This is a genomic window from Lysobacter sp. yr284 (genome assembly GCF_900107375.1).
GTDB lineage: Bacteria > Pseudomonadota > Gammaproteobacteria > Xanthomonadales > Xanthomonadaceae > Lysobacter.
The window spans coordinates 114,029-229,371 of the sequence record NZ_FNPT01000001.1; the positions used below are offsets into that span (position 1 = coordinate 114,029).

Consider the following 115,343-nt stretch of genomic DNA (forward strand, 5'->3'; position numbering starts at 1 on the left):
CGCGCTTCGCCGGCTGGTGGGGCCACCAAGCCTCGACCCGCTTCCGCATGGGCCCCGAATTCGCGCCCACGCCGGGCGCCGAGGGCTGGCAGCTCAGCAACCCGCCGATCCTCGGCCTGGCGCCGCTGCGCGCCTCGCTGGACCTGTTCGACCGGGTCGGCATGCGCGCCCTGCGCGAGAAATCGCTGCGCCTGACCGGCTACCTGGAATCGCTGATCCGCGCGCGCCTGCACGAGACCCTGGACATCCTCACCCCGGCCGACCCGGCCCAGCGCGGCTGCCAGTTGTCGCTGCGGGTGATCGGCGGCCGCGGCCTGCACGGCCGCGCCGCCGGCCGCGACCTGTTCGAGGACCTGGCCCGCCGCGGCGTGCTCGGCGACTGGCGCGAACCCGACGTGATCCGGATTTCGCCGGCGCCGCTGTACAACACCCACGGCGATATCGTGCGCTTCGTCGCGGCGGTGGAGGCGTGGCGGGACGGTTGAGGCTTGCGGCTGTCGCTGGAAGCTCGCGATCCTTCCAGCCGTCATTCCCGCGCACGCGGGAATCCAGAGCGAGGCCGCCGCATGAAGTCTCCTGCCGTCTACCTGCTGGCCAGCGCGAAGAACGGCACCCTGTACATAGGCGTCACCTCGAACCTGGTCCAACGCATATGGCAACATCGGGAACACATCGTCGAAGGCTTCAGCGACCGCTACGACGTCACTCGGCTGGTCTGGTACGAGCAGCACGAGACCATGGAAAGCGCGATCGTGCGGGAAAAGCGGCTCAAGAAGTGGAAGCGCGAGTGGAAGATCGAATTGATCGAAAAAACCAACCCGGACTGGCGGGATTGATGGCAGGACATCGCAGCCGCCGGCTGAAGCCTCTGGATTCCCGCGTTCGCGGGAATGACGGCCTGGGGAGCTTGCGCTCCCTGCCCCTTTCGCGTCGGATCGCAGGACATACGCTTTGAACGCACCCACCACGCCCCACATCACCCTCATCGGCGCCGGCCTCGCCGGCGCCCTGCTCGCTACCCTGCTCGCCCGCGCCGGCTGGCGGGTGGACGTGTACGAGAAGCGCGGCGATCCGCGCCTGAAGGGCTACCAGGGCGGGCGCTCGATCAACCTCGCCCTGGCCGAGCGCGGTCGCCACGCGCTGCGCCTGGCCGGCGCGGACGAGGCGGTGATGGCGCAGGCGGTGATGATGCGCGGGCGCATGGTCCACTTCCAGGACGGCCGCACCGACCTGCAGCGCTACGGCCGCGACGACAGCGAAGTGATCTGGTCGGTGCACCGCGGCGAGCTCAACCTGATCCTGCTGCAGATCGCGCAGGACGCCGGCGCGAACCTGCATTTCCACCGCGGCCTGGCCAGCGTCGACTTCGAGGCGCGCATCGCCCGTTTCCACGACGACCGCGACGACAGCGGCCACGAAGTCGCCTTCGACAGCCTGGTCGGCGCCGACGGCGCCGGCTCGGCGCTGCGCGCGGCGATGGGCCAGGTGACCGACCTGGGCGAGCGCACCGAGTTCCTCGGCCATTCCTACAAAGAGCTGGAAATCCCGCCGGCGCGCGACGGCGGCTTCAGCATCGAGCCCAACGCCCTGCACATCTGGCCGCGCGGGCGCTACATGTGCATCGCCCTGCCCAACGACGAGCGCACCTTCACCGTCACCTTGTTCCTGCCCAACCAGGGCGATCCCAGCTTCCAGACCGTGCGCGACGGCAGCGAGGCGCGCGCGCTGTTCCAGCGCGATTTCGCCGATGCGCTGCCGCTGATCCCGGAACTGGAGCGCGACTTCGAACGCAACCCGGCCGGGCTGCTGGCGACGCTGTACCTGCAGCGCTGGCACCTGGACGACCGCGCCGTGCTGCTCGGCGACGCCGCCCACGCGATGGTGCCGTTCCACGGCCAGGGCATGAACTGCGCGTTCGAGGACTGCGTGGCCCTGGCCGAGCGCCTGCTCGCCGGCGGCGACCGTGGCGAGGCTTTCGCCGCGTTCGCGCGCCAGCGCATGCCCAGCGCGCGCGCGATCCAGGCGATGGCGCTGGAGAACTACCTGGAAATGCGCGACCGCGTCGACGACGACGATTACCTGCTGCAGCGCGCGCTCGAACGCGAGCTGGCGCAGCGCCATCCCGAACGCTTCATGCCGCGCTACGCGATGGTGACCTTCCACCGCATGCCCTACGAGGCCGCCTTCGAGCGCGGCCAGCGCCAGCGCGAGCTGCTGGTCGAACTGACCCGCGGCCACGACTCGCTCGACAGCCTGGACTGGAACGCGGTCGACGCGGTCGTGCGCGCGCGCCTGGACCCGCTGCCGGCGGACGCCTGACATGCCGGCGAGCTTCCTGTTCTACGACCTGGAAACCTTCGGCGCCGACCCGCGCACGACCCGCATCGCCCAGTTCGCGGCGATGCGCACCGACACCGAGCTCAACGAGATCGAGGCGCCGATCAGCGTCTTCGTCAAGCCCGCCGACGACCTGCTGCCCTCGCCGATGGCCACGCTGATCACCGGCATCGCGCCGCAGGACGCGCTGCGCGACGGCGTGACCGAGGCGCAGATCTTCGCCCAGATCTTCGAGGAAATGGCCCGGCCGCAGACCTGCACCGCCGGCTACAACTCGCTGCGCTTCGACGACGAGTTCGTCCGCTACGGCCTGTTCCGCAATTTCTACGACGCCTACGAGCGCGAATGGCGCAACGGCAACTCGCGCTGGGACCTGCTCGACGTGCTGCGCCTGGCGCGCGCGCTGCGCCCGGACGGGCTGCAATGGCCGCAGCGCGAGGACGGCCACACCTCGTTCAAGCTCGAACACCTGGCCACCGCCAACGACGTGCGCGTCGGCGACGCCCACGAGGCGCTGTCGGACGTGCGCGCGCTGATCGGCATCGCGCGCAAGCTCAAGCAGGCCCAGCCGCGGCTGTGGGACTACGCGCTGCGCCTGCGCGACAAGCGCTTCGCCGCCAGCCTGATCGACCCCATCGCGATGCAGCCGGCGTTGCACGTGTCCTCGCGCTATCCGGCCGCGCGCCTGTGCGCGGCGCCGGTGATCCCGCTGGCGCGGCACCCGCGCATCGACAGCCGCATCGTCGTGTTCGACCTGGAGCAAGACCCGCAGGCGCTGCTGGACCTGGCCGCGGACGAGATCGCCGACCGCCTCTACACCCCGTCCGCCGACCTGCCCGAGGGCGAGGAGCGCGTCGCGCTCAAGGAAGTGCACCTCAACCGCTGCCCGGCGCTGACCGCCTGGAACCATCTGCGCCCGGACGACTTCGAACGCCTGGGCATCGACCCGGTGCGCGCCGAGTACCGCGCCGCGCAATTGCGCGAAGCCGGCCCCGAGCTGGTCGAGAAGGTACGCCGCGTCTACGCCCGCGACGCCGCGCGCGCGCCCGCCGACGCCGACGCCTCGCTCTACGACGCCTTCATCGGCGACGGCGACAAGCGCCTGTTCCGCAGCGTGCGCGCCACCGCGCCGGAAGAACTGGCGCGGGCCGCGTTCGACTTCCGCGATGCGCGCCTGCCCGAATTGCTGTTCCGCTACCGCGCGCGCAACTGGCCGCAGACCCTGGACGCGGCCGAGCGCCAACGCTGGGACGACTACCGTCGCCAGCGCCTGGACGGCGAATCGGGCCTGTCGGAATACAGCTTCGGCCGCTTCGCCGAAGAGCTGCGGCAGGTCCGCGCCAGCGCCGGCGAAGACGGCGCCAAACAGGCCTTGCTGGATCGGCTGGAAGACTGGGGCCGCGGGCTGTGGCGGGAACTGCACGGTTGAGCGGCGCGCGCGCGGACGCGCGCCGCGGGCGGCCGATGCCGCGCGCGCCGGCCGCAAACCGCCGATTAACCTGCCGGCCGCTACCGTAGTCCTGTCTTTCGCCCACTCATTCCACTACGCCCCTCCTCGCCCATGCCTGCCTACTTCTCCGACGCCAGCTTCAAGTTCCTGCGCTCGCTGGCGCGCAACAACAACCGCGAGTGGTTCCACGCCCACAAGGCCGCCTACGACGAACACGTGCGCGGCCCGTTCCTGCGCCTGCTCGGCGATCTGCAGCCGGGGCTGGCGCAGGTCAGCGAGCACTACCGCAGCGAGCCCAAGAACGTCGGCGGCTCGCTGTTCCGGATCCAGCGCGACACCCGCTTCGCCAACGACAAGGCGCCGTACAAGAGCTGGCAGGGCGCGCGCCTGTTCCACGAGCGCGGGCGCCAGGTCGAGGCGCCTTCGTTCTATATCCATCTCGCCCAGGGCGAGTGCTTCGTCGCCGCCGGCGTCTGGCATCCGGCGCCGGAGACCTTGCGCAAGATCCGCCATTTCGTCTTCGACAACCCCGGCAGCTGGAAGGCCGCCGCGCACGACGGCAAGTTCCGCAAGCGCTTCGACCTCGACGACAGCGAGATGCTGACCCGCGCCCCGCGCGGCTTCCCGCCCGAGTTCGAGTTCGCCGACGACCTCAAGCGCAAGAACTTCGTCGCCTACCGCAGCCTCGACGATTCGGTCATGACCGGCCCGCGCCTGCTGTCGACGCTGGAGAAAGACCTGGCCGGGTTGGCGCCGTTCGCCGATTACCTGTGCGCGGCGCTGGATCTGGAGTTCTGAACGCCCCGCGCGCGCGGCGCGCGGCGCGGGCGCGGCAAGCGCGGCGACGCCCTCGGCCGCGATCCCGCCCTGGCTCGGCCCGCCGTAGCGATCCATCGCCCGCCGCTGGCCACAGCGGCGGGCGATGCGCAATCCGGCTTAGCTCACCCGGCCGGCGCCCGCGGCCCGCGAGCGAACGCCGTCAGGGCCGGAAGTACTTGGAGATCTGCGGCCACGCCGTCGAGAACTGCGAGTAGTAGTCCTTCTTGTCGGCCTCGGGCACGCCGCAGTAGGACGGCCCGCCGTACAGGCCGCCGCGCAGCAGGTAGTTGCCGGCCGCATCGACGGTGAACAGGCCCGAGCCGGACGAACCGCCTTCGGTCACGCCGCTGCCGGTCCAGTGCACTTCGGTCAGCGGCGCCAGGCCGTAGCGCGACGTCGCCAGCGCGGCCACCTGCGCCAGCGAGTACTTCTTGAGATCGCCGCTGGGGTGGTGGATCGCTTCGGCCGGGCTGCCCAGCACATCGATGGGATAGCTGCTCCAGCCGGCGTAGTAGGCGCCGGTCGGCGGCGCGGTCTTGAGTTCCAGCAGCGCGGTGTCGCGCTTGGCGTTGCGGAACAACAACTTGGAGCCGCCGCTGAGCACCACCGTGCGCGGGCTGGCGGTGTCGTTGTCGCAGGCGCTGGCCTCGAAGAACCAGTAGGTCACGAACGACTTGGCCGCGGCCTGGTCGGCGACGCAATGCGCCGCGGTCCAGAACAGCGAGCGCTTGGGCGAATGCTCGTTGTTGAGCAAGGTGCCGGTGCACCACGCGGTGTCGCCTTCCTCGCCGGTGATGGCGATGTGCGCGACCGCGCTGCTGGCGGCGAGGAATCCGGGCGTCGGGTTGGCGCGGCAGACCACGTCCTGCTCGCAATCGCCGCTGCTGCCGATGTCGTCGAAGGCTTTGCTGAGGCCGCGGCGGTCGCTGGCCGGATCGAACACCAGGTGCGAGAGCATCGGCACGCTCAGGCGGTAGGACTCCGGATTCGCGCCCTTGGGCAGCTGGATCTCGATCGTCATCGCGTCGCCGGCGACGATCGGCGTCCAGCCCGCCTTGGCGCCGGCGAAGGCCTCGCCGCTCTCGGCGAAGATGCGGCCGTCGGCGCCGGCGAAGCGCAGGTTCGCCGCGGCGGGATCGGCGCCGGACCCGGCCGCCGTCAGCGCCAGCCGCGCGCGCAAGGCTTTGGCGCCGGCCGAGCTGACCACGAAGCGTGCGGCGCGGCTGCCGTCGGCCTGGATCTCCCACGGCAACGCGCCCAGTTCGACGCGGCTGCGTTCGACCTTGCGGCCCAGGCCGATCTCCAGCGCCTTGCGTTCGCCGGCGTCCGCCGTCGAGCGCTGCGCCTTGAGTCTGTCCAGCGCGGCCTTGCCCGGCGCCGCCAGTTCGACCATGCGCGGCGCCGCGCGCTTGGCCTGGGTCAGCCATTGCGCGTCGCCGAGCGCGCGCGCCTGCGGCGCCGCGGTCACCGGTGCGGGGCCCATCGAGCGGTTGGCCGGCGGCGCGGCGAAGGCCGGCACGGCCAGCGCCGCGGAAACGGCGACGGCAAGACGGAGAAAAACCAGGTTCCTCGATTTCATGGCGATCGACTCCTGAGATGCGGATGCGCTAAGCGCCCCTGTCAGCGCCGGGGGATGTGGTGCGAGTCGCGATCAAAGCCTGGGGCACACTGCTGGAACGCGCCCGGTGCTGGCACCCCCACCCCGTGCGGCGTTCAGGCATCCGATGTTGGTAGCGCCGCCTCTGTTCATGGCGAAGGCAGGTCACAAACCGGCGCGCGGCGCGGTCCGGCTCGGTTCGAAACCAGGCGACGGCGTGCGACGCGCGGCGGGCGCTGCGTCGGCGTCGGGGTCGAAGCGGCAAGAAGCGACGGCGCATGCGACGCGCGGGGCCGGCGCGCGCGAATCCGCGCAGGGGCGAGGTCGGCAAACGCATCCGCGCGGCGTTGCCCGCGCCAGCGCCGCCTCATGCGCAAAGCCGCACGGCCGCAGGCCGCACAGCGGCCCAGCCGGCATTGGTCATGGCCGCCGCAGCCGCAGGCACGCCCGCCATCGCGGGCAGGCAGCCGGCACCCGTGCCGGCTTATGCGCCGCCGGCCCGGCGCTCGCGATCGCGGACGCCGGCCGAATGGCGGCGTCGCGCCGGCGTTCCGTCGCCGGCGCGCAACCGCAGGGGGAACCGCTTCAGCGCGTCATGATCTCGTTCTGCACGATCTCCGGGGCGACTTCCTTAACCCCGGCCTGGCCCTGGATGCGCTTCATCGCCGCCAGCGCCGCGTCCACCGACGCGTACTCGATCACCGCATTGCCGCCCAGCGCCGAGGAGTACGTCACCGTGCCGCCGGTGCGCCCGGCCAGCGCGGCCGCCACCGTTTGATCGTCGACATACACGTTGAGCCGCGGCATCACCAGCACCGGATCGCCGCCGTCGTCGGCGACCGCCACCGCGACCGCGCCGCCGGCGGCCACCGGGGCCGGCGCCTGCGCGGACAGGTCGCGCTTGCTGCGCGCGTTCGCCGCGGCCGGCGCCTGCAGCTTCACTTCATAGCCGGCGACGACCACGGTCTTGGCCGGGTCGGTGGCTGCGCTGACCGGCGCCGGCACCGCCGCGGGTGCGACGCGGAAGCGCTGGCTGCCGACCTGGAAGGCGTCGCCGGTCGCCGCCAGTTCCAGTTCGGCCTGCGGCGCATAGGTCTGCGCCTGGGCCGATCCGGCGATCAGCATCGCCAGCGCCAGGCACGCGAGAGTCTTTTGATTGGTCATGTCAGCGCCCCAGAACGCGGATTTTGAACGAGGTCAGATTGCCGGCCGATGCGACGCCGGCGGCGCGCGGAACGTCGGCGACCTCCAGCGTCCAGTTGCCGTTGGCGTTCTCGTCGAGGAAGGCGTTGGCCGCGGCCAGGTCGACCTTGAACACCCGGTTGCCCAAGGCCGCCATATACGCCGGCACCACCACCGCGCGGGTGCCCTGCGGCGAAACCAGCGTCACCGACAGCGGCAACGGCAGGGTCGCCTGCCCGACCGCCGGCCGGGCCACGGCGTAGTCGGTCTCCAGGCCGATCTGCACGCTCTCCACGTTGCGGATGCCGGCGATCGCGACGCTCAGCCGCGCCGGCGCGGCGGCGTTGCCGATCGCCACCGTCTGCGCTGCGATGCGCTGCCAGCCGGTGTCCACCAGCGGCGCCAGCGGCTTGAAGTTGCCGGCGCGGGTCACCGCCGCGGTGGCGTCGACGAGGCCGAAGCCGTACCAGTTGCTGAACGCGCGACCGGCCGCGTTGACGCTCCAGCCGGGCACCAGCACGGTGCCGTCTGGCGCGGTCGCCGCCGGCTGTTCGGGATGCACGCGGCGCGCGGTGGTGGCCAGGATGTACTTGACCTCGCGGAAGGTCAGCTTGGGATTGGCCTGCAACACCAGCGCGGCCACGCCGCTGACCGTGGGCGACGCGGCCGAGGTGCCGTTCATGCGCCCGGTGTAGTTGCAGGTGCGGTCGATCGCCGAAGCGCTCGAATCCAGCGCGTTCCGGCGGGTGTTGGCGGGCGAGTTGCGGTCGCCGTTGGTGTCGTTGTTGTAGCCCAGCGCGCAACCGGCCAGGTCGGTGGTGACGATGGCCGGATCGAAGTTGAGCGGATTGACCGCGTTGGAGTACAGCGCCTGGTGTCCGTACTCGCCGCCCAGGCCCGACACCCACAGCGCCGCGCCCGGGGTGGAATAGTTGGCGCGCTCGCCGTCGGCGCCGACCGAGGCGATGGTCATCACGTTGAAGAAGCTGTTGCGCGAGTCCAGGAACGCCTGCATGCAACCGACGTTGCGCTGCTTGGTCTCGGCGTTGCAGTTCGCCGAATTCTTGTTGACGGTGTTGAAGTCGTTGCCGGCGGCCTTGACGTAGACCGTGCCCAGGCCGTTGCGGGTCGCCGACATCGGCCGCTCCCAGGCGGCGATGTCGTTCTCCGAGATCGCCGCCGGCCACGCCGACATGCCGCCCCAGCTGTTGTTGGAGACCTGCACGTCCTTGGACTCGGCGCCTTCCCACCACGCGTAGCGGATATTGCCGGTGGTCGCCTGCGCGTTGACCGGCTGGCCGGCCGCGTTGAAGCCGGTGGTAACCAGGAAGTTGAACCCGCGCAGCTTGACCGCCGGCGCCACGCCGCGCACGCCGATGCCGTTCCAGCCGACCGCGCCGATGATGCCGCTGACCGCGTTGCCGTGGGCGTCGACGCCGTTCTCGTTGGGGCCGGTGTCGTGCTCGCCGCGGGTGGCGGTGACGAAGAAATTCTTGGAGCCGTTCGGGATCACGTTGGCGGCCAGATCCGGATGATCGATCTGCAGGCCGTCGTCGAGCACGCCGACCACCACGCCCTTGCCGCGGATGTTGTAGTCGTGCAGGTCGTCGATGCCCAGGTCGATGCCGACCTTGGGCCGGGTATCGCCGAGCACGGCCTGGCCGTAGTTCATCAGGTGCCACTGGTAACGGTACAGCGGGTCGCCCTGCTGCGCCTGCGCCGCGCCGGCCGACAGCGCGGCCAGGGTCGCCACGCTGAGGATCGTTGTTTTACCGAAAAGCTGTCGCATGCCGCCGACTCCTAAGGATTGCTTCGGACATGCCGCGCCCGTCGCGGCCGGAGCGCTCGCTCCGGCCGCGTGGGCCGCATGCGCGGGATGGGGGGATTACTGGTAGATCATGGTGAAGGTGACGCTGCTGTTCGCCGCGCCGGCGGTAGCGGCGCCGGTGGCGAAGTACTGCGCGTAGTAGCGCAGCGCGGCGCCGCCGGTATCGACCGCGACCTGCTGGCTGTTCTGCAGGCCCAGCGGATTGCCGAGCAGCACCTGCGAGAAGTCGGCGTTGAGCACCTGCAGCTCGACGTTGCCGGCGTTGCCGGCGCCGCCTTGCAGGGTCAGGTTGTTGTTGCTGGTGTTGATGGTCGGGCCCGGCTCGAAGAACGTCTGGACCTGGGTGGTGGTGGCATCGCAATCGGCGACGCGGATGATGAAGGGCGTGCGGCCGGCGACTTCGCCGGCGGCCGACAGCGCCGACACCGCGACCGCGGGCAGCTTGACCCGGATGTCGGCCGGCGACGGCCCGTTGGTGAGCACGCAGGTCGGCGCGATCACCGAGCCTTCGAAATGGATGGTGCCGTCGGCGGCCTTGGACACGGCCGGTACGGCCAGTACGGCGAGCAACGCTGCAGCTGCAATTCCTTTCATCGTTCGATTCTCCCGGGGTTGGTAGCGGTGGGCGACGGCGTCGGCGGACCGGTGCGTCGCGGCGCGCCCGATGCCTGTGCGACCGTGCGGCCGAAGCGGTGTCCAGCGAAGCGCGCCCCAGATTAGGAACGCAACGAACGCGCGCTTACCCCACCGTCGCGCGCGGCGAACGCGTTAGGGTGCGTGAATGCCGCAAGGTGGGGGACGCCGATGCGATTGCGTTGTACGCAGGGCTTGCGCGCGCGCAATGCCGTGCCGCACCCGCATCGCGCATAGACACGTCCCAGCCCCGGCCATGGATGCGGCGAGGCCGGCGCAACGCTGGCGCACGGGACGAGCGCACCGGCGCGTCGCGGGTGCCCGAGCGCGGCTCGCAAGCCCGGCACGGCCGCCGGCCGGCCTCGACGCCGGCCCGGGCGGCAGGCTCAGCCGGCCTTAATGCCATCGCGCCGCGGGGCGACTACTCTGGCGCTCTCTACCCAGGATCGCCGCTCATGAAGAAATGGATCGCCGCCCTGGTCCTGGCCGCCGTGCTGCTGCTCGGCTGGATCGCCGCGGGACCGTTCATGACCGTCAACGCCATCCGCACCGCGGTCAAGCAGGGCGACACCGCCGCGCTGTCCAAGCACGTGGACTTCACCTCGGTGCGGCTGGGGCTGAAGGCCCAGGTCGACGACTATCTGGTGCGCCGCGCCGGCCCGTCGGTGCAGTCCAGCCTGCTCGGCGCGATCGGCCTGGGCATGGCCAGCAGCGTGGCCGGCGGCGCGGTGGATGCCATCGCCACGCCGATGGGCATCGGCGCGGTGCTGGAAGGCCGCAACCTGCTCAAACGCTTCGACCCTTCCGCGCCGCGCCGCGACGCCTATGAACCGGTCGAGCCGGCCGAACCGCTCAAGCAGCTGAGCTATCGCTTCGAAACCCCGTCGCGGTTCACCGCGACGGTGAACAACGCCGACGGCGACCCGGTGGTGTTCGTGCTGACCCGCCAGGGCCTGAGCTGGCGGGTGACCGAAGTGCGGCTGCCGCTGGACAAGATGCTGCCTTGAAACCCGTGTAGGAGCGACGCGAGTCGCGACCGCGACAACGCAACCGCGCCGCGGCTGCGCAGCAGGCGCGTTGTCGCGGTCGCGACTCCGTCGCTTCTACACGGCGGGCGACGGCGGACGCCGCAACCGCCACGGCGCTTGCTTTCCCACGGTCGCAGCAATACTTTTCACGCCAACGCCGCCCGCCGCGCGCGCGGCGCCGGCCGGACAGGCATGCCCGGCCCCGATCGTCACCGCCACACGACTTGGACCGGACCGCCATGAAAACGATCTTCCCCGCCCTCGCCTTCGCCCTGCTCGGCCTGACCGCCAGCGCCGCCCACGCCCAGGGCGAGTGCGACAAATACCGCACCAGCTACGACAAGACCTATTGCTTCGCCAAGCTGTTCCTGGAGTCGGACAAGGAACTCAACACCGCCTACACCGACCTGCGCGGCGTCGCCAAGGAGCCGGCCAAGAGCCAGCTCAAGCAGACCCAGCTGCAGTGGATCAAGTACCGCGACGCCAGCTGCGAGAGCTCGGGCAGCATCAACGTCGACTGCAACTACCGGGTCAACCGCGAGCGCACCGAGTACCTGCGCGACCGCGTGCGCGAGTGCAAGGCCGGCACCTGCCGCGCCGACATGATCGTCAAGCAGTCCTGGAACTGAGCGAGCCCGCCATCGCGGATCGCCCGCGCAAGCCACGCCCGACGGCGTGGCTTGCGTCGTTTTGGGGTCTGCGAAACTGCGGTGGACCGCTGTAGCAGCGGCGCGAGCCGCGGCTGCGGCAACGCACCTGTTGCGGGGGGCCAGCGTAGTTGCGTTGTCGCGGTCGCGGCTCGCGCCGCTCCTGCACAGCGCCGAACGCTGCGAGCGGGCCTCAGCGGTTGGCGACCCCGTGCGGCACATGCCCCGCGGCCACATGCCCGCGCGCCGAGGCGATGTTGTTCTCCGAATCGTCGAAGAAGATGTCGGCGCCGAACGCCTCCAGGAACGGCCCCTTGGCGCGGCCGCCGAGGAACAGCGCCTCGTCCAGGCGGATGTCCCATTCGCGCAAGGTGCGGATCACCCGCTCGTGCGCGGGCACCGAGCGCGCGGTCACCAGCGCGGTGCGGATCGGCGCGTCCTGGCCGACCGGGAACGCCGCCTGCAGCCGGTGCAGCGCATCCAGGAAGCCGCGGAACGGGCCACCCGACAGCGGCTCGCCGGCGTGGTTGCGCTCGTGCTCGGCGAACGCGGCCAGGCCGCCCTCGCGCGACACCCGCTCGCCCTCGTCGTCGAAGATCACCGCGTCGCCGTCGAAGGCGATGCGCAGCTGGTCCGGCGGCAGGTGCGGCGCCAGCCTGGCGTTGGGCACCGCCGGCAGCAGGGTCGCCGCGGCGATCCCGGCTTCCAGCGCCGCGCTGACGTCCTGGGCGTTGGCCGACAGGAACAGGTCGGCGCCGAACGGGCGGATGTAGGGGAACGGCGGCGCGCCGTTGCTGAACGCCGCGCGCTTGATCGACAGGTCGTGGTGGGCGATCGAATTGAAGATGCGCAGGCCGCTGTCGGCGGAATTGCGCGAGATCAGGATCACCTCGACCCGCGGCGCGTCCGCCGGCGCATCGCGGTTCAGCGCCAGCAGCTTGCGCACCAGCGGGAAGGCGATGCCCGGGCGCAGGACGTCGTCTTCGCGCGCGCGCTGGAACGCGGCATAGGCGTCGATGCCCTCGCGTTCGAACAGCGAGTGGCTCTCTTCCATGTCGAACAGGGTTCGCGAGGAAATCGCGACAATCAACGGGTCGGCATCGCGGTCGGGCATGGGGCTATTGTGCCTGAGGCGGGGATCAGGGGCTGAGAATCGGCGACCGGATCGCGGCGCGAGCGGTTGCGCGGTTGCCGCATTGGCGCGGTCGCGGCTTGCGCCGCTCCTGCAAGGGGCTTCGGACGTCGCCGTCCATGCCACGACCGCGATAGCTCCCGGATGCCGCCGCGCACGTCGCCCACCGCGATACTCGACGACGGTGCCGATCCGGGCTGGCCGGTATCTCGCTGCGGCCGGCTCGCCGCCGCCGCGCTCGCCCCCGCCGCCGATGCGGTATCGTGCCGCACTTCCCGCCGCACCCCGGACCCGCTCGATGACCGCCAGTCCCGCCGCCTCCGACCCGCAGCTCGGTCACGCCCTCAAGTCGCGGCAGTTGGTGATGATGGGCCTGGGCAGCGCGATCGGCGCCGGGCTGTTCCTGGGCTCGGGCGTCGGCGTGCAGACCGCCGGGCCGGCGGTGCTGCTGTCGTACCTGATCGCCGGCACCCTGATCATCATCGTCATGCGCGCGCTCGGCGAGATGGCGGCCGCGCGCCCGACCAGCGGCGCGTTCTCGGTCTACGCCGCCGACGCGATGGGCCCGACCGCGGGCGCGACCCTGGGCTGGCTGTGGTGGGTGCAGATCGTGATCGTGGTGGCGGCCGAATCGGTCGGCGCGGCCGGCTTGCTGGCCACGGTGTGGCCGCAACTGCCGGTCGCGGCCACCTCGCTGGTGTTCATGAGCGCCTTCACCCTGGTCAACCTGCTGGGCGTGCGCAACTTCGGCGAGTTCGAGTTCTGGTTCGCGATCCTCAAGGTCGCCGCGATCCTGGCCTTCATCGCCATCGGCGCCGCCCTGCTGCTGGGCCTGCTGCCGGGCGTGCCCTCGCCGGGCCTGAGCAATTTCAGCGAACACGGCGGCTTCGCGCCCAAGGGCTGGGCCGGCATCGGCGCGGCCCTGCTGGTGGTGGTGTTCGCCTTCGGCGGCACCGAGATCGTCGCCGTCGCCGCGGCCGAGACCCAGGACCCGCAGCGCAGCATCACCCAGGCGATCCGCACCGTGGCCTGGCGCATCCTGGTGTTCTACATCGGCTCGCTGGCGGTGATCATCGCGGTGGTGCCGTGGACCAGCGATCACCTGAAGTCGCCGTTCGCGGCGGTGCTGGAAGTGGCGCGGATTCCCGGCGCGGCGACCGCCATCACCCTGGTCGCGGTGGTGGCGCTGCTGTCGGCGCTCAACGCCAACCTCTACGGCGCCTCGCGCATGATCTACTCGCTGGCCCAGCGCCAGGAGGCGCCGCGTTTCCTCGCCCGGCTCAGCCGCAGCCAGGTGCCGGTGGCGGCGGTGCTGGCGAGCGTGGCGTTCGGCTTCATCGCCACCGCGCTGGAGCTGCTGTACCCGGACAAGGTGCTGCCGGCGCTGCTCAACGTGGTCGGCTCGACCTGCCTGCTGGTGTGGACCCTGTCGCTGCTCGCCCAGCTGATCCTGCGCCGCCGCGCCGACCGCGCCGGCACCGCGCTGCCGTTCAAGATGTGGGCGTTCCCGTACGTGACCTACCTCGGCCTGGGCATCCTCGCCCTGGTGTTCGTGCTGGCGCTGATGACTCCGGGCCCGCGGGTGCAACTGCTGTCGACGATCGGGCTGACCTTGGGCATCGCCGCGATCAGTGAGATCGCGCGGCGGATGCGGGCCGGCCGTCGCGGCTGAAATACTTTAAAAAACAAGCGCAAGCTATTGATCTGGCTTGATTTAATCGCCCGATCCTAAAGCGTTTTCTCAACGACAGCGGCCGCGCCGTCTCCGACAGCGTCGGCCTGCCCCAGGACCGGCCCTCAGCCGCTGGTGAACTGCTCGATCAGCATCCGCTCTTCCAGGTTGTGCTCCGGGTCGAACAGCAAGGTGACCGTGCGGTCGCGCGACTCGCGGATGGTGACTTCGACCACGTCGCGCACTTCGTGCGAATCGGCGGTGGCGCTGACCGGGCGCTTGTACGGGTCGAGCACGCGGAAGCGCACTTCGGTATCGGCCTTGAGCAGCGCGCCGCGCCAGCGCCGCGGGCGGAACGCGGCGATCGGGGTCAGCGCGATCACCGCCGAGCCCAGCGGCAGGATCGGGCCGTGGGCGGAGAAGTTGTAGGCGGTGCTGCCGGCCGGGGTCGCGACCAGCACGCCGTCGCAGATCAGCTCGTCCAGGCGGGTCTGGCCGTTGAGGTCGATGCGCAGGTGCGCGGCCTGGCGGGTCTGGCGCAGCAGCGAGACTTCGTTGTAGGCCAACGAGCCGAAGGTAGCGCCGGACTCGGTCTGCGCCACCATCTCCAGCGGCCGCAGCACCGCCGGCTCGGCATGGGCGAGGCGTTCGTACAGGTCGCCGGCGCCGCCGGCGTGCTGGTTCATCAGGAAGCCGACCGTGCCCAGCTTCATCCCGTACACGGGTTTGCCGAGCGCGCCGTGGCGATGCAGGGTCTGCAGCATGAAGCCGTCGCCGCCGAGCGCGACCAGGATGTCGGCCTGCGCCGGCTCGCATTGGCCGTGGTCGGCGCTGAGCTCGGCGAGCGCGCGCTGGGCGTCGTCGGTATGGCTGGCGAGAAAGGCGATGCGTGGCGTCGCGGTCATCGGCGGCTCCGGGAAGGCGGCGCCAGCATAACCCGGCCGATGCGGGGGATTGGTGTCGCCGCGGTGGATCGCGGCGCGACGCGCATCTGCGGTTTCCACAACGCGGTCGCAGTTTTCGGCGGTGCGGCGGTCGCTCCGTGTAGGAGCGGCGCGAGCCGCGACCGCGACAACGCAACTGCGCCGTCGCTTTCGCCGTGGGCGTTTTGGCGCGGCCGCGACTCGCGTCGCTCCTACGCAGGCAGACCCGCATACGAAAAACCCCCGCCGTTTCGGGCGGGGGTTTTCGTCGCTGCCTAAGCGGCGGCCGTCAGCCGCGCGCGGCCAACTGCGACAGGCGCTGCACCGCGACCGAGGCGGTCGGGTAGTCCAGGGTCTTCTGCGCCGCCAGTTCGGTCAGCATCGCCAGGGTGAAGCGCAGCGACTGGTCGTCGCGGCTGAGCCACTGCTTGACCTTGGCCTCGGCGTTGGCGCCCGGCACCTTCAGCACCTGGCCGACCAGGACCCGGTGCTGGGTCGCCAGTTCCTCGCGCAGCACGCCGCGCGCGACCGCGTGCCAGCGTCCGTCCACGGCCAGCGCGTCGATCTGCTCCTGCAGCCACGGCAGGCGCAGCGCTTCGCCGAGGCGGAAGTGGACCTTGGCCACGTCGACCGGCTTGAGCTTGCGCTCGCGCGCCAGTTCGATGATGTCGCAGCCCGGCTCCAGGTACGGCAGCGCCGCCAGTTGCGCGGCCAGCGCTTCCGGCACGCCCTTGGCCTTCCAGTCGGCGAACGCGGCATCGTGCGCCGGACGTTCGCCGTCGCCGAGGATGCCGTGGCCGGCGCGGATGTTCTTGAAGCCGTCGTGGTAGCGCTCCACCGCGGTGGTGATGTCGGGGATCGCGCCGGGACGCGACAGCAGCCAACGGGTGAACGAGCGCTGCAGGTTCCAGATCACCTGCAGGGCGTCGATCTGGGTCGACTCGGCGACCTTGCCGTCGAGCGCGTCGATCTGCGCCCACAACTCGCGCGCGTCGAGCGTTTCGCGGGTGATAGTGAAGGCCTTGGCGACCTCGCCCGGGGTGCGGCCGCTGTCTTCCTGCATGCGCAGCAGGAAGGTCGCGCCCATCCGGTTGATGGTCGAGTTGGTCACCGCAGTGGCGATGATCTCGCGCTTCAGGCGGTGGTTGTCCATCGCCTTGGCGTACTTGGCCTGCAGCGGCTGCGGGAAGTAGCGGACCAGTTCCTTGGACAGGTACGGGTCTTCCGGCACGTCCGAATCCAGCATCTGCTGGAACGCGACCAGCTTGGAGTACGACAGCAGCACCGACAGTTCCGGCCGGGTCAGGCCCTGGCCGCGCGCCTTGCGTTCGGCGATCTCGGCATCGGTCGGCAGGAACTCGATCTGGCGGTCGAGCAGGCCCTGCGATTCGAGCGTGCGGATGAAGTGCAGCTTGCTGCCCAGGCGGGTCAGGCTCATGCGCTCCATCAGGCTGATCGCCTGGTTCTGGCGGTAGTTGTCGTTGAGCACCAGCTCGGCGACCTCGTCGGTCATCGAGGCCAGCAGCTTGTTGCGCTCCGGCAGCGTCAGCTTCTTCGCCTGCACCTGCCCGTTGAGCAGGATCTTGATGTTGACCTCGTGGTCGGAGGTGTCCACGCCGGCGGAGTTGTCGATGAAGTCGGTGTTGAGCAGCACGCCGTGCTGGGCGGCCTCGATGCGGCCGAGCTGGGTCAGGCCCAGGTTGCCGCCCTCGCCCACCATCTTGCAGCGCAGGTCCGCGCCGTTGACGCGCAGGGCGTTGTTGGCGCGGTCGCCGACGTCGCCGTTGCTCTCGCTGGAGGCCTTGACGTAGGTGCCGATGCCGCCGTTCCACAGCAGGTCGACCGGCGCCTTGAGGATCGCGCTCATCAGTTCGGCCGGGCTCAGCGCGGTGGCGTTGCCTTCGATGCCCAGCGCCGCCCTGGCCTCGGCCGACAGCGGGATCGACTTGGCCGAGCGCGCGAACACGCCGCCGCCCTTGCTGATCAGCGCCTTGTCGTAATCCTCCCAGCTCGAGCGCGGCAGCTTGAACAGGCGGTCGCGTTCCTTGAACGAGCGCGCCGCGTCCGGGTTCGGGTCCAGGAAGATGTGGCGGTGGTCGAACGCGGCGACCAGGCGGATGTGCTTGGACAGCAGCATGCCGTTGCCGAACACGTCGCCGGACATGTCGCCGATGCCGACCGCGGTGAAGTCCTGGGTCTGGCTGTCGCGGCCGAGCGCGCGGAAGTGGCGCTTGACCGATTCCCACGCGCCCTTGGCGGTGATGCCCATGCCCTTGTGGTCGTAGCCGACCGAGCCGCCCGAGGCGAACGCGTCGTCGAGCCAGAATTTGTGCTCGGCGGCGATGCCGTTGGCGATGTCGGAGAAGGTCGCGGTGCCCTTGTCGGCGGCGACGACCAGGTACGGATCGTCGTTGTCGTGGCGCACCACGTCGCGCGGCGGCACGATCTTGCCGTCGACGATGTTGTCGGTGATGTCGAGCAGGCCGTTGATGAACATCTTGTAGCAGGCGATGCCCTCGGCCAGCACCGCGTCGCGGTCGCCGCCCAGCGGCGGGCGCTTGGCGAAGAAGCCGCCCTTGGAGCCGACCGGCACGATCACCGTGTTCTTGACCATCTGCGCCTTGACCAGGCCCAGCACCTCGGTGCGGAAGTCCTCGCGGCGGTCCGACCAGCGCAGGCCGCCGCGGGCGACCGGGCCGAAGCGCAGGTGCACGCCTTCCACGCGCGGGCCGTAGACGAAGATCTCGCGGTAGGGCTTGGGCTTGGGCAGGTCCGGCACCTGCGCGGAGTCGAACTTGTAGCTGACGTAGCCGCGCTCGGAGCCGTCGCTCGCGCGCTGGTAGTAGCTGGTGCGCAGGGTCGCCTGGATCGCGCCGATGAAGCTGCGCAGGATGCGGTCTTCGTCGAGGCTGGAGACGCGGTCGAGCAGCGACTTGAGCGCGGTCACCGCGGCCTCGGCCTGGGCTTCGCGCTTGCCGGCGCGCGCGGCGATCACCGGCTCGAGCGCGGCGCGCACGGCCTCTTCGCCGCTGTGCAGGGCGTCGAACTGGACCTTCAGGCGATCCTGGCCGGCCTTGATCTCGGCCTTGCTCTCGCTGCCGGTGCTCGGGTCGAAGCGCGCTTCGAACAGCTCCACCAGCAGGCGCGCCAGCAGCGGATAGCGGGCGAAGGTCTCTTCGACGTAGCTCTGCGAGAACGGCACGCCGACCTGCAGCAGGTACTTGCAGTACGCGCGCAGCATCGCGACCTGGCGCCAGGACAGGCTGGCGGCCAGGATCAGGCGGTTGAAGCCGTCGTTCTCGGCATTGCCGCGCCAGATCTGGGCGAAGGCTTCCTCGAAGTTCTCGTCCAGGCGGTCGACGTCGATGTCGTTGTTGGCGGTCTCGACCTCGAAGTCCTGGATGTAGACCGGCTGGGCGTCGACGGTGAGCCGGTAGGGGTGCTCGGAGATCACCCGCAGGCCCATGTTCTCCATCATCGGCAGCGCGTCCGACAACGGGATGTCGTCGAGCTGGCGGTAGAACTTGAAGCGCAGGCCGCCCTCGCCCGGACGGGTCCGGCACAGGCTCAGACGCAGGTCCTCGGGGCCGGCCAGCGCGGCCAGGTGGGCGATGTCGCGGGCGGCGACGCCGGCGGAGACCTCGTCGATGTAGCCCGGCGGCAGCGCGCGGCCGTAGCGCTGGATCAGCGCCAGGCCCTGCTGTTCGCCGTTGTTGCGCACCAGCGCCTCGCGCAGTTCGTCCTGGCGGTTGCGCACGATCTCGGCCAGCTGCGCCTCGATCGCGGCGTTGTCGACCTCGACCGCCTCGCCCGACTTCGGCCGCACGATCAGGTGCAGCTGGGCCAGCGGCGACTCGCCGATGTGCACGGTGGTGTCGACGTGCTCGCCGTGCAGCTTGTCCTTGAGCATCGCCTCCACCCGCAGGCGCACGTCGGTGTTGAAGCGCTCGCGCGGGATGTAGACCAGCACCGAGAAATAGCGGCCGTAGCGGTCGCGGCGCAGGAACAGCTTGCTGCGCACGCGCTCCTGCAGGCCAAGGATGCCCGAGGTGGTCTTGAGCAGTTCTTCCTCGCCGGCCTGGAACAGCTCGTCGCGCGGCAGGGTCTCCAGCACGTGGCGCAGGGCCTTGCCGCTGTGGCTGTCGGCCGGCAGGCCGGACTGCTGCATCACGTAGCCGTGGCGCTGGCGCACCAGCGGGATGTCCCACGGGCGGCGGTTGTAGGCGCTGGAGGTGTACAGGCCGAGGAAGCGCTTCTCGCCGGTCGGGCGGCCCTGGGCGTCGAAGCTCAGCACGCCGATGTAGTCCATGTAGCCCGGACGGTGCACGGTCGAGCGCGCGTTGGTCTTGGTCAGGATCAGCGCATCGACCGAACCCGACTGCGGCATGTAGTGCGCCGCCAGCGAGGTCAGCGCGCGCGGCTTGCCCGGCGACTTGCCGCGCAGCAGGCCCAGGCCGCTGTCCTTGATCGCGCGCAGCACGCTTTCGCCGCCCTGCTCGACCACTTCGTACTCGCGGTAGCCCAGGAAGGTGAAGTGGTTGTCGGCGGCCCAGCGCAGGAACGCCTGCGCCTCGCGCTTGCCGTCCTCGTCGATCGGCATGGTCTGGTTCGGCAGCGCCTCGGCGACCTGGTTCATGCGCTCGCGCATCTGCGACCAGTCGCGCACGATCGCGCGCACGTCGGCGAGCACGGTCTCCAGCGCCTGCTGGATCTGCGCCATCGCCTCCGGCGTCTGCCGGTCCAGCTCCAGGTGCATCAGCGATTCGGCCTGGCCCTCGCCCACCGCGGCCAGCTTGCCGGCCTTGTCGCGGCGGAACGCCACCACCGGGTGGCCGAGCACGTGCACGCCGATGCCCTGGTCGGCCAGGGCCATGGTCACCGAATCGACCAGGAACGGCATGTCGTCGTTGGCGATCTGCAGCACGGTGTGCGGCGACTCCCAACCGTGGCTCTTGAGCTGCGGGTTGAACAGCCGCACCAGCGCGTTGCCGGGCTTGCGGTCGCGGGCGAAGTCGAGGAAGTCGGCGGCCAGCGCGGCCCAGCCGTCGGCCGCGTGCTGCGGCATCTCGTCGCCGCTCATGCGCTTGTAGAACGCCTGGGCGAAGGCCTCGGCCTCGGCATGGCGCGCCTTGGGCAGGCGCTTGCGCATGGCCTCGACGATCGGGCGCAGGTCGACGGCCTGGGCGTCCGCCGGCGGCGCGGACTGCGGCGCGCGGCCGGCGGGCTTGGCCGCCGGCTTGGCGGCGGACTTCGCGGCGGACTTGCTGGCCGGCTTGGCGGCGGCGCGGGCCGTGGCTTGCTTGGCAGAAGCCGGCTCGACGGCCTTGCGGGCCGGTTTCGCGGGTTCGGACTTGGAAGCTTTGGGTTTGCTGCTCATGGGAACGTTTGAGGTCCGGATGGAATGAGGCCCACGCTTGCGCGCGGGCCGAGAGAAGGGATTAGGGCGTTCGGGGCAGAAGCGGTTGCTGGGCGACAACGGGGCCGGCGCCGTAATCGAGCGACGCCGCGGCGCGGCCGCGCGCTGGGGGGCGCGGGCCGGCGTGGGGACGGCCCCGGTCGGGGCCAGCGTCGACGAGGTGCGGTGCAGCGCGCAGGCCGTTGCCGCCGTCCTCAGGACAGGCGGTGGGCCGGGACGAGCCGAAGCGTTTCATCGTGGTTGGGAAGTCAGCGCAGGCCGGTTTCGTTGCGGGCGATGACCAGGCGCTGGATCTCGCTGGTGCCCTCGTAGATCTCGGTGATCTTGGCGTCGCGGAAATAACGCTCCAACGGCATCTCCTTGGAATAGCCCATGCCGCCGTGGATCTGCACGGCCTGGTGGGTGATCCACATCGCCGCCTCGGAGGCGGTCAGCTTGGCGATCGCCGCCTCGTTGCTGAAGCGGCCGCCGTTCTTTTCCGCCTGGCCCTTCTGCCAGGCCGCGCGCAAGGTCAGCAGCAGCGCCGCGTCGAGCTTGCACTTCATGTCGGCGATCTTGGCCTGGGTCATCTGGAAGGTGCCGATCGGCGCGCCGAAGGCCTTGCGCTCCTTGACGTACTCCAAGGTGCGCTCGTAGGCGGCGCGGGCGATGCCGATGGCCTGGCTGGCGATGCCGATGCGGCCGGCGTCGAGCACGCCCATGGCGATCTTGAAGCCGTGGCCTTCCTCGCCGAGCACGTCCTCGGCGGCGGCGACGTAGTCCTCGAACTCGATCTCGCAGGTGGCCGAGGCGCGGATGCCGAGCTTGGGCTCGGTCTTGCCGCGGTGGAAGCCGGGCTTGGTGGTGTCGATCATGAACGCGGTGATGCCGCGCGCGCCCTTGTCCGGGTCGGTCATCGCGAACAGCACGATGTACTTGGCGACCGGGCCGGAGGTGATCCAGCTCTTCTTGCCGTTGATCACGAAACTGCCGTCGGCCTGCTTGACCGCCTTGCAGCGCATGGCGGTGGCGTCGGAGCCCGACTGCGGCTCGGTCAGGGCGAAGGCGCCGATTTCGCGGCCTTCGGCGATCGCGCGCACGTACAGCTGCTTCTGGGCTTCGGTGCCGAACTTGAGGATGCCGTTGCAGAACAGCGAATTGTTGACCGAGACGATGGTCGAGTGCGCGGCGTCGCCGGCGGCGATCTCGACCATGGCCAGCACGTAGGCGACCGGGTCCATGCCGGCGCCGCCGTACTCGGCCGGCACCTCGATGCCCATCAGGCCGTTCTCGCCGAGGGTCCGGATGTTCGCCAGCGGGAATTCGCCGGTCTGGTCATGGTGCTCGGCGCTGGGAGCAATCTTCTCCTGGGCGATACGGCGCGCCACGTCCTGGATCATCAACTGCTCTTCGGTAAAGCCAAAATCCACGTCGCACCTCTGCTGGGTTTGAGCGCTGCGGCCGTTCCCCCTTTCGCGGCGCGCTCTGCGGCGCGGTCGCATCCCGGAACGACCGGCGCGTTGGTTCTGCGTCCTGGTCCGCGGCCCGTGCTGGCGGCCGCGAATGCGAATTGTAGCCGCGCGCGCCGCAGAACCCCACCCATGCGGCTGCCCCGATCTGGCGTCATCCCTGCCCCGCCGCCGCGCGCTTCAGGCGCCATTGCGCCTTGCTGCACCGCCGCACGACTTGACCTGGGCGCACGGCCGGCACACACTCATCTCTATATCGCGATACGTTGATGAAAGACGGGAATCGTTTACCGGGCCGGCGCGCGCAGCGCCCTCTCCGGCGTCCGCGTCCGCCGTAAACGCTTGCCCTTTCCTTATTCCCCATTTCCGACGCCCCCCATGGATCTCGAAGGCTGGTCCGCAAGACTCAAAGTGTTCGCCGACGCCACCCGCGTGCGGCTGCTCGCCCTGCTCGAACGCGAGGAGCTGACCGTGGCCGAACTGTCGGCGATCACCCGCCTGGCCCAGCCGCGCGTGTCCACCCACCTGTCCAAGCTCAAGGAAGCCGGGCTGGTGCGCGACCGCCGCGCCGGCGTCTCGGCCTACTACCGCTTCGACGAGGGCGCGCTCGACAACGCCCAGCGCTCGCTGTGGCAGACCCTGAGCACCGGCAGCGACGACCCGTTGCTGCGCCAGGACGCCGAGCGCGTGCCGGCGGTGCTGGCGATGCGCGCCTCCGACCAGAACTGGGCCGACTCGGTCGCCGGCGACATGGAACGCCACTATTCGCCCGGCCGCACCTGGGAAGCGCTGGCGCGCTCGGCGCTGCCGCTGCTGCAGCCCGGCGACGTGCTCGACATCGCCTCCGGCGACGGCGTGCTGGCCGAACTGCTGGCGCCGCATTCGCACCGCTACATCTGCCTGGACGCCAGCACCAAGGTGGTCGCCGCCGCGTCCGAGCGCCTGCGCAAGCTGCGCAACGTGGAAGTGCGCGAGGGCGACATGCACGCGCTGCCGTTCGAGGCCGAGACCTTCGACCTGGTGGTGCTGATGCACGCGCTGACCTACGCCGAGCAGCCGGCCCAGGCCGTGGCCGAGGCCGCGCGCGTGCTGCGCCCCGGCGGCCGGGTGCTGCTGACCAGCCTGGCCCGGCACGAGCACCGCGGCGCGGTCGAGGCCTTCGGCCACGTCAATCTCGGCTTCACCGAGAAGGACCTGCAGAAATTCGCGGCCAAGGCCGGTTTCGACATCGTCAGCTGCGAGACCGTCACCCGCGAGCGCCGTCCGCCGCATTTCGAAGTGATCGCGCTGATGGCGCGCAAGCCGCTGCCCGAGCCGGCCGCGGCGCGCAAGCCGGCCAAGAAGTGAGGACCCGCCGATGAAGCAGTTGCCCTGGCTCCACCCCGAACGCGCGCACGCGCTGCTGCGCGGCCTGGCCGCGCGCATCCTGGTCATCGACGGCGCGATGGGCACGATGATCCAGCAGCACGAACTGACCGAAGCCGACTACCGCGGCGAGCGCTTCGTCGAGGGCTACGACCGCCTGTATTCGCTGCCCCCCGGCGACCACGACGGCACCCACGTGCACGGCGAAGGCTGCGGCTGCTCGCGCGACCAGCGCGGCAACAACGACCTGCTGACCCTGACCCGGCCCGAGATCATCGCCGGCATCCACCGCGAGTACCTGCAGGCCGGCGCCGACCTGGTCGAGACCAACACCTTCAACTCGACCACGATCTCGCTGGAGGACTACGGCCTGCAGCACCTGGCGCGCGAGCTGAACCTGGAAGGCGCGCGGCTCGCCCGCGGCGTCTGCGACGAGATCGAGGCGCTCGACCCGGCGCGCCCGCGCTTCGTCATCGGCGTGCTCGGCCCGACCAGCCGCACCGCCTCGCTGAGCCCGGACGTCAACCGCCCCGGCTACCGCGCGATCAGCTTCGACCAGCTGCGCGAGGCCTACCGCGAGGCCGCCGACGGCCTGATCGACGGCGGCAGCGACGTGCTGATGGTCGAGACCATCTTCGACACCCTCAACGCCAAGGCCGCGCTGTTCGCGATCGAGGAAGCGTTCGAGGCGCGCGGCGCGCGGCTGCCGGTGATGATCTCCGGCACCATCACCGACGCCTCCGGCCGCACCCTGTCGGGCCAGACCGCCGAGGCGTTCTGGTACTCGGTGCGGCACGTGCAGCCGACCGCGGTCGGGCTGAACTGCGCGCTCGGCGCCAAGGACCTGCGCGTGCACGTCGACGTGCTGTCGCAGATCGCCGACGCCCACATCAGCACCCACCCCAACGCCGGCCTGCCCAACGCCTTCGGCGGCTACGACGAGACGCCCGAGGACATGGCCGCGGTGCTCGGCGAATTCGCCCGCGCCGGCCTGCTGAACCTGGTCGGCGGCTGCTGCGGCACCTCGCCGGCGCACATCGCCGCGATCGCCCAGGCGGTCGAGGGCGTGCCGCCGCGGCAGCCGTTGCAGTTGGTCGACGCGGCGGCGTGAGGATTTCCCTCGCTTTTCGCCGCACTCCTTCCTACCGTCATTCCCGCGAACGCGGGAATCCAGAGACTTCAGAGTCCTGTCGCGATAAAGCCCTGGGTCCCCGCCTTCGCGGGGACGACGAGCCCAAGCCGAAGCCCAATCGAAGCCACGCATGACCACCGCCCTCCCCCGCCAGACCCGCCTCAGCGGCCTCGAGCCGCTGCAGATCACCCCGGAAAGCAACTTCGTCAACGTCGGCGAGCGCACCAACGTCACCGGCAGCGCGCAGTTCAAGAAACTGATCCTGGAAGGCCGCCTCGACGAGGCGGTGGTGGTCGCGCGCCAGCAGGTCGAGAGCGGCGCCCAGGTCATCGACGTCAACATGGACGAGGGCCTGCTCGACTCGCAGAAGGCGATGGTCGAGTTCCTCAACCTGATCGCGGCCGAGCCGGACATCGCGCGGGTGCCGGTGATGGTCGACAGTTCCAAGTGGAACGTGATCGAGGCCGGGCTGCAGTGCCTGCAGGGCAAGGGCATCGTCAACTCGATCTCGATGAAGGAAGGCGAGGACGAGTTCCTGCGCCAGGCCCGGCTGGTGCGCCGCTACGGCGCGGCGGTGGTGGTGATGGCGTTCGACGAGGTCGGCCAGGCCGACACCATCGAGCGCAAGGTCGATATCTGCTCGCGCGCCTACAAGCTGCTGACCGAGCAGGTCGGCTTCCCGCCCGAGGACATCATCTTCGACCCCAACGTGTTCGCGGTCGCCACCGGCATCGAGGAACACAACGACTACGCGGTGGCCTTCATCGAGGCCACCCGCGAGATCAAGCGGCGCTTCCCGTACAGCCACATCTCCGGCGGCGTGTCGAACGTGTCGTTCTCGTTCCGCGGCAACGAGCCGGTGCGCCAGGCGATCCACGTGGTGTTCCTCTACCACGCGATCCGCGCCGGCATGGACATGGGCATCGTCAACGCCGGCGCGCTGCCGCTGTACGACGACCTCGACGCGGACCTGCGCGAGCGGGTCGAGGACGTGATCCTCAACCGCCGCAGCGACAGCACCGAACGCCTGCTCGAAATCGCCGACCGCTTCAAGGGCAAGAAGGGCGAGAAGAAGGTCGAGGACCTGCGCTGGCGCGACAAGCCGGTGCGCGAGCGCCTCAGCCACGCCCTGGTCCACGGCATCGACCAGTGGATCGAGGAGGACACCGAGGTCGCGCGCGCCGAATCCACGCGCCCGCTGGACGTGATCGAAGGCCCGCTGATGGCCGGCATGAACGTGGTCGGCGACCTGTTCGGCGCCGGCAAGATGTTCCTGCCGCAGGTGGTCAAGTCCGCCCGCGTGATGAAGAAGGCGGTCGCCTACCTGCTGCCCTACATCGAGGCCGAGAAGCTGCGCACCGGCGATGTCGGCAAGTCCAACGGCAAGATCGTCATGGCCACGGTCAAGGGCGACGTGCACGACATCGGCAAGAACATCGTCGGCGTGGTCCTGGCCTGCAACAACTTCGAGGTGGTCGACCTGGGGGTGATGGTGCCGGCGCAGACCATCCTGGACCGGGCGAAGGCCGAGAACGCCGACCTGATCGGCCTGTCCGGCCTGATCACGCCCTCGCTGGAGGAGATGAGCCACGTCGCCCGCGAAATGCAGCGCCAGGGCTTCACCATGCCGCTGCTGATCGGCGGCGCCACCACCTCGCGCGCGCACACCGCGCTGAAGATCGACCCGCACTACAAGGCGCCGACGATCTGGGTCAAGGACGCCTCGCGCGCGGTCGGCGTGGCCCAGTCGCTGATCTCGATCGAGCTGCGCGAGCCGTTCGTCGCCGCCAACGCCTCCGACTACGCCGAGATCCGCCAGCGCCACCGCAACCGCGGCGACGGCAAGCGCCTGGTCTCGCTGGAGAAGGCCCGCGGCCAGCGCTTCGACGGCGGCTGGGCCGAGTACGCGCCGCCGACGCCGAACGCGCCGGGCGTGTATGCGTTCGACGACTATCCGCTGGAGGAACTGGTCGACTACATCGACTGGACGCCGTTCTTCAACACCTGGGAACTGGCCGGGCGCTACCCGGCGATCCTCACCGACGAGATCGTCGGCGCGCAGGCCACCGAGTTGTACCGCGACGCCCGCGCGATGCTGAAGCAAATCGTCGCGCAGAAGTGGATCCGGGCCAAGGCGGTGTTCGGGCTGTGGCCGGCCAACGCGGTCGGCGACGATGTCGAGGTCGACCTGGGCATCGCCCTGGATGCGGCGCCGCTGCCCGTGGCCGGCGCCGCCGGCGTGCAGCCGCGCCGCGTCGCCAACGGCGCGGACGGCGCGATGCGCCTGCACTTCCTGCGCCAGCAGGCCGACAAGCCCGCCGACCGCCCCGACTTCTGCCTGGCCGACTTCATCGCGCCCAGGGACAGCGGCCGCCAGGACTGGATCGGCGGCTTCGCGGTCACCGCGGGCCTGGGCATCGAGCCGCACGTGGCGCGCTTCGAGGCCGACCACGACGACTACAACGCGATCATGCTCAAGGCCCTGGCCGACCGCTTCGCCGAGGCGCTGGCCGAGCGCCTGCACCAGCGCGTGCGCAAGGAGTTCTGGGGCTACGCCGGCGACGAGACGCTCGACAACGATTCGCTGATCGACGAGGGCTATCGCGGCATCCGCCCCGCCCCGGGCTACCCGGCCTGCCCCGAGCACAGCGAGAAGCGCAGCCTGTTCGCGATGCTCGACGCCAGCGTCCACACCGGCCTGGAGCTGACCGAGAGCTTCGCCATGTACCCGGCGGCGGCGGTCTCGGGCTATTACTTCAGCCACCCCGACAGCCAGTATTTCGTGGTCGGGCGGGTGTCCAAGGAGCAGGTCGACGACTACGCCCGGCGCAAGGGCGTCGACCGGGCCCAGGCCGAACGCTGGCTGGCGTCGAATCTGGATTACGATCCCGAGTGAGCGGCGCCGCCCCGGCGCCGTGCGGCCGGCGTCCCCGGCCGCGCACCCCGGAATGCCACGGATGAGCGAAATCCTGTTGCCCGAAGACGTTGCCGACGAGGAGTCCCGCGACCCGCGCGGCAACCAGGCCTTCATCGAGAAACACGCCGCGCCCGGCCGCATCGGCCTGTGCGGCGGCCGCGACTTCATCAACAAGCTGATCCGCAAGGCGCAGTCGCCGCTGACCGACGACGGCCACCGCAGCCTGTGGTCGCACGCCTTCGTCTTCAGCGAACGGCGCGTGGACGGGCATTGGTGGGTGATCGAGTCCGATCTGGACCTGCGCTACCGGCAGATCCGCCTGGGCGTGCAGGAGAACCGCGTCGCGCGTTACTACGACGCCGAGGCCTTCCCCAACATCGCCGTGCTCGACTTCGGCCTGAGCCCGGAGCAGGTCCTGCAGGTGCAGCGCGCCGGCCTGGACCTGCTGGCCGGCCTGTCGAGCTATTCGCTCAGCGAACTGCTCGGCACCATGATGGCGATGCACAGCCGCCGCCTGCGCAAGCGCGGCAACCTGCTGGCCAAGGACGGCGCGCTGTTCTGCTCGGCGCTGGTGCAGCACTGCTACCTCGCCGCCGGCATCGAGTTCCTGCCGGGCGTGCCCGGCAAGAACATCGCCCCGCACGACATCGACGAATCGCCGCTGCCGCACGCGACCCACCGGATCCTGCGCGACCTGGGCGTGTCGAGCGTGCGCGAGATCGGCCATTCGCTGCGCGAACGGCTCGGCACCGCGTTCGACTGAGCCGCCGCGCGGCGGCGCGAACCTCCCCCTGCGTATCGCACAACCGCGCCCGCGTCGCCGTACGGCGCGCGGATGCGGCCCCGCAGCGACGCTCATCGACGCGCAGGCCGCGGCCGCGGCCTGCGCGAATGTCGATGCGACCGCGCCCAACCGCCGCAGCCGCAGCGGCGGGCGCCCGCCGCCGGCGCATCGAGCCCGGCGGCGCAACCGGCCTTACGGCTGCGGCAACTGCTCGACGTTGTAGCGCGCCACCGAACAGCTGGCGAAGCCCGACGGCTGGACGTTGATGAACACGTTCTCCACGCAGGTCGCATCGACCGCGCCGACGAGGCCTTCGCCGATCGGCTGGCGCGACATGATGGTGTTGTGCACCACCCGCGCCCGCGGCGAGTTCATGAACTGGATCATGCGGTGGCCGGTCTCGAAGTCGAGGAACTGGTTACCGGTGAGCTGCGCGTCGGGCGACTCGCCCAGTTCCAGGCCGCCGCGGCCGCGGTAGCCGGCGACGACGTTGTTGGCGATCACCGCGCCCGGCAGGCCGTGCACGCGCAGCGCCGGGCCCCAGTTCGCCGGCTGGCCGCTGTCGTAGCCGATCACCCGGTTGCCGACGATGCGGACCGGCTCGGCCGGCGGCCCGGGCGGGCCCTGGAACGGATTGCCGTGGACGATGATCGGCGTGTCCTGGGCGCGCAGCACGGTGTTGTTGAGCAGTTGCGCGCCGCTCGCCACATCGGCCTGGATGCCGTTGGCGAAGCCGTCGACGCGGCAGTTGCGCACCACCACCTTGCCGCCGCCGCGCACCATGATGCCGACGCCGCCGCCGGGACCGCCGCCAATGGAGAGGTTGGTCAGGGTGCGGGTGCGGCAGTCGAGTTCGATGTCGGGGCCGTTGATCTCGATCGGCAGGCTGCGGTTGCCGCTCAGGCAGTACTTGCCGGGCGCGGAGATGCCGACCTGGGTCGCCGGCAGGATGGTGTCGCAGGCCAGCGCGTTGGCGCTGAGCAGCAAACCGGCCAGGGCCAGGCCGGTCTTGGAAGTCAATCGCATGCAGTAATCGTCCTTGTCTTGGGAGTGGGTCCGACGCGACAGCGGCGGCGCGGCCATCGCCGCGTCGCCGCCGCGTGGGCAGTGTGGCGGCCGCGCATCTCAGCGATGGCGACCGCCGGGGCTCAGTCGTTGCTGATCTGGTGGAGGTTGTGGCGCCGCACCGAACACGGTTCGAAGCCCGCGTCGACGACGTTGACGAACACGTTCTCGATGCAGGTCGCATCGCTCGCGCCGGCCAGGCCCTTGGCGTTGACGCCGCGGCGCAGCATCACCGTGTTGTGGACCAGCCGCGCGCGCGGCGACTCGCGCATGTCCACGGCGATGCCGCCGCCTTCGTTCAGATCGAGCAGCTGGTTGCCGGTCAACTGCGCGTCCGCGGCGCGATTGAGATGGATCGCGGCATAGCCGCGGAAGCCGGCCACGAGGTTGTTGGTCAGCACCGGCTTGGGCGAATGGTTGATATCGATGGCGCGTTCGGCGCCGGTCTGCGCCTGGTAGTAGAAGATCCGGTTGCCGGTCAGGCGCAGGCCGCCGCCTTCGGGCCGATCGGGGCCGCGCGCCGAGATCGCCTGGCCGTTGGCGACGATGGTGTTGTTGAGCAATTGCGCGTCGCTGTAGTCCTCGACCGACATCGCCAGATTCCAGCCGACCAGGCGGCAGTTGCGCACTACCGCGCGGCTGCCGCCGCGCAGGTGCACGCCCTCGTTGGCCCAGGGCTCGTCCTGGCGATGAGTCAGGCTGCGGCCGCGGCAGTCCAGCTCGACGTCGCTGGCGTTGATGCGGATGGGGTTTTCGCGATTGGCGGCGAGGCAGTACGTGCCGGGCGCGTCGATGTCGCGCTGCTCGGGCGGCAGCACGGTGTCGCAAGCGAGCACGGGCGCGGCGAACAGGCAGGCGGCCGCGGCGAACGCGGCCAGGGGCAGTAAGCGCATAAAGTCCTTGTAGTGGTTGCAGTCCATGGGAAGCGCGCCGGCGCGATTCGCCGGACGCGCGCCGAGTATGCGCAGGCGCGGATCGCACCCTCGGCGACGAGGCGAAATCGGCCGGTGTTTATTTGTATTGCGTGCGCTTCGTCGTCGCACTGTCCGTTGCGCGGGCGCGGCGCCGAGCGCACGCGCGAACCCGCGCCGGCGATGCCGCCCGCGTGCGTGGGTGGCGCGCCGCCACCGCCCCGCATCGGCGCCGCGCCAGCGCCGTCGCCGCAGCGCGCGCCGCTCCCGCGCACGCCGCCGTCGAACCGCTACCGCCCGACTGTACGCAATGGTATGTTTCGGCCACCCACCGCCCTGCGGGCCCCCGCGCCGCCATGTCCGACCTGCTGCTGTTCTCCCACGCCAACGGCTTCCCGGCCCCGGTCTACCGGGTGATGCTGGAGCAGCTGTCGGCGCGCTACCGGATCGTGCGGCCCGAGCGGATCGGCCACGACCCGCGCTATCCGGTGACCCTGGACTGGCCGCACCTGGTCGAGGAACTGGCCGAGCGCGCCCAGGCCGCCGCCGGCGATGCCGGGCGGATCTTCCTGGTCGGCCATTCGCTCGGCGGCTACCTGAGCCTGCTGGCCTCGCACCGGCTCGCCGGCAGCGCCCTGGCCGCGCGCCTGGCCGGGGTGGTGATGCTGGACTCGCCGCTGATCGCCGGCTGGCGCGCGCGGCTGGTGCAGCTGGGCCGGCGCACCGGGCTGGACAACCTGGTCATGCCGACCCGCGCCACCCTGCAGCGCCGCCGCCACTGGCCCGACCGCGCCGCGGTGCGCGCGCACTTCCTGGCCAAGCCGACGTTCGCGCGCTGGGACCAGCGCGTGCTCAACGACTACGTCGAGCACGGCACCCGCGCCGCCGACGACGGCGCGCGCGAGTTGGCGTTCGAGCGCGAGATCGAATACCGCATCTATCGCAGCCTGCCGACCACCTCGCTGAGCGGGCTGGCGCCGAAGCTGCGGGTGCCGGTGGGTTTCCTCGCCGGCACCCGCTCGCGCGAGCTGCGCAACGCCGGCGAGGCGGCGACGCGGCGGCTGGTCGGCAAGCGCTGGGCCTGGGTCGAAGGCAGCCACCTGTTCCCGATGGAGCGGCCGCAGGAGACCGCGGCGGCGATCGAGGCGATGCTGGCGCGGATCGCGCCGGCGGCGGCCGACGCGGTGCCGCTGCGCCCTACCGGCAGCTGATTCGCGCGGGTTCGCTCCGCTGTAGGAGCGGCGCAAGCCGCGACCGCGAAACGACGGCTACGGCGCGACCGACGTCGTAGTTGCATTGGCGCGGTCGCGGCTTGCGCCGCTCCTACAAGGGAAACACGGCCGCGTCGCTCGGTGCGGCCGCCCTCGCGCAAAACGAAGGCCGCGACTCGCGTCGCGGCCTTCGTCGAAACTGCGTTCGCGGACCGCGCGGGCGCCCTGCCCGCGCGAACCTCACCAGACCAGGTCGTCCGGCACCTGGTACATCGGGTCCGCGTACGGATCGTCTTGCGCCGGCGCGTTCGGATCGACCTTCAGCGCCACCGCCGGCGGGAAGATCGCCTCGGCCTGGGCCAGCATCGCCGCCGTCACCAGCAGATAGCGGCCTTCCTGCTGCAGCACGCCCAACTCGCCGGCATTGAGCTGCTTGAGCTGGTCGGCGGTCACGTAGACGCGCTTGATCTTGCCGCCGTACGGGAAATGGCGGGCGATGTCGGCGTCGGCGACGTTGAGCGCCTGGTCCTTGAGCAGTTCGGCCAGCCGCGCCCGCGCTTCGCGGCGCAGGCGCGCTTCTTCCTGCTTGGCCTGCTCGGCGGCGATGCGCTCGTCCTTCTCGCGCTGGGCGCGGATCGCGTAGGCCTTGGCCAGGTCGATGTCCTCGCGCGTGGCCGCGCGCCCGCCCTGGCCGGGACGGCCGCCGCGGCCGCGCTCGCCCGGCTTGGCGCCCGGACGGGCGGCGCCGGCTTCGCCGGGCTTGCCGCCGGGGCGGCCCTGGCCGGGCCGCGCGCCGCTGCGCTCGTGCGCGCCGGGCTTGGGCCCGCCGGGGCGGCCGTCGCCGCGGGCGGCGCCGTCGGCGCGCGCTGGCGGCTTGCCGCCGTGGGGCTTGCCGCCGGCGCCGGGCTTGCCGCCGCGGCGGTCCTCGCCCTTGCGTTCGTGGCGTTCGGGCTTGGGCGCGGGCTTGAAACCCAGGCCCAGCAATTGGTCGCGCAGGCTATCGCTCATTGCAGATTCGTCAGTAGTGCGGCGGCGGCGGTTCGCTGCTGGCGTCGCCGGTCAGGGGGCTCGCGGCGAACGCCGCGCGCAGGTGCTTGATCTCTTCGAGCGCGCGGTGCAGCAGCAGCGCGTTGCGCGTTTCCTCGCTGCGCGCGGCGGCGAGCGCGTCGCTGAGTTCGGTCAACGCGTGCTCCTGGAACGCCAGGCGCGTTTCCAGGTCGACCAGGCGCTGTTGGATGTCTTGGCTCACGGCGGCGGCTCAGGCGTCGATGCGGATCGAACGGCCGCGGCCGATGCCGTAATAGGCCAGGTCCGCGGCCTCGACCTCGTCGGGATGGTACAGGTTGCGTCCGTCGAAGATCACCGCGTCGGCCAGGGCCTGGCGCACGCGCACGAAGTCCGGGCTGCGGAACTGCTTCCACTCGGTCACCACCACCAGCGCATCGGCGTCGGCCAGCGCGGCGCGCGCCGAGTCGCACAGCACCAGGTCCTCGCGCTCGCCGAAGATGCGCAGCGCTTCCTCGCTGGCCTCCGGGTCGTAGGCGCGGACCCTGGCCCCGGCCTCCCACAGCTGCGCCAGCAGGCGCCGGCTGGAGGCCTCGCGCATGTCGTCGGTGTTGGGCTTGAACGCCAGGCCCCAGACCGCGAAGGTCTTGCCGCGCACATCAGAGCCGTAATGGCGCTGGATCAGCTCGAACAGATGGCCCTTCTGGCTGTCGTTGACCGACTCCACCGCATCGAGCAGGCGCGCGCCGTAGCCGTGCTGCTGGGCGGTGCGCGCCAGCGCCTGCACGTCCTTGGGGAAGCACGAGCCGCCGTAGCCGGCGCCGGGATAGATGAAGTGCCAGCCGATGCGCGGGTCCGAGCCGATGCCCTGGCGGACCATCTCGATGTCGGCGCCGACTTTCTCGGCGATGTTGGCGATCTCGTTCATGAAACTGATCTTGGTCGCCAGCATCGCGTTGGCCGCGTACTTGGTCAGCTCGGCCGAGCGCACGTCCATCACCACGATGCGCTCGTGGTTGCGGTTGAACGGCGCGTACAGGCGCTTGAGCTTCTCCACCGCGAGCGGGTTGGCCGCGCCGATGACGATGCGGTCCGGGCGCATGCAGTCGTTGACCGCGTCGCCCTCTTTCAGGAATTCGGGATTGGAGGCGACGTCGAACGCCACCTGCGCGCCGCGCGCGGCCAGTTCGGCGGCGATGCTCGCCTGGACCTTGTCGGCGGTGCCGACCGGCACGGTCGACTTGTTGACCACGATCACCGGGCGCTCGATGTGGCGGCCGATGGTCTGCGCCACCGCCAGCACGTACTTGAGGTCGGCGCTGCCGTCCTCGTCGGGCGGCGTGCCGACGGCGATGAAGATCAGGTCGCCGTGGGCGATCGCGCCGGCGGCGTCGGTGGTGAAATGCAGGCGGCCGGCGGCGTGGTTGGCCTTGACCATCGGCTCCAGGCCCGGCTCGTAGATCGGGATCGCGCCGCGGTTGAGGCCCTCGACCTTGGCCTGGTCGATGTCGACGCAGACCACGTCGTGACCGACGTCGGCCAGGCAGGTGCCGGTGACCAGGCCCACATAGCCGGTGCCGAAGATGGTGACGCGCATTGCTGTGTTCCTTGGGTGGAGCGGAATCGGTGGAGACGCGGGCCGCCGTCGGGCGCGGCGGCGCCGGTTGCCGCAAGGGTATGGGGACGCGGGACGCGCTGCAAAAGCCGTCGCCGCGCCGCCCTGGGCGTCGCGTCCCGGCGGGCGACCCCGCCGGGAACGCATACGCGGCGGGCGGCGCCGGCGCGCGGATCGCGCGCCGAGGCCGCCAGCGGTCCGGTCAGTGCTTGCCCGGACCGGCGCCCATGGCCGCCGGATCGGCGCCGCCGGCGCCCGGGCCGGCCGCGTCGGGCTTGACGATGTCGAGCAGTTCCACGTCGAACACCAGGGTCGCGTTCGGGCCGATCGGGCCGCCCGGGGTGCCCTGCTCGCCGTAGCCGAGCTTGGACGGGATCCACAGCTTGAACTTGCTGCCGACCGGCATCAGCGCGATGCCTTCCTGCCAGCCCGGCACCACCGCGCCGAGCGGGAACACCGCCGGCTCGTTGCGATCGTAGGAGCTGTCGAAGGTCTTGCCGTCCAGGGTGGTGCCCTTGTAGTGCACGCGCACCGTGTCGGAGGCCTTGGGCTTGGCGCCCTTGCCCTCGCTGACGATCTGGTACTGCAGGCCCGAGGCGGTGGTCACCACGCCGGCCTTCTTGCCGTTGGTGGCGAGGAACTTCTCGCCGTCTTCCTGGTTCTTCTTGGCCGTCGCCATCATCTTCTCGACCTGCTTGTTGCGCACGGTCTCCTGCAGGCGCTGGCGGATCTGCATCGCTTCCTCGTCGGTCAGCGCGACCTTCTCGCCCTTCATGCTGGCCTGCATCGCCTTCTGCAGCACGGCCAGGTCGATGTCGTCCTTGAGCAGCTCCAGCGAGCGGCCCATGTCCATGCCGATCAGGTAGCTGTTCTGCTCCTTCTCGGACTTCATGCCGCCCAGGACCTTGACGTCCTTGGAGGCGTCGGCGGCCTTGTCGCCGCCCTTGGCGTCGGCCGCGGCCTTGTCGCCGGCCGGCTTGCCGGCCTGGTCGCAGCCCGCGGCGAACAGCGCCGTCGAGGCCACGGCGATCGCCAGGGCGGTATTGCGCATGAAAGGCTTCATCAAACTGCACTCCTGAAAAGACGGGAAGACCGGAAGGTGGATGGCCGGCCGGACACGCTGCCCGGCGTCGGCTGAACGTTGCGTCACGCGCCGCGCGCGAGCGCGCGGCGCGCGGGGATCACAGGATGTCGAGCAGCTCGACCTCGAAGGTCAGCACGGCGTTGGGGCCGATGCTCGGCGGCGCGCCGTTCGGGCCGTAGGCCAGCTCGGACGGAATCCAGAACTTGAACTTGCTGCCCACCGGCATCATCGCCAGGCCTTCCTGCCAGCCCTGGATCACGCCGTTGACCGGGAATTCGGCCGGCTGGCCGCGATCGTAGGAGCTGTCGAACGTCTTGCCGTCCAGCAGCGTGCCCTTGTAGTTCACGCTGACCTTGTCGGTCGGCTTGGGACGCTCGCCCGAGCCCTGGCGCAGGATCATGTACTGCAGGCCCGAGCCGGTCGAGAACACGCCCTTGACCTTCTTGTTCTCGTCGAGGAACGCCTTGCCTTCCTTGAGGTTCTTCTCGCCGGCCGCGGCCGCGTCGGCCTTGGCCTTGGTCTGCATGCGCTCGCTGAAGTTGGTCAGCACGGTGCGCGCGTCGCCGTCGGCCAGCAGCGGCTTGCCGCCGCCGAGCGAGGTGCGCACGGCCTGGGCCAGCACCGGCAGGTCGATTTCGGATTTGATCTGCTGCAGGGCCGGGCCGACCATGAAGGTGCCGATCATCAGGCCGACCTTGGTCTTGTCGACCGCCGGCGGCGGCGTGCCCGGCGGGGTGCCCTGGGCCGGCTTGCCCTCGCGCGAGGCGATGCGCGCGCGCAGCGCGGTGTCGACGGTGCGGGCCTCGTCCTGGGTGATCAGGGGCTTGCCGCCGTCGAACACGTTCTTGACCGCTTTTTCGAACGCCGCGGCGTCGAGGTCCGGGCCGACCGGCTTGAGCGAGGACGCCACGTCCATGCCGATGGCGTAGCTGATTTTTTCGCGTTCGTTGGCGAGCACGGATTTGTCCTGGGCAGAGGCGGCGCCAGCGAACAGCGCCGCGGTGGTCATCAACACGGCCGCGCCGCGCACGAAGGGCTTCATTAGGGTCCCGCTCCTGGTGTCCTGGGTATCGATCTTGCAATCGGATGGCGCGCCGCCGCGCGGCGCGAGCCCGCCATTGTCGCGGGCGCGGCCGTGGGCGGCAACGCTCCAGTGTGACGGCGGACCGGCGTTTTAGTTCCGCCGCGACGCCGGCGGCGCCGCGGGGAAACCTGACCGGGCGCCCAGATCGCTCCGCGCCGGCCGGCCGCGGCGCCTGCGCGGGGCGCGCTCAAGGCGCCATCGCCGCGCTCAATGCGCCGCGGACGCCTTCGGCGCCGGCGCCGCCAGGGCGCGCTCGATCGCCGCGACCACCGCCGGATCGTCCGGCGTGGTCTTGCTGCCGTAGCTGGCGATCAGCTTGCCGTCGCGGCCGATCAGGTACTTGTGGAAGTTCCACTTCGGGGTCTCGCCGCCGGCGGCCTTGGCCAGGTCCTTGTACAGCGGCGTGGCCTGCTCGCCGACCACGTGCACCTTCTCGAACATCGGGAACTTGACCCCGTAGGTCAGCGTGCAGAACTCCTGGATCTGCTTCTCGTCCTCGAATTCCTGGGCCTTGAAATCGCCCGAGGGGAAGCCGAGCACGGCGAAGCCGCGCGCCTTGTACTTGGCGTGCAGGCCTTCCAGCGCCTCGAATTGCGGGGTGAAGCCGCACTTGCTGGCGGTGTTGACCACCAGCACGACGTCGCCGGCGTAGGTCTTGGCCAGGTCGACCGGCTGCTTGCCGGCCAGCGGGCGGTAGCTGCGCTCGAGCAGGCCGCCGGCGGCGCCGGCGGCGACGGCGGCGCCGGCGGCGACGGCGAGCGCCAGGCCCAGCGCCAGCGCGACGGCGGCGCGGCGGCGGGTCCGGGAGGGGGAATGCGAGGGGGCGACAACGGACATGGCAGGCCTCGGTGACTGGGGAGCCCGGCGGGGGCCGGAGCGGGACCGGACCAGTATGACTTTAGTTGGGTCGGCGGCGATTGACGCGACGTGTTTAGGTGTTATAGTTGCATACAACACCGGCCCACTAAAGAGCAGGACGTTCATATGAACCGCAAGCTCCATCATTCGATTTCGGCCCTGATGGCCGCCGGCGGCGCCCTGGTGCTGGGCCTGGTGGTCGCCCTGCCCCTGCCCGCCCCCGATGCCGCCCCGGCGCCTTCGCTGACCGAATTCGCCGCCGACGCGCCGGCCACCCGCCCGATCGAAGTCGACCTGGGCGCGGTCAAGGCCCGGATCAGCTTCGACCGCGCCTTCCTCGCCCGCGCCCAGGCCCGTTCCGGCGACGTCGCCGGCGCGGTGCGCAAGATCGAGCAGCGCGCCTCGCAGTTGGAGAACGCCGAACGCGCCAGCGAACTGGCCGGCCTGGCCGGCGCGCTGGCCGGCGACGTCGGCGACCTGGCCGCGCTGGCCAACGCCATCGCCCCGTCCTCCCCCGCCGCCGAGCCGGCGGCCGAACCCAAGCGCAAGGCCGCAAGCGCCGCGCGCCGCAACCGCAGCAATCTCGTTATGCCCTATTTCTCCTTCCTGTCGCGGGGCTGAGCCATGACCGCAATCCAATGGAGCGACGGCGCTCCGATCTATCGCCAGCTCAAGGAGCGCGTCGTCGCCATGATGCTCGACGGCGTGCTCAAGCCGGGCGACGCCCTGCCCTCCGTGCGCCAGGTCGCCGCCGAATACCAACTCAATCCCATCACCGTCTCGCGCGCCTACCAGGAATTGGCCGACGAGGCGTTGGTCGAAAAACGCCGAGGCCTGGGCATGTACGTGACCGAAGAAGCCGCGAAGAAACTGCTCCTCAACGAGCGCGACCGCTTCCTGCGCGAGGAATGGCCGCTGGTGCTCGAACGCATCGCCCGGCTCGGCCTGCGCGCCGAGGAACTGCTGGCCGGCGAACCGGCCGCCACCAACGGCAGCCACAAGGCGGACGCCCCATGACCCACTCCCTGCATACCCCGCCCCTGCGCGACGCCGCCGGCGCCGTGGTCCGCGCCCGCGGCCTGCGCAAGACCTACCGCAACAAGGCCGCGCTCGCCGGCACCGACTTCGACATCCCCGCCGGCCGCATCGTCGGCCTGATCGGCCCCAACGGCGCCGGCAAGACCACCGCGCTCAAGGCGGTGCTCGGCCTGACTTCGTTCGAAGGCGAACTGTCGGTGCTCGGGCTGGACCCGCGCACCCAGCGCGACGAACTCATGCGCGAGGTCTGCTTCATCGCCGACGTGGCGGTGCTGCCGCGCTGGCTGCGGGTGCGCGAGGCGATCGAGTTCGTCGCCGGCGTGCATCCGCGCTTCGACCGGGCCAAGTGCGAGCGCTTCCTGCACGGCACCCAGCTCAAGCCCGACCTGCGCGTGCGCGAAATGTCCAAAGGCATGATCGTGCAGCTGCACCTGGCCCTGGTGATGGCGATCGACGCGCGCCTGCTGGTGCTCGACGAGCCGACCCTGGGCCTGGACATCCTCTACCGCAAGCAGTTCTACCAGCGCCTGCTGGAGGACTATTTCGACGAGAACAAGACCATCGTGGTCACCACCCACCAGGTCGAGGAGATCGAGCACATCCTCACCGACGTGATGTTCATCCGCGACGGCAAGATCGTGCTGGACTGCCCGATGGAGAACGTCGGCGAGCGCTTCGTCGAGGTGCTGGTCGACCGCGACAAGGCCGAGCACGCGCGCACGCTCGGGCCGCTGGACGAACGCGCATTGCCGTTCGGCAAGACCGTGATGCTGTTCGACGGCGTCGCCGCCGCCCAGCTCGACGGCCTCGGCGAGACCCGCACGCCGGGCCTGGCCGACCTGTTCGTCGCCACCATGAAGGGGACCTACGCATGAACGCCGCCACCGACGACTTCTCCGTACCCGCCGCCGTTCCGCGCGCGGCCGCCGCGATCCCGCCGTCGCGGGTGTTCGTGATGCTGCTCAAGCGCGAGTTCTGGGAACACCGCGGCGGCTTCCTGTGGGGCCCGCTGATCGCCGGCGCCATCGCCATCGTCTTCACCGTGCTCGGCGTCATCGGCGGCTCGGTGCTGTTCCGCAAGGTCGCCAACCAGCACGGCGAAGGCATCAACTTCGAGATGAGCGGCGGCGAGATCGGCCGCGCCGGCAGCATCGGCGACGCCGCCCTGGCCGGCGGCCTGGGCATGGTCTGCCTGGTGTTCGTGTTCGTGGTGTTCTTCTACGCGCTGGGCTCGATCTACGACGAGCGCAAGGACCGCAGCATCCTGTTCTGGAAGTCGCTGCCGGTCTCCGACACCCAGGCGGTGCTGTCCAAGCTGGTGTGGGCGCTGCTGCTGGCGCCGCTGCTGGCCGCGGCGATCGGCCTGGCGGTGGGCCTGGTGATGTGGGTGCTGGCGTGGCTGGCGGCGGTGCTCAACGGCTTCCCCGGCGCCGACGCGATCTTCACCCAGGCCCATCCGCTGCAGTTGCTCGGCGAGTTGGCGGTGTCGGTGCCGGTGTACGCGCTGTGGGCGCTGCCGACCGTGGGCTGGCTGATGCTGTGCTCGGCCTGGGCGCGCAGCGTGCCGTTCGTCTGGGCGGTGGTGATCCCGCTGCTGGCCTGCGTGTTCGTGAGCTTCCTCGACATCATGCCGGGCATCGAGATCCCGCATGGCGCGATCTGGTACACGGTGGCGCTGCGCGGCCTGCTCAGCGTGGTACCGGGCACCTGGTTCCTGCACGAGCAAATGAACGGCGACGCGCAACAAGCCGCGCTCAAGGGCACCGAGGCGCTGAGCCAACTGGATTCGGTCAACAGCCTGCACGTGCTGGCCACCGCCGACCTGTGGATCGGCGCGGCGCTCGGCGCGGCCATGATCTACGCCGCGATCCGCCTGCGCCGCTGGCGCGACGACGGCTGAGCCGCCGCTGGCCGGCGGGGATCGGTCACGATCCAACGCAACCGGGCTTTCAACCCTGCCGGCCCCCAGCGCATCCCAGCCTTACCCTTCGTTCCTGCCCAGGACCCCGCCATGCGCTTCTCGCCTTCCGCACGCCCCCTGCTCGCCCTGCTCTGCGCCGCGCTGTTGCCCGGCGCCGCCTTCGCCGCCGACCGCTGCGACAACGCCCAGCCGCGCAACCTCTCGCTCGACCTGCGCGGCGTGGACGCGGTGGTGTTCGAGATCGGTTCCGACGACCTGGTCCTGGAGGGCGGCAGCGGCGCGCCCGCGGTCACCGGCCGCGCCTGCGCCAGCAATCCCGCCGACCTCGCCGGCCTGACCCTGACCCAGCGCCGCGAAGGCAACAAGCTGGTGGTCGCCGCCGAGCACTCCAAGCGCTTCGGTCTGAGCTTCAGCGGCCACCGCTACATGCGGCTGCACGCGAGCGTGCCGCAGAACCTGCGCGTGCAGCTCAAGGTCGGCTCCGGCGACGCCTCGGTGCGCAACGTCGCCGCGCTCAGCGCCGACGTCGATTCCGGCGACATCTCGATCGAGAACGTGCGCGGCCTCACCGTCGCCTCGGTCGGTTCCGGCGACATCGTGCTGCGCGACATCGGCCCGCTGCAGATCGTCAGCCTCGGCTCGGGCGACCTGAAGGCGCGCAACGTCGGCGGCGACGTCCGCATCGGCACGGTCGGTTCCGGCGACGTCGACCTCGACCAGGTCGCCGGGTCGGTCACGCTCGACCGCATCGGCTCGGGCGACCTGGAAGTCGACGGCGTGCGCGGCGACCTGCGCGTGGCCCGGATCGGCAGCGGCTCGGTCAACCACCGCGGCGTGTCCGGCCGGGTCGACGTGCCCAAGCAGGACTGACCGCCTGCATCGATGCGGACGGCGCGCCGTCCGCATCGCCGCGACCGCCCTTTCCCGCCTTCCCCATCCCACACCCGCTTCGCCCGGAGCCCCGTCCATGACCGCCCGCACCTCGTCCGCCGTTGCCTTGCTCGCCGCCGCGCTCGCGGCCGCCTTCGCCGGCGCCTGTTCGCGCCTGCCCGACGGCGAGGTGCACGTGTCGGTGATCGACCACATCTCGATGGCCGGCGACAAGGTGCTGCTGCGCGGCGCCGGCGGCAGCGCGCAGATCGGCCCCGACGGCGCGATCGCCATCGACGGCGGCGCGCTGGCGCTCACCCCGGCGCAACAGGCGCTGGGCCGCGAGTTCTACCAACAGGCCATGGGCATGCGCCACGACGGCGTCGCCATCGGCAAGGCCGGCGCGGCGATGGCCGGGCAGGCCCTGAGCACCGTGGCTCAGGACCTGCGCGACGGCAACACCGACCAGACCGAGGCCAAGATCCAGGCCGAGGCGGACAAGCTGGAAGCGCAGGCGCTGCAGCTGTGCCGACGCGTGCAGGCGCTGCGCGACGTGCAGCAGCGGCTGAGCGCGGCGTTGCCGCAGTTCGAGCCGTACGCGCGCATTTCCGCCAGCGCCGGCGACGACTGCCGCAAGCGCTGAGCCGGCCGCCGCGGCCGGCCGCGGCGCCGGATCAATCGAAGCTGCGTTCTTCCACGCGTTCGCTGCCGTCGCCGCTGTCGCGGGTGTTCTTCTGCACCGCGATCGCGGCGAACAGGCTCATCGCATAGGCCATGGCGTAGAAGCCCTTCTCGCTGAAAGCCAGCTCGGCGTTCCACAGGCCGACGAACAGCAACGTCAGCGCGCTGATCACCGAGAACCAGGCCAGGCCGTAGTAGATGTTGGTGACCGGAATGCCTTCCATGCGGTCGCGCACCGACTTCTGCACCGACACGGCCGCGAACAGGCCGTACAGCAGCAGGGTCAGGTAATAGCCCTTCTCGTTGAGCTGCATGGTCGAGGCGTTCCACAGGCCGACCAGGTAGGCCAGCGAGCCGAGCAGCAGCGCGCCCCACGAGGCGCCGACGAACGCCGCGGTGGGCTTGCGGGAGATGGCACGGTTCATAGCATCGCTTCCTTGAGTGAGTAGCGGCCGGCGCACGCCAGAGATCCGCCGCCCGCGCGGGCGGCTTGCCGTGCGGACGCTCCCAGCCCGCGCCGGCACTATGCCAAGCGCCGCGGCAGCTGTCATCCGCACGGCGGCACGGCGGCCGGCGCTGCGCCGCCATGCGCGGGAGGCGGCACGCGCCGCGCGCCATCGCAGCGGCCGATGCCGGCGCGGCTAGACGCAGCGACCGGTCGCCGGCACGCGAAAGGCGGAATGTTCAAGCAAAGAATTCGTCGCGATGCGTCGATCGGCTCGCACAGGCCTCAAGCGCTGGCGGGTGCCCCGAGCCTCGCGATGCCTGTGCGGCATGCGCCGCCGCTGCAGCAGGCGTGTGCAGAAACAAACAAAATCTCACGCACGCCCACTTAATGCGTGCCGAAATCGGGAAATCCGAACGCCGGCTTCGCCTGCGATCGAGCAGGCCCCTACTTGGCGCCGGCGTGCAGAACCGAGCCTGACGCGGGCCGATCCGCACCGCCCGATCCAACGCCAAACCCCGGCCACCGGCCGAGCGCCGGCCGCGGCGCACGCAGCGCGCCGGGCGCGCGCCGTTGCGGCGCGCGGGCCCGGACCGGGCAATCCCGGTCCGGGACGCGGCCTCAGTGCGCGGTGCGGACGCTGGCGACGGCGACCTTGGCCGCGTCCACCGCGGCCGGAGCGGCGCGTCCGCTCAGGTCGACATGGGCATTGTCGAAGTAGGGAATCGACTGCGGCTTGCAGGCGGCGCAGGCCAGCAGCGAGACGATGGCGGCGTACCGAAGGAAACGATTGGACTTCATGAGCGAGGCTCCATTAGTTATGGCTGGCCGGGCGGCCAGGGGCTGCGGGGAAACTCGTGCGCGCGCCGCATCCTGCCTCGCGCGAACGACAGTTACTTCAATCCCGCCGCGGCTGATCCGTGATGACCGCAGGGTTACCGCTCAATAACCCCGCGCCCGCGCCGGACCGCGACGGACGTCTTGCGGCGGCCGAAACCGCCGGTTTCCCGCAACGATGCCGCATCGCGGCATCGTTGCGGAGGTCGCGGGCCTGGACGCCGGCGCGGACCGCGCCCTCGCACGGTCCGGCGGAGGCGCCGGAAACTCCGGCCGCACCCGCGTTGCGGCGCCCCTGCCCGCCCCGGTTGGAATATTATCCGCGCTCGCGCTTGGATATTCCTCCCGAGCAGCGAGGATATACAGGCGCATGCGCCGGAAAATCCCACACCGGTCGCGAAACTAAATGCTGGAACATTCTGCGCCGAGGTTTCCCCCGCCTGCAGCGCAGCGATCGGTGCGATTGTGCATCAAATCGCGCGCTGCGCGAACGCCGCCGCGCTCAGCCGCCCGCGCCACCGCCGCCGGCGCGGATACCGCCGCGGGTCAGCGCGGCCGGATCGAGCAGCTTGCGCAGCTGTTTCTCGCTCAGCCCGCTGTCCTGCAACGCCACTTCCAGCACCGGCCGGCCTTCCTTGTAGGCGCGCTTGGCGATCGCGGCGGCCTTCTCGTAGCCGATGATCGGATTGAGCGCGGTGACCAGGATCGGGTTGCGGTCCAGCGCCTCGCGCACGTGCGCTTCGCGCACCTTGAGCCCGGCGATGGCGCTGTCGGCCAGCAGCGGCATCGCGCGCGCGAGCAGGCGGATCGAATCGAGCAGGTCGTAGGCGATCAGCGGCAGCATCACGTTGAGCTGGAAATTGCCGCTCTGCCCGGCCACGGTGATCGCAGTGTGGTGGCCCATGACCTGGGCGCAGACCATCGCCAGCGCTTCGGGGATCACCGGATTGACCTTGCCCGGCATGATCGAGCTGCCCGGCTGCAGCGCCGGCAGTTCGATTTCGCCCAGGCCGGCGAGCGGGCCGGAATTCATCCAGCGCAGGTCGTTGGCGATCTTGGTCAGCGCCACCGCCAGCACGCTGAGCTGGCCGGACAGTTCGACCGCGTCGTCTTGCGAGGCCAGGCCCTCGAACTTGTCCGCGGCCGATTCGAAACGCACCCCGCCGGCGGCGCTGAGCGCCTTGGCCACGGCCTTGCCGAAGCGCGGATCGGCGTTGATGCCGGTGCCGATCGCGGTGCCGCCGATCGGCAGCCGGCGCAGCCGCCGCAGCGCGTCCTCGATGCGCTGCTGGGCCGAATCCAGCTGCGCGGCCCAGGCGCCGAACTCCTGGCCGAAGGTCAGCGGCATCGCGTCCATCAGGTGGGTGCGGCCGGTCTTGACCGTGCGGCTCAATTCCTTGGCGCGGCGCTCGATGGTCTTGCGCAGGTGCTTGAGCGCCGGCAGCAGGTGTTCGTGCGCCGCCAGCGCCGCCGACACCCGGATCGCGGTCGGGATGGTGTCGTTGGAGCTCTGGCCGAGGTTGACGTGGTCGTTGGGGTGGATCGCGTGCTTGCCCGAGCGCGAGGCCAGGGTCGCGATGACCTCGTTGGCGTTCATGTTGCTCGAGGTGCCCGAACCGGTCTGGTAGACGTCGATCGGGAACTGCGCGTCGAAGCCGCCGTCGGCGACCTCGCGCGCGGCCTTGGCGATGGCCTCGGCCGCGCCCGGGTCGAGCAGGCCGAAGCCGCCGTTGACCTGCGCCGCGGCCGCCTTGACCAGGGCCAGCGCGCGGATGAACTCGCGCGGCATCGGCTGGCCGGAGATCGGGAAGTTCTGCACCGCGCGCTGGGTCTGCGCGCCCCACAAGGCCGCGGCTGGGACGTTGAGTTCGCCCATGCTGTCGTGTTCCAGGCGGTAGCCCGCGGCCGCGCCGCCGGTGCTGCCGGCCACCGCGCGTTCGCCGCGGGCCGGGGTCTTGCGTTTGCTCGCCATTGCCAACTCCGTTTGAGTCGTAGGGGACCGTTTGAGTCGTATGAGGGAACGCGCGGCGCCTGCGCCGCGCATCGCTGTAACCGGGCCGCAACGCTTCGGGACTGAGGCAAGCCCGGCACCGCGACCTTGCTGGCTGGATTGCGCTGGCGGCGCCCATGATCGCCGCGCCGGCCGTAGCCGTCGAGGCCGGTCGCGGTTTCCGCCCGATCTTGCAGGGTATGTCCGAAGCCCGTGCGGCAACGGCGCACGCCGCGACCGCGGGGCCGCCTGTTCGCGGCGCGATCGCGTCGCCCCGCGTGCGCGGCCTGCGCCGCTCCTGCCGGGGCTTCCGGCACGCCGCGGGCCCAGGGGGTAGAATGCGCGACTGTTTTCCTCCCCACTGCGTGCCATGTCCGCCGACCCCCAGACCGCCCTGCTCGCCCTGTCCCCGCTCGATGGCCGCTACGCCGGCAAGGTCGACGCGCTGCGGCCGATCTTCTCCGAATTCGGCCTGATCAAGGCCCGGGTCAAGGTCGAGGTGGAATGGCTGCTGGCGCTGGCCGACGAGCCGGCGATCGCCGAACTGCCGCCGTTCTCCGTCGCCGCCGCCGCGCGCCTGCGTGCGCTGGCCCAGGACCTGTCGGTCGCCGACGCGGCGCGGGTCAAGCAGATCGAGCGCACCACCAACCACGACGTCAAGGCGGTCGAGTACCTGATCAAGGAGCGCCTCAAGGACGACGCCGAACTCGGCCCGGCGCTGGAATTCGTCCATTTCGCCTGCACCAGCGAGGACATCAACAACCTCAGCTACGCGCTGATGCTGAACCAGGCGCGCCAGGACGTGCTGCTGCCCAGGCTCGACGAGCTGATCCAGAAACTGCGCGCGATGGCGCACGCGCACGCCGCGCTGCCGATGCTCTCGCGCACGCATGGCCAGACCGCCTCGCCGACCACCGTCGGCAAGGAGATCGCCAACGTGGTCGCGCGCCTGCAGCGCCAGGGCGAGACCCTGGCCGGCGCGCTGATGCCGGGCAAGATCAACGGCGCGGTCGGCAACTACAACGCCCACGTCGCCGCCTACCCCGACATCGACTGGGCCGCGTTCTCGCAGCGCTTCGTGACCTCGCTGGGCCTGGACTGGCAGCCCTACACCACCCAGATCGAGCCGCACGACGGCATCGCCGAAGTCTGCGACGCGCAGCGCCGCATCGACACCGTCTGCATCGACCTGTGCCGCGACGTGTGGGGCTACATCTCGCTGGGCTATTTCAAGCAGGCGGTCAAGGCCGGCGAAGTCGGCAGCTCGACCATGCCGCACAAGGTCAACCCGATCGACTTCGAGAACGCCGAAGGCAACTTCGGCATCGCCAACGCGCTGTTCGAGCATTTCGCCGCCAAGCTGCCGATCAGCCGCTGGCAGCGCGACCTGACCGACTCGACCGTGCTGCGCGCGCTCGGCACCGCGTTCGGCCACGCGTTGATCGGCTTCGATGCGCTGCTGCGCGGGCTGGGCAAGCTCAGCGCCAACCCCGAGCGCCTGGCCGCCGACCTCGACGCCGCCTGGGAAGTGCTGGCCGAGGCCGTGCAGACGGTGATGCGCCGCCATGGCCTGCCCAACCCCTACGAGCAACTCAAGGCGCTGACCCGCGGCCAGGGCATCAACGAGGCCTCGATGCGCGAGTTCATCGCCTCGCTGGAACTGCCCGAGGCCGACAAGCAGCGGCTGCTGGCGATGACGCCGGGCAGCTACGTCGGCCTGGCCGAGAAGTTGGCGCGCGAGATCTGATCCAGCTCGCGGCGCGGCTGCGCTCCTGCCTGTAGGAGCGGCGCAAGCCGCGACCGCGAATCCGCAACCGCGCCGACAGCTTCATTGGCCTTGCCGGGCGCTGGCTGCGATGAGGCCCGCTCGCTAGCCGCGAGGTCGCGGTCGCGGCTCGCGCCGTTCCTGCGAAGGCTGCGATGCGATCGGGCGGAGATAAAAATCCTGCTTGGCGCAGCCGCAATTTCTTTTTGATCCGCGCCGGATCCGGATCGGGGATAGTGATCGCCACGCCCCCGCCAGGATTCCACGCATGCGTCTGCCCGCCGCCCTGTTGGCCGCTTCGATCGCTTCGATCGCTTCTGCGCTGCTCGCCGGCTGCGCCAACGCGCCGCAACGCGGCGATGCGCACGCCGCGGTCGCGGCCGCGGTCGCGATCGCGCCCTGCCCGGCCAAGCCCAAGTGGGACGATCCCACCGCGCCGCGGCATATCCACGGCAATACCTGGTACGTCGGCACCTGCAGCATCAGCGCGATCCTGATCACCTCCGAGGCCGGCCACATCCTCATCGACGGCGCCATCGACAGCGCCGTGCCGGGCATCGAAGCCAATATCCGCGCGCTCGGCTTCGATCCCGGGCAAGTGCGCTACATCCTCAATTCGCACGAGCACATCGACCACGCCGGCGGCATCGCCCGGCTGGCGCGCGACACCGGCGCGCGCGTGGTCGCGCGCGAACCGGCGGCGACGGCGCTCGAACGCGGCAAGGGCGACCGCGGCGATCCGCAGTTCCTGACCGTGGCGGGCTTCGCGCCGGTACCCTCGGTACAACGCATCGGCGACGGCGACGCGCTGCGGCTGGGCGCGCTGGAACTGACCGCGCATGCGACGCCCGGCCACACGCCCGGCGGCACCAGTTGGACCTGGCGCTCCTGCGACGAGGCCGGCCAATGCCGCACCGTCGTCTACGCCGACAGCCTGACTCCGTTCAGCGACAAGGTGTACCGCTACAGCGACGACGCCGCGCATCCGGGCGCGCTGGCCGCGTACCGGCGCGGCATCGAGACGGTCGCCGCGCTGCCGTGCGAGATCCTGCTGACCCCGCATCCCGGCGCCAGCGACCTGTTCGAACGCATCGGGCCGCAGGCGAGCAAGCCGCTGGTCGATACCGGTGCCTGCCGCGCATATGCGGCCGTCGGCGCGGCCAAGCTCGATGCGCGGCTGGAGCAAGAGCGCGCGCAGCCCGCCCCCGCCGCGCATTGAGCCGCAGCGCTCGGTTTGCAGGCACGCGCGAACGCCTTTGTGGGAGGGACTTCAGTCCCGACGCTTTCCGATCCGATCGCGGCGAATCGACGGAAAATCGTCGGCACTGAAGTCCCTCTCACAGTCGCAACCGGCCGCATCCACCCGCACCATCGCCCCGCACCATCGCCCCGCGCCCACGCCCGCACCGCCACACCCTACGCCCACACCGCCTTAGCATCCGCCCGCGCACACTGCCCGCACTCGTCCGCGGAGCCCCGCGATGCACTTGTTGATCAACCTCGACGTCCCCGACCTCGACGCCGCGCTCGCGTTCTACACCCGCGCCTTCGGCCTGCACGTCGGCCGCCGCATCGGCGGCGACGCGGTCGAGCTGCTCGGCGGGCCGGCGCCGATCTACCTGCTGCACAAGCCCGAGGGTTCGCTCGGCGCCGGCGACCAGGCCCGCGGTTATGCACGGCACTGGACGCCGCTACATCTGGACGTGGTGGTCGAGGACCTCGACGCGGCCCTGGCCAGCGCGCTGGCGGCCGGCGCGCGCCAGGAGGGCGAGGCGCGCAAGGCCAGTTGGGGGCGGATCGTGCAGTTGTCCGATCCGTTCGGGCACGGCTGGTGCCTGTTGCAGTTCCTCGGCCGCGGGTACGACGAAATTTCGGCATGAGCGCGACGCGGCCGGCGCAGGCGGGCCGCGGGTCGCCTCGACGGCGCTCGGCGTAACCGCGGCCCGCGCCGCGCCTGCAACGGCCATGCGTGCGTTCGCCGTCGCGGCGGCGGCGCGCGCGATGAGCGACAATGGGTTTTTCCGCGCATCGCCCCACCGCCGCCCGCCATGGCCACCCAGAAAACCGCCCCCGCCTTCCCGATCGAGATCGACGCCGCCCGCCGCCCGCCGCTGGGCATGAACCCGGCCGCGTTCCTGCGCGATTACTGGCAAAAACGCCCGCTGCTGATCCGCAACGCCTTCCCCGGCCTGCAGTCGCCGCTGCAGCCCGAGGACCTCGCCGGCCTGGCCTGCGAGGAAGGCGCGCTGGCGCGGCTGATCCAGCACGATCGCGCGCGCGATCATTATTCGGTGCGCCACGGGCCGTTCGAGGAATCCGATTTTCCGGGGCTGCCGCAGCAGGACTGGACGCTGCTGGTGCAGGACGTGGACAAGTGGGACGCCGACGTCGCCGCGCTGCTGCCGGCGTTCTCGTTCCTGCCGCGCTGGCGCATCGACGATGTGATGATCTCCTTCGCCGCGCCCGGCGGCTCGGTCGGCGCCCACGTCGACCAGTACGACGTGTTCCTGTTGCAGGGCCAGGGGCACCGGCGCTGGCAGATCGACGCGCGCCCCAACCCGCCGCAGGAGTTCCGCAACGACGCCGAACTCAAGCTGCTGCGCGAGTTCGAGCCCAGCCACGAGTGGACGCTCGGCCCCGGCGACATGCTCTACCTGCCGCCCGGCGTGCCCCACCACGGCGTCGCCGAGGACGCCTGCCTGACCTTCTCGGTCGGCATGCGCGCGCCGTCCGCGGCCGAACTGATGGGCGACTACATCGATACCCTCGCCGGCGACGCCGACGAGGCGCTGCGCTACACCGACCCGGACCTGGCCCCGCCGCGCGATCCCAACGAGATCGACGCCGCGGCGATGCAGCGCGCGGTGCAGGCGCTCAACGCGCTGCGCATGAACGACCCCGACCGCCTCGGCGACTGGTTCGGCCGCTTCATCACCGTCTACCGCGCGGCCGGCGAAGTGTCCGCCGGCGGCGCGCCGGCGCCGGCGCGGGCCGAGCTCGAATTCGCCCTCGACCAGGGCGCGGCGCTGTGGCGCCACCCGTGGTCGCGCATGGCCTGGCGCCGCGCCCACGCCAAGGGCGGCGCCGCGCGCCTGTACGTCAGCGGCCAGGAATTCGCGCTGCCGGCGCGCGACGCGCAGGCGCTGGCAGCGGCGGTCGAACTCGACCTGGCCGGCTACTCGGCCCTGTCCGGCGCCGGCCGCGACTGCGTGCTGGCGCTGGTCGCCGGCGGCCATTACCGCCTTGGCAGCGACGAGGACGACGGCGAAGACGGCGGCGAGGAGGAATGAGCGCGCCCGCCCCCGCCGCCAGCTTCCGGGTGGTCGCGGTCGAGGACTACGCCGCCGCCCAGCCGGCCCTGCGTGCGGTGCGCGAGGCGGTGTTCGTGCGGGAACAGAACGTGCCGCTGGACCTGGAGTTGGACGCCGGGCGCGACCCGCAGTGCCAGCACGTGCTGGCCTTCGACGCCGCCAGCGAGCCGATCGGCACCGGCCGGCTGACCCCGGACCGGCGCATCGGCCGCATGGCGGTGCTGGCGTCCTGGCGCGGCCGCGGCGTCGGCGAGGCCCTGCTGGCGGCGCTGCTCGAACGCGCCCAGGCGCTGGGCTGGCGCGAGGTCTCGCTGCACAGCCAGGCCGGCGCCACCGGTTTCTACGCCCGCCACGGCTTCCTGCCGTTCGGCGAGCGCTTCTTCGAGGCCGGGATCGAGCACGTGGCGATGTACCGCCTGCTCGGCGCGGCCAATCCGGTCGCCGGCCGCGAGGCCGCGCTGGCGGCGCTGGCCGGGATCCTCGCCCAGGCCCGCCGCGGCCTGTGGATCTGCAGCCGCGACCTCGACCCGGGCCTGCTCGACCGCGCCGAAGCGGTGGCCGGCCTGCGCCGCTTCGCCACCGGCGGCGGCCAGGTGCGGGTGCTGCTGCACGATCCGGCCGCGCCGCAGCGCGCGCTGGCGCCGCTGATCGGGCTGGCCCAGCGCCTGCCGACCGCGTTCGAGTTCCGCGCGATCGAGGAAACCGTCGATCAGAACGACCCGGCCGCCTACCTGGTCAACGACCGCGACGGCTGGTACTACCGCCCGCTCGGCCACCGTTTCGACGGCGAGACCCGCATCGACGGCGGCCCGCGCGCGCGCCAGCTGCGGGCGCGGTTCGAACCGGTGTGGGAACGGGCGCGGCCGTGCAGCGAGTTGCGCGCGCTGGGGATCTGAGCGCCGGCGGGCTCCGGGCTCTTGTGGGAGGGGCTTCAGCCCCGATGCTTTTGTCTCAGATCGCCGCGACCCGAAAAGAGAGCACCGGGGCCGAAGCCCCTCCCACAAGAGCCCGAGGCCCCGCAGCCGGGCCCAGGCCCAGCCGCGGCGTCACCCGCCGCAGGCCTTGACCACCGTCACCTTGCCGCCCGGCGCCAGTTCGAACCGGCACACCGCCTTGACCCGGCTGTCGTAGGTCGCCACTCCGCGCAACTCGACCCGCACGCCCGCGGCGGTCCGGGTGAGCTTCGGCGGCCCCAGCGCGTAGTGCCCCGGCGCCACCAGTTCGGCCTCGTGCACGATCCGGGCCAGGCCGTCCTCGCCGCCGTCGCCCTTCCACTGCGCGCGCACCCCGGTGGAGACGTGCTCGAAGCCCTGGCTGGCCACGATCACCCGGTACACGCCCTCGCCGGCCGCATCGCTCCAGCGGCCGCCCTGGACCACCGCCTCCACATTGGGCCCCACCGCCGCCGCCTCGTCCGCGGCCCGCGCCGCGCCGGTCGCGCCGAAGCCCAGGCCCGTCGCCAGCCACAGTCCCAGTCCCGCTCGCATCGCCCTTCGCATGCCCGGCTCCTTCGCCTTCGCTGTCGTCCGTCCCGGTCGGCCGGGACCCGGCGCCAGCCTAGCCAGCGTCCGCGGTTGCGCACAATCTTCGCGCCTGCCGGCGCTGAAAGCGATTCCAGCCGCGCCGCGGCGCCGGCAGCCTGAGCGCGGCCTAAACCGCGGCCGGCGCCGCGCCGGCTTGAAAGCCGCGCCGGCGACCGCAAGAAATTACCCGTCCGCGCCGCTGCGCGCGCCGCCTTGCCGGAACGGTCCGCTCGACGGTCCGGTCCGGCCCGACGCCGGAAATCGAACCAAAACCGCCACATAGACGTAAGTAGTTATGCCTTTGCGCTTAACACTGCCGCTATAATTCCGAGCCTTGTCTGCGCCCGGCGCCATGCCCGCGCGCGCCGACCCCACTCCCGTCCAATAGAGTTTCCCGATAGCCATCGTGGACAGTCTCCTGAAGCAGTTCTCGCAGTCCTCGCAACTCGGCGCCAACGCCGCCTTCATCGAAGACCTGTACGAGCAGTACCTGGTCGATCCCGACAGCGTCGGGCCCAAGTGGAAAGCCTATTTCGACGGCTTCAAGGGCCGCGAGGCCGGCGATGTGCCGCACTCGGCGGCGATCGAGAGCATCACCCAGGCGGGCAAGGCCGCCGCGCGCGGCGCGGTCGCCGCCGCCGGCGCCAGTTCCGGCGGCGACGAGCGCGAGCGCATGGTCGGCAAGGTGATCACCGCCTACCGTTCGCGCGGCCACCTCGCCGCCGACATCGATCCGCTGGGCCTGCTGCAGAAGCCCGACGCGCCGGACCTGGCGCTGGGCTTCCACCGCCTGTCCGAAAGCGACCAGTCGGTCGAGTTCTCCACCGGCGGCGTCGCCGGCAAGGAACGGATGAAGCTCGGCGACCTGGTCGCCCTGCTCAAGGCGACCTACACCGGCCCGATCGGCGCCGAGTTCATGCACATCGCCGACGCCGAGCAGCGCCGCTGGATGTACGAGCGCCTGGAAACGGCCGGCGGCAAGTTCGGCCGCAGCGCCGAGGACAAGAAGCGCATCCTGGAGCGGCTGACCGCGGCCGACGGCCTGGAGCGCTACCTGGGCACCAAGTACGTCGGCCAGAAGCGCTTCTCGCTGGAAGGCGGCGACGCGCTGATCCCGCTGATGGACGTCACCATCCGCCGCGCCGGCGAGCAGGGCGTGCAGGACGTGGTCATCGGCATGGCCCACCGCGGCCGCCTCAACGTCCTGGTCAACACCCTGGGCAAGCCGCCGCGCAAGCTGTTCGACGAGTTCGAAGGCAAGTTCGAGCACGACGAGCACGCCAAGAGCGGCGACGTGAAGTACCACATGGGCTTCAGCGCCGACGTCGCCACCCCCGGCGGCCCGGTCCACCTGGCGCTGGCGTTCAACCCCTCGCACCTGGAAATCGTCAACCCGGTGGTCGCCGGCAGCGTGCGTTCGCGCCAGACCCGCCGCGGCGAGCACGGCCGCGCCCAGGTGCTGCCGGTGCTGCTGCACGGCGACGCCGCGTTCGCCGGACAAGGCGTGGGCATGGAGCTGTTCCAGATGTCGCAGGCGCGCGGCTTCGCCGTCGGCGGCACCGTGCACATCGTCATCAACAACCAGGTCGGCTTCACCACGTCCGAGCGCCAGGACGCGCGCTCCACGCTGTACTGCACCGACGTGGCCAAGATGGTCGGCGCGCCGATCCTGCACGTGAACTCCGACCACCCCGAAGCGGTGGTGTTCTGCGCCGAGCTGGCGCTGGACTTCCGCCAGCGCTTCGGCCGCGACGTGGTCATCGACCTGGTCTGCTACCGCCGCCACGGCCACAACGAGGCCGACGAGCCGGCGGCGACCCAGCCGCTGATGTACCAGGTGATCCGCAAGCACAAGACCCCGCGCGAGCTCTACGCCGACCAGCTGGTCGCCGAAGGCGCGATCAAGGCCGAGGACGCGCAGGCGCTGGTCGACGGCTACCGCGACAAGCTCGACGCCGGCGAGGTCACCACCGAACTGGTCGAGGTCAAGCCCGACGAGTTCACCATCGACTGGTCCAAGTACCTGCAGGGCAAGCTCAGCGATCCGGTCGACACCACCTTCGACCGCGCCCGGCTCGACCAACTCGCGGTCGAGATCAACGCGGTCCCGGACACCGTCAAGCTGCACCCGCGCGTGGCCAAGATCTACGAAGACCGCCGCAAGATGTCGGCCGGCGAGCAGCCGGGCGACTGGGGCTTCGCCGAGAACCTGGCCTACGCCACCCTGGTCAGCGAAGGCTACAAGCTGCGCCTGGTCGGCCAGGACAGCGGCCGCGGCACCTTCTTCCACCGCCACGCGATCCTGCACGAGCAGAGCACCGACGAATATGTCGTGCCGCTGCGCCGGCTGGTGAGCAACCCGACCGACGTCACCATCATCGACTCGCTGCTGTCGGAAGAGGCGGTGATGGCGTTCGAATACGGCTACTCCACCGCCGATCCCATGACCCTGGACATCTGGGAAGCGCAGTTCGGCGACTTCGCCAACGGCGCGCAGGTGGTGATCGACCAGTTCCTGTCCTCGGGCGAGGCCAAGTGGGGCCGTCTGTGCGGCCTGGCGCTGTTCCTGCCGCACGGCTACGAAGGCCAAGGCCCCGAGCACAGCTCGGCGCGCCTGGAGCGTTTCCTGCAGCTGTGCGCGCTGGACAACATGCTGGTGTGCGCGCCGACCACCCCGGCCCAGGCCTACCACATGATCCGCCGGCAGATGCGCATGAGCACGCGCAAGCCGCTGGTGGTGATGACGCCCAAGTCGCTGCTGCGCCACAAGCTGGCGGTGTCGAGCCTGGACGAGCTGGCCGGCGGCGGGTTCCAGCACCTGATCCCGGACAACGCCGCCAACCCGAAGAAGGTCAAGCGCGTGGTGCTGTGCTCGGGCAAGGTCTACTACGACCTGTACGAGCAGGCGCAGAAGGACGGCGTGGAAGACGCCGCCATCGTCCGCGTCGAGCAGCTGTACCCGTTCCCGCGCGAGGCCCTGGCCGCCGAGCTCAAGCGCTTCGCCAGCGCCAAGGACGTGGTGTGGTGCCAGGAAGAGCCGCAGAACCAGGGCGCGTGGTACCAGATCCGCCACCACCTGACCGCGTGCCTGGCGCCGAAGCAGGCCCTGCACTACACCGGCCGCGCGCGTTCGCCGTCGCCGGCGGCCGGCCACCTGGCCGACCATGTCGCCGAGCAGGCCAAGCTGGTCGCCGACGCGCTGGTCAATTCGCTGCACGGCGAGTCCAGCGCCGAGTAAGGCGCGGGCTCCTTGAGGCTCCGGCGCCGATGCGGGCGCCGGCGCTTCGCCGAACACTCCAGATTCGAAAATCCACCTTCAAGCACTCCAGGATGCCTGCCCCATGAGCACCGAGATCAAAGTCCCCGTTCTGCCCGAGTCGGTCTCCGACGCCACGATCGCCACGTGGCACAAGAAGCCGGGCGACGCGGTCAAGCGCGACGAGAACCTGGTCGACCTCGAAACCGACAAGGTGGTGCTCGAAGTGCCCTCGCCGGTCGACGGCGTGCTCAAGGAAATCAAGTTCGAGGAAGGCGCGACCGTGACCAGCCAGCAGCTGATCGCGATCGTCGAAGCCGGCGCCGCGGCCGAGTCGAAGCCGGCCGCCGCCGCCGCGCCCGCCGCCGCCAAGGCCGAGGCCGCTCCGGCCGCCGGTGCGCAGCCGGTGACGCCGAAGGCCGACGCGCCCAAGGCCCCGGCCGCCAACGACCAGCTGCCGCCGGGCGCGCGCTTCGCCGCCAACACCCAGGGCGTGGACGCCGCGCAGGTCGAAGGCACCGGCCGCAAGGGCGCGGTGACCAAGGAAGACATCCTCAACTACGCCAAGTCCGGCGGCGTGGGCTCGGCCGCGGGCGCGCGTCCGGAAGAGCGCGTGCCGATGACCCGCATGCGCGCGCGCATCGCCGAGCGCCTGATGCAGTCGAAGAACTCCATCGCCATGCTGACCTCGTTCAACGAAGTCAACCTGGGCAAGGTCATGGCCATGCGCAAGGAGCTGGGCGAGTCCTTCGAGAAGGCCAACGGGGTCAAGCTCGGCTTCATGAGCTTCTTCGCCAAGGCCGCCGCGAATGCCCTGCAGCGCCACCCGATCGTCAACGCCTCGGTCGACGGCAACGACGTGATCTACCACGGCTACGCCGACATCTCGATCGCCGTGTCGACCGACAAGGGCCTGGTGACCCCGGTGCTGCGCAACGTCGAGCGCATGGGCTTCGCCGACGTCGAAAAGGCCATCGGCGATTACGCCAAGAAGGCCCGCGACGGCAAGCTGGCGCTGGAAGACCTGCAGGGCGGCACCTTCACCATCACCAACGGCGGCACCTTCGGCTCGCTGATGTCGACCCCGATCGTCAACCCGCCGCAGTCGGCGATCCTGGGCATGCACGCGATCAAGGAGCGCGCCATCGTCGAGAACGGCGCCGTGGTCGCCGCGCCGATGATGTACATCGCGCTGTCCTACGACCACCGCATCATCGACGGCAAGGACGCGGTGCTGTTCCTGGTCGACATCAAGAACCAGCTGGAAAATCCGCACCGCATGCTGCTCGGCATGTGATGCCCCAAGCCCCTCTCCCGCTCGCGGGAGAGGGGTCGGGCCGAGGGCAAGCCGCGATTACGCCAGCCCCCTGCCCCGCGCCTCCCCTCATCCGCCCTTCGGGCACCTTCTCCCGCCCGCGGGAGAAGGGAAAGGCAAAGGAATCTCAATGTCTGAGCAATTCGACGTAGTCGTCATCGGCGCCGGCCCCGCCGGCTACCACGCCGCCATCCGCGCCGCGCAGCTGGGCCTGAAGACCGCGTGCATCGACGCCGCGCTCGGCAAGGACGGCAAGCCCGCGCTCGGCGGCACCTGCCTGCGCGTGGGCTGCATCCCGTCCAAGGCGCTGCTCGACAGCTCGCGCCAGTACTGGAACCTGCAGCATCTGTTCGGCGAACACGGCATCAGCGCCGACAACGCCAAGATCGACGTCGGCACCATGGTCGGTCGCAAGGACAAGATCGTGAAGCAGTTCACCGGCGGCATCGCGATGCTGTTCAAGGCGAACAAGATCGCGCCGTACTACGGCTTCGGCACCCTGCACCCGGGCAACATCGTCAAGGTCAAGCAGCACGACGGTTCCGAGGTCGAGCTCAAGGGCACCAACGTCATCATCGCCGCCGGTTCGGACTCGATCGAACTGCCGTTCGCCAAGTTCGACGGCGACAAGATCGTCGACAACGTCGGCGCGCTGGACTTCACCGAAGTGCCCAAGCGCCTGGGCGTGATCGGCGCCGGCGTGATCGGCCTGGAACTGGGCAGCGTGTGGAAGCGCCTGGGTTCGGAAGTCACCATCCTGGAAGCGATGCCCGATTTCCTCGCCGCCGCCGACGCCGAAGTCGCCAAGACCGCGGCCAAGGAATTCAAGAAACAGGGCCTGGACATCAAGCTCGGCGCCAAGGTGTCCAAGGCCGAGATCAAGGGCTCCGAGGTCCACCTGACCTACAACGACGGCAAGGCCGACCAGCAACTGGTCGTGGACAAGCTGCTGGTGGCCGTCGGCCGCCGCGCCGCGTCCAAGGGCCTGCTGGCCGAGGGCACCGGGGTCAAGCTCAACGAGCGCGGTCAGATCGAAGTCGACGAGCACTGCCACACCGGCGTCGACGGCGTGTGGGCGGTCGGCGACTGCGTGCGCGGGCCGATGCTCGCGCACAAGGGCTTCGAGGAAGGCATCGCGGTGGCCGAACTGATCGCCGGCCTGCCGGGCCACGTCAACTTCGACACCATCCCGTGGGTGATCTACACCGAGCCGGAAATCGCCTGGGTCGGCCAGACCGAACAGCAGCTCAAGGCCGACGGCGTGCCGTACAAGACCGGCAGCTTCCCGTTCGCGGCGATCGGCCGCGCGGTGGCCATGGGCGAGCCGGCCGGCTTCGTCAAGGTCATCGCCCATGCCGAGACCGACCGCGTGCTCGGCCTGCACCTGGTCGGCGTCGGCGTCTCCGAGCTGGTCCACGAAGGCGTGCTGACCATGGAGTTCAAGGGCTCCGCCGACGACCTCGCGCGCATCTGCCACGCCCACCCGACCCTGTCGGAGGCGATCCACGACGCGGCGATGGCGGTCGACAAGCGCGCCATCCACAAGGCCAACTGACCGGCCAGGCGGCAACGAGAACGGCGCACCTGGTGCGCCGTTTTTCGTTTCGGCGCCGACGCGCATCGAGCCGCGTCCGCCGGCGACGCGGCGACCACGACGACAAGAACCACCCTGCGAGGCAGCGAAAACCATGAAGACCCTCTGCGTGTACTGCGGCTCCAACGCCGGCTCCAAACCCATCTACAGCGAGCGCGCGATGGCGCTGGGCCAGCGCATGGCCCGCGACGGCGTCGCCCTGGTCTACGGCGGCGGCAACGTCGGCCTGATGGGCGTGGTCGCCGACGCCGTGCTCGAAGCCGGCGGCGAAGCGATCGGGGTGATTCCCGAGCAGCTGGTCAACTGGGAAGTCGCCCATCGCGGCCTGAGCAAGCTCGAGATCGTCGGCTCGATGCACGAGCGCAAGCAGCGCATGTTCGACCTCGCCGACGCCTTCGTCGCCCTGCCCGGCGGCTTCGGCACCCTCGACGAGATGTTCGAGATGCTGACCTGGCGCCAGCTCGGCATCGGCGACAAGCCCTGCGCCTTCCTCGACATCGACGGCTTCTACTCGCCGCTGATGGGCATGCTCGACCGCATGGTCGAAGAGCGCTTCCTGCACGCCGACCAGCGCCGCGACCTGTGGCACGGCGACGACCTCGACGCGATGCTGGCGTGGATGCGCGCCTACGAGCCGGCGCAGGCGTCGAAGTGGCTGGACGAGAAGCGGCGCAGCGCGTTGCGCTAAGTCGCCCCGGCGCCTGCACCGTCGGTGCGGGCGCCCACCCTGAGAGGAGAACGAAATGGATTTCCGTTCTTGGCTGTACGTGTCGTGCCTGTGCGTGGCCGGCCTCGCCGCCTGCGCCGCGTTTCCCGCCGGCGCCGCTGCGCCCGCGCCGTATGTTCCGGTCACCGACTGCGAAGCCGCGCGCCAGCTGCCGGCCGAAGTCGACGCCGCCGCGCGCCGGATCGCCTGCGAGATTCCGGCCGACTACCGCGAAGACGTTTCCCGCGCCGAAGCGCTCGGCACGATCCTGCGCCGTCACGACATCGCCGCCTGGCTGACCAGCGATTCCCTCAACGCGGCCGGCGCGCTGAGTTCGCTGCCCGGCGAACCGGCCGGCTGGCTCAGCGAGGAAAACGGCGACCGCGTCGACGTGCGCTACTTCGCCCGCGCCGACGGCCGCACGGTCGCGTTCGCGCAGTCCTCGCTGCCGTTGCGCACGCCGCTGGCGGCGCGCGACTCGCGCCGGCTCGACCCGCCGCAGCCGGCCAGCGAGCGCGAGCTGCGCCTGCTGGCCGCGATCAAGCTCGCGCGCGCGCAATCGATGACGTACTGCGCCAACGCGCCGCCGAACACCGTCGCCATAGAATGGAGCGAGCCCGAACAACCCGCGCAGATCCTGGTGTTCCTGATGTCGCCGTGGACGGACGATTCGCTGCCGCTCGGCGGCCACGCGCTGTTGCGCGTGTCGCGCGACGGCAGCCGCGTGCTCGAGCGCTTCGAGCAGACCCGCAGTTGCGTCAACCTGGATCCGCGCGAACTGGAAAAAGTCGAAGCGCTGACGATCGGCCACCTGACCTCGGACACGCCGACCTGCTTCCACGCGTTCATGAGCCTGCAATATCGCAAGCCGATCTACGTCACCACCGTGCGCAACCGCCTGCTGTGGAAAATCGAAGACGGACGCATCCGCCTGCTGCCGGCCGGCGCGACCGAAGCCGACGACCCGGCCGATGAGGCAAAAGATGCGAAGAAACGCGGGGCAAAACCCGTGCGGGCTCGCGCCGGCAAGCGCTGAGCGCGCCGCGGCGCGCGTCGACGCTGGGCTATCATCGCGGTCTGCTTCCGGAGCCCGCGCCATGACCGTCCCCGCCGCGTTCAACGCCTTCCGCATCCACAACGACGACGCCGGCTATCGCAGCGGCATCGAAGCGGTGTCGATCGACGATCTCGCCCCGGGCGAGGTCGTGATCAAGTCCGCTTACTCCTCGATCAACTTCAAGGACGCGCTCGCCGGCACCGGCGAAGGCAAGATCCTGCGCAAGTTCCCGCTGGTCGGCGGCATCGACGTGGCCGGGCACGTGGTCGCCTCCAGCGACGCCAAGTTCAAGGAAGGCGACGCGGTGCTGGTCACCGGCTGCGGCCTCAGCGAAGTCCGCGACGGCGGCTACAGCGAGTACGCGCGGCTGGAGGCGAAGTGGGCGATCCCGCTGCCGGCCGGGCTGAGCCTGCGCGAGAGCATGGTGCTGGGCACCGCCGGCTTCACCGCGGCGCTGGCGCTGTTCCGGCTGCTGGAAAACCGCCAGGCGCCGGAGCTGGGCCCGCTCGCGGTCACCGGCGCCAGCGGCGGCGTGGGCTCGCTCGCGCTCGACATCTTCAGCCGCGCCGGCTTCGAGGTGCACGCGATCAGCGGCAAGGCCGACCAGGCCGATTACCTCAAGTCGATCGGCGCCAGCCAGGTGCTCGGCCGCGACGCCCTGGCCACGACCCGGCCGATGGAGTCGGCGCGCTTCGGCGGCGGCCTGGACAACGTCGGCGGGCCGATGCTCGCCAGCCTGCTCGCGCAGACCGCGCCGTACGGCAACGTCGCCACCGCCGGCCTCGCCGCGACCCACGAGCTGGACACCACGGTAATGCCGTTCATCATCCGCGGCGCGTCCCTGCTCGGCGTCGCCTCGGCCGGCACCGCGCGCGCGATCCGCGACGAGATCTGGCAGCGCCTGGCCAGCGACTGGAAGCCGGCCCACCTGGACCGCATCTGCACCCGCGAAGTGGCCCTGTCCGAGCTGCCGCAGGTCTTCCCGGCCATGCTGGCCGGCGGCTCGCTGGGCCGGACCCTGGTCGTGATCTAGTTGGCATTGCAGCCGCGCGGCGCGTCGCTACAATCGGCCGCAAGTTCCAGGGGAAAGATATGGCGCGTATTTTGATCGTCGACGATTCGCCGTCCCAGCTGATGGGCATCCGTCGCATCGTCGAGAAGCTGGGCCACGAGGCCCTCACCGCAGAAGACGGCGCCGCCGGCGTCGAGGCCGCCAAGCGCGAGCTGCCCGACCTGATCCTGATGGACGTGGTCATGCCGAACCTCAACGGGTTCCAGGCCACCCGCTCGATCTGCCGCGAAGCCAGCACCAAGCACATCCCGATCGTCCTGGTCACCACCAAGGACCAGGACACCGACCGGGTGTGGGGCATGCGCCAGGGCGCCAAGGCCTACATCACCAAGCCGTTCAGCGAGACCGACCTGTCCGAGATCATCGGCCAGTTGTTGCCCTCGGCCGGCTGAACCGGGCCCGGCCCGCGGCCGCGGCGGCATCGGATGAATGCGGGAATCCCGGCCCAGGCCGGGATTCTTGCGTTTGGGCGCCGCGCAATCCGCGGGCACTGCCGCGCACGCGTGTGTCAGCGGTCTTGTTCGCCGGCGTGGCGGGGTTCCGCCCGTCGGCCGGGCCGCGCCGTCGATCATGTCGCTGGATGGGCGCGGCGGGGCACGGCTGTGGGAGGGCTTCAGCCCCGCCGCTTTCGGCTCGGGGCGCTTCGATGCATCGCCGCAGCGGATCGAAAGGCGTCGGGCCTGGAGGCCCTCGCACCAGCGCCGCCGGGCCTGGCTCAGGCACGGCCCGCGCGCAAACTCAGACGCGCCGCCAATCCTCGCCGAACGCCGCGCGCAGGCCTTCGTAGGCTTCGCGCTGCGCGTCGGTGTCCGCGCGCGGCGCCAGCACTTCCAGCTCGACGATCTGGTCGCCCGCCGGCGTGCCGGGCAGGCCGCGGCCGCGCAGGCGCAGCTTGCGGCCGGCTTCGGAGTTGGCCGGGATCTTCAGCTCGACCGCGCCGCCCAGGGTCGGCACGCTGACGCTGGCGCCCAACGCCGCTTCCCACGGCGCCAGCTCCAGCACGTGGATGACGTTGCGCCCGTCCACTTCGAACTGCGGGTGCGCGGCGTATTCGATCTCCAGCAGCAGGTCGCCGTGCGTGCCCTGCCCGGCCAGGCGGATCAGCTGGCCCGGACGGATGCCCTTGGGCACGCGCACGTCCAGGGTCTTGTGGTTCACCGAGATGCGCACCTGCCCGCCTTCGTAGACGGTCTCCAGCGACACGGCCAACCGCGCGCGGGTGTCGCCGCGCGGCGGCGCGGCGCGCTGGTTGAAGCCGCCCGCGCCGGGCGCGGCGCGTCCGCGCCCGAACAAGGTCTCGAAGAAATCGCTGAAGCCACCGCCCGCGCCGCCGCCGGCGAAGATCTCCTCGAAGTCCGGACCGCCCGGGCCGCCGCCGAAACCGCCCGGCGGCGGCTGCACTTCGTCGCCCGGCCGGTAGCCGCGCACGCGCAGCTGATCGTAGGCGGCGCGCTTCTGCGGATCGCGCAGCGCCTCGTAGGCCTCGTTGACGGCCTTGAAGCTCTCTTCCGCGCCGGCTTCCTTGCTGACGTCGGGATGGTACTTGCGCGCCAGCCGGCGGTAGGCGGTCTTGATCTCGGCCTCGCCGGCGCTGGGCTCCACGCCCAGGGTCTCGTAGTAATCCTTGAACTGCATTCGATGCTCGCTCCCACGGCGCAAGCGCCAAGCGCAGCGCTGTCCGCACAGGCCGCCTTGACGCATCATTAACCCCACAGCATGGCGACGACCGGCGCGTTTTCAAGCCGCCCACCGCGTTCGCCCGGCTCGAAGCGATCCGACGCCCGGCTTTGACGCAAAGTTTAGCCCCGGCTTCCTAGACTCCACCCTCACCCCAGGAGAATCCCATGAGCATCCAGGTCGGCGACCGCCTGCCCGAAGTCGCGCTCAAGCGCATCAACGAAGGCATCGAGACGGTCGATACCCGCGCCCTGTTCGACGACCGCAAGGCGGTGCTGTTCGCGGTGCCCGGCGCCTTCACTCCGACCTGTTCGGAAAAGCACCTGCCGGGCTTCGTCGAGCACTTCCAGCAGTTCCGCGACAAGGGCATCGAAGTGGCCTGCCTGGCCGTCAACGATCCCTTCGTCATGCAGGCCTGGGCGCAGAGCCAGCACGTGCCCGACGGCATGCTGATGCTGTCCGACGGCAACGGCGACCTGACCCGCGCGCTCGGCCTGGAGCTGGACGCCAGCGCCTACGGCATGGGCACGCGCGCCAAGCGCTTCGCCCTGTACGTCGAGAACGGCGTGGTCAAGCAGCTGCATGTCGAGGAACCCGGCGAGTACCGGGTGTCCTCGGCCGAATACATGCTCGAACAGGTCTGATCCGCGTCGCCGGGCCCGCCGCGCGCGGGCCCGGCCGCCGCGCATGCGCTCGCTTTTTCATCGCCCCGCTTCACGCACCCGAGGTAGCCCTTCCCCCGACCCGCCAGGAGACGTCATGTCCGCCAAGCCAGTCAGCCCGCGCCAAACCGCTTCTTCCAAGGCCGCCGCGCCCAAGGTCGCCGCCCCCGCATCCGGCGCGTCCGCCGGCAAGGCCTCCGGCAAGTCCGGCACGGCCCGTCCCTCGGCCTTCGTCGCCGACATCGACGCCATCCGCGCCCGCGCCCGCAAGCACATCGAGGACGGCGCGATCACCGCCAGCTACGCCGCCGACCGCGAAGCGGTGATCCGGCTGCTCAACGACGCCCTGGCCACTGAGATCGTCTGCGTGCTGCGCTACAAGCGCCACTACTTCATGGCCAGCGGGCTGATGGCCGATGCGATCAAGTCCGAGTTCCTCGAACACGCCAACGAAGAACAGGCCCACGCCGACCTGATCGCCGAGCGCATCGTCCAGCTCGGCGGCGAACCCGACCTCAACCCCGACGCGCTGTCGCGCCGCGCCCACGCCGAATACGTGGAAGGCAGCGACCTGCGCGACATGGTCAAGGAAGACTTGATCGCCGAACGCATCGCCATCGACAGCTACCGCGCGATCATCGACTTCATCGGCGACAAGGACACCACGACCAAGCGCATGATGGAACACATCCTGGCGCAGGAAGAGGAGCATGCCGACGAGTTGGCCGACATGCTCGACGGCTGGACCGGGCGCTGAGCGGCCGCCGCCGGCGCCGCAGTACGCGTTGAGCTTCTGCGTTTGCGACGGCGTGCCTGCGCGCGATAGCCGGTTGCGGCGCGATCGGTTGCGACGCGGTCGCGGCTTGCGCCGCTCCTACAGGGCAAGTCCGAAGCTGCGACGGCCCCTGTAGGAGCGGCGCAAGCCGCGACCGCGCCAACGCACCGACGACGAACCCACCTGCGCCCATGCCTACGCCGCCGCGCACTGCGCGCCTTCGACGAACAATCCGCGCCCCAGCTCGAACGCCGCCTGCAGGTGCGCGGTCGCGTCGCGTTCCTCGCTGTCGAAACGAAAGCTCGAACTGACTACGCACGCGCCGCAGTAATCGAAGATGCCATGGTCGATCTGGGTCTTCATCGCCACGTCGTAGGCATGCTTGAGGTAGGCGCGCTCGTCGGCGCCGCCCAAACCCAGCAGGTGCACGCGCAGGCGCTGCAGGCGGCCGGTCGCGCGGCCGTCCTGGGTCGCGTAGGCCCAGCCGTTGGCGAAGGTGCGGTCGATCCAGCCCTTGAGCAACCCCGGCATCGACCACCAGTACACCGGGTAGACCAGCACCACCGTGTCGGCGCGGTCGATCCGCGCCTGTTCGGCGAGCACGTCGGCCGGCAGCGGCGCATGGCCGCGGTAGGCGTCGTGGTCGGCCTGGCCGTAGCGCGGGTCGAAGCCCTCGGCGGCGAGGTCGGCGAGTTCGACGCTGTGGCCGGCGGCGCGGGCGCCCTCGCCCACTTTCGCGGCGACGGCATGGGTCAACGAATCGGCGGCGGGATGGGCGAGGACGATCAAGACGTGCATGGCGGCTCCGATTGAAATTACGAAAAGTAACTTACTTAATGTAAGTTACTTTTCGTAAAGATTGGTGTCAATCGGCTGACGACCGGTTCCGGCGCCAACCCGGTTCCCGGCGAGGCGATGTGTCGGGTGCGACGTCGCGCTCTGGGACCAAAAGCGTGGGAACTAAAGTCCCTCCCACACGAGCCTGAACCGAACGGCAGCGCAAGCGCGGCCGCACCGGCGAAAACGGCCGCGGCGCGTGCTTACACTCGCGGCATGAGCCGACACATGGAAATCGCGCGGCTGCGCGAACGCCTGGAACGCGACCACTGGCCCCGCCTGCAGATGAGCCTGATCGTGCTGCTGACCGGCGCGGTCGGCTTCCTGGCCTCGTTCGCGCTGCTGCAGGCCGGGCTGCACGGCATGGCCCTACGCTATCCCCTCGCCGCCTGCGCCGCCTACGCGGCGTTCCTGCTGTTGCTGTGGACCTGGGCGCGCAGCCGCGGCCGCGCGTTGGACAACATCGATCTGCCCGATTTCGGCGGCCCGGGCGGCGGCCCCTCGAGCGCCGGCTGGAACGGCGGCGGCGGCCACAGCGGCGGCGGCGGCGCCCACGCCGGTTTCGACGCGCCGGCGCCGGCGCCATCGTCGCTGCCGCTGCCGCGCAGCGCCGACGCCGACGCCGATAACGGCTCGGGCTTCTCGCTGCTCGACGGCGCCGACGACTTCGGCTGGGTGCTGATCGCGATCGCCATCGCCCTGGGCGCCGTGCTCGCCGCCGGGTGGGTGGTGTGGATCGCGCCGGGCCTGATGGCCGAGCTACTGCTCGACGTGGCGCTGGCCGGCGGCCTGTACCGGCGCCTGCGCCGGATCGAATCGCAGCACTGGCTGTCGACCGCGTTGCGCCGCACCGCGCTGCCGTTCCTGCTGTTGGCCCTGCTCGCCGCCGCGGCCGGCTTCGCCGGCGCGCGTTACGCGCCGGGCGCGCAGTCCGTCGGCGATGTGTTCGCCGCGCAGCGCGCGGATCGGAGCTGACGCGGCATGGACGCGAACAACGGCGAGGCGTTCCAGTTCTGCCCCTGCGGCGAGCAAGCGACGATCCGCAGCGAAATCCAGGGCCTGTCGTTGCTGGTGACCTGCACCCGCTGCGGCACGGCCGCGGCGACCACCCGGCCGGACCTGGCGCGGATCGTCGCGATGCGCCACCGGCTCACCCTCGCGCCTGAGCACCGCAACGAGGCCGACACCTTGCGCGCCGCGGCCTGCCTCGCCGCGCAGAGCGGGCAAGCCGCCCGCGAGGTGCTGCGCGCGCTGCGCGAGGACGGCGCGCTGGCGGAGCTGACCGTGATCGAGGCCGAGCGTTATGCGCAGGCGCTCGCGCGCAGCGGCTTGTCGGCGCAGATCGAGCCGCCGCCGTATTCGCTGGATTGAGCGCGGCGGAGCTTTTGTGGGAGGGGCTTCAGCCCCGACGCTTTTGTTTCAGATCGCTGTCGCCTGACACAAAAGCGTCGGGGCTGAAGCCCCTCCCACAACAGCCTCAGCCCAGCGCCTCGATCAGTCCTGCACCTCGCTCAGCGCAGCACCTTGAACCGCACCCGCGACCACGCGCCGGTGTCGGCCAACGCGGTCAGCGTATGTTCGCCCGGCTCGCCGAAGTCGTAGTCCAGGCGTCCGCGGCCGTCGGTCTCGCCGATCCAGCGGCCGTCGAGCAGCCAGCGCACCCGCGCGTCGCTGCCGAGCGCGCGCACCGACAGCCGCAGCGGCGTCGCGCTGCCGGGCGCGCGCGCGAGCGTGGCGAGATCGTCGATGCCTTCGATGCGCAGTTCCTCGGCGGCGTCGCGGCCGTCGGCGCTGCAGTCCGGCGACAGCGGCGGCAGCCGCGAAGCCCGGCGGGTGTCCGCCGGCAGCCACGGCGAGGCCAGCGCCGGCCAGCGCGCCAGCGCGCGCGCCTCGCGCACATGCTCGCGCGCGCAGTCGGCCGACAGCCGCAGGCCGCTGCGCGCATCCACGTCGAAGCGCTCCACGCCCGCGCTCCACAGCCGCGCGTCGCGCTCGGCGAAGGTCGGCGGCACCGAACCGTCGAGCGTCCAGGCCTCGCGGCGGCGCTGGCACAACTGCGGCTGCGCCGGGTCCGGCGGCAGGCCCAGCGGCCAGCACACCTCGATCTGGCGCACGTTCGCAGGCGGCGGCAGCGGCACCGCGTCGCCTCGCAGGCGCGGCAGGCTGTCGATGGTCTCGAACAACAGCGGCAGCGCGGTCACCGCGCCGTACTGGCCCGGCAACGGCGTGCCGTCGGGCCGGCCGACCCACACCCCGACGGTGTAGCGGCGCGTGCTGCCCAGCGCCCAGGCGTCGCGGAAGCCGTAGCTGGTGCCGGTCTTCCAGGCCACGCGCGGGCGGCCGCCGGCGTCGAAGGTCTGCTCGACGCTGCCGGGGCGCGGGTTGGCTTCGAGGATTTCGCGCACGATCCAGGCCGCGCCCGGCGACAGCAAGCGGCGCTCGATTTTCGGCGCCCCGCGTTGATAGCGCACCCGCCCGGCGATGCCGCCGCGGTTGAACGCGGCATACGCGCCGACCAGGTCTTCCAGGCGCGCGCCGGTGCCGCCGAGGATCATCGCCAGGTTCGGCTGCGCGCCGCGCGGCCATTGCAGGTCGATGCCGGCGTGGGCGAGGCGCGCGGAGAAGCGCGTCGGGCCGACCCGGTCGAGCAAATCCACCGCCGGGATGTTGAGCGACAGCCGCAGCGCGCTGGCCGCGCCCACCGGCCCGTTGAAGGCGGTGTCGAAGTTGCCCGGGCGGTAGCCGCCGAAGGATTGCGGCGCATCGACGAACAGGCTTTCCGAATGGATCAGCCCGTCGTCCATCGCCAATGCGTACAGGAACGGCTTGAGGGTGGAACCGGGCGAGCGCCAGGCCTGGACCATGTCGACGTGGCCCAGCCGCGCGGCGTCGCCGAAGGTCACCGAGCCGACGTAGGCGCGCGCTTCCAGGCTGGCGTTGTCGACCACCAGCAGCGCCGCCGAGGTGCGTTCGGGCAGGCTCGAGAAGTACGCGGCGACGCGGTCTTCCAGGGTGCGCTGCAACTGCGGATCGATGGTCGAGACCACCCGCGCCGCGCGCGGGTTGGCGAAGCGCAGGCGCTGCGCCAGCAGCGGCGCGAACCGCGGCGGCTGCAGCGAGCGCGCCACCACCGGCTCGAGCTGGGCGTCGGCGACCTGGGCGCGCGTCCACACGCCCAGTTGCGCCATGCGCGCGAGCACCTTGTCGCGGGCGACGCGCGCGCGCTCGGGCTCGCGGTCCGGGCGCAGCCGGCTCGGCGATTGCGGCAGCACCGTCAGCAGCGCGGCCTCGGCGTGCGACAGGCGCGAGGACGGCTTGCCCAGATAGGCCCAGCTCGCCGCTTCCACGCCCTCCACGGTGCCGCCGAACGGCGCGCGGTTGAGGTAGAGCGCGAGGATCTGCGGCTTGGACAGATGCGCTTCGAGCTGCAGCGCGCGCAGCATCTGCCGGCTCTTGGCCCACAGGCTGCGGCGCGGTTCGCCGGGCTCGGCGTCGAGGATGCGCGCGACCTGCATGGTCAGGGTCGAACCGCCGGACACCACCCGCCCGCTGCGCAGCCATTGCGCCGCCGCGCGCGCCATCGCCGCGGGGTTGATGCCCGGATGGCGGAAGAACCAGCGGTCTTCGTAGTTGAGCAGCGCTTGCAGGTACAGCGGCGACACCTGGCTGGCGGCGACCGGATAACGCCACACCCCGTCGCGGTCGGCGAACGCGCGCAGCGGCGTGCCGTCGCGCGCGACCACCACCGCGCCGGCGTCGCGCGCGCGCGGCAACGGCAGCGGGAAGGCAAGGTCCAGCAGCATCGCGGCGATCGCCAGGCACGCCAGCGCCAGGGTCGCCCACAGCGCGGCGCGGCGCAGGCGGATGCGGCGCGGGGGCGTGGCGGTGGCGGCGGAGAGCGACGGCATCGAAACTTCGGTTCTGTGGTGGGAGCGACGTCAGTCCCGACGCTGTCGTTTCAGCTCGCCGGACGCATCGGCAGTTCGCAGCGAAAGGAAGCGACAGCGTCGGGACTGACGCCCCTCCCACAAGCGCGGGCCCGGTCGCGAGCCCGCCGTGCGTCGCCGCTCAGCCGGCGCCGTTGGGCAGCTGGATGCGCAGTTCGCCGTCGATCAGGAACAGGCGCATCTCTTCGTACACGCGCCGGCTGGCCTTCTCGCGGTCGAGCACTTCGCCCAGGGTCTTGGCTTCGGCCTTGACGTCCTTGCCGATGCCGCCGCTGACTTCGATCCGCGCCTGGATCAGTTCCTCGTTGCCTTCGTCGCGGTCTTCGTCCGGGTCCCAGTCGATCCGCAGTTCCGACCACTCGGTCTCCTCGCCCTGGCTGCGCTGGCCGTAGGCGGTCTCGCCGCCTTCCTGGTCGGGCTCGGGCTTGAGCGCGCGCACCCGGTCCAGCAGCAGCGCGTAGTCGGCCAGGCGCTGCGCCGGGAACAGGTTGTCGAAATGGCGCTCGGCCATGGCCCGGTCGATGCGGTCGTTGTTGCGCTCGGCCTCGTCGCCCAGCGGCGTGCCCTGCACCGGCACCTGGCCGAGCGGGATCGGGAACTTGAACGCGTCCAGGATCGCCTTGCGGTCCTTGCGCGCGAACGCGTCGGCCAGCGCGCCCAGGCGCTGGCGCACGCGCGCGTCGGCGGTTTCGCTGGCGAGCTTGGCCAGGGTCTTGCCGTTCCAGGCGTAGGTCAGGTACTCGCGGGTCTTGGGCCGCGCGGCGGTGCAAATGTCGGGCACCTGCAGGGTCAGCTTGCCGTGCGCGATCTTGTCCAGGTACACGCAGTCGTCGGGCGTGTCGGCGGCCGGCAGCAACTGCGGGCCATCGGCGCGGCTGAGGATCGCCGCCCACTTCTTCAGCGTCGCCATCTGCGCGTCGGGCGTGCCCTCGCCGTAGGCGACCACGACGTCGTCGACGCCGTCGCCGTCGAGGTCGCCGACCAAGTGCTCATAGCCCAGGCGCTCGAAGTCCGGCACGCGCTTGCGCAACGCGGCGAAGGCGGCTTCGGCGGTTTGCTTGGGGTCGGCAACAGGTTTAGCCGGCGCCGCGGCGGCAGGTGCCGCGGCCTGGGCGGCCGGCGCTTCGGCGGCGGACGGGTCGGCGGCCTTGCAGGCGGCCAACGCCAAGCCGATCAGCAACGCGGCGGACAATCGGGTGTAACGCATCTATCGCTCCTTGCCGGTGTTCGCGACCGGCGGGGGCCGGCCGAAGGTCGTGACCGAAACTTCGGTCGAATGGGGGCGCGGCCGCCGTCGCGGCCGGCGCGGGCGCGGCGCTCTCAGCTTTCCAGGCCGTCGAGATCGTGCGCGTCGGCTTCTTCCAGATACAGCTCGCCGTCGATCAGGCGCCAGCGCAGGTGATAGCCGACGCCGTCGCCTTCCGGCCATTCCACGGTCGCGCGCGCGTCGACCACGTAGGTGTAGCCGTCGATCTCGACGGTCGCATCGTCAGGCGCTGTGTCGATGAGCAGCTTGCGCTCGCCGGCGTCGGCGCCGCGCGGTTTGACGAAGCTGACGACGCTCTCGTGAGGATCGAGCCGCTTCAATTCGAGGCGGCTCAAGAGGCCGACCGCATCGGCGAAAGCGCGACGCCGATCAGCGTCGGCGAGGACCGGGTCGGGCGCCGGCGCGGCTTCGCCGCGGATCGGCGGGCCCGGTCGCAGGTTGGCGTCCAGGGCCGACAGCTTGCCTGCCTCGATCGCCTCGCGCATCGCCCGCAGGCGCGACAGCACCCGCTGCCGCGCATCCTCGGTCGACACCCGCACCAGCGCGCCGTTGCGCCATTCGAACTGGTAGTAGTTCAAGGTGCGCGGGAACGGCAGCATGCACGCTTCCAGCCCGTCGGCCCACAAGCGGCCGTCGCGGATCTCGCGCACCGCCGGGCAGTCTTCGAACTTGTCGGTCTGGTCGGCTTGCAGCTGCAGGCCGCCGTCGCGCGCCAGCAGCACCCGCACCGATTTGGCGACATGGCGCATCGCGCCTTCGTCGCCGATGCCGTATTCGATCACGACATCGTCGCGGCCGTCGCGGTCGAGATCGCCGGTGACGTAGTTGACCTCGAACTTGTCGAACACCGGATCGGCCTTGCGCATGACCGCCTCGGCCTGCGCGATCAAGGGATCGGGCAGCGGCGGCTTGTCGTGTGGCGTGGTGCCGCCCCAGTTCAGCGCCGGATCGGCGGCCGGCGAAGGCGCCGGCGCCGGCGCGACCGAGGCCTCGGCCGCCTGCGAGCTGGTCGAGGCGCCCTGGCGCTTGCATCCGGGCGCCAGCGCCAGCAGCGCCGCGCACAGCGCGACGCTGGCCGCGGCGGGACGCGCGATGCGTCCCGCGCGCGTCGCCGCGGTCACGGCTGACGCACCGTCAGGCTGGCCGGCGCGGCCCTGCCGACGCCGCGCAGCTCAGGCCGGTACATGTCCTCGACCAGCGACGGCGGCACCGTGTAAGTACCCGGCGTCACCGCGCGCACCAGGTAGAACACCCGCGCGGTGCGGCCGTCGTCGAGCTTGAGCGCGGCGACGTAGCGGTCGTCGCGGAACTCCTCGTGCTTGACGTCGGCGGCGCTGGAGCGCTCGGAGATTTCGATCCCGTCCACGACCACGCCGGCCCACTGCTTGGCGTCGCCGAGGTTGAAGTTCTCGATCTCAAGGCCGGCCGGCAGCAGGTCGGTCAGCAAGGCGTCGGGCATCGCGCTGCGGGCCTTGATCGCGACCTGCACGATCAGCGCCTCGCCCTCGACCAGGCTGCCGCCGGACCATTCCTTGCCTTCAGTGGTGTAGTACTTGCGCGTGACCTCGATCTTCGAGCCGTCCGCGGCCGGCGGCGTACGCGGCACGCCGGCGACTTCGAAGCTGGCGTACAGCGGGGTCGGCCCGTTCGGCGCGAAGCTCACGCCGGCGGCCAACTGGGCGAAGTCGAAGGCGCGGCCGATCAGCTTGGCCGGCTCGGCGTCGGTGGAACCGCCGGCGACGGTCCAGCGGCCCGACAGCTGCTTGCCCTGGTCGGCCATCAGCGCCTTGCCCAGCCGCGCCAGCGCGACCTGCTCCTGGGTGCTCAGGTACAGCCAGCCGCTGTTGCGGCGCGCATCCAGGTCGCGGCCCATCGCCACCGCACGCGCGTCGTACTCGGGCTGCGACAGCTTGTGCTCGTGCACCAGCGCGATCATCAGCGCGTCGTCGCGCAGGCGGCTGCCGTAGTCGCCCAGGTACTCGGGGCGTTGCGACGAATCGCGGCCGAAGCCTTCCTTGATCGCCTTGGCGCCGCGCGCCTTGTCGCCCTGCAGGCTCAGCGCCAGGCCCAGGTGCACCAGCGGCAGCCCGGTCAGGCTCTGTTTGCGGTCGTTGTCGTACAGCGCGCGCAAGGTGCCCAGCGGAGCGCGGTTGACCCGCGCCAGCACGTAGCCGGCGTGGGCCTGGTAGGCGAACTTGAGGTGCTCGCGGCGGTCGTAGCCGTAGAACGAGGCGTTGCCCGACAGCAGGTCCTCGCCGAGCGCCTTGAGCGCCTTCTGCAGCATGGTCTCGGGCACGGCGAAGCCGGCGTCGCGCGCGTCGAGCAGGAACTCGACCACGTACGGGGTCAGCGCCGGGTTGACGTAGTCGCCGTCGCCCCACATCGAGAAATGCCCCGAGGCGATCTGCATCGCCGCCAGTCGGCCGAACGCGCCTTCCATGCGCGCGCGCCGCTGCTTGGCGTCGATGCCCTTGACGCCGAGCATCTTGGCCGTGGCCTCGTCGAGTTCGAGCGCGGCATAGCCCTTGCTCGTGGTCTGCTCGGCGCAGCCGTACGGGTATTCCAGCGCGCCCTGCAGCGCGCTGGCGAACGGGATCGGCGGCAACGCGCTGACCACCATGCGCGCGCTGACAGAATCCGGCATCAGGCCGTCGGCGAACTCGCTGCCGAGCTGGATCGCGCCGATCTCGTCGAGCACGCGGGTGCGCGAACGCAGCACCGACGGCCACGCCGGGCGCACCGGCAGGTCGTAGCGGCGGTCGACCTTGTAGCCGTTGCCGTCCACCTGCACCCGCACCTGCGCGACCGTGTAGCCCTCGCGCGCGGTCACCGGGAAGGTCAGGGTCTTCTTCGCGTCCACGCCCAGGGCCAGGGTGTGCTCGCCGCCGTCCAGCGACAGCGGGCCGATGCCTTCGACCTTGACCTTGAACTCGCCCGGCTTGCCGGTGAAGTTCTGCACGTCCAGGGTCACGTTGCTGCGGTCGCCCGGCGCCAGCACCCGCGGCGTGCTCGCCTCGGCCAGCACCGGCGCGCGCACGATGGTCTCGGCGTCGCGGTTGCCGTAGCTGCCGCCGGAATACACCAGCGCCGACACCCGCAAGGTGCCGTTGAAGTCCGGCACCGCCAGCTTGATCCGGGCGATGCCCTGCGCGTCGAGCTTGACCGGGCCGGCGAACAGATCGACCGTCTGCACCCGCGCGGTTGGCCGCCGCGCCTGCGGCAGCGCCTGCAGCGCCATGTCGCCGCCGAAACGGATCTTGGCGCTCTCGCCGTCGAAGCTCTCGATCACCCGCCCGTACACGTCGTAGGAATCCACGCCGAGCCGGCGCTGGGCGAAGAAGTGCGCGGCCGCGTCGGGCACCGCGAAGCGGGTGATGTTGAGGATGCCCACGTCCACCGCCGAGACGGTGACGTAGGCGTCCTTGCCGGCCAACTGCGGCGCGCTGACGGTCACCGGCAGGTCCTGCTCGGGCTTCATCAGCTTGGGCACGTTCAGGCCGACCGCGACCTTGCGCTCGCGCCGGTCCATCGGCACGAAGGCCACGCCGACCGCGCGCGCCGGGGTGATCTTGCTCGGCGCGCTGCCGCCGCGGAACACCAGCGCGGTGACGTAGACGTCGTGGCGCTCCCAGGCCTCGGTGACCGGGATCTTGAACTTGCTGCCGGCCTTGGCGGCGATCGCCTGCACGTAGACCATGCGGTCGGTCTCGACCATCAACAGGCCCGGACCTTCGTGCGGCGGCGTCACCGTCACCTCCAGCGTGTCGCCGGACTTGTACGAAGTCTTGTCCAGCGCCAGCTTGACCTTGTCGGGACGCGCGTCGAGGCCGCGGTTCTGGTCGTCCCAGCTCCAGCCGGCGCGGAACGGATAGCGGGTGGTGATCTTGGTCTGCGGGTCGAACACGTCGAGGCGGTACTCGCCCCACTCGACCTGGAAGCTGAGCTTGGACGCGTTGGCGCCGAGATCGACGCTGCGGGTTTCCACGTCCTCGAAGCGGCGGGTGAAGTCGTACTTCCAGCCGCCTTCCTCGCCGTAGTTCCAGTGGTAGTCGCGGCGCTCGCGCACCAGGGTCGCGCGCACGCCGCTGGCCGGGCGCGGCTTGCCGTCGCTGCCCACGCGCATCAGTTCGAAGCCGACCGTGGCGTTGCTGTCGGCGCCGTCCTTGTCGTCGAACAGCGGGCGCACGCCGACCAGCGCGTCGGCCGGCCACAGCACCCGCTTGACGCTGCGGTTGACGCTGCGGCCGCCGCTCTCGTAGACGCTGCCGGTGACGATCGCGGCGATGGTGCTGACCGGCTTGGCCTCGTCGGGCAAGGCGATGTCCTGCGACAGCTCGCCGGCTTCGTCCAGCGAGGTGTCGACCACGTCCTTGGCTTCCTTGGGCAGACTCAGGGTCGGGTCGCCGAAGAAATAGCCGGGCATCTGCTCCAGCGGATGCTGCTCCACCGCCACCGTCATCTTGGCGGTGAAGCGGTTGCCCGCGGCCGGCGCGCCGTACAGATACGCCGCCTGCACGCCGAGCTTGAACGGCTGGCCCGGACGCAGCACCGCCGGCGCGTCGAGGTCGAGCTTCAAGCGCTCGGGCAGGAACTCCTCGATCCGCAGGGTCATGCCCTGCACCGCTTCCTTGCTGGCCGGATCGGTGCGGAACTCGACCCGCCAGCGGCCGGTCGCGGCGTCGGCGGGAATGAGCTGCGCATGGCGCACATAGCCCTGCGCATCGGGCTGCAGGCGGGTTTCCAGGAAGGTCTTGCCGTCGGGCTGCACATAGCGCAGGAACACCGGCTGCATCGCCTTGCCCTTGGTGTCCACGGGCTTGCCGTCCTGGTCGCGCAGCAGCGCCGACAGGCGCACGGTCTCGCCGGGGCGGTAGAGGTCGCGGCCGGACCAGGCGAACACATCGAACCAGGCCTGCTCGCGCCCGGCCACGGCGAACTCGGACAGGTCCAGCGCCGGCTGGTTGAACGGCAGCATCGACACGTCGCTGCCCTTGCCGGCGATCAGCACCTGGGCCGCGTCGAGCTTGTAGTTGAGCAAGGCGTTGCCGTTGCTGTCGGTCTGGCCCTTGAGCACCGGCTCGCCGTCGGCGCCGATCACCTTCAGCTCGACCCCGCCGACCGCCTCGCCCTTCTCCAGCGAGGCCACGTGCACGAACAGCTGGTCCTTGTAAGCGCGCGCGTGCAGGCCCAGGTCGCTGACGGTGAAGAACGCGGTCTCGAACTCGTCCTTGAACTGGCCGGCGCGCTTCATCACCGCGAAATACAGGCCGGGCTGCTGCAGCTCCTTGATCTCCTGCAGCGGCAGGTAGGTCAGGACCCGCTCGTTGGGCTTGCCGCCGAGCACGAAGCGGTTGACGTAGACCGGTTCGGCCAGCTTGGACAGCGGCTTCTTCTCGTCCCAGTCGCGCTCCAGCTCCCAGCTGCCCTTGCGCCCGCCGCGCTGGTACTCGGCGAAGAACTTCGGCAGTTCCTTGTCCTTGACCCGCAGGAACTCGACGTCGACCTCGGCCACGTTGATCGACACCACCGGCAGGCCGCGGCTGTCGCGCGCCGGCAGCACGCTGCCCTGCGAGGCGAAGCCGACCACCGGTTCGAGCGGGCCGGTGTAGACCTGCTTGACCACTTCCGCGCCGATGCGGTCGCCGGACGCGGCGGTCAGGCCGGCCTTGATCGTGACGGTGTAGTCCTTGCTCGCTTCCACATGCGGGAAGCGCAGGATCTTGCCGCCGTCGTCGAGCACCCAGCTGCCCTCGACCGCGGCGCCGTTCTTGTCGGCCACCGCCAGCAGCTGGTCGAAGTCCTGGGTGCCGACCAGCGGCTGGCTGAATTCCAGGGCGATGGCGAGTTCGTCGCCGCGCTTCTGGTCCGGGTAGGCCGCGACCAGGGCGAAGCCCTTGACCGCTTCGCGCTTGACCACGATGGCCTCGCCGCCGGCGGTCGGCAACTGGCCGCTGCCGTCGCGCTTGCAGCCGGCGACCAGCACCGTAGCCGCGACCAGCACGGCGGCGGCAATGCGCATCAGCGCGGCGCGGGAGACGCCCGCGCGCCGGCGCGGCGGAGAGCTGGAGAGGGCGGTTCCATCCGCGGGGCCGACCGGAAGCTGCGTTCGCATCATGCGTATCTCTCAGGAAACTGCGACGCAGTATAGAGCGTGTACATGCAGGCGGTAATCGCCGAACGAGGCCTTGCGTGAAGGCGGCACGCGCGGCGCACATCCGCGGCGCCCGCCTCGATGACTCCGTGCAGCAGCGGCGCAAGCCGCGGCCGCGGGGTCGCAGGTTCGCGTCGCGACCTGCTCCCTTCCTCGCGGCTCGCGCCGCGCCGACGAAAGCGCGACCGCCAATGCCGTTGCCGGGCGCGTTCTGTGCGGCCGCTTCGGTTTTCGCTTCATGCCCGCCGCCATGAGCAAAGGTTATGTACGCCGCCGCTTTCCGATAATGCCCGCCACCGCCTCAAAACCAGCGAACCGGCGGTCACAACGCGGTATTGACCGGCGGATTACTCCGCGCCCGGCGCGCAATTGAAACCGCGTAAAAGACCGGAAAAAAATACCGCCCTCCGCCGAATATAAATACCCGTCACATAATCGACGGCCGCCCGCACGCGACAAGCCTCGCCCGCACTCCAATCTTATGCTGCACTGCAGCATAAATCCTGGAACATTATTACTTTTTTCAAGATTTCTCCTTTTGAATCCGGGATTTAGCCAAGCCAATCGCGGCAACGGTTTCGCCCGAAACCGCCGCGAAAACCGCCCCGGAAAACGTCGCGCTCCGGATGTGACCGCGGCACGCCGCGTTGCCCGCCCCTGCCCGCCTGCCTAGCGTCGATTCCGCCGCGCAATCGTGCCGCGGCATCCGCGCGAAACCCGCGGACACGGCCGTCGCTTCCTCCCTCACCTTCCGGAGCACCCCCATGAATCGCAACGTATCGGCACTGTCCCTCGCTGTTTCCTTCGTCTTCGCCGCCGGCGCCGCCGACGCGGCGCAAGTGGTCGACCTGCACCGCGTCGACGCGGCCAAGCTCGACCAGCAGTACCGCGCCGCCACCGCCAAGTCCGGCGCCGCGGCCAAGGCCAGCGCGCGCCACGCCGAGGTGATCGCGCTCGACACCGAGTCGAGCCTGAGCGAGCTCAAGAGCAGCGTCGACGCCGACGGCTCGCGCAACTACCGCTACCAGCAGACCTACCAGGGCGTGCCGGTGTTCGGCGAGCACGTGGTGGTGCGCGAGGACGCCCAGGGCAAGGTGCGCGCGCTGTTCGGCCGCTCGGTCGCCGGCCTCGCCGCCGACCTGCCGCGCCTCGACGCCAAGCTCAGCGCCGCCCAGGCGCTGGGCCTGGCCAAGGCCGCCGCGCACGGCAAGCGCGCCGCCGCGCTGCAGACCCGCAACGAGAACAGCCGCAAGGTGGTGTTCGTCGACGACGCCGGCCGCGCCCGCCTGGCCTACGCGGTCGACTTCGTCTCCGACACGGTCAAGGGCGGCGAGCCGAGCCGGCCGTTCGCGATCGTCGACGCGCTCGACGGCAAGATCCTCAAGCAGTGGGACGGCCTCAACCACGCCCAGGTCGGCACCGGCCCCGGCGGCAACCAGAAGATCGGCCAGTACGAATACGGCAGCGGCGGGCGTCCGTTCCTCGACGTCACCCAGAACGGCACCACCTACACCTTCAACACCGCCAACGTGAAGACGGTGAACCTCAACAACGGCACCACCGGCACCGCCGCGTATTCCTACACCGGCCCGCGCAACACGGTGCGCACCATCAACGGCGCCTACTCGCCGCTCAACGACGCGCACTACTTCGGCAAGGTGGTGTTCGACACCTACCAGGCCTACCTGGGCCTGTCGCCGCTGACCTTCCAGCTGACCCTGCGCGTGCACTACAGCCGCAACTACGAGAACGCGTTCTGGGACGGCCGCGCGCTGACCTTCGGCGACGGCGCCACCACCTTCCATCCGCTGGTCTCGCTCGACGTGGTCGCGCACGAAGCCTCGCACGGCTACACCGAGCAGCAGTCGGGCCTGATCTATTCCGGCCAGTCCGGCGGCATCAACGAGTCCTACTCCGACATCGCCGGCGAAGCGGCCGAGTTCTACTCGCGCGGCAGCAACGACTTCCTGGTCGGCGCTGACATCTTCAAGGCCTCCGGCCGCGCCCTGCGCTACTTCGACGACCCGACCCGCGACGGCCGCTCGATCGGCCACGCCCGCAACTACACCAACGGCCTGGACGTGCATTACTCCTCGGGCGTGTTCAACAAGGCCTTCTACCTGCTGGCCCGGAAGCCGAACTGGGGCACGGTCAAGGCGTTCAAGGCCTTCGCCAAGGCCAACAAGGACTACTGGACCCCGAGCACCAACTTCAACCAGGGCGGCCAGGGCGTGCGCCAGGCCGCGGCGGACCTGGGCTACAGCACCGCCGACGTGATCGACGCCTTCAACCAGGTCGGCGTGACCGCGCAGTAAGCGGCGGGCCGTGCGGCAGGACGTCGTCGGCCCGTCCCGGCGACGTCCTGCCGCCGCGGCGAAGGCGCCGCGGCCGCGATACGGGCCCGGCCCCGGCCGGGCCTGGGCGCCGCGTCGGCGCCGCTCGCCCCGGATCGACAAAAACCCCGGCCTGCGCCGGGGTTTTCTTTTCCGCACTTCGTCGCGTTTTTCGCTATCCGCGCAACTCATGCAAAAACATAATGAATCCGCAACTGGGATAGCGCGGGCAAAAGCCGCCGTGCGGCGGTCACACGCGCCCCTGGCATTCTGGTCGAACCGGAAAAAAGGAGACCGCCGTCGCCTGCGGTCGCGGCGATCGAAAACCGGCCAAGCGCCCGGAGTTCCTGCGAAAAGTGCGGCGCAACACATTCGGCCTGTGTATTAAACGCATTATGTGACGCCCTACCCTACCTCCGGCCCCGCCATATCCTGCTGCAGCGCAGCAATAATCCTGAAACATTATTACGCGCACGGTCGCGGCCGCCGCGCCGGCGAAAAATCCGCCGGCCCTCTCCGCAGAACGCTTTCAGCAGAAATCATCTGCGCGGCGCGACCGCGCAGGTCGCATTCGGACTGTGAACTGCGCAACCCGCATTGACGGCTTTTTCGTGCCGCACCTAGCGTCCCCCCGCCGCGCTACGCGTCAGCGCGGTATCCGCATCGAAGTCCGGCAACGCGTTCGCATCCAGGGCAAGGAGCCCGGGCGCGGCGCGGCGGGCTACGGGGGAGCGGATGCACGAGCACTGAGAGCCGGCCGCGAACGCGGCCACCATCCACACTCGTTTGGGGGTAACACCAGTGAATCGCAACGTATCGGCACTGTCCTTCGCCCTTTCGCTCGCCCTCGTCGCCGGCACCGCCGGCGCCGCCCAGCGCGTCGACCTGCATGGCGTCGATGTCGCCAAGCTCAACCAGCAGTACCAGGCCGTCGCCGCCAAGTCCGGCGCCGCGGCCAAGGCCAACGTGCGCCACGCCGAGCTGATCGCGCTCGACGCCGACTCCGCGCTGACCCAGCTCAAGAGCAACGTCGACGCCGACGGCTCGCGCAGCTACCGCTACCAGCAGACCTTCCGCGGCATCCCGGTGTTCGGCGAGCACGTGGTCGTGCGCGAAGACGCCAAGGGCAACGTGCGCGCCCTGTTCGGCCGCTCGGTCGCCGGCCTGGCGGCGGAACTGCCGAACCAGAAGGCCAAGTTCGACGGCGCCCAGGCGCTGAGCGTGGCCAAGGCCGCCGGCATGGGCAAGAGCGCCGGCGCGCTGCAGGTGCGCAACGAAAGCAGCCAGCAGATGATCTACATCGACGACGCCGGCAAGGCCCACCTGGCCTACGTCGTCAACTACTTCGCCGATGCGGCCAAGGGCGGCTCGCCGATGCGTCCGTTCGTGATCGTCGACGCCAACAGCGGCAAGGTCCTCAAGCAGTGGGACGGCCTGAACCACGCCCTGGTCGGCACCGGCCCCGGCGGCAACCAGAAGACCGGCCAGTACGAGTACGGCACCGACTTCGGGTTCAACGACGTGACCCAGAGCGGCAGCACGTGCACGATGAACAACACCAACGTCAAGACGGTGAACCTCAACGGCGGCACCAGCGGCACGACGGCGTTCTCGTACACCTGCCCGCGCAACACGGTCAAGGCCATCAACGGCGCGTTCTCGCCGCTGAACGACGCGCACTACTTCGGCCATGTCGTGTTCGACATGTACAACAGCTACGTCGGCACCCCGCCGCTGACCTTCCAGCTGAGCATGCGCGTGCACTACAGCAGCAACTACGAGAACGCGTTCTGGGACGGCTCGGCCATGACCTTCGGCGACGGCCGCACCACGTTCTATCCGCTGGTCGCGCTCGACGTGGCCGCGCACGAAGTCTCGCACGGCTTCACCGAGCAGCAGTCGGGCCTGGTCTACTCCGGCCAGTCCGGCGGCATCAACGAGGCCTATTCCGACATCGCCGGCGAAGCGGCCGAGTTCTACATGCGCGGCACCAACGACTTCCTGGTCGGCGCGCAGATCTTCAAGGGCAACGGCGCGCTGCGCTACATGGCCAACCCGCCGCAGGACGGCCAGTCGATCGGCAACGCCGCCGACTACTACAACGGCCTGGACGTGCACTACTCCTCGGGCGTGTACAACAAGGCGTTCTACCTGCTGGCGAGCAAGTCCGGCTGGGGCACGATCAAGGCGTTCAAGGTGTTCGCCAAGGCCAACAAGGACTACTGGACCCCGAGCACCGACTTCAACCAGGGCGCCTGCGGCGTCGAACAGGCGGCCACCGACCTGGGCTTCACCCTGGCCGACGTGTCCGACGCGTTCCTGCAGGTCGGCGTGGACTGCCCCGGCGGCGGCCCTGGCCCGGGCGGCCAGACCTACACCAACGAAGCCGACTACGCGATCAACGACAACGCCACGGTCGACAGCCCGATCACGGTCTCCGGCCGTACCGGCAACGCGCCGACCAACGCGCAGGTCTCGGTCAACATCATCCACACCTACCGCGGCGACCTGAAGGTCGACCTGGTCGCGCCGGACGGCTCGCTGTACAACATCAGCAACCGTTCGGGCGGCAGCGCCGACAACGTCACCGGCACCTTCACCTTCAACCTCTCCAGCGAACCGCTCAACGGCACCTGGAAGCTGCGGGTGAACGACAACGCCAACGCCGACACCGGCCGCATCGACAAGTGGAGCATCACGTTCTGATCGGCTGAACGATCGCAACGACGCAACGCGGGCCGTTCGCGGCCCTGGAAAACCCCGGTTTCGGCCGGGGTTTTTCTTTGCGCGCGCGATGCACGCCGCGTGCAGGTCTTGTAATCGAGTTGTGGTTCTGGAATCGGCCACACACAAAGCGCGGCGATCGGTGCGCGCGGGCGCCTGCCACGGATGCGCGCGCGGCGCTATCTGTTGAGCGCGGCCTGCGCGTCCGCCCCCACGTCCCGCCGATCACGCGCACGGCATTCCACGCCGACATCGATCCGCCGCGTTCGCGCGGCGGAGCGGGACGACTCGTCCCCGCAATTCGCACATCGCCCAAGGAGAAACACGCATGAAAGCCTTCAAATGGATCGGCCTTGCCGGCCTGCTGGCCGTGGCCGCGACCGGCGCTTCCGCCCAGGCCGCGCAAAAATCCGACGATGCGCCGATCCGCCCGCAGATCATCGGCGGCATCGACGTCAACAACGGCAAGTACCCGTTCATGGTCACCGTGCAGCTCAAGCTGCTCGGCGGCGACAACGCCTACGACAACCACTGGTGCGGCGGCTCGCTGATCTCGCGTTATCTGGTGCTGACCGCGGCGCATTGCGTGGCCGGGTTCGAGGCCGCGGACTTCTCCGTGGTCGCCGGCCGCACCGCGCTCAAGAACGACGCCCAAGGGGTCAAGGCCGAGATCGGCTCGGCCTACGTGCATCCCAAGTACCTCGCCGGCGACGGCGGCTACGACGTCGCGATCCTGGTGCTGAAGACGCCGATCGACAAGATCAAGCCGGTCGCGCTGGTCTCCGCCGGCACCGATGCGCTGGAACGCCCCGGCACCGCGCTGACCAACATCGGCTGGGGCAACACGATCCAGCAAAACCCGTTCCCGCCCGGCGGCAACGGCGTGCGCCAGCCCAACCGCCTGCAGGAAGTGCAGCTGCCGGTGGTGTCGTACGCGGAGTGCGCGTACGCCTACCGCAACAGCAACATGCTCTCCAGCGCCGCGCTGGACCTGTGCGCCGGCCGCACCGGCAAGGACGCCTGCCAGGGCGATTCGGGCGGTCCGCTGTTCGTGGCCCTGCCGGGCGACAAGAACTTCCTCCAGGTCGGCGTGGTCAGCCGCGGCGCCGGCTGCGGCGCGACCGGCTATCCGGGCGTGTTCACCCGCGTCGCCAACGAAGAGATCTCGGCCTTCATCGCCGATCCCTTCAGCAACGGCACCCTGCTGAGCAAGCGCAAGTGAGCGCGCGCCGGGCCGCGCGCCCGGCCTTCGCCCGCAGCGAGGCCTGATCGCATCGCCGCCGCGCCGGTCCGTGCCGGCGCGGCGGCCGTCGCGACGCGGCTGCGCTCAGAGCACGACCAGCGGCTTGAAGCCGCCGAAGATCATGCGCTTGGCGTCGAACGGCGCATTGGCCATGTCCATCTGCAGGCGCGGGTCGCTCATCACCTTCGCGTTGATCCGGTCGCGCTGCTTGCGCGACTTGAACACGATCCACGAGAACGCGACCACTTCGCCGGGCTTGAGCTTGACCGCCTGCGGGAACGAGGTCAGCTTGCCGGGCTTGACGTCGTCCTCGATGTTTTCCCAATACGCCAGCGCGCCATGCTCCATCCAGATCTTGCCGGCCTTGCGCGCCATCTTGCGGTAGGCGTCGAGTTTGTCCTTGGGGATGGCCATTACGAAACCGTCTACGTAGCTCATGCGTCCTCCTGCGGGCGCCAGGCCCTGGGTGGGGAAAATCGCTTCGCGCCGCGACGACCGCGGTACGGCGTTCGCTGCCGGTGACGGCCGCCGGCGTGGCGCTCAGGAGCGTCGGCATCGCGGCGGCACGGCACCGACTTTCGAACCTGCGCGCGGCGCGCCCCAGTGCGCTTTGTCACCTGCGCTCGCGCACGAACGCACGCGCGGCGCGCCATCGCTCACTTCGCCGCAGCGCTTTCCTCGGCGATGGCCTCGACCTGGATGCGCAGGTTCACCGTCATGTCGAAACCGTAGTCCTTGCCCGCGCTCATGCCGAAGCGGTCGCGCTGGAAGCTCGCGCCGGCGTCGGCGCCGCAGACCTCGCGCTTGTACATCGGATGCGGCATGCACTTGAACTGGGCGATGTCCAGATCCAGCTGCTGGGTCACGCCGTGCAGGGTCAGCTCGCCCACGACCTTGCCCGGCTTGCCGTCCTTGAAGCCGGCGAGCTTGCCCTTGTAGGTCGCGGTCGGGAACTTGGCGACGTCGAACAGCATGGGCTTCTTGGCTTCCTCGTTCATCGCGTCCAGGCCGAAGTCGACGCTGGCGGCATCGATGACGACCTCCACCGAGCCGGTGCCGGCCTGCTTGTCGAGGACGATGCTGCCCTGGGACTTGTCGAACTTGCCGCGCCACTTCGACAGGCCGCCCATGTGGTCGGCCTCGAAGCTGGGATAGGTGTGGCTGGGATCGATCTTGTAGGTCGCCGGCGCGGCGGCGGCGGCGCCGGCGAACAGGGCGAGCGAGGTCAGCAGGCAAAGCGCGGACTTGTTCATGGGACGGACTCCGGGATTGGCGGGGAAACGCCGGAAACGCGGCGGACGCACGCACGACCGGGCACGCTAGCACCGGCTCCGACGGCGCCGCAATCGCAGCCCGCGACCCATCGGTTGTGCCGATACCATGCAGCCGCTTCGTGCGCTGCAGCATGGCCGCGCCCCGCCTGCATCGGCGAGGCGGACCGGGCCGCTTACCGGTACGACGAACCGGCTGTGGCGATTTCGACACGCGATCACGCCGCGCCGTCTCGGCGGCCGTCTCGGCGACCGCTGCGGCAGCGCCCTTCGACGGCCGCCCCCGGCGGCCGCTCCGGCGTCCGCGGCCGCTGGCGGCGTTGACCGGCGCTGTCGGGCGGCTGCGCTGCGGCGACCGGCCGCGGCAAAAGAAAACGCCGCCCGGAGGCGGCGTCGTCTCTAGCCCGTTGCGGCCGCTGCGGCGGCCGGCGCTCAGGCCTGCGGTGCCGGCGTCTCCGCCGCGCCCTCGCCGGCCGGGCTTTCGCCCGTCGGGCTCGCGGCCGGGGCCGCGCTGGCCTCGCCCTCGCCGTCCTCCTCGTCCAGCGAGGCGTCCACGCGCTCGATGGTCTGCAGGGTCTCGCCTTCGGACAAGCGCATCAGGGTCACGCCCTGGGTGTTGCGGCCGACCTGCGAGATCTCCGCTGCGCGCGTGCGCACCAGGGTGCCGCCGTCGGAGATCATCAGCACTTCGTGATGGTCGCTGAGCTGGATCGCGCCGACCAGGGTGCCGTTGCGCTCGTTGGTCTTCAGCGCGATCACGCCCTGGGTGCCGCGGCCCTTGCGCGGGTAGTCCTCGACCGGCGTGCGCTTGCCGAAGCCGCGTTCGCTGGCGGTGAGGATGTCGCCGTCGCCTTCGACCACGACCAGGCTCACCACGTAGGTGCCGCTGTCGTTCGGCGCATCGCTCGCGTCGGCATCGCCCTCGGCGACCGGCGCGTCGTCGCTCTCGCCGTCCGCCGCCGAAGCCGCGAGCAGGCGCATGCCGCGCACGCCGCCGGCGGTGCGGCCCATCGGCCGCACGGTCGATTCGGCGAAGCGCGCGGCGCGGCCGTTGGAGGCGAACAGCATCACGTCGCGCTCGCCGTTGGTCAGGGCCACGTCGACCAGCGCATCGCTGTCGTCGAGGTTGATCGCGATCTTGCCGCGCGCCAGCTTGAACGCGAACTCGGTCAGCGGGGTCTTCTTGACCCGGCCGTTGCGGGTGGCGAAGAACACGAAATGGTCCTCGTCGTATTCGCGCACCGGCAGCACCGCCTGCACCTGCTCGCCGGCTTCCAGCGCCAGCCAGTTGATGATCGGGCGGCCGCGCGCGTTCGGGCCGGCCTCGGGCAGCTGGTGCACCGGCAGCCAGAACACCCGGCCGGTGCTGGTGAAGGTCAGCAGCGTGTCGTGGGTGTTGACCAGCCACAGCTTGTCGATGAAGTCCTCGTCCTTGGTCGCGGCCGCGTTGCGGCCCTTGCCGCCGCGCTTCTGCGCGCGGTAGGCGCTGACCGGCTGGCGCTTGGCGTAGCCGGAGTGCGACAGCGTCACCACCACGTCTTCCGGCGCGATCAGGTCGAGGATGTCGAGATCCTCTTCGCTGGCGCGGATTTCGCTGCGGCGCTCGTCGCCGAACTCTTCCTTGAGGTTGCGCAGCTCGGTGCGGATCACTTCCAGCAGCACGTCGGGATTTTCGAGAATCTCGATCAGCCCGCGGATCGCTTCGAGCAACTGGCGGTATTCCTCGGTGAGCTTTTCCTGCTCCAGGCCGGTCAGGCGATGCAGGCGCATTTCCAGGATCTGGTTGGCCTGGACTTCGGTCAGCTGGTAGCGGCCGTCGTGCAGGCCCACGCCGGCCGGCAGGTCTTCCGGACGCGAGGCTTCCGCGCCGGCGGCCTGCAGCAGCGCGCCGACCAGGCCCGGTTCCCAGGTCTTGGACAGCATGCGCTCGCGCGCTTCGTTCGGATTCGCCGAGGTCTTGATCAGCTCGATCATCTCGTCGATGTTGGCGAGCGCGACCGTCAGGCCTTCCAGGATGTGCGCGCGCTGGCGCGCCTTGCGCAGTTCGAAGATGGTGCGGCGGGTCACCACTTCGCGGCGGTGACGGACGAAGGCTTCGAGAATCTGCTTGAGGTTCAGCAACTGCGGGCGGCCGTCGACCAGCGCCACCATGTTGATGCCGAACACCGACTCCATCTGCGTCTGCTGATAGAGGTTGTTGAGCACCACTTCGGCCGCTTCGCCGCGCTTGACCTCGATGAAGATGCGCATGCCGTCCTTGTCGGACTCGTCGCGCAGCTCGCTGATGCCTTCCAGGCGCTTTTCCTTGACCAGCTCGGCGATCTTCTCGATCAGCCGCGCCTTGTTGACCTGGTAGGGGATCTCGGTGACGACGATCGCCTCGCGGCCGGTGTCCTGGTTGACTTCGATCTCGGCGCGCGCGCGCATGCGCACGCGGCCGCGGCCGGTGCGGTAGGCGGCGACGATGCCGGCGGTGCCGTTGATGATGCCCGCGGTCGGGAAGTCCGGGCCCTGGACGTGGAGCATCAGGCCGTCGATGTCGATCTCGGGCTCGTCGATCAGCGCGATGGTCGCGTTGATGACTTCGGTGAGGTTGTGCGGCGGGATGTTGGTCGCCATGCCCACCGCGATGCCGGCCGAGCCGTTCACCAGCAGGTTCGGCACCCGCGTCGGCAGCACGATCGGCTCGAGTTCCTTCTCGTCGTAGTTGGGCTGGAAATCGACGGTTTCCTTGTCGATGTCGGCGAGCAGCTCATGGGTCAGGCGCGTCATGCGCGCCTCGGTGTATCGCATCGCCGCGGCGTCGTCGCCGTCGACCGAACCGAAGTTGCCCTGGCCGTCGACCAGCAGGTAGCGCAGCGAGAACGGCTGCGCCATGCGCACCAGGGTGTCGTACACCGATTGGTCGCCGTGCGGGTGGTACTTACCGATCACGTCGCCGACGATGCGCGCCGACTTGACGTGCGGCTTGTTGGCGTGGGTGCCGAGCTCGTTCATCGCGTACAGGACGCGGCGGTGCACAGGCTTGAGGCCGTCGCGGACGTCGGGGAGCGCGCGCCCCACGATCACGCTCATCGCGTAATCGAGGTAGCTGCGGCGCATCTCGTCCTCGAGATTGACCTGGATGATTTCCTTGGCGAGTTCGGCCATCAGGGTTCCGTTGCTGCGTACAGAGAATCGGACGCCCCCGCGCGAACGGCGCCGCCATTCCCGCGGGAACGGCGACGCGACCAACAGCACGAACCAGCCGGAAACGCGGCCCCGGCGGGCCTGTCCTGCAGCTCGCTAGGGGCGGCATCAAAGAGACACGCGACTATAGCACAAAACCGGTTTCGAATGGGCCCGATTCCCACGCAGAAACAAGCACTTGGCGGGGTTTTTCAGCTGCGCTGCAACATCCGCGGCAGGCCCTGCGCACGGGCGGCCGGACGGGTTCGCCGCGGTCGCGGCAAAACCGGGTTTTCGGCCTGCGCCGCGCGCCCTGGCACGCGCTTGCGCGGCGCGCCCGGTCGCCCCTGAGCAAGCGCGCGCGAGGGCGCGGCCGAACCCGGCGAACGCACGCTCAGGTGTCGTAGTCGCCGCTGTCCCAGGGCTCGAAAAAGGCCATGTAATCGCCCGGCTGCAGGCTGATCGAGAGCTGTTCGCCCTCGTCCTGCGGCCAGTTCGGGATCAGCCCGAATTCGACCCCGAAGCGCGTGAGCGAGAACGGCACGATCTCGATCCGGTCGAACGCGACCTCGCCCAGTTCGGCCAGGCGCGCGTCGTACGCGCGCTTGCGCGCCTGCGGATCGACCCGCTCGCGCGGCCCGAACTCGTCGATGCGCGCTTCCAGCAGCGCGCCGGCGGCGTCGAACAGGTACAGCGCGACGAACTCGTTGCCGGCCTGTCCCTGCAGGGCGCCGGCGAACGGCGTGGTCAGGAAGAACTGGCGTCCGTCGGCCAGCCGGCCGACGTGTTCGGCGTGGTAGTCGTCGTGATCGATCGCGATCAGCGCCGGCAGCGTGCGGTCGTCGGACATCGCTCTTCTCCCTGGTGATTCGGCTATGGCGCGCATCCGGCGCGCGGGCGGCGCGCGGGCGTCAGCCGGCGGAAAACGCCTCGCGCATCGCCGCCGCGTCCGGGCGTTCGATCACACCGCGCTCGGTGACGATGGCGTCGATCAATTCGTGCGGGGTCACGTCGAACACCGGGTTCCAGGCCCCGACCCGCTCGGCCGCGGTGCGGGCGCCGCCGACCGCGAACAGTTCGCCCGGGTCGCGCTCTTCGATCTCGATCAGGTCGCCGGACGCGGTGTCCATGTCCACGGTCGAGGACGGCGCCACCACCATGAACTTGACCCCGTGGTGGCGCGCGGCGATGGCGAGCTGGTAGGTGCCGATCTTGTTGGCGGTGTCGCCGTTGGCGCAGATGCGGTCGGCGCCGACGATCACCCAGCCCACCTGCCCGCTCTTCATCAGGTGCGCGGCGGCCGAATCGGCGATCAGGGTCGGGGCGATGCCGTCCTGTTCGAGTTCCCACACGGTCAAGCGCGCGCCCTGCAGCCACGGCCGGGTCTCGCCGGCGAACACGCGCTCGATCCGGCCCTGGGCGACGCCGGCGCGGATCACGCCGAGCGCGGTGCCGAAGCCGGCGGTGGCCAGCGAGCCGGTGTTGCAGTGGGTCAGCACGCCGCGGCCGGGCTCGATCAGGGCCGCGCCGAGCGCGCCCATGCGGCGGTTGGCGGCCAGGTCTTGCTCGGCGATGGCCTGGGCCTCGCGCTCCAGCGCCTCGCGCCAATCGGCGCCGGCGCCGGCCAACGTGCGGCGCATGCGCGCCAGCGCCCAGGCCAGGTTGACCGCGGTCGGGCGCGCGGCGTTGAGCCGCTGCAGCGCCGGCTCGATCGCCGCCAGCGCCTGCGCGCCGTCGGCCGCTTCGACCGCGCGCGCGGCCAGCACCGCGCCCCAGGCCGCGGCGATGCCGATGGCCGGGGCGCCGCGCACGGTCAGCGCGTGGATCGCCGCGGCGACCGCGTCGCTGTCGGCGCAGCTCACGTATTCCACCGCGAACGGCAGCTTGCGCTGGTCGAGCAGTTCCAGGGCCTGGCCGGTCCAGCGGATCGGGCGGATGCGGTCGTAGCGGTCGAAATCGATGGCGTCGTTCATGGGTGCGAGTTTAGCGGATGCGTGTGTCGGTCTCGAAATTCCCGGCGTTGCCGCCGACTGGGACAAAAGCGTCGGGCCTGAGGGCCCTCCCACAAAAGCGACATCCGAGCTTTTGTGGGAGGGCCTTCAGGCCCGACGCTGTTCGATCCGGCGCCAGAATCCCGCGCAAACGAAAACGCCCCGGCTGCAAGCCGGGGCGTCGTCTCGATCGATCCGCGATGCGCGGGCGCTCAGTTGACCTGGAAGCGTCCGCGGCAGCCGTTGGACACCCACACGCCGTTGCGGTCCCAGCCCCAGCTCTGGCCTTCCACGCACGGCGAACCCGAGCTCTGGCGGATCAGGCGCGCATCGCGGCGGATGGTCACGTTGCAGCGCTGCTGGCGGTTGTTGTTGGACTCGCAGCTGATTTCCTGGCCGCGGCCCCAGCCGCCGCCGTTGTTGCCGTTCCAGCCGCCGTTGCCGTTGCCGTTGCCGTTGCCGTTGCCGCCGCCCCAGCCGCCGCGGCCGGCCACGAACTCGGCGCGGCAGCCGTTGCTGACCCACACCTCGCCCTGGCGCGAACCCCAGCTCTGGCCCTCGATGCACGAGGAGCTCGACAGCTGGCGCTGCAGGCGCGCGCGGTTGCCGTTGATCGGGCAGGTGCGCATGCGGCCGCCGTCGGATTCGCAGCGCACCACGTCGCCGCCGCTGCCGCCGTTCCAGCCGCCGTTGTTGCCGCCGCCCCAACCGCCGCCGCGGCCCAGGTCGAACTCGGCGCGGCAGCCTTCGGACACCCACACGCCGTTGCGGTCCGAGCCCCAGCTGCGGCCCTGGATGCACGAGGAGCTCGACAACTGGCGCGACAGGCGCACGCCGCCGCGGGTATCGGCGTTGCAGCGGCGGTAGCGGCCGTTGTCGGATTCGCAGCGGATCGAACCGCCGTCGCCGCCGTAGTCGTTGTACTGCGGCGCCGCCTGGGCAGCGCCGGCCGCGCCCAGGCCGAGGGCGAGGGTCAGGCCAGCGGTGGAAAGCATGCGTGCGGACATGTTCGTGCTCCTTGTCGTGATCGGTTTTGCGAGGACTCTAGCGTCGTCCGCTTAACGCCAGTTCAAGATTTCGCGGCGCGGACGAAGCGGACAGCGAATGCCCAGGAAGCATTCATCGCGTGCTTATTGTTAAACGATTACATGCGCCCGGCTCCGCCGTTGGTCGCATGACTTATGTCCTATCCGCCGCCGTCGAACCCGGCCCGATCCGCCCCGATTGCGCAAACGTGCGCGAAAACACGCGCGACCCGAGCAGCCCGCCGCATCAGCCGCCGGCGTTGTTGCGATAGTCCAGTTCGAACTCGGCGCGGCAACCGCCCTCGACCCATACGCCGTGCGTGTCGAAGCCCCAAGTGCGGCCCTCCACGCATTCGGTCTTGGACAATTGCTTGACCAGGCGCACACCCGTTCCGGTGTCGCCATCGCATCGGCGCGCGCGGCGGTCGAGGGACTCGCACTTGATCAGCTTGCGGCCGTCGTCGGCCGCGACGGCGGGCGCGGGCGCGTCCTCGGGCTGCGCGCCGAGCAGGCGGAACTCGCCGCGGCAACCGCCGGCGACCCACACGCCGCTGCGGTCGGTGCCCCAGGTCTGGTTGCGCAGGCAGGGTTGCTTGGACAGTTGCTGGGCCAGGGCCACGCCGTCCTCGCTGCGCGCCGGGCAATGGTTCCAGCGCCCGCCGAGCGACTCACACTTGATCACGCGCGCGCCGCGGGTGCTGTCGGCGCCGCTGCCGCCGCGGCCGAGCAGAAAGTCGGCCGCGCATCCTTGCGCCACCCACACGCCGCCGCGATCGGCGCCCCAACTGGTGCCTTCCACGCAGGGCTTGCCTGAAGTGCGCCGGACCAGGCGCACGCCGCCGCGGGTATCGGCCGGGCAACGCACGGTTTCCTCGCCTTCGGAGGCGCAGCGCAACAGGTTGCCGCCGTACAGCCGCTCGCCCGCAGGCTCGGCCGCCGCCGGCACCGCGAACACCGCAGTGGCGCCCGCAGCAGCGGTCAACGCGCACAGCCGAATCGCGGCTCTCAGACTACCCATGCATGGCCCCCTGCGACTGGTGCCCTCACTCTAACCGCGAACCGTGAACTTGCAACGAAAAAGCCCCACCCGGCCGATCCGGGCAGGCGCAGCGTTCACCGCGGTCAAGCGAGCGTGAAGTCGAACGCCAGCACGTCGGCGATGCGTGGCGTATCGAGCATCGCCATCAGCAGCCGATCCATGCCCAGGGCGACGCCGGCGCAATCGGGAAAGCCGTCCGCGAGCGCCGCCAGCAAGGCCTCGTCGCGCGGCGGCGAGGCGGCGCCGCGTTGCGCGCGCAGGCTGCGGTCGCGATCGAAACGCGCGCCCTGTTCGGCCGCGTCGCTGAGTTCGTGGTAGCCGTTGGCCAACTCCAGCGGCCCCAGGTACAGCTCAAAGCGTTCGGCCACGGCGAAGCCGTCGCCGTCCTCGCGCACGCGCGCCAACGCGCATTGCGAGGCCGGGTAATCGCGCACCGCCAGCATCTCGTCGCGGCCGAACTGCGGCTGCAGGCGGTGCGTCATCAGCAGGTCGAGCCAATCGTCGCGGTTCAGTCCGTCCGGGTCGATCACCACATCGCCGAGCGCGGCGCGCAGTCGCGCATCGTCGGCAGCGAACGGGTCCAGGCCGAGGCGCTCGAGATACAACTGGCGATAGGTCACCTCGCGCAGCGATGCCTGGCGACCGACCAGGGCCAGCGCCGCGCGCACCAGTTCGGCGGTCTCGCCGATCAAACGGCGATGGTCCCAGCCGACCCGATACCACTCCAGCATGGTGAATTCAGGGTTATGGCGGCCGCCGGCCTCGCCGTCGCGGAACACCCGCCCGAGTTCGTAGCAATCGCCGAAACCGGCCGCGAGCAGGCGCTTGAGCGGGAACTCCGGCGAGGTGCGCAGCCAGCGCGTGCGCGGCGCGCCATCGGTGCGGCCGCTGAACTCCAGCGCGAACGAGGCGATGTTCGGGTCGGTGTTGCCGGCGCGCGACATCACCGGGGTTTCCACCTCGGTCGCGCCGCGCTCGGCGAAGAACGCGCGCACCGACGCGTTCAAGCGCGCGCGCAGGCGCAGCGCGTCGAATCCGGCCGACGGCCGCCAGCCCGCGCTCGCCGCCGCGGCGCTCATTCGTGTTCGGCCAGGAACGCCAGCAGCCGAGCCTCGTCCCACACCTCGACTCCGAGTTCCTGGGCCTTGGCGAGCTTGGAACCGGCGTCGCTGCCGGCGACGACGAAACCGGTCTTCTTGGACACGCTGCCGGAGACCTTGGCGCCGAGTTTTTCCAGGCGTTCCTTGGCCTCGTCGCGGCTCATCGCGTCCAGGCCGCCGGTCAACACCGCGGTCTTGCCGTCCAGCGGCCCGCCGCTCGACGCGGGCGCGGCCGACGCCGCGGGCGTCAGCGCGTCCAGCCGCGCCAGCGCCTCGCCCACCCGGATCAACAACTGCGCGTTCTCGTCCACGCCCAGCCACGACGCCAGCGCCTGCGCGCTTTCCGCCGGCAGGCCCGCGGTCACGTAGGCGTGCTCCGGCGCGTCGAGCAGTTTCTGCGCGTCGCCGAACGCGGCGGCGAGCTGGTCGGCGCGGATCCGGGTGACCTTGGGAATCTCCATGTCGACCAGCAGCGTGGCCAGGTCGAGGCCGTCGCGCAGCCTGGCCGACGGCGCCCGCGCCTCGCCCACGCGCACGCCGCGCGCGAGCAGGTCGTCGATCACCTGCTGGTTGCCCGGCTGGTCGAAGAAGTGGCCGAGCGCGCGCGCGACTTCGCCGCCGACATCTGGCAGGCGCTTGAACACCGGCCACGGCAGGCGCCGGATCAGTTCCAGGTCGCCCAGCCACGCGGCCAACGCCTTGGCCGTACTTTCGCCGACGTGCTGGATGCCGAGCGCGAACAAGAAGCGCTCCAGCGTGGCGTTGCGGCTGCGGTCGATGGCCTCGATCAGGTTCTCGGCCCACTTGGTCGCGACCTTGCCGGCCTTCACCGTTTCCGGCGTGGTACCGTCGCGCTCGTCGGCGCGGCGCTTCATTTCCAGCAGGTTTTCGAGTTCGAGCTTGTACAGGTCGGCGACCGACTGCACGTAGCCCAGGTCCGACAGGTCCTCGATGTAGCGATCGCCCAGGCCTTCGATGTCCATCGCCCGGCGCGAGGCGAAGTGGCCGACCGCCTGCTTGCGCTGCGCGGCGCAGGTCAGGCCGCCGGAGCAGCGCCACACCACGCCGTCCTCTTCGCGCAGGATTTCCGAACCGCACACCGGGCAGTGTTCGGGCATGCGCCATTGCGGCGCGTCGGGCGCGCGGTACTCGGGCACCACCCGCACCACTTCGGGAATCACGTCGCCGGCGCGGCGCACGATCACCGTATCGCCGATGCGCACGTCCAGGCGCGCGATCTGGTCGGCGTTGTGCAAGGTCGCGTTGGTGACCACCACGCCGGCCACCTGCACCGGCTTGAGCCGCGCCACCGGCGTGGCCGCGCCGGTGCGGCCGATCTGGATGTCGATGCCTTCCAGCAGCGTGGACTGCTCCTGGGCCGGGAACTTGTGCGCGATCGCCCAGCGCGGCGCGCGCGAGACGAAGCCCATCTCGCGCTGGCCGGCGTAGTCGTCGAGCTTGTAGACCACGCCGTCGATGTCGAACGGCAGCGAGTCGCGCTTGGCGCCCATCTGCCGGTAGTAGCCGAGCAGGCCCTGGGTGCCGGCGACCACGCCGCTTTCGCCGCTGACCGGGAAGCCCCACTCGCGCAGCCGCTTCAGCGTGGCCGAATGGCTGGCCGGCAGCGCATAGCCGTCGGCGACCACGCCGACCGCGTAGGCGTAGAACGCCAGCGGCCGCTGCGCGGTGATGCGCGGGTCGAGCTGGCGCAGCGAGCCGGCCGCGCCGTTGCGCGGATTGGCCAGGACCTTGCCGCCCTCGGCGATGGCCTTGTCGTTGTAGGTCTTGAACGCGGCCAGCGGCATGTACACCTCGCCGCGCACTTCCAGCAGCGCCGGCCAGTCGCTGCCGCGCAGCTTCATCGGAATGGCCTTGACCGTGCGCAGGTTGGCGGTGACGTCCTCGCCGGTGGCGCCGTCGCCGCGGGTCGCGCCCTGGACGAAGGCGCCGTTCTCGTAGCGCAGGCTGATCGCCAGGCCGTCGAGCTTGGGCTCGACCGAGAACTCCGGCGCTTCGCGGTCCAGGCGCTCTTCGATCCGGCGCACGAAGTCGGCGACTTCCTCATCGGCGAAGGCGTTGCCCAGCGAGAGCATCGGCACCGCGTGGCGCACCTGCGCGAACTGGCCCGAGGGCGCGCTGCCCACGCGCTGGGTCGGCGAATCGGCCGAAGCCAGCTGCGGGTACGCGGCTTCCAGCGCTTCGAGTTCGCGCAGCAGGCGGTCGTAGTCGGCGTCGGCCAGGGTCGGGTCGTCGAGGACGTAGTAGCGGTAGTTGGCGTCTTCGAGCTGGGCGCGCAGTTCGGCGGCGCGCTGCGCGGCTTGGTCCGCGGTGTTGTTCGGGGTCACGGGTCGGCGTCCTGGCGCGGCGATGGCGGCATTTTGAACGGGAATCGCACAATTGTGCATGGTCGGCGTCGCCCGGCGTGCGACGTGGCGCGACGGCTTCCTGTAGGAGCGGCGCAAGCCGCGACCGCGCCAATGCGATTACGGCGCGCACCCGAAGTCCGATGCTCGACCATGACGAGGATGGCGACGATTCGGCGCAGTTGCATTGGCGCGGTCGCGGCTCGCGCCGCTCCTACAGGGGCCTGCGGCGCCCGAAACGCCGACGCCCCGCTCAGGCGGGGCGTCGGGGCTTACCAGCGCGTCGGCTTGCTCAGCGGCGGCGCTTCGCGCTGGCGGTCGTAGGCGCGCAGTTCGTCGCGCAGGTGGGCGATGCGCTGGCGGCCCAGGGCGTTGCGCTGTTCGTCCAGGACCACCGCGTCGAGCAGTTCGGCCATGCGCTGGGCGGTCGGCAGCATGGTTTCCCAGGCGTCGAGCGCCGGCACCGGCGCCGGCAGGGTCAGGAAGAAGGCGATCGCCGGGGTCTCCAGCGCCTGGATCTGGGCCATATCGAAGCTGCCGGGCTTCATGATGTTGGCCACGCTGAACACCGGGCCGCGCTCGGGATGGCCTTCGACCAGTCGGTGGTAGACGCCCATGTGGCCGTAGACCAGGCCGGCTTTCTCGGCCGCGACCACGATGTCCGGGCCGTGCAGCTTCTGGCCGGCGCGCGCGGCCAGGTACAGGGTCACGATCTTGTCGAACTCGTCGCTGACGCGGCGGCCCAGCTCGCTGGCCGCGGCATTGGCGCCGCCTTCCAGGGTGCGGTCGAACAGCTCCAGTTCGGCCTGGGTGGTGGCCTCGCCGAGCGGCTGGCCGCCCTCGCCCAGTTCGTGTTCGATCTGCTCGCCCAGGCTCGGCTCCTGGCGCGCCGCGGCGGGCTTGCGCTCGCCGCCGCGGGCGGCGTCCTCGCGGGCGACGCGCTTGCCCTGGCCGCTCTTGCGCGGTCGGCCGAAGAACACGATCGCGACGATCAGGATCAGGCCGGCGATCAGGATGCCGATCCTCATCAGGGTCACGTCGGACATTCGGTTGCTCCTTTTGGTGCTGGGAATCGGGTATGGGGAATCGGGAATCGCCGCAGCGCGACGCTGCCACTCGATGCCCTACCCGTTCCGACTTCGTTGATCTTGTAGTGGAAACGGAAATCGCGAGATAGAAAATCGTTAAAGCGCGTCGCCCAGATCAGTTGGGAACCAGACATCGAAAGCGGCGGAATCGCTCGAACGATCCCCGATTCTCCGCTGCCGATTCCCGGCGGGCGCAGCCACGCCAACTAGGCCGCGCCGGCCAGGCGCGTCGCCTCGGCCAGGTCGACCGACACCAGCCGGCTCACGCCCGGCTCGCGCATGGTCACGCCCGACAGCTGCTGCGCGGCTTCCATCGTCGCCTTGTTGTGGCTGACGAACAGGAACTGTACCTGCTCGCTCATCTCGCTGACCATCGCGGTGAAGCGGCCGACGTTGGCTTCGTCGAGCGGCGCGTCGACCTCGTCGAGCAGGCAAAACGGCGCCGGGTTCAAGCGGAAGATCGCGAACACCAGCGCCACCGCGGTCATCGCCTTCTCGCCGCCGGACAGCAGCGAGATGTTCGACACGCGCTTGCCGGGCGGGCGCGCCATGATCGCCACGCCGGTGTCGAGCAGGTCCTCGCCGGTGAGTTCCAGGTAGGCGTGGCCGCCGCCGAACAGGCGCGGATACAGCTCCTGCACGCCGGAATTGACCCGGTCGAAGGTGTCCTTGAAGCGGCCGCGGGTCTCGCGGTCGATCTTGCGGATCGCCTCTTCCAGGGTTTCCAGCGCGGTGGTCAGGTCGGTGTTCTGCGCGTCGAGATAATCCTTGCGCTGCGCGGCCTCGGCGTGTTCGGCGATCGCCGCCAGGTTGACCGGCTCGAGCCGGCGCAGCTTGTTGTCGAGGTCGGCGACGGCGCGTTCCCAGGTCTGCGGGTCGGCGTCCTCGTCGAGGGTGTTGACCACGTCCTGCAGCACCGCGCCGGCTTCGGCGATGGCCTCGGTCAGGGTTTCGGCCTTGAGCACCAGCGCCTGCTGTTCCAGCCGGCGCTGGCCGATGGCTTCGCGCTGCTGCAGCGCCTGTTCGTCGCGCTGCTGGCGGGTCTGCTCGAACTTGCGCAGGTCGTTGTCGATCCCGTCCAGGGCGATGCGCGCGCCGGTCAGGTCCTGCTCGGCGATCACCCGCTGCTCCAGCGCGACCTGGCGCTGCTGTTCCAGGTCCTGCACCGGCTGGTCGCCGTCGCTGAGCTGGGCGGTGAGCTCGCTCAGACGGGTGTCGAGCTGGCCGCGCTGGCCGCCCATGCGCTGCAGGGTCTGGGCCAGCCCGGCGATCTGCGCGCGCTGGGTTTCCAGGCTCAGCACCAGGGCGTGGGAGGCGTCGCGCGATTCGCGCGCCATGTTGCGAGCCGAATCGCGCGCCTGGAACAGGCGGCTGCGTTCGGCTTCCAGGCGCTGGCGCTGGTCTTCCAGTTCGCCCATGCGCTCGACCGCGGTTTCCTGGCGCAGGCGCGCCTCGCGCGCCTGTTCGTTGCCGGCGTCGAGCGCGATCAGCAGTTGTTCCAGGTCGGCGTCGATCTTGTCGATGCGGTTGCGCGCCTGGTCCAGGCGGCCCTGGTGGCTCTGCAGTTGGCCAGCCAGTTCGGACACGCTGCGGTGGGCCATGTACAGCGAGCGCTGCGCGTCCTCGCGGTGCTGCTCGGCGGCCAGGGCGCGGTCGCGCAGCTGGATCTGGGCCTGCTCGAGCTCGCGCTCGCGCTCCTGCAATTCTTCGATTTCCGCGCGCAGGGTCTGGATCTCGCGCTCGCGCAGCAAGGCGCCCTGCTTGGCCGCGCCGGAGCGCAGCACCCGCAGCCAGCCGGCGCCCAGGCGCTCGCCGTTGCGGGTGATGACGGTGTCCTCGCGGCCGATCTGCGCGACCAGCGCGCGCGCGGCGGCAAGGTCGTCGGCGCCGTGCAGGCGCGCGAGCAGGCGCCGGATCGCGGCCGGGCCTTGCACCTTCGAGGCCAGCGAGGTCGGCGGATAGGTCGCGTCGTCGCGTTCGGGCGAGACCAGCGTCAGGCGGCCCTCGCCGAGTTCGCCGATGGCGTCGACCAGCGCTTCGGGCGCCTCCACCAGCACGCCCTCGATGAGCTGGCCGAGCGCGCTTTCCACCGCGTTCTCCCAGCCCGCCTCCACGCTCAGCGCCTCGCCCACGCGCTGGGCCGAATCCAGCCCGCGCGCCTTGAGCCAGGTCAGCGCCGCGCCCTGCTCCTGGCCCAGCGCGGCGTGCTGCAGGGTTTCCAGCGACGACAGCCGGCCGCGCGAGGTCTGCGCCTGCTTGCGCACCTCGGCCAACTGGTTCTGGGTCGAACGCTGCTGTTCCTGCAGGTCGGCGAGCGAGGTCTTACGGTTTTCCAGTTCTTCGGTGAGGCTGTCCAGCGCTTCCTTCTGCAGGTCGTGCTGGCTTTGCAGTTGTTCGAACGCCGCGGCCAGGGCGGCGACGTCCAGGCCGGAGCGTTCGCCGACCAGCGCTTCGCGGCGGCGGTCGGCGTCCAGCGTCTGCCGGTCCAGGCCTTCGATGCGGGTGCGCTCGACCTCGGCCGCGCGCGCGGCTTCGGACTGCTCGCGGCTGTGGCCGTCCCAGCGCTGCTGCCAGTCCTGCAGCTTGGCCTCGGCCTCGCGCAGCGCGTCCTGGCGGGCTTCGTCGTCTTCGCGCAGCGCCTCCAGGCGCGGTTCGGCGTCGGCGACCGCGGCCATCAGCACGTCCAGGCGCGACTGGTCGCTGCCGATGTGCTCGCCGATCTCCTCCAACTGCGCCAGCGCTTCCTCGCGCGCCTTGCGCAGGCGGCCGGACAGGTCGCGCTGGTGCTGGATCTGCTGTTCGATCCGGGCCAGCGCGCCGCCGACCTCGTAGCTGGCGCCCTGCGCCTTGTTCAGCGCCTCGGCGGCTTCCTCGCGGCGCACGCGCCCGGTCTCCAGCTCGCGCTCGGCTTCGCGCTGTTCGGCGATGAGCTGCTGCAGGCGGGTTTCCTGCGACGACAGCTTCTCGCGCTGGGCCTGCAATTTCTGGTCGAGGGCGCGGTACTCCAGCGCCTTCCACTCCACGTCCTTGACCTTGCGCTCGGCCTGGATCGCCTGGTATTGCTCGGCCTGGCGCGCCTGCCGGCGCAGGTGATCGAGCTGCTTGCCGACTTCCTCGCGCAGGTCGCTCAGGCGGTCGAGGTTCTCGCGGGTGTGGCGGATGCGGGTCTCGGTTTCCTTGCGCCGTTCCTTGTACTTGGAAATGCCGGCGGCTTCTTCCAGGTAGACGCGCAATTCCTCGGGCTTGGCCTCGATGATCTGCGAAATCATGCCCTGCTCGATGATCGAGTAGCTGCGCGGGCCCAGGCCGGTGCCGAGGAACAGGTCGGTGATGTCGCGGCGGCGGCACTTGGCGCCGTTGAGGTAGTACTGGTTGACGCTGTCGCGGCTGACCGTGCGCTTGACCGAGATCTCGTTGAACGCGCCGTACTCGCCGGTGATGGTGTGGTCGGAGTTGTCGAACACCAGCTCGACCATCGCCTGCGACACCGGCTTGCGCGCCGAGGAGCCGGCGAAGATCACGTCGGTCAGCGAATCGCCGCGCAGCCGGCTGGCCGAACTCTCGCCCATCACCCAGCGCACCGCGTCGATGATGTTCGACTTGCCGCAGCCGTTGGGACCGACGACGCCGGTCATGTTGGTGGGCAGGTGCAGCGTGGTCGGGTCGACGAAGGACTTGAAACCGGACAGCTTGATCGTGGACAGACGCATGCGGCGTTGGGGCCTCTGGACGGCGGACGCAGCCGTGGAAATTAGGTTAGGCAGTGCGGCCAAGCGATTGAATCTGCTGGGCCCGGCGCGGTGCTTGGCCACGCCTGCCTGGGAGTATAGCGGGCCGGGGCCGAGCCCGCCGTCGACGTCCGGCCGGCGCCGCGGCGGCGCTTCGCGTTCAGCCCGCGGCGGCGGCCGCGGCGCGGCTACTAATTCGATAGTTGACAGCCGCGGAAGCGGCATGCTCCGATACGTCTACTAACGAACCCGTTGTGGTTCGGACACGCCGCCCCGCCCACCGGTAGATCGCCATGGCCCGTCCCGCTTCTCCCACCCCCACCCCGTCCGAACAGGCGATCCTGGAAGTGCTGTGGGAGCGCGGCGAAGCCTCGGTCCGCGAGGTCGCCGACGAACTCTCGCAGCACAAACCGGTGGCCTACACGACCGTGCTGACGATGTTCAACGTGCTGGCCAAGAAAGGCTTCGTGACCCATCGCCAGGAAGGCCGCGCGTTCGTCTACCGCGCCGCGATCAGCCGCGAGCAGGCGCGCCGGCAGGCCCTGGACCAACTGCTGCTGCGCTTCTTCGAGGGCTCGCCGAACCTGCTGGCGCAGCATTTGCTCGATCAGGACGAGGTCGGCCGCGACGAGCTCAAGGCGCTGCGCGCCAAGGTCGAGGCGGCCAAGCCGCGGGGGAACGGCTGATGGAAACCCTGTCCGAATCGTTGATCCGCGCCGTGCCGGCATTGATCGGCCTGCACTTGCTGCAGGCGGCGGCGTTGCTGGCGCTGGCCGTCGGCTTCGCCCGGCTGCGCGCGCTCGACGCGGAATCGCGCTCGTGGCTGCTGCTGGCGCTGTTCGCGCTGGCGACGCTGGCGCCGTTGGCGAGCCTGCTGCCGGGCGCGCCCTCGCCGGTGTTCGGCGCGCCCGCCCACGGTTTCTCGCCGCATCCCGAAGAAGGCCCGGCGCCCAACGAGGCGATCTACAACGCGGGCCAGCGCAGCGACATGCTGTACCTGGAAATCCCGCGTTCGCTGCCCGGCGTGCTGGCGCTGGCCTGGGCGCTGGGCGCGCTGTGGCAGCTGATGCGCCTGGTCGAAGGCGCGCGCCACGCGCGCCGGCTGCGCCGCGGCGCGCGCCCGGCGCCGGCGCTGGAAGCGCTGCTGGCGCGCGAACTGCCGCCGCGCACGCGCATCGCCACCACCGCGGTCGACGGCCCGATGGTGATCGGCCTGCTGCACCCCACCGTGCTGCTGCCGCGGCCGTTGAGCGAGCGTCTCGACGACGCCGCCCTGCGCGACATCCTGCGCCACGAATTCGCCCACATCCGCCGCGGCGACCTGTGGTCGGCGACGGCGGTGCAACTGGCGCGCGCGGCGTTCTGGTGGAACCCGTTCCTGGCCGCGCTGCAATCGCGCCTGGACCTGGCCCGCGAAATGGCCTGCGACGCGCGCGCCGCCTCGTGCGGCTCGGGCGTGTACTTCGCCGGTTCGCTGATCGACAGCGCCGAGGTCATGCTGGAACTGGGCGAGCGCCCCGAGCCGCTGGCGGTGGCGATGCTGCAACGGCGCAGCCACCTGGCCCAGCGCATCGACGGCCTGCTCGCCGCGTTCCCCGCCGGCGCGCCGCGCGGCCGGCGCATCGCCGCGAGCGCCTGCGTGGCGGCGCTGGCCGCGTTCGCCGGGCTGTGCGTCGCCGGCGTCCCGCGCCTGCCGCTGCCCGCCCCCACCGCCGAACCGCGCGCCGAGGTCGTCGCCCTGCTCGCCGCCGCGCGCCGCGGCGACAGCGTCGAGGTGCGGCGGCTGGTGCGCGCCGGCGCCGACATCGACGCGCGGGTGATCGGCGACGGCACCGCGCTGATCGAAGCGGTGCGCGCACGCAATCTCGCCACCGTCGACGCGCTGCTCGCGCTCGGCGCCGACCCGGACCGGGCCGCGCTCGGCGAGGGCAATCCGCTGATCGTGGCGGCCGAGATCGGCGCGCAACCCATCGTCGCGCGGCTGGTCCAGGCCGGCGCCGACGTCGACCGGGTGGTGACCTACGACGAGACCCCGCTGATCAACGCCGCCCGCGAGGGCCACCTGGCGACCGTGCAGTACTTGGTCGCGCAAGGCGCCAACGTCAACCTCGGCGTGGTCGCCGACGGCTGGCTGGGGCGCTGGCGTTCGCCGCTGAACCAGGCCACCGACCCGCAGGTGCGCGCCTATCTGATCGAACACGGAGCCGTCGCCGGCCGGCCCTGAGCGCCGCCCGCCACGCCTGCCTTCCCCCATCGCGCCATCGCCAGCGCGGGCCGCTGCGGCCCGCCGCCGGGGCTGCTTGCGCCCGCGTTTCACCCGTTCCGCCTCGACCGCCTTTCCGCCGCGCCCGCCATTCACAAGGACGATCCGATGAAATCCAGCCTGCTCGCCTGCGTTTTCGCGCTGTGCCTGTCCACCGGCGCCGCCGCGCAGGCGCCCGCTGCGCCGCCGTCCGCGCCTGCAGCGGCCACGCGCGATCTCGCCGCCCTCGCCGCGGCGATCGAACGCGGCCTGCGCCCCAGCGTGGTCGCCGCCGGCGAGACCGTGCCGCACTGGACGCTGCAACAGCGCATGGCCCACCACAAGGTTCCCGGCGTCGCCATCGCCCTGGTCCAGGACGGCCAGCCGGTCTACGCGGTCGGCTACGGCGTGCGCGCCGCCGGCGGCGCCGAGGCGGTCGACGCGGACACGCTGTTCTCGGTCGGCTCGGTCAGCAAGATGATCACCGCGGCGACCACGCTGCGCCTGGTCGCGCAAGGCCGGCTCGAGTTGGACCGCGACGTCGGCGCCTACCTCACGTCCTGGCGCATCCCGCCCGCGCCCGCGATCGCCGACCCGCGCGTGACCCTGCGCATGCTGCTGTCGCACACCTCCGGCCTCAACGTGCACGGCTTCGAGGACTACCTGCCCGGCGAGGCCCTGCCGACGCTGCGGCAGACCCTCGACGGCGCGGCGCCGGCCAAGAACCCGCCGATCCGCCTGCAGTACCCGCCGGGCACGCGCATGGACTACTCCGGCGGAGGGGTCATGGTCGAGCAACAGATTCTCGAAGACGTCGCCGGGCAGCCGCTGGAGGCCATCGCCCGCGCCCAGGTGTTCGAACCGGCGGGCATGCGCCGCAGCACCTTCGCCAACCCGTTGCCGGCCAGCCGCGGCAACATCGCCCAGGCCCACGACCGCAATGGCGCGCTCACCGCGCTGCCGCGCGGCTGGCAGGCCTTTCCCGAACAGGGCGCCTCGGGCCTGTGGACCAGCGCGCGCGACCTCGGCGGCTTCGTCGCCGCGCTGCTGCGCAGCCGCCGCGGCGACGGCCTGCTGCCGCCCGCGGTGTTCGCCGACATGACCGCCGCGGTCTCGCCCGGCGGGCGCGGGCTCGGGCCGGAACTGGCCGGCGCAGGCCCCGCCCGGCGGTTCTTCCACAACGGCAGCAACGACAGCTACCGGGCCGGCATCGAGGGCTATCCGCAGACCGGCTTCGGCTTCGTCATCCTCACCAACGGCGCCAACGGCGGCGCGCTGCGCGGCGAGATCCGCAACGCGATCTCCGACGCGCTCGGCGACGGGGTCAAACCTGCGATCCGCACCGTCGCCATGGACCCCGCCGCGCCGGGCCAGGCCGACTACGCCGGCCGCTACCGGCTCGACCCGGCGGTGCCGATGGACGTGCGCGGCGCCCTCGCCGACTGGTTCGACTACGACACACTGAGCGTCGACGTCGCCGCCGGCGCGCTGGTGCTGCGCCTGCCCGACGAGGCCGACGCCACGCTGCCGGCGCTGGGGCCGACCCGCTTCCTCGGCGCCGGCGCGGCCGGCGGCGCGGAACTGGAGTTCCACCGCGACGCGCACGGCGCGGTCCAGGCGCTGAGCGTGATCGCCGGCGATGCCCGCGCCTATTACCGCCGCGAGCCCGCGCAGGCCGCGCAAGCCGGCGCGCGGTAACTGCGGGCGCACGGCGCCGCGCGCGAGGCCTGCGCGCAGGCCTTGCGCGCGGCGTGGTAAATAGGGGCGGCCCGCCTTCCACGCGATTCCGCCAGGACCGCCGCCTACCCGCCCATGAGCCGACCGCGCGCTGCCAACCCGACCCGCAAGGCCGGCGAACACCTGACCATGGCCGACCTGGCCGAGCTGGCCGGGGTCTCGGCGATCACCGTCTCGCGCGCGCTGCGCGACAGCCCGCTGGTCAACCCCGAGACCCGCCAGCGGATCAAGGAACTGGCCGAGCGCCAGGGCTACCAGTTCAATATCAGCGCGCGCAACCTGCGCCTGCGCCGCAGCATGACCGTGGCGGTGGTGGTGGAGATGAAGCCGACGGTGGAGCGGCAGATGTCCGGGCCGTACCCGCTGGACCTGCTCGGCGGCATCAGCCAGGAGCTGACCTCGGCCGGCTACAGCGTGCTGCTGACCTCGCTGCAGGGCGGCGCGCTGCCCAGCGTGCAGGCCGCCGACGGGGTGATCCTGCTCGGCCAGGGCGCGCACGAGGACGCCATGCACGAAGTCCGCCGCTGGGGCCGGCCGATGGTGGTGTGGGGCGCGGTCAGCCGGCACGAGTCGCAGGTGGTGGTCGGCAGCGACAACCAGCGCGGCGGCAAGCTCGCCGCCGAACGCTTCCTGGCCCTGGGCCGGCGCCGGCCGGTGTTCCTCGGCGACGACGCCCACGGCGAATTCGCCGAACGCCTGCTCGGCTTCCGTGAGGCCCTGCGCGGCCACGGCATCGAACCGCTGACCCCGACCGTGGCCAACTTCACCGTCAGCGCCGGCGCCCAGGCGGTGCACGCGCTGCTCGACCAACACCCGCAGTTCGACGCCCTGTTCGCCGCCAGCGACCTGCTCGCGATCGGCGCGATCCGCGCCCTGATCGAACGCGGCCGGCGCGTGCCCGAGGACGTCTCGGTGATCGGCTACGACGACACCCCGCTGGGCGCGACCTACCTGCCGCCGCTGACCTCGATCCACCAGAACTTCGTCGACGCCGGCGTGCTGCTGGCGCGCAAGGTGCTGGCCTTGATCGAAGGCGAGCCGGCGGCATCGGAGATCCTGCCGACGCATCTGGTCGCGCGGGTGACCTGAGCGCGGGCAGCCCGCCCCCGCAAAAGCAGCGGGCTTGCCCTGTAGGAGCGGCGCAAGCCGCGACCGTGCAGCGGCCGGTCGCGTCGAATCCAGGCCTGCCCGTAGCGCGGGCGCGGAGGGTTTCGCCGCAGGTGCATTGACGCGGTCGCGGCTTGCGCCGCTCCTACAAAACAACGGGCTTGCCCTGTAGGAGCGGCGCGAGCCGCGACCGTGCGGCGGCCGGTCGCGTCGAATCCAAGCCGGCCCCGTGGCGCGGGCGCGGAGGGTTTCGCCGCAGGTGCATTGGCGCGGTCGCGGCTCGCGCCGCTCCTACAGGGCTTGCGCAGTTCTTGTTGCGTTGCAGCGGCGCGCGGCCGACGCGTGAGGACGCGTTGTGCACCGCCGCAATCGGCCAAGTGCCTGATTCGGCATGGTTAGCCAGCCCGTTCCGGGACCGGGCACCGATCGCGGATGTGGCGTACGTCCAGTCATTGTTATCGGTAACTTGACATCGATAACAATCAATCACTACGGTCCGCTTCCATCGAAGCCGCAGCGCCCTGCGGCCCCGCTTGCAGGCCTTGTCGCGTGACCGCTCAGAACCCCGCTTCCGCTGCCCCTTCCTCTTCCGCCGATCCGGACCCCTGGCGCCTGCGCCGGGTCGGTCTCGATCCGGCGCGCGCGCGCCGCGACGAAACCCTGTTCGCGCTGGCCAACGGTTCGCTCGGCGTGCGCGGCGGGCTGGAAGAGGCCGACGGCGGCAGCGACGGCAGTTTCCTGGCCGCGGTCTACGAGCAGCACCCGATCCACTACCACGAACGTTTCACCGGTTTCCCGCGCCATACCGACACCCGCCTGCCGGTCGCCGACGGCCAGCGCATCGCCGTGTTCGCCGGCGACGAGCGCCTGCTGCCGGCGCCGGGCGACGACTTCGAACGCGAACTCGACCTGCGCCGCGGCCGCCTTGCGCGCCGCAGCGTGCTGCGCACCGCCGCCGGCGCGCGCATCGAAGTCCATGCCGAACGCGTGGTGCCGTTCGACAGCGGCGTCGCCGGCGTCGACCTGCTGGCGATCCGCTACCGCGTCGCCTCGCTGGACTACCGCGGCGAACTGACCCTCGCCTCGGCGATCGAATGCGGCCACGAAGCCGCCGAACAAGGCGACGACCCGCGCATCGGCGTGGCCTCGGCCGAAGGCCTGCAACTGCTCGCGCGCCAGGCCGACGAGCGCGGCGCGCACGTGGTCCAGGCGACCCGCCGCAGCGGCGTGCGCGCGGTCTGCGAACAGGCCCACCGCAGCGACGGGCTGGCGTTCGCCGGCGCCGAACTCGGCGAGGAACGCGTGGCCCAACGCTACTGCGTGCAGCTACAGCCGGGTCAATCGGCGACCCTGGAAAAATTCGTCGCCTACGTCACCGACCGCAACCCGCACGCCACCGACCTGCCCGCCAGCGCCGCGCTGGCGCTGCAACAGGCGCAGGCCGACGGCTTCGACGCCATCGCCGCGCGCCAGGCCCAGGCGCTGACGCGGTTCTGGGACGGCGCCGACCTGTCGATCGAAGGCGACGCCGGCTCCGAACAGGCGCTGCGCTTCAACCTGTTCCACCTGCTGCAATCGGCCGGCCGCAACGGCATCGACGGCACCGCCGCCAAGGGCCTCACCGGCGAGGGCTACGAAGGCCATTATTTCTGGGACACCGAGGCCTTCATGCTGCCGGTGATGGCCTACACCGCGCCGGAAGTGGCGCGGGCCATGCTGCACGCGCGCTTCCTCGCCCTGGACCCGGCGCGCAAGCACGCGCGCGAGATGAACCACCCGCGCGGCGCGCTGTTCCCGTGGCGCACCATCACCGGCGGCGAGTGCTCGGCGCACTACCCGTCCGGCTCGGCCGCGTACCACATCAACGCCGCGGTGGCCTACGGCATCGGCCTGTACCTCGACGCCAGCGGCGACCTCGACTTCCTCGCCGACTTCGGCGCCGAGATGCTGTTCGAGACCGCGCGCATCTGGCCGCAGGTCGGCCACTTCAACCCGCGCCGCGGCGGCGCGTTCTGCATCCACGACGTGACCGGGCCGGACGAGTACACCGCGCTGGTCGACAACAACTTCTATACCAACCGCATGGCGCAGCGGCATCTGCTGCGCGCGGCGGCGGCGTGGGAACAACTCGAACGCGAGCGTCCGCAGCGCCTGCGCGAACTGGCGCAAAGGCTGCAACTGGACGCGCACGAAGTCGGCCTGTGGCGCCGCGCCGCCGAATCGATGTTCCTGCGCTACGACGAGGCCCTGGGCATCTACGCCCAGGACGACACCTTCCTCGACAAGCCGCGCTGGCCGTTCCCGGCGCGCGCGGGCGAACACCGGCCGCTGCTGCTCGATTACCACCCGTTGACGCTGTATCGCTACCAGGTCTGCAAGCAGGCCGACGTGGTGATGGGCCTGGTGCTGGCCGGCGACGGCATCCCGGTCGAGGTCAAGCGCCGCAGCTACGACTATTACGCGGCGGTGACCACCCACGACTCGACCCTGTCGGCGTCGGTGTTCGGCATCCTCGCCAGCGAAGTCGGCCACGCGGCGCAGGCCGAGGCGTTCTTCCACGACAACCTGCGCGTGGACCTGGACGACCTGCACGGCAACACCGATCACGGCGTGCACATGGCGGCGCTGGCCGGAACGTGGCTGGGCCTGGCCACGGGTTTCGCCGGCCTGCGCGCGGTCGACGGCGCGCTGCACTTCGCCCCGACCCTGCCGCAGCGCTGGGACGGTTACGCCTTCGGCCTGCGCTGGCAGGGCCGGCGCCTGCGCGTGCAGGTGCGCCGCGACGGCGTCGAATACGCGCTGCTCGACGGCGCGCCGCTGGCCATCGTGCATGCCGGCCAGCGCCTCGAACTCGGCGCGGACGCGCCGCATCGGCGGCCGCTGGCGGCGGCCGAGGTCGATGCGCGCGAGCGCTTCCCGCGCCCGACGCAGGCGCTGATCTTCGATCTCGACGGCGTGCTCACCGACACCGCGCAGACCCATTACCGCGCCTGGAAGCGCATGGCCGACGAAGAAGGCCTGCCGTTCGATGAGCACGTCAACGAACAGCTCAAGGGCGTGGACCGGATGAGCTCGCTGGAGATCATCCTGCGCCATGCCGGCCGCAGCCTCGACGCCGAACAGAAGCAGGCGCTGGCCGAACGCAAGAACGGCTATTACGTCGAAGCCATCGCCGAGGTCACGCCGCAGGACCTGTTCCCCGGCGTGGCGCGGGTGCTCGAACGCGCGCGCGCGCGCGGGCTCAAGCTCGGCCTGGCCTCGGCCAGCCGCAACGCCGCCGCCCTGCTCGACCGGCTCGGCATCGCCGATCGTTTCGACTACATCGCCGACGCCGCGCGGATCGCCCGCGCCAAGCCGGCGCCGGACATCTTCCTCGACGTCGCCGCCGCGCTCGGCGTGGCGCCGGCGCAGTGCATCGGCATCGAAGACGCCGCCGCCGGCGTGGCCGCGATCAAGTCCGCCGGCATGGCCGCGGTCGGCATCGGCGACGCGCGCGCGCTCGCCCAGGCCGACGTCTGCCTGGCCGACATCGCAGCGTTCGACGTAGACGCTTTCGTTTCGCCCTGACCGCGACGGCACGCATCGCCGCGGCGGGGTCACTCAAAACCAACAATCCATATCGAATGGGTGGGGAGAACGACATGCAACACCGTGCCAACCAGCAGACCCGGCTGATCCGCTATGCGCTGTCGGCCGCGATCGCCGCGATCCTCGCGCCGGGCCATGCGCTGGCCCAGGACGCGCAGCCCGCAGCGGCCGCCCAGGCCACCGACGCTTCGGCCACCACGCTCGACGCGGTCGTGGTCAGCGGCACCGCGCGCTTCAAGGGCGTGCGCAAGCGCGACGCCAGCTTCTCGATCACCACCGCCTCGGCCGAGCAATTGCAGGAGGCCGTGCCGCTGAGCACCGCCGACGCGCTCAAGGTCGTGCCCGGCGTGTGGGCCGAGTCGGCCGGCGGCAGCACCGGCGCCAACATCTTCGTGCGCGGCATGCCCTCGGAAGGCGACGCGCCGTTCGTGACCGTGCAGATGGACGGCGCGCCGTTGTTCCCGCCGCCGACCCTGTCGTTCCTGGAGAACTCCACGCTGTTCCGCATGGACGACACCATCGAGCGCATGGAAGTGCTGCGCGGCGGCCCCAGCCCGATCTTCTCCAACGGCCAGCCCGGCGCCACGGTCAACTTCATCCAGAAGAAGGGCGGCGAAGAGCCGGCCGGCAGCGTGCGCCTGGGCCTGGGCAGCGACGGCTTCCGCCGGGTCGACCTGTTCAACAGCGGCAAGCTCGCCGACGGTTGGTACTACAGCGTCGGCGGCTTCTACCGCACCACCGACGGCGTGCGCGACACCCAGTTCCCGGCCGACAAGGGCGGCCAGCTCAGCGCCACCCTGACCCACAGCTGGGACAGCGGCGAGATCACCGTCTACGCCCGCCACACCGACGACAAGAACGCGTTCTTCACTCCGATCCCGCTGCTCTCGCGCAACAACGGCTCCAGCCTGTCGAGCTTCCCGGGCCTGGACGCGCAGACCGGCACCCTGCTCGGCAACGATATCCGCCACGTCACCATCCCCACCGGCCCGGGCACCAGCATCAGCCGCGACCTCGCCGACGGCCGCGGCATCAACCTCGACGTGTTCGGCGCGTCGATGGACTTCTACGCCGGCGACTGGACCATCAGCGACCGGGTCAACTTCGTCACCGGCTCGGCGCCGACCAACGGCCTGTTCACCGGCGCCAGCCCGCAGACGCTGTCGTCGTTCATCGCCGGCTACGGCAGCGCCGGCAGCGCGACCTACGTCAACGGCGGCGGCGCGGTCGATCCCAACCAGCAGGTGCTGACCGCCGGCTTCTGGGTGGTCGACAAGGAGATCGAGTCGTTCACCAACGACCTGCGCTTCAGCAAGGACCTGTTCGAAGGCAACACCCTGACCGCCGGCGTGTACTTCGCCAAGTACTCGTCCAAGGACACCTGGTACCTGGGCAACAACATGCTGCTGACCGCGCACAACAACGCCCGGCGCATCGACGTGACCCTCGCCGACGGCCGCCAGGTCACCCGCGACGGCTTCACCGGCACCTCGTTCTTCTCGCTGCGCGGCGACTACGACGGCCAGAACACCGCGGTGTTCCTCGCCGACGAATGGCAGGTCAACGAGCGCCTGCGCCTGGACGGCGGCATCCGCTACGAGTGGCAGCAGGTCGACGGCACCGTGCACGACACCGCCACGGTCGACCTGGACGGCAATCCGAACACGCTGTACGACAACGCCACCTCGGTCTCGCTGCCGACCTCGCGCCGGATCGACCAGGACGACAAGCATTTCTCTTGGACCCTGGGCGCGAATTACAAGCTGACCGACAACGCCAGTGTGTTCGCCCGCGCCAACTCCGGTTACAAGCTGCCGGCCTTCGACAACCTGCGCGACGGCAACACCAAGGTGCAGGAGATCGACCAGTACGAACTGGGCTTCAAGTCCGGCAGCCAGAGCTACGACCTGTACCTGACCGCGTTCTACAACAAGTTCACCAACTCGCCGTTCCAGGCCTTCCTCGAGGACGGCAGCAACTTCACCACCGTCGGCGATTCGCGCGCCTACGGCGTGGAAGTGGAAGGCGCCTGGCGCCCGGTCGGCGGGCTGGAGCTGGCGCTGACCGGCGTGTGGCTGGATGCGAAGTACGAGAACTACCGCGAGTTCACCGGCAACCAGGTGATGCGCCAGCCCAAGCAGCAGTTCCGCTTCACCCCGAGCTATTACTGGACGCTGCCGTTCGGCGACCTGAAGGTGTTCGCGACCTATGCGCGCATCGGCGATCGCTATGCGGATCTGGCCAATACCCAGAAGCTGCCCTCGTACCACACGCTGGACGTCGGCGCGAACCTGCATGCGGGCCAGAACTGGGAGTTCGCGGTGACCGGCAGCAACGTCAGCAACGAACTCGGGTTGACCGAGGGCAATGTGCGCGTGCCCGGCGCGGCCACCGGCGGGGTGTTCATGGGCCGGCCGATCGCGGGGCGGTCGTATCTGTTCTCGGCCGCTTACAAGTGGTGAGGAGTTAGAGCCACCCTCATCCGGCCCTTCGGGCCACCTTCTCCCGCAAGCGGGAGAAGAAACGGCATGCGACGCCAGCATTCGAAAGCCCCTCTCCCGCTCGCGGGAGAGGGGTTGGGGTGAGGGCCGCCCTCGCCTGCGCCGCGCGCATGCCGCACGATCTCCCTGTAGCCCCGTCCTCCCGGAGCCCGCATGACCGTCGCCACCGCCCACCGCCGCCGCATGATCGCGGCCATGATCCTGACCTACATGATGTTCGGGGTCCTGCTCAACAGCGTCGGCACGGTGATCCTGCAGTCGATCCAGGGCTTCGGCATCGACAAGGCCCAGGCCAGCATCCTGGAAGCGTTCAAGGACCTGCCGATCGCGGTGGTCTCCTTCCTCACCGCCTCGCTGCTGCCGCGGCTAGGCTACCGCCGCTCGATGATGATCGGCCTCGGCCTGGTCCTGGTCGCCTGCGCGCTGATGCCGCTGCTGGCCGCGTTCTGGATGACCAAGGCGCTGTTCATCGCCACCGGCGTGGCCTTCGCCCTGGTCAAGGTCTCGGTGTATTCCTCCATCGGCCTGCTCACCGAAGGCAAGCAGGCCCACGCCAGCCTCACCAGCATCATCGAGGGCTGGTTCATGGTCGGCGTGCTCGCCGGCTACTGGATCTTCGCCTGGTTCATCGATCCGCAATCGCCGGGCGATCCGGTCTGGCTCGACGTCTACTGGCTGCTGGCCGGCATCGCCGCGGTCATCCTCGCACTGCTGGCCGGGGCCAGGCTCGACGAGCGGGCCGCGCGCGACGGCCACGCCGCCGCCGAGTCCTTCCTCGACATGTTCCGCCTGATCGCCCTGCCCCTGGTCGCCGCGTTCCTGGCCTCGGCGTTCCTGTACGTGCTGATCGAGCAGAGCGTGGGCACGTGGCTGCCGACCTTCAACCGCGAGATCCTGCACCTGCCGGCGAAAATGAGCGTGCAGGCGGCGAGCATCTTCGCCGTATCGCTGGCGCTGGGCCGGCTCGCCGCCGGGCTGGCGCTGCGGCGCGTGCCCTGGCACGGGCTGTTGATCGGCTGCGTGCTGGCGATGGCCGCGCTGGTGCTGCTGGCGCTGCCGCTGGCGCGCGGCGCCCAGGCGCAAGCGCAGATGACCTGGATGAGCGCGCCGCTGGCCGCGTTCGTGTTCCCGCTGATCGGGCTGTTCATGGCGCCGATCTATCCGGCGATCAACTCGGTCGTGCTCAGCTCGCTGCCCAAGTCGCGGCACGCGGCGATGACCGGCCTGATCGTGGTGTTCTCCGCGCTCGGCGGCACCACCGGCTCGTTCATCACCGGCCAGTTGTTCGCCCATATCGGCGGCGGCGGCGCGTTCTATCTGTCGCTGCTGCCGATGGCGCTGCTGGTGCTGGCGATCGCGGCGCTTCGGCGCCAATCCGCGCGCGCCGAAGCGGCCGTACTCGCCGCTGCCGCCTGACCGGCGGGCTTGGCAGCGCACCGGCCTGTGGCTATGCTCGCGACGTGGCTATGGGCGTCCTTCCTTCTCTCTGAAACTAGGGTGCCCGCTTCCCACATGGCCCGCTTCGGCGGGCCTTTTCGTTGCGATATGTCGAAGGAGCGCGCGCGATGAACGGAATCTTGCTGCGCAGGAAAGGCAAGTTCCTGCTCAAGCCCGGCGATGGCGGCGCAAGCGCCATGCAGCTGGCGATGGTGCAGCAGGAATTGGAACAGCTTGGCTTCGCGCTCACGCCCGAGGCGTTGGAGCGCCTGGGCAGCCAGTCGCCGGAACAACTGGCGCGCTGCCTGCGCGAACTGCGCGCGACGCTGGCCAAGACGACCGGCGCGCACCGCCCGCTGCGTCCGCTGTTTCCCGACTTTCCGGCCGGCGTGCTGCGGGTGGAAGAAGCGCAGCTGTACCAGCGCGCGATGTTCCACTACGTCACCCGACTGCAATTGCACGAAATCGAGCCCGAGCCATCGCCGCCACTGCGCGGCGGCCGTGCGCTGCGCCTGATCGGACTGGGCAGCGCAGAGGAGTTCGAAGCCATCTGCACCCGCCTGGCCGCCTCGCCGACCTCGCTGTCGCAACAGGACAAGGACGACCTGGCCTGGTTCATCGACCAATACCGCGAGCAGGTGCTGCGGATGCTGCCCGAGCACATCGCCTTCAAGGAAAACTTCGCCTTCATCGCCGCCGCGCTGCTGCGCCGCGCGCCGGGCCCGCGCAGCGAGGCGTTCGTACGCGAACGCCTGGCCACCGCCACCGATGCGCTGCGCGTGGCCGTTGCCTGGAGCGCAGGCGACGTGTCGCTGGCCGAGCCGACCCGCTTCGGACGCTTTCCCCGCGCGATGCGGCGCTTGCTGCTGCACGCATTGGAAGCCTGCGGCGATCCAAGCGAGGACATGCTGCGCTGGAAGGAACGCTGGAAGCGCCTGGGCGAGCGGCTGCACCCGGGCGACTACCGCGAGCGCCTGCCGGCGACCTGGAACGCGTTCCAGACCTTGCGCGAGGACCGCCCGCACGAAACCTTCAACGGCGCGATCGAACGCGAGTTGCGTCTGGGCCGCGCCGATGCCGCCGCGCAGCGCCTGAGCGCGCGGCCCGGCGAACTGGCGCGGCGCCTGGACCACCTCCTGCGCAGCGGCGCCGACCCAGCGGACGTGCTGCAGCGCCTGCGCGCCGCCGCAACGCGCGTGTCGGTGCCGGTGCTGCTGCAGTTGCACAGCCAACTGCGTCATCGCGGCCGCGCGCCTTTGCGGGTGTTCTTCCCCAAGGGCGACGCCGCGCGCGCCTGGGGCGCCCACGACCGGCGCGCGCCGCTGCCCGCCGGCGCCGCCGAGGCCGCCGCGGCCATCTGCCGCGAGGCCCTGAGCGAACGCTTCGCCCAGCGCGCGCCGCTGGGCCCGTGCTGGATCGACCCCGCCCTGCGCGACCTGCGCGCGCCGCTGGCGCAACGCTCGGCCTCGCGCTCGCTGCGCACGCTGACCCGCGGCAGCCGGGTGACGCTGCCGGATGCGCGCTTCGTGCGCCTGTTCCTGTGGTGGAAGAACGGCCGCGGCCGCACCGACATCGACCTGTCGGCGGCATTCTTCGACCGCGAGTTCGGCTTCCTCGACACGATCTCCTACTACAACCTGCGCGGCTACGGCGGCCATCACAGCGGCGACATCGTCGACGCGCCCCAGGGCGCGGCCGAATTCATCGACCTGGACCTGCCGCGCCTGCGCGAATCCGGCGTCGGCTTCGTCGCGGTCAGCATCCACAGCTTCACCGAGCAACCCTATTGCGATCTGCCCGAGTGCTTCGCCGGCTGGATGGCGCGCAGCGAGATCGACTCGGGCGAACCGTTCGAGGCGCGCACCGTGCACGACCGCGTTGACCTGGCGTCCAAGCAGAACAGCTGCATGCCGTTCGTGCTCGACCTGGAACGCAACCAGGCGGTTTGGTGCGACGTCGGCATCGGCGGACGGCCGCGCTGGAACAACGCGGCCAACCAGCTGTCGGGCATCTCGCTGATACTGCGCGCGATGCAGTACGACGCGGCTCCCGATCTGTACACGCTGTTCGAATTGCATGCGCAGGCGCGCGGCAGCTTGGTCGCCGAGCGCGCGCAGGCGCAGACCGTGTTCGCGCAGGACGGCGACGTGGGCGCGTTCGATATCGATCGGATTCGCGCCGAGTTCCTTTGACGCTCGGTAACGCGGCGGCAGGCGTCCACCCCTGTGGGAGCGGCTTCGACCGCTTTACCGGCAGGAGCTTCAGCCCCGATGCCTTTGTGCCCGATCGCGGCGCGCCGAGCGAAAAGCATCGGGGCTGAAGCCCTCCCACAAAAGCCGCCCCACGGCCGGATCAGCCGCGCACCACGCCCAGTTCGATCAGGCTGCGCGCGGCCGCCACCAGCGCCTCTTCGGCGCTGCGCGGGGCCCAGCCCAGCAGCTGCCGGGCCTTGGCGTTGCTGGCGTTCTTGCGATTGCCCAGGTCCGGCACGATCTGCCGCACCGCCGGGTCGGCCAGCGCGGCCAGCCGCACCAGCCAGTTCGGCAGTTCGCGCGTCGGCGCCTTGCGCGCGGCCGCGCCGAGGTTGCGCCGCAGCAGCGCGGCCATCTCGGCGACGCTGAGGAAGTCGCCGGCGGTGGCGAGGAAACGTTCGCCGCGCGCGGCCGGGTCGGTCATCGCGAGCAAGTGCAGGTCGGCGACGTCGCGCACGTCGACCACGCCGAAATGCAGTTTCGGCGCGCCCGGCAGCGCGCCGTCGAGCAGGCGCTTGACCAGCAGGATCGAGGTCGCGTAATCGTCGCTGAGCACCGGGCCGAAGATGCCGACCGGGTTGACCACGGCCAGCTCTAGTCCGCCGCCCTGCTCGGCGACGAACGCCCAGGCCGCGCGCTCGGCCAGGGTCTTGGACTTGACGTACGCCGCCAGCGGCGCGGCGGTGTCGCTCCAGACGCGTTCGTCGAACGGCGTCGGGCGCGGCGGATGGCCGTAGCCGACCGCGGCGAAGGACGAGGTCAGCACCACCCGGCGCAGGCCGGCGTCGCGCGCGGCGCGCAAGACCCGCAAGCTGCCCTCGCGCGCCGGCGCGATCAGTTCGTTCTCGTCGCGCGGGATCTGCGCCGGGAACGGCGAGGCCACGTGCAGGGCGTAGCCGCAACCGGCCGCCGCCGCGGCCCAGCCCTCGTCGCTGCGCAGGTCGGCGACGTGCAGGCTGAGCCGGTCGCCGGCGTCCACGCCCGCGCGCGCCAGCGCCGCGCGCAGCTGCGGTTCGCGGGCGAGGTCGCGCACGGTCGTGCGCACGTGGTGGCCGGCGGCGAGGGCGTGAGCGATGCAGCGGCTGCCGAGGAAGCCGCTGCCGCCGGTGATCAGCACGGTGGCGGGCGCGGCGCGGGAAGTGTCGTCGTCGTTCATCGCCGCAGCCTAACGCAGGCGCGAGCGGGCGATCCACTTGCAGCAGCGGCGCGAGCCGCGACAACGCGACTGCGCCGAAACCGTCGCCGCAGTCGCGTTGTCGCGGTCGCGGCTTGCGCCGCTCCTACAGGGGGCCGCCTACTTCTTGGGTTCTTCCAGCAACACGTACTCGCCCCTGGGGCCGACGCGCTTGTTGCCGGCGCGCGCGCACAGGGCGCCGTCGCAGCGGGTCAGCGCGCCGTTGCGGGTGGCCTCGACGATGTCGCGGGCGAAGTCGGCGCGCTGGATCTCGCGCATGGACTTGTGGATGTAGAACCAGCTGCCGCCCACCGCCAGGATCGAGCCGACCAACAACGCCAGCACCGCCTTGTACAACAGGATCTGCTGCGAACGCTCCAGCGCCTTGCGCT

At 70.7% G+C, this 115,343-nt stretch carries 83 protein-coding genes and 2 pseudogenes (2 of these 85 running past the window's edge); 46 read left to right on the forward strand and 39 right to left on the reverse strand.

The genetic code is table 11. The features are described 5' to 3' along the window. The 5 genes from kynU to BLV01_RS00400 all read left to right on the forward strand — a co-directional run. Nucleotides 1–485, forward strand: partial view of a kynureninase gene (gene kynU / locus BLV01_RS00380; RefSeq protein WP_091793039.1) — the 3' end only. Its footprint begins 802 nt before the window's first position; only the last 485 of its 1,287 coding nucleotides appear in the window; its start codon lies beyond the left edge, outside the window; it ends in the stop codon at nucleotides 483–485. A gap of 81 nt (nucleotides 486–566) precedes the next feature. After that, nucleotides 567–836 carry a GIY-YIG nuclease family protein gene (locus BLV01_RS00385; protein WP_091793041.1) on the forward strand — a complete coding sequence of 90 codons (270 nt, stop codon included), beginning with the start codon at nucleotides 567–569 and terminating at the stop codon, nucleotides 834–836. A 115-nt stretch (nucleotides 837–951) separates the two neighbouring features. Then, on the forward strand, nucleotides 952–2,319 hold the full coding sequence (locus BLV01_RS00390) for an FAD-dependent oxidoreductase (protein ID WP_091793043.1): 1,368 nt from the start codon (nucleotides 952–954) through the stop codon (nucleotides 2,317–2,319). Between the two features lies 1 nt (nucleotide 2,320). Beyond that, the gene (sbcB, locus tag BLV01_RS00395; RefSeq protein ID WP_091793045.1) at nucleotides 2,321–3,766 is read left to right on the forward strand and encodes an exodeoxyribonuclease I; all 1,446 of its coding nucleotides are present in this window, start codon (nucleotides 2,321–2,323) and stop codon (nucleotides 3,764–3,766) included. A gap of 132 nt (nucleotides 3,767–3,898) precedes the next feature. Beyond that, a complete protein-coding gene (locus BLV01_RS00400) occupies nucleotides 3,899–4,585 on the forward strand; it encodes a DUF2461 domain-containing protein (protein WP_091793047.1) in 687 nt (228 codons plus the stop codon). Between the two features lie 181 nt (nucleotides 4,586–4,766). On the opposite strand, the gene BLV01_RS00405 is transcribed toward BLV01_RS00400, so the two are convergent. The 4 genes from BLV01_RS00405 to BLV01_RS00420 form a co-directional block, all read right to left on the reverse strand. Next, nucleotides 4,767–6,185: a trypsin-like serine peptidase gene (locus tag BLV01_RS00405; RefSeq protein WP_091793048.1), complete on the reverse strand. Its 1,419-nt coding sequence runs from the start codon at nucleotides 6,183–6,185 to the stop codon at nucleotides 4,767–4,769. A gap of 603 nt (nucleotides 6,186–6,788) precedes the next feature. Further along, nucleotides 6,789–7,367: a hypothetical protein gene (locus tag BLV01_RS00410; protein ID WP_091793050.1), complete on the reverse strand. Its 579-nt coding sequence runs from the start codon at nucleotides 7,365–7,367 to the stop codon at nucleotides 6,789–6,791. Nucleotide 7,368: 1 nt separating this feature from the next. Beyond that, nucleotides 7,369–9,174, reverse strand: coding sequence for a S8 family serine peptidase (locus BLV01_RS00415; protein ID WP_091793052.1), 1,806 nt, complete (start codon nucleotides 9,172–9,174; stop codon nucleotides 7,369–7,371). A gap of 96 nt (nucleotides 9,175–9,270) precedes the next feature. After that, nucleotides 9,271–9,807 carry a fimbrial protein gene (locus tag BLV01_RS00420; RefSeq protein ID WP_091793054.1) on the reverse strand — a complete coding sequence of 179 codons (537 nt, stop codon included), beginning with the start codon at nucleotides 9,805–9,807 and terminating at the stop codon, nucleotides 9,271–9,273. A gap of 494 nt (nucleotides 9,808–10,301) precedes the next feature. On the opposite strand from BLV01_RS00420, the gene BLV01_RS26000 reads away from it, so the two are divergent. Beyond that, nucleotides 10,302–10,853 carry a DUF2939 domain-containing protein gene (locus BLV01_RS26000; RefSeq protein WP_175485718.1) on the forward strand — a complete coding sequence of 184 codons (552 nt, stop codon included), beginning with the start codon at nucleotides 10,302–10,304 and terminating at the stop codon, nucleotides 10,851–10,853. A gap of 260 nt (nucleotides 10,854–11,113) precedes the next feature. Beyond that, on the forward strand, nucleotides 11,114–11,503 hold the full coding sequence (locus tag BLV01_RS00430; RefSeq protein ID WP_091793058.1) for a lysozyme inhibitor LprI family protein: 390 nt from the start codon (nucleotides 11,114–11,116) through the stop codon (nucleotides 11,501–11,503). Nucleotides 11,504–11,714: 211 nt separating this feature from the next. Here BLV01_RS00430 and BLV01_RS00435 read toward each other — a convergent pair whose 3' ends face one another. Continuing rightward, the gene (locus BLV01_RS00435) at nucleotides 11,715–12,635 is read right to left on the reverse strand and encodes a 5'-nucleotidase (protein ID WP_091793060.1); all 921 of its coding nucleotides are present in this window, start codon (nucleotides 12,633–12,635) and stop codon (nucleotides 11,715–11,717) included. Nucleotides 12,636–12,951: 316 nt separating this feature from the next. Here BLV01_RS00435 and BLV01_RS00440 point away from each other — a divergent pair, with 316 nt between their 5' ends. Further along, nucleotides 12,952–14,325 carry an amino acid permease gene (locus tag BLV01_RS00440; protein WP_254782462.1) on the forward strand — a complete coding sequence of 458 codons (1,374 nt, stop codon included), beginning with the start codon at nucleotides 12,952–12,954 and terminating at the stop codon, nucleotides 14,323–14,325. A gap of 125 nt (nucleotides 14,326–14,450) precedes the next feature. Here the strand turns inward: BLV01_RS00440 and BLV01_RS00445 are convergent, their stop codons facing one another. From BLV01_RS00445 to BLV01_RS00455, 3 genes are all read right to left on the reverse strand, one after another. After that, complete coding sequence (locus BLV01_RS00445; protein ID WP_091793064.1) at nucleotides 14,451–15,230, reverse strand: NAD kinase; 780 nt, start codon at nucleotides 15,228–15,230, stop codon at nucleotides 14,451–14,453. 307 nt (nucleotides 15,231–15,537) lie between these two features. Continuing rightward, a complete protein-coding gene (locus tag BLV01_RS00450; protein ID WP_343124237.1) occupies nucleotides 15,538–20,397 on the reverse strand; it encodes an NAD-glutamate dehydrogenase in 4,860 nt (1,619 codons plus the stop codon). Between the two features lie 515 nt (nucleotides 20,398–20,912). Continuing rightward, on the reverse strand, nucleotides 20,913–22,073 hold the full coding sequence (locus BLV01_RS00455) for an acyl-CoA dehydrogenase family protein (RefSeq protein WP_091793069.1): 1,161 nt from the start codon (nucleotides 22,071–22,073) through the stop codon (nucleotides 20,913–20,915). A gap of 417 nt (nucleotides 22,074–22,490) precedes the next feature. Between BLV01_RS00455 and BLV01_RS00460 the strand changes: the two are divergent. The 4 genes and pseudogenes from BLV01_RS00460 to BLV01_RS00475 all read left to right on the forward strand — a co-directional run. Then, nucleotides 22,491–23,417, forward strand: a pseudogene (locus tag BLV01_RS00460) (metalloregulator ArsR/SmtB family transcription factor); the annotation flags it as partial. A 52-nt stretch (nucleotides 23,418–23,469) separates the two neighbouring features. Continuing rightward, nucleotides 23,470–24,588: a homocysteine S-methyltransferase family protein gene (locus BLV01_RS00465; RefSeq protein WP_091793073.1), complete on the forward strand. Its 1,119-nt coding sequence runs from the start codon at nucleotides 23,470–23,472 to the stop codon at nucleotides 24,586–24,588. Between the two features lie 133 nt (nucleotides 24,589–24,721). Next, a pseudogene (gene metH / locus BLV01_RS00470) lies at nucleotides 24,722–27,505 on the forward strand (methionine synthase); the annotation flags it as partial. 61 nt (nucleotides 27,506–27,566) lie between these two features. Continuing rightward, nucleotides 27,567–28,289 carry a hypothetical protein gene (locus BLV01_RS00475; protein ID WP_091793077.1) on the forward strand — a complete coding sequence of 241 codons (723 nt, stop codon included), beginning with the start codon at nucleotides 27,567–27,569 and terminating at the stop codon, nucleotides 28,287–28,289. 213 nt (nucleotides 28,290–28,502) lie between these two features. On the opposite strand, the gene BLV01_RS00480 is transcribed toward BLV01_RS00475, so the two are convergent. Then, the gene (locus BLV01_RS00480; protein ID WP_139178351.1) at nucleotides 28,503–29,336 is read right to left on the reverse strand and encodes a right-handed parallel beta-helix repeat-containing protein; all 834 of its coding nucleotides are present in this window, start codon (nucleotides 29,334–29,336) and stop codon (nucleotides 28,503–28,505) included. A 122-nt stretch (nucleotides 29,337–29,458) separates the two neighbouring features. Beyond that, on the reverse strand, nucleotides 29,459–30,268 hold the full coding sequence (locus BLV01_RS00485; protein WP_139178353.1) for a NosD domain-containing protein: 810 nt from the start codon (nucleotides 30,266–30,268) through the stop codon (nucleotides 29,459–29,461). 374 nt (nucleotides 30,269–30,642) lie between these two features. On the opposite strand from BLV01_RS00485, the gene BLV01_RS00490 reads away from it, so the two are divergent. Next, nucleotides 30,643–31,497, forward strand: coding sequence for an alpha/beta fold hydrolase (locus BLV01_RS00490; protein ID WP_091793083.1), 855 nt, complete (start codon nucleotides 30,643–30,645; stop codon nucleotides 31,495–31,497). Between the two features lie 240 nt (nucleotides 31,498–31,737). Here the strand turns inward: BLV01_RS00490 and BLV01_RS00495 are convergent, their stop codons facing one another. From BLV01_RS00495 to BLV01_RS00520, 6 genes are all read right to left on the reverse strand, one after another. Continuing rightward, entirely contained in the window at nucleotides 31,738–32,505 is a 768-nt protein-coding gene (locus BLV01_RS00495) for a DUF2058 family protein (RefSeq protein WP_091793085.1), read from the reverse strand. 10 nt (nucleotides 32,506–32,515) lie between these two features. Beyond that, nucleotides 32,516–32,746 carry a SlyX family protein gene (locus tag BLV01_RS00500; protein ID WP_091793087.1) on the reverse strand — a complete coding sequence of 77 codons (231 nt, stop codon included), beginning with the start codon at nucleotides 32,744–32,746 and terminating at the stop codon, nucleotides 32,516–32,518. Nucleotides 32,747–32,755: 9 nt separating this feature from the next. Next, nucleotides 32,756–34,099: a UDP-glucose dehydrogenase family protein gene (locus BLV01_RS00505; protein WP_091793089.1), complete on the reverse strand. Its 1,344-nt coding sequence runs from the start codon at nucleotides 34,097–34,099 to the stop codon at nucleotides 32,756–32,758. 220 nt (nucleotides 34,100–34,319) lie between these two features. Continuing rightward, the gene (locus BLV01_RS00510; protein ID WP_254782463.1) at nucleotides 34,320–35,168 is read right to left on the reverse strand and encodes an FKBP-type peptidyl-prolyl cis-trans isomerase; all 849 of its coding nucleotides are present in this window, start codon (nucleotides 35,166–35,168) and stop codon (nucleotides 34,320–34,322) included. Between the two features lie 130 nt (nucleotides 35,169–35,298). Then, nucleotides 35,299–36,243, reverse strand: a complete 945-nt coding sequence (locus BLV01_RS00515; protein ID WP_091793093.1) for an FKBP-type peptidyl-prolyl cis-trans isomerase — start codon at nucleotides 36,241–36,243, stop codon at nucleotides 35,299–35,301. 249 nt (nucleotides 36,244–36,492) lie between these two features. Beyond that, the gene (locus BLV01_RS00520; protein ID WP_091793095.1) at nucleotides 36,493–37,122 is read right to left on the reverse strand and encodes a glutathione peroxidase; all 630 of its coding nucleotides are present in this window, start codon (nucleotides 37,120–37,122) and stop codon (nucleotides 36,493–36,495) included. 147 nt (nucleotides 37,123–37,269) lie between these two features. Here BLV01_RS00520 and BLV01_RS00525 point away from each other — a divergent pair, with 147 nt between their 5' ends. From BLV01_RS00525 to BLV01_RS00550, 6 genes are all read left to right on the forward strand, one after another. Continuing rightward, nucleotides 37,270–37,764 carry a hypothetical protein gene (locus BLV01_RS00525; RefSeq protein ID WP_091793097.1) on the forward strand — a complete coding sequence of 165 codons (495 nt, stop codon included), beginning with the start codon at nucleotides 37,270–37,272 and terminating at the stop codon, nucleotides 37,762–37,764. A gap of 3 nt (nucleotides 37,765–37,767) precedes the next feature. Next, nucleotides 37,768–38,160 (forward strand): GntR family transcriptional regulator, encoded by a 393-nt coding sequence (locus BLV01_RS00530; RefSeq protein WP_057947755.1) that lies wholly within the window; start codon nucleotides 37,768–37,770, stop codon nucleotides 38,158–38,160. Next, complete coding sequence (locus tag BLV01_RS00535) at nucleotides 38,157–39,056, forward strand: ABC transporter ATP-binding protein (protein ID WP_057947756.1); 900 nt, start codon at nucleotides 38,157–38,159, stop codon at nucleotides 39,054–39,056. The genes BLV01_RS00530 and BLV01_RS00535 overlap by 4 nt, the downstream gene beginning before the upstream one ends. 80 nt (nucleotides 39,057–39,136) lie before the next feature. After that, nucleotides 39,137–40,081 carry an ABC transporter permease gene (locus BLV01_RS00540; protein ID WP_091794559.1) on the forward strand — a complete coding sequence of 315 codons (945 nt, stop codon included), beginning with the start codon at nucleotides 39,137–39,139 and terminating at the stop codon, nucleotides 40,079–40,081. A 111-nt stretch (nucleotides 40,082–40,192) separates the two neighbouring features. Further along, nucleotides 40,193–40,972 (forward strand): DUF4097 family beta strand repeat-containing protein, encoded by a 780-nt coding sequence (locus BLV01_RS00545; protein ID WP_091793099.1) that lies wholly within the window; start codon nucleotides 40,193–40,195, stop codon nucleotides 40,970–40,972. Between the two features lie 97 nt (nucleotides 40,973–41,069). Then, nucleotides 41,070–41,615 carry a YggN family protein gene (locus BLV01_RS00550; protein ID WP_091793101.1) on the forward strand — a complete coding sequence of 182 codons (546 nt, stop codon included), beginning with the start codon at nucleotides 41,070–41,072 and terminating at the stop codon, nucleotides 41,613–41,615. Nucleotides 41,616–41,646: 31 nt separating this feature from the next. Here BLV01_RS00550 and yiaA read toward each other — a convergent pair whose 3' ends face one another. The 3 genes from yiaA to BLV01_RS00565 all read right to left on the reverse strand — a co-directional run bounded on the left by yiaA (nucleotide 41,647) and on the right by BLV01_RS00565 (nucleotide 44,907). Beyond that, entirely contained in the window at nucleotides 41,647–42,078 is a 432-nt protein-coding gene (yiaA, locus tag BLV01_RS00555) for an inner membrane protein YiaA (protein ID WP_091793103.1), read from the reverse strand. Between the two features lie 641 nt (nucleotides 42,079–42,719). Next, the gene (locus BLV01_RS00560; protein ID WP_091793105.1) at nucleotides 42,720–42,899 is read right to left on the reverse strand and encodes a hypothetical protein; all 180 of its coding nucleotides are present in this window, start codon (nucleotides 42,897–42,899) and stop codon (nucleotides 42,720–42,722) included. Between the two features lie 538 nt (nucleotides 42,900–43,437). Beyond that, entirely contained in the window at nucleotides 43,438–44,907 is a 1,470-nt protein-coding gene (locus BLV01_RS00565) for a class II fumarate hydratase (RefSeq protein WP_091793107.1), read from the reverse strand. A gap of 388 nt (nucleotides 44,908–45,295) precedes the next feature. Here BLV01_RS00565 and purB point away from each other — a divergent pair, with 388 nt between their 5' ends. The 5 genes from purB (at nucleotide 45,296) to BLV01_RS00590 (ending at nucleotide 50,897) form a co-directional block, all read left to right on the forward strand. Continuing rightward, nucleotides 45,296–46,672, forward strand: a complete 1,377-nt coding sequence (gene purB, locus BLV01_RS00570; RefSeq protein ID WP_091793111.1) for an adenylosuccinate lyase — start codon at nucleotides 45,296–45,298, stop codon at nucleotides 46,670–46,672. A 286-nt stretch (nucleotides 46,673–46,958) separates the two neighbouring features. Beyond that, nucleotides 46,959–47,909: a subclass B3 metallo-beta-lactamase gene (gene bla / locus BLV01_RS00575; protein ID WP_091793113.1), complete on the forward strand. Its 951-nt coding sequence runs from the start codon at nucleotides 46,959–46,961 to the stop codon at nucleotides 47,907–47,909. Nucleotides 47,910–48,171: 262 nt separating this feature from the next. Beyond that, entirely contained in the window at nucleotides 48,172–48,570 is a 399-nt protein-coding gene (locus tag BLV01_RS00580) for a VOC family protein (RefSeq protein WP_091793115.1), read from the forward strand. Between the two features lie 168 nt (nucleotides 48,571–48,738). Beyond that, complete coding sequence (locus tag BLV01_RS00585) at nucleotides 48,739–49,980, forward strand: cupin domain-containing protein (RefSeq protein ID WP_091793117.1); 1,242 nt, start codon at nucleotides 48,739–48,741, stop codon at nucleotides 49,978–49,980. Beyond that, the gene (locus BLV01_RS00590; RefSeq protein ID WP_091793119.1) at nucleotides 49,977–50,897 is read left to right on the forward strand and encodes a GNAT family N-acetyltransferase; all 921 of its coding nucleotides are present in this window, start codon (nucleotides 49,977–49,979) and stop codon (nucleotides 50,895–50,897) included. Before BLV01_RS00585 ends, BLV01_RS00590 begins: the two co-directional genes overlap by 4 nt. 150 nt (nucleotides 50,898–51,047) lie before the next feature. Here BLV01_RS00590 and BLV01_RS00595 read toward each other — a convergent pair whose 3' ends face one another. Then, nucleotides 51,048–51,500 (reverse strand): hypothetical protein, encoded by a 453-nt coding sequence (locus BLV01_RS00595; protein ID WP_139178355.1) that lies wholly within the window; start codon nucleotides 51,498–51,500, stop codon nucleotides 51,048–51,050. Between the two features lie 430 nt (nucleotides 51,501–51,930). On the opposite strand from BLV01_RS00595, the gene BLV01_RS00600 reads away from it, so the two are divergent. The 7 genes from BLV01_RS00600 (at nucleotide 51,931) to BLV01_RS00630 (ending at nucleotide 60,916) form a co-directional block, all read left to right on the forward strand. Next, nucleotides 51,931–54,762, forward strand: coding sequence for a 2-oxoglutarate dehydrogenase E1 component (locus tag BLV01_RS00600; protein WP_091793123.1), 2,832 nt, complete (start codon nucleotides 51,931–51,933; stop codon nucleotides 54,760–54,762). A gap of 103 nt (nucleotides 54,763–54,865) precedes the next feature. Further along, nucleotides 54,866–56,077, forward strand: coding sequence for a dihydrolipoyllysine-residue succinyltransferase (sucB, locus tag BLV01_RS00605; protein WP_091793125.1), 1,212 nt, complete (start codon nucleotides 54,866–54,868; stop codon nucleotides 56,075–56,077). A gap of 148 nt (nucleotides 56,078–56,225) precedes the next feature. Beyond that, nucleotides 56,226–57,650: a dihydrolipoyl dehydrogenase gene (lpdA, locus tag BLV01_RS00610; RefSeq protein ID WP_091793127.1), complete on the forward strand. Its 1,425-nt coding sequence runs from the start codon at nucleotides 56,226–56,228 to the stop codon at nucleotides 57,648–57,650. Nucleotides 57,651–57,783: 133 nt separating this feature from the next. Next, on the forward strand, nucleotides 57,784–58,377 hold the full coding sequence (locus BLV01_RS00615; RefSeq protein WP_091793129.1) for an LOG family protein: 594 nt from the start codon (nucleotides 57,784–57,786) through the stop codon (nucleotides 58,375–58,377). A gap of 55 nt (nucleotides 58,378–58,432) precedes the next feature. Beyond that, entirely contained in the window at nucleotides 58,433–59,431 is a 999-nt protein-coding gene (locus tag BLV01_RS00620) for a hypothetical protein (RefSeq protein ID WP_091793131.1), read from the forward strand. A 61-nt stretch (nucleotides 59,432–59,492) separates the two neighbouring features. After that, on the forward strand, nucleotides 59,493–60,485 hold the full coding sequence (locus BLV01_RS00625) for a YhdH/YhfP family quinone oxidoreductase (protein ID WP_091793133.1): 993 nt from the start codon (nucleotides 59,493–59,495) through the stop codon (nucleotides 60,483–60,485). A 59-nt stretch (nucleotides 60,486–60,544) separates the two neighbouring features. Further along, the gene (locus tag BLV01_RS00630; RefSeq protein ID WP_091793135.1) at nucleotides 60,545–60,916 is read left to right on the forward strand and encodes a response regulator; all 372 of its coding nucleotides are present in this window, start codon (nucleotides 60,545–60,547) and stop codon (nucleotides 60,914–60,916) included. A gap of 346 nt (nucleotides 60,917–61,262) precedes the next feature. Here the strand turns inward: BLV01_RS00630 and BLV01_RS00635 are convergent, their stop codons facing one another. Continuing rightward, nucleotides 61,263–62,159: a DnaJ C-terminal domain-containing protein gene (locus tag BLV01_RS00635; RefSeq protein WP_091793137.1), complete on the reverse strand. Its 897-nt coding sequence runs from the start codon at nucleotides 62,157–62,159 to the stop codon at nucleotides 61,263–61,265. Nucleotides 62,160–62,368: 209 nt separating this feature from the next. Here BLV01_RS00635 and BLV01_RS00640 point away from each other — a divergent pair, with 209 nt between their 5' ends. Then, nucleotides 62,369–62,845, forward strand: coding sequence for a peroxiredoxin (locus BLV01_RS00640; protein ID WP_091793139.1), 477 nt, complete (start codon nucleotides 62,369–62,371; stop codon nucleotides 62,843–62,845). A gap of 115 nt (nucleotides 62,846–62,960) precedes the next feature. Next, nucleotides 62,961–63,620 (forward strand): ferritin-like domain-containing protein, encoded by a 660-nt coding sequence (locus BLV01_RS00645; RefSeq protein ID WP_091793141.1) that lies wholly within the window; start codon nucleotides 62,961–62,963, stop codon nucleotides 63,618–63,620. Nucleotides 63,621–63,833: 213 nt separating this feature from the next. Here BLV01_RS00645 and BLV01_RS00650 read toward each other — a convergent pair whose 3' ends face one another. After that, on the reverse strand, nucleotides 63,834–64,436 hold the full coding sequence (locus BLV01_RS00650) for an NAD(P)H-dependent oxidoreductase (RefSeq protein ID WP_091793143.1): 603 nt from the start codon (nucleotides 64,434–64,436) through the stop codon (nucleotides 63,834–63,836). Nucleotides 64,437–64,703: 267 nt separating this feature from the next. On the opposite strand from BLV01_RS00650, the gene BLV01_RS00655 reads away from it, so the two are divergent. Together BLV01_RS00655 and BLV01_RS00660 are read left to right on the forward strand one after the other, a co-directional pair. After that, the gene (locus tag BLV01_RS00655) at nucleotides 64,704–65,450 is read left to right on the forward strand and encodes a hypothetical protein (RefSeq protein ID WP_091793145.1); all 747 of its coding nucleotides are present in this window, start codon (nucleotides 64,704–64,706) and stop codon (nucleotides 65,448–65,450) included. A gap of 6 nt (nucleotides 65,451–65,456) precedes the next feature. Continuing rightward, complete coding sequence (locus BLV01_RS00660; protein ID WP_091793147.1) at nucleotides 65,457–65,846, forward strand: hypothetical protein; 390 nt, start codon at nucleotides 65,457–65,459, stop codon at nucleotides 65,844–65,846. 140 nt (nucleotides 65,847–65,986) lie between these two features. Here the strand turns inward: BLV01_RS00660 and pbpC are convergent, their stop codons facing one another. From pbpC to BLV01_RS00680, 4 genes are all read right to left on the reverse strand, one after another. Continuing rightward, nucleotides 65,987–68,383 carry a penicillin-binding protein 1C gene (gene pbpC, locus BLV01_RS00665; RefSeq protein WP_091793149.1) on the reverse strand — a complete coding sequence of 799 codons (2,397 nt, stop codon included), beginning with the start codon at nucleotides 68,381–68,383 and terminating at the stop codon, nucleotides 65,987–65,989. Between the two features lie 160 nt (nucleotides 68,384–68,543). Beyond that, entirely contained in the window at nucleotides 68,544–69,629 is a 1,086-nt protein-coding gene (locus tag BLV01_RS00670) for a hypothetical protein (protein ID WP_139178357.1), read from the reverse strand. A 113-nt stretch (nucleotides 69,630–69,742) separates the two neighbouring features. Further along, nucleotides 69,743–70,810 (reverse strand): hypothetical protein, encoded by a 1,068-nt coding sequence (locus BLV01_RS00675; protein ID WP_091793154.1) that lies wholly within the window; start codon nucleotides 70,808–70,810, stop codon nucleotides 69,743–69,745. Beyond that, entirely contained in the window at nucleotides 70,807–75,708 is a 4,902-nt protein-coding gene (locus BLV01_RS00680; protein WP_091794561.1) for an alpha-2-macroglobulin family protein, read from the reverse strand. Before BLV01_RS00680 ends, BLV01_RS00675 begins: the two co-directional genes overlap by 4 nt. Before the next feature lie 896 nt (nucleotides 75,709–76,604). Between BLV01_RS00680 and BLV01_RS00685 the strand changes: the two genes are divergently transcribed. From BLV01_RS00685 to BLV01_RS00695, 3 genes are all read left to right on the forward strand, one after another. Beyond that, nucleotides 76,605–78,155, forward strand: a complete 1,551-nt coding sequence (locus tag BLV01_RS00685; RefSeq protein WP_091793156.1) for a M4 family metallopeptidase — start codon at nucleotides 76,605–76,607, stop codon at nucleotides 78,153–78,155. 819 nt (nucleotides 78,156–78,974) lie between these two features. Continuing rightward, nucleotides 78,975–80,879 (forward strand): M4 family metallopeptidase, encoded by a 1,905-nt coding sequence (locus BLV01_RS00690; RefSeq protein ID WP_175485719.1) that lies wholly within the window; start codon nucleotides 78,975–78,977, stop codon nucleotides 80,877–80,879. A gap of 346 nt (nucleotides 80,880–81,225) precedes the next feature. After that, nucleotides 81,226–82,119, forward strand: a complete 894-nt coding sequence (locus tag BLV01_RS00695; protein ID WP_091793158.1) for a S1 family peptidase — start codon at nucleotides 81,226–81,228, stop codon at nucleotides 82,117–82,119. A 105-nt stretch (nucleotides 82,120–82,224) separates the two neighbouring features. Here BLV01_RS00695 and BLV01_RS00700 read toward each other — a convergent pair whose 3' ends face one another. The 11 genes from BLV01_RS00700 to smc form a co-directional block, all read right to left on the reverse strand. After that, nucleotides 82,225–82,578 carry a DUF1428 domain-containing protein gene (locus BLV01_RS00700; RefSeq protein ID WP_091793160.1) on the reverse strand — a complete coding sequence of 118 codons (354 nt, stop codon included), beginning with the start codon at nucleotides 82,576–82,578 and terminating at the stop codon, nucleotides 82,225–82,227. Between the two features lie 218 nt (nucleotides 82,579–82,796). Beyond that, nucleotides 82,797–83,393, reverse strand: coding sequence for a YceI family protein (locus BLV01_RS00705; RefSeq protein ID WP_091793162.1), 597 nt, complete (start codon nucleotides 83,391–83,393; stop codon nucleotides 82,797–82,799). A 450-nt stretch (nucleotides 83,394–83,843) separates the two neighbouring features. Further along, the gene (gene gyrA / locus BLV01_RS00710) at nucleotides 83,844–86,561 is read right to left on the reverse strand and encodes a DNA gyrase subunit A (RefSeq protein ID WP_091793164.1); all 2,718 of its coding nucleotides are present in this window, start codon (nucleotides 86,559–86,561) and stop codon (nucleotides 83,844–83,846) included. A 412-nt stretch (nucleotides 86,562–86,973) separates the two neighbouring features. After that, the gene (locus tag BLV01_RS00715) at nucleotides 86,974–87,429 is read right to left on the reverse strand and encodes a hypothetical protein (protein ID WP_091793166.1); all 456 of its coding nucleotides are present in this window, start codon (nucleotides 87,427–87,429) and stop codon (nucleotides 86,974–86,976) included. A 61-nt stretch (nucleotides 87,430–87,490) separates the two neighbouring features. Beyond that, nucleotides 87,491–88,552, reverse strand: coding sequence for an S-methyl-5-thioribose-1-phosphate isomerase (gene mtnA, locus BLV01_RS00720; protein ID WP_091793168.1), 1,062 nt, complete (start codon nucleotides 88,550–88,552; stop codon nucleotides 87,491–87,493). A gap of 230 nt (nucleotides 88,553–88,782) precedes the next feature. Beyond that, nucleotides 88,783–89,577 carry a DUF3011 domain-containing protein gene (locus tag BLV01_RS00725; protein WP_091793170.1) on the reverse strand — a complete coding sequence of 265 codons (795 nt, stop codon included), beginning with the start codon at nucleotides 89,575–89,577 and terminating at the stop codon, nucleotides 88,783–88,785. 265 nt (nucleotides 89,578–89,842) lie between these two features. Beyond that, nucleotides 89,843–90,613, reverse strand: a complete 771-nt coding sequence (locus tag BLV01_RS00730; RefSeq protein WP_091793172.1) for a DUF3011 domain-containing protein — start codon at nucleotides 90,611–90,613, stop codon at nucleotides 89,843–89,845. Nucleotides 90,614–90,717: 104 nt separating this feature from the next. Beyond that, the gene (gene epmA / locus BLV01_RS00735; protein ID WP_091793174.1) at nucleotides 90,718–91,713 is read right to left on the reverse strand and encodes an EF-P lysine aminoacylase EpmA; all 996 of its coding nucleotides are present in this window, start codon (nucleotides 91,711–91,713) and stop codon (nucleotides 90,718–90,720) included. Beyond that, nucleotides 91,710–94,079: an NAD-dependent DNA ligase LigA gene (gene ligA, locus BLV01_RS00740; RefSeq protein WP_254782464.1), complete on the reverse strand. Its 2,370-nt coding sequence runs from the start codon at nucleotides 94,077–94,079 to the stop codon at nucleotides 91,710–91,712. Before ligA ends, epmA begins: the two co-directional genes overlap by 4 nt. A 290-nt stretch (nucleotides 94,080–94,369) precedes the next feature. Further along, the gene (gene zipA, locus BLV01_RS00745; protein WP_091793179.1) at nucleotides 94,370–95,143 is read right to left on the reverse strand and encodes a cell division protein ZipA; all 774 of its coding nucleotides are present in this window, start codon (nucleotides 95,141–95,143) and stop codon (nucleotides 94,370–94,372) included. Between the two features lie 248 nt (nucleotides 95,144–95,391). Continuing rightward, a complete protein-coding gene (gene smc, locus BLV01_RS00750; protein WP_091793181.1) occupies nucleotides 95,392–98,895 on the reverse strand; it encodes a chromosome segregation protein SMC in 3,504 nt (1,167 codons plus the stop codon). A 311-nt stretch (nucleotides 98,896–99,206) separates the two neighbouring features. Here smc and BLV01_RS00755 point away from each other — a divergent pair, with 311 nt between their 5' ends. The 8 genes from BLV01_RS00755 to BLV01_RS00790 all read left to right on the forward strand — a co-directional run bounded on the left by BLV01_RS00755 (nucleotide 99,207) and on the right by BLV01_RS00790 (nucleotide 113,717). Further along, nucleotides 99,207–99,599 (forward strand): BlaI/MecI/CopY family transcriptional regulator, encoded by a 393-nt coding sequence (locus BLV01_RS00755; RefSeq protein ID WP_091793183.1) that lies wholly within the window; start codon nucleotides 99,207–99,209, stop codon nucleotides 99,597–99,599. Further along, entirely contained in the window at nucleotides 99,599–101,137 is a 1,539-nt protein-coding gene (locus tag BLV01_RS00760; protein ID WP_091793185.1) for a M56 family metallopeptidase, read from the forward strand. The genes BLV01_RS00755 and BLV01_RS00760 overlap by 1 nt, the downstream gene beginning before the upstream one ends. A 147-nt stretch (nucleotides 101,138–101,284) precedes the next feature. Then, complete coding sequence (locus BLV01_RS00765) at nucleotides 101,285–102,853, forward strand: serine hydrolase domain-containing protein (RefSeq protein ID WP_091793187.1); 1,569 nt, start codon at nucleotides 101,285–101,287, stop codon at nucleotides 102,851–102,853. Nucleotides 102,854–102,967: 114 nt separating this feature from the next. Further along, entirely contained in the window at nucleotides 102,968–103,981 is a 1,014-nt protein-coding gene (locus BLV01_RS00770) for a LacI family DNA-binding transcriptional regulator (RefSeq protein ID WP_057947795.1), read from the forward strand. Nucleotides 103,982–104,548: 567 nt separating this feature from the next. Continuing rightward, the gene (gene pgmB, locus BLV01_RS00775; RefSeq protein WP_091793189.1) at nucleotides 104,549–107,566 is read left to right on the forward strand and encodes a beta-phosphoglucomutase; all 3,018 of its coding nucleotides are present in this window, start codon (nucleotides 104,549–104,551) and stop codon (nucleotides 107,564–107,566) included. Between the two features lie 74 nt (nucleotides 107,567–107,640). Further along, nucleotides 107,641–110,049, forward strand: a complete 2,409-nt coding sequence (locus BLV01_RS00780; protein WP_091793191.1) for a TonB-dependent receptor — start codon at nucleotides 107,641–107,643, stop codon at nucleotides 110,047–110,049. A 192-nt stretch (nucleotides 110,050–110,241) separates the two neighbouring features. Further along, complete coding sequence (locus BLV01_RS00785) at nucleotides 110,242–111,504, forward strand: MFS transporter (protein ID WP_254782465.1); 1,263 nt, start codon at nucleotides 110,242–110,244, stop codon at nucleotides 111,502–111,504. A gap of 149 nt (nucleotides 111,505–111,653) precedes the next feature. Next, nucleotides 111,654–113,717 (forward strand): TerD family protein, encoded by a 2,064-nt coding sequence (locus tag BLV01_RS00790; protein WP_091793193.1) that lies wholly within the window; start codon nucleotides 111,654–111,656, stop codon nucleotides 113,715–113,717. Nucleotides 113,718–113,877: 160 nt separating this feature from the next. On the opposite strand, the gene BLV01_RS00795 is transcribed toward BLV01_RS00790, so the two are convergent. After that, nucleotides 113,878–114,933, reverse strand: a complete 1,056-nt coding sequence (locus BLV01_RS00795; RefSeq protein WP_091793195.1) for an SDR family oxidoreductase — start codon at nucleotides 114,931–114,933, stop codon at nucleotides 113,878–113,880. A 138-nt stretch (nucleotides 114,934–115,071) separates the two neighbouring features. Further along, nucleotides 115,072–115,343, reverse strand: partial view of a hypothetical protein gene (locus tag BLV01_RS00800; protein WP_139178359.1) — the final stretch only. The gene runs 301 nt beyond the window's last position; 272 of the gene's 573 nt are visible here — the last part of the coding sequence; its start codon lies off the right edge, out of view — the gene reads right to left on this strand; it ends in the stop codon at nucleotides 115,072–115,074.

Coding starts and splice junctions, on each gene's coding strand:
- BLV01_RS00385 (WP_091793041.1), top strand. CDS start 567: ATGAAGTCTCCTGCCGTCTACCTGCTGGCCAGCGCGAAGAACGGCACC.
- sbcB (WP_091793045.1), top strand. CDS start 2,321: ATGCCGGCGAGCTTCCTGTTCTACGACCTGGAAACCTTCGGCGCCGAC.
- BLV01_RS00400 (WP_091793047.1), top strand. CDS start 3,899: ATGCCTGCCTACTTCTCCGACGCCAGCTTCAAGTTCCTGCGCTCGCTG.
- BLV01_RS00405 (WP_091793048.1), bottom strand. CDS start 6,185: ATGAAATCGAGGAACCTGGTTTTTCTCCGTCTTGCCGTCGCCGTTTCC.
- BLV01_RS00410 (WP_091793050.1), bottom strand. CDS start 7,367: ATGACCAATCAAAAGACTCTCGCGTGCCTGGCGCTGGCGATGCTGATC.
- BLV01_RS00415 (WP_091793052.1), bottom strand. CDS start 9,174: ATGCGACAGCTTTTCGGTAAAACAACGATCCTCAGCGTGGCGACCCTG.
- BLV01_RS00420 (WP_091793054.1), bottom strand. CDS start 9,807: ATGAAAGGAATTGCAGCTGCAGCGTTGCTCGCCGTACTGGCCGTACCG.
- BLV01_RS26000 (WP_175485718.1), top strand. CDS start 10,302: ATGAAGAAATGGATCGCCGCCCTGGTCCTGGCCGCCGTGCTGCTGCTC.
- BLV01_RS00430 (WP_091793058.1), top strand. CDS start 11,114: ATGAAAACGATCTTCCCCGCCCTCGCCTTCGCCCTGCTCGGCCTGACC.
- BLV01_RS00435 (WP_091793060.1), bottom strand. CDS start 12,635: ATGCCCGACCGCGATGCCGACCCGTTGATTGTCGCGATTTCCTCGCGA.
- BLV01_RS00440 (WP_254782462.1), top strand. CDS start 12,952: ATGACCGCCAGTCCCGCCGCCTCCGACCCGCAGCTCGGTCACGCCCTC.
- BLV01_RS00445 (WP_091793064.1), bottom strand. CDS start 15,230: ATGACCGCGACGCCACGCATCGCCTTTCTCGCCAGCCATACCGACGAC.
- BLV01_RS00450 (WP_343124237.1), bottom strand. CDS start 20,397: ATGCGCAAGCGCCTGCCCAAGGCGCGCCATGCCGAGGCCGAGGCCTTC.
- BLV01_RS00465 (WP_091793073.1), top strand. CDS start 23,470: ATGAAGCAGTTGCCCTGGCTCCACCCCGAACGCGCGCACGCGCTGCTG.
- BLV01_RS00475 (WP_091793077.1), top strand. CDS start 27,567: ATGAGCGAAATCCTGTTGCCCGAAGACGTTGCCGACGAGGAGTCCCGC.
- BLV01_RS00480 (WP_139178351.1), bottom strand. CDS start 29,336: ATGCGATTGACTTCCAAGACCGGCCTGGCCCTGGCCGGTTTGCTGCTC.
- BLV01_RS00485 (WP_139178353.1), bottom strand. CDS start 30,268: ATGCGCTTACTGCCCCTGGCCGCGTTCGCCGCGGCCGCCTGCCTGTTC.
- BLV01_RS00490 (WP_091793083.1), top strand. CDS start 30,643: ATGTCCGACCTGCTGCTGTTCTCCCACGCCAACGGCTTCCCGGCCCCG.
- BLV01_RS00495 (WP_091793085.1), bottom strand. CDS start 32,505: ATGAGCGATAGCCTGCGCGACCAATTGCTGGGCCTGGGTTTCAAGCCC.
- BLV01_RS00505 (WP_091793089.1), bottom strand. CDS start 34,099: ATGCGCGTCACCATCTTCGGCACCGGCTATGTGGGCCTGGTCACCGGC.
- BLV01_RS00510 (WP_254782463.1), bottom strand. CDS start 35,168: ATGCGCAATACCGCCCTGGCGATCGCCGTGGCCTCGACGGCGCTGTTC.
- BLV01_RS00515 (WP_091793093.1), bottom strand. CDS start 36,243: ATGAAGCCCTTCGTGCGCGGCGCGGCCGTGTTGATGACCACCGCGGCG.
- BLV01_RS00520 (WP_091793095.1), bottom strand. CDS start 37,122: ATGTCCGTTGTCGCCCCCTCGCATTCCCCCTCCCGGACCCGCCGCCGC.
- BLV01_RS00525 (WP_091793097.1), top strand. CDS start 37,270: ATGAACCGCAAGCTCCATCATTCGATTTCGGCCCTGATGGCCGCCGGC.
- BLV01_RS00530 (WP_057947755.1), top strand. CDS start 37,768: ATGACCGCAATCCAATGGAGCGACGGCGCTCCGATCTATCGCCAGCTC.
- BLV01_RS00535 (WP_057947756.1), top strand. CDS start 38,157: ATGACCCACTCCCTGCATACCCCGCCCCTGCGCGACGCCGCCGGCGCC.
- BLV01_RS00540 (WP_091794559.1), top strand. CDS start 39,137: ATGCTGCTCAAGCGCGAGTTCTGGGAACACCGCGGCGGCTTCCTGTGG.
- BLV01_RS00545 (WP_091793099.1), top strand. CDS start 40,193: ATGCGCTTCTCGCCTTCCGCACGCCCCCTGCTCGCCCTGCTCTGCGCC.
- BLV01_RS00550 (WP_091793101.1), top strand. CDS start 41,070: ATGACCGCCCGCACCTCGTCCGCCGTTGCCTTGCTCGCCGCCGCGCTC.
- yiaA (WP_091793103.1), bottom strand. CDS start 42,078: ATGAACCGTGCCATCTCCCGCAAGCCCACCGCGGCGTTCGTCGGCGCC.
- BLV01_RS00560 (WP_091793105.1), bottom strand. CDS start 42,899: ATGAAGTCCAATCGTTTCCTTCGGTACGCCGCCATCGTCTCGCTGCTG.
- BLV01_RS00565 (WP_091793107.1), bottom strand. CDS start 44,907: ATGGCGAGCAAACGCAAGACCCCGGCCCGCGGCGAACGCGCGGTGGCC.
- purB (WP_091793111.1), top strand. CDS start 45,296: ATGTCCGCCGACCCCCAGACCGCCCTGCTCGCCCTGTCCCCGCTCGAT.
- bla (WP_091793113.1), top strand. CDS start 46,959: ATGCGTCTGCCCGCCGCCCTGTTGGCCGCTTCGATCGCTTCGATCGCT.
- BLV01_RS00580 (WP_091793115.1), top strand. CDS start 48,172: ATGCACTTGTTGATCAACCTCGACGTCCCCGACCTCGACGCCGCGCTC.
- BLV01_RS00585 (WP_091793117.1), top strand. CDS start 48,739: ATGGCCACCCAGAAAACCGCCCCCGCCTTCCCGATCGAGATCGACGCC.
- BLV01_RS00590 (WP_091793119.1), top strand. CDS start 49,977: ATGAGCGCGCCCGCCCCCGCCGCCAGCTTCCGGGTGGTCGCGGTCGAG.
- BLV01_RS00595 (WP_139178355.1), bottom strand. CDS start 51,500: ATGCGAAGGGCGATGCGAGCGGGACTGGGACTGTGGCTGGCGACGGGC.
- sucB (WP_091793125.1), top strand. CDS start 54,866: ATGAGCACCGAGATCAAAGTCCCCGTTCTGCCCGAGTCGGTCTCCGAC.
- lpdA (WP_091793127.1), top strand. CDS start 56,226: ATGTCTGAGCAATTCGACGTAGTCGTCATCGGCGCCGGCCCCGCCGGC.
- BLV01_RS00615 (WP_091793129.1), top strand. CDS start 57,784: ATGAAGACCCTCTGCGTGTACTGCGGCTCCAACGCCGGCTCCAAACCC.
- BLV01_RS00620 (WP_091793131.1), top strand. CDS start 58,433: ATGGATTTCCGTTCTTGGCTGTACGTGTCGTGCCTGTGCGTGGCCGGC.
- BLV01_RS00625 (WP_091793133.1), top strand. CDS start 59,493: ATGACCGTCCCCGCCGCGTTCAACGCCTTCCGCATCCACAACGACGAC.
- BLV01_RS00630 (WP_091793135.1), top strand. CDS start 60,545: ATGGCGCGTATTTTGATCGTCGACGATTCGCCGTCCCAGCTGATGGGC.
- BLV01_RS00635 (WP_091793137.1), bottom strand. CDS start 62,159: ATGCAGTTCAAGGATTACTACGAGACCCTGGGCGTGGAGCCCAGCGCC.
- BLV01_RS00640 (WP_091793139.1), top strand. CDS start 62,369: ATGAGCATCCAGGTCGGCGACCGCCTGCCCGAAGTCGCGCTCAAGCGC.
- BLV01_RS00645 (WP_091793141.1), top strand. CDS start 62,961: ATGTCCGCCAAGCCAGTCAGCCCGCGCCAAACCGCTTCTTCCAAGGCC.
- BLV01_RS00650 (WP_091793143.1), bottom strand. CDS start 64,436: ATGCACGTCTTGATCGTCCTCGCCCATCCCGCCGCCGATTCGTTGACC.
- BLV01_RS00655 (WP_091793145.1), top strand. CDS start 64,704: ATGGAAATCGCGCGGCTGCGCGAACGCCTGGAACGCGACCACTGGCCC.
- BLV01_RS00660 (WP_091793147.1), top strand. CDS start 65,457: ATGGACGCGAACAACGGCGAGGCGTTCCAGTTCTGCCCCTGCGGCGAG.
- pbpC (WP_091793149.1), bottom strand. CDS start 68,383: ATGCCGTCGCTCTCCGCCGCCACCGCCACGCCCCCGCGCCGCATCCGC.
- BLV01_RS00670 (WP_139178357.1), bottom strand. CDS start 69,629: ATGCGTTACACCCGATTGTCCGCCGCGTTGCTGATCGGCTTGGCGTTG.
- BLV01_RS00680 (WP_091794561.1), bottom strand. CDS start 75,708: ATGCGCATTGCCGCCGCCGTGCTGGTCGCGGCTACGGTGCTGGTCGCC.
- BLV01_RS00685 (WP_091793156.1), top strand. CDS start 76,605: ATGAATCGCAACGTATCGGCACTGTCCCTCGCTGTTTCCTTCGTCTTC.
- BLV01_RS00695 (WP_091793158.1), top strand. CDS start 81,226: ATGAAAGCCTTCAAATGGATCGGCCTTGCCGGCCTGCTGGCCGTGGCC.
- BLV01_RS00700 (WP_091793160.1), bottom strand. CDS start 82,578: ATGAGCTACGTAGACGGTTTCGTAATGGCCATCCCCAAGGACAAACTC.
- BLV01_RS00705 (WP_091793162.1), bottom strand. CDS start 83,393: ATGAACAAGTCCGCGCTTTGCCTGCTGACCTCGCTCGCCCTGTTCGCC.
- gyrA (WP_091793164.1), bottom strand. CDS start 86,561: ATGGCCGAACTCGCCAAGGAAATCATCCAGGTCAATCTCGAGGACGAG.
- BLV01_RS00715 (WP_091793166.1), bottom strand. CDS start 87,429: ATGTCCGACGACCGCACGCTGCCGGCGCTGATCGCGATCGATCACGAC.
- mtnA (WP_091793168.1), bottom strand. CDS start 88,552: ATGAACGACGCCATCGATTTCGACCGCTACGACCGCATCCGCCCGATC.
- BLV01_RS00725 (WP_091793170.1), bottom strand. CDS start 89,577: ATGTCCGCACGCATGCTTTCCACCGCTGGCCTGACCCTCGCCCTCGGC.
- BLV01_RS00730 (WP_091793172.1), bottom strand. CDS start 90,613: ATGGGTAGTCTGAGAGCCGCGATTCGGCTGTGCGCGTTGACCGCTGCT.
- epmA (WP_091793174.1), bottom strand. CDS start 91,713: ATGAGCGCCGCGGCGGCGAGCGCGGGCTGGCGGCCGTCGGCCGGATTC.
- zipA (WP_091793179.1), bottom strand. CDS start 95,143: ATGTCCGACGTGACCCTGATGAGGATCGGCATCCTGATCGCCGGCCTG.
- smc (WP_091793181.1), bottom strand. CDS start 98,895: ATGCGTCTGTCCACGATCAAGCTGTCCGGTTTCAAGTCCTTCGTCGAC.
- BLV01_RS00755 (WP_091793183.1), top strand. CDS start 99,207: ATGGCCCGTCCCGCTTCTCCCACCCCCACCCCGTCCGAACAGGCGATC.
- BLV01_RS00760 (WP_091793185.1), top strand. CDS start 99,599: ATGGAAACCCTGTCCGAATCGTTGATCCGCGCCGTGCCGGCATTGATC.
- BLV01_RS00765 (WP_091793187.1), top strand. CDS start 101,285: ATGAAATCCAGCCTGCTCGCCTGCGTTTTCGCGCTGTGCCTGTCCACC.
- BLV01_RS00770 (WP_057947795.1), top strand. CDS start 102,968: ATGAGCCGACCGCGCGCTGCCAACCCGACCCGCAAGGCCGGCGAACAC.
- BLV01_RS00780 (WP_091793191.1), top strand. CDS start 107,641: ATGCAACACCGTGCCAACCAGCAGACCCGGCTGATCCGCTATGCGCTG.
- BLV01_RS00785 (WP_254782465.1), top strand. CDS start 110,242: ATGACCGTCGCCACCGCCCACCGCCGCCGCATGATCGCGGCCATGATC.
- BLV01_RS00790 (WP_091793193.1), top strand. CDS start 111,654: ATGAACGGAATCTTGCTGCGCAGGAAAGGCAAGTTCCTGCTCAAGCCC.
- BLV01_RS00795 (WP_091793195.1), bottom strand. CDS start 114,933: ATGAACGACGACGACACTTCCCGCGCCGCGCCCGCCACCGTGCTGATC.